Genomic DNA, 115343 nt, shown 5'->3' on the forward strand with positions numbered 1-115343 from the left:
TCGTGAGCTTAACGAAGACCACTTAATGGCTTTGTTCGCTGATGGAACACGACTACCTCCTCAACCTTTTAAATTAAGTTTTAAGGGTAACGAAACGCAGTCGGTAACTGTCTCGTTTGCTGAATATAAATTTCCTATTTTAAGTGTTTACTCAAGTAATGATCAGTAGCTAACTTTAAAATAAGCCTAAATATGCAGTAATTGTTTTAGCTTATCGGCACCGGCTCTGCTGGTGCTAAGCTCCGATTTTACATCGTCGTTTACAATCACCATCAATTTGCCGTTAAACCAGCGCTGTATTTCTTTTATATGGTCAATATTAACCAAATAACTGCGATGAATACGCACAAAATTGTGCATGGCTAGGGCGTGTTCAAGCTGATCGAGCGTGTCGCTCAAGTGATTAAACGTTTCTCCATTCCACGCTAGGCTATTTCCTTGCTCTGATTTAATAAATTTAATATCGCTTGGGGAAAGTAAAAATATGCGCTCGCCACTTTTACTAACCAGTTTGTTTAATGAACTTTCTGTAAGTGTAAAAGCGGGTTCACCTGCGCAGCTAGTTACATGAGTGTGCGCTCGTTGTTGCTCTAATTGCTGCTGCGCTTTGGCTAACGCTTTTTTTAATCGTGCAATTGGAAAAGGTTTGAGTAAATAGTCAGTTGAGGCGTGCTCAAATGCTTCAATCGCAAATTGGTCATACGCGGTTGTGTAAATAATAATGGGTTGGTAGTTAAGTAAATCAATAAGTTCAAGGCCATTAATTTCAGGCATTTGAATATCAAGCAATACCACATCAGGAGTCAGCTCATTAATTAATGCAATGGCCTCTTTGCCATTTGTGGCTATACCTACGACGTCAACATGCTCCATTAAGCTTAATTGATGGTTTAATTTTTCGCGAGCAGGAAGCTCGTCATCGGCAAACAGTATACGCATTTTAGTCGTTTTATTTGGCAGGTTTATATTGTTCATAACGCTAGTTCCAGCGTAACAACAGCACCATTATCATTACTTAGCAATACTTTACTTTGTCCAAGTTGATTAACGCGTAGCATAATGTTTTTCATCCCTATACCTTTTCCGTAGCCACATTTTAATACATCGTCAGTAAAGCCTTTTCCGTTGTCGCTTATCACAATTTTTACCCCGTTAGATATTTCACTCAGGGTAATATTAAGTGTAAGTGAGGTTTGTTTAGCATTGTGCTTAATTGCATTTTCAATAATAGGTTGAATAAGTAGAGGTGGTAGCGTTTTGTTTTTAAGGGTATTAGGAATGTGGTAATTAACCTTAAGCTTATCGCCAAAGCGTGCTTTTTCAATATTTAGGTACTTTTCTATTATGGTAAGCTCTTGCTGTAAAGGTATTTGCTGTTGCTCTGCGGTATCAAGCGAGTATCTTAAAATATCAGCCAGTTCATGCAGTATTTCATCGGCTAAATCGGGTTTTGTGTGTATGTAAGCGGAAATTGTATTTAAGCTATAAAACATAAAATGAGGGTTTAGCTGGTATCGCAATGTAGCAAGTTGGGCTTGTTTAAGCGCATGTTTTTCGGCTGCTACGCGTTTTTTGCTTTCAATAAAAATACTGGTAAGGTAAATACACGAGCCCCAAAGTAAGCCGTTAAATACAACAAATATCCCCATTGATTTATGCCCATCAAAAAGCAGTGTCAGCAATACATCGGTAAGCACATTACCGAGGGCCATAAATACAACGGCAATTAACCATTCAAGTGCTGTTTTATTAATATGCTTATTGCGCAGATAAAAAATAACCGCTGCCGCACTCCATACCGGAACCCAATAAAAAGTAATAAACCACACGGTTGCGGCGAGTGCACTGCCGCCTGTTAAGGGCGCAGAGTTAGCAATTATCAGCCCAAGGGCGTAAGCAATATCAACAATAAGTAGAATAAAAAAGCTGTATTTGTAAAAAGGATGTTTGAGCATAATAGGTGCTTCTTTTTGTAAGTGATTAAACCATAACAAAAAACAGTCAAAACCCAAAGAGTTTGTGTTTTGACTGTTACTTATTTAAAAGTAAGTTAGCTCTTTGATTTGTAGTGTGTTTTTTAACGGCTCGTTGCTTGCGCCTGGCATTTTACGCCACATTAAGTTAACCCCTGTTAATTCTGTTGCCGACCACGTAACGGGGCTACCAAACCCAAACTGTTTAAATGTAGTGAAAGGTATATCAAGCGTGGTCCACTCATCGCGGGGTTTTAAAAGTACACTAAAGTGATCCCAATCTTTTACATCACTATGATAAACAGACATAGCAAAAGGTGTAGTTGAGCCTTTATAGGTTAAGCGAATACCTTTAAATGTTGAGGCATCAGCCGGTGACGAAAACTTAATTTCAGCGCCCGCCCATGCACCAAAGCTGGTAGGCTTTGTAATGGTTGTATCAATAGTTAAGCTATTTTTATGCGTGGTAAGCGTTGAAACAGACTGCCCACCCATTACCGAATCGCTCATAGCTTGCCATGGTGTATCACCGGTAAAATCATCAATACTATGCTGTGCTTGGCTGCTTTTAACTTCTTCATTGCAGGTAGGGCCTTGTGGTGTAATAGCCTTGTTTTGTGCAATAAGCGCTGGGCGGTCTACTTTTAAACCCGTTTTATACACCTGTGAGATAGTGTGAATATGGTTTATATCATTAAGTGGGTTTTGTTTAAGCAGTACAAAACTTGCCTCAAAACCTTTAGTAAGTTTGCCAATGCTCCCGGCTTTATTAATCGCTTTTGCGCCATTAACTGTGGCTGCGTTAATTATTTCACCATTAGTTAGGCCTGCTTTTTTAAGCGCATCTAACTCGTTGTGTAACCCTGTACCGTGCAGCGTGTATGGGTTTCCGGCATCAGAGCCTGTGCCAATAGCAATATTAGCTTTATGTAGCTTTCGAATATTTGCATAAGTGGTTTTACGCTCATCCCACGCGTGCTCTTTCCATTTTGAAGGTGCAGGCACCTTTTCAAACAAACACCCTTGAAGCTTTTCAGGAATGGTTTTTAGTAACTCGGTTTGTGAGCTAATAGTATGGTTATGCTTTTCATCGCTATGATTGTGGTACACCGCGAGGGTAGGAATGTAAGTTACGTTATGATCTTTCATTAGCGTAATAAATTCATCGTCAATCGCTTCGCTATTAATACCGTGCGCTAAAGCCGTTGCACCGGCTTTGATAGCACGTTTACCATCATTTAGTGTAGAAACATGCACAAAATACGGTAAATTAGCGGCTTTAGAGCGCTTACCTAGCTCAGCCAGTTGGCTATCAGTTAACGATTTACCTACACCGCCAAAGGTTTCAATAACCGCTTTAGTTACATGTGGATTAGTGCTTATATGTTTTTGCCACAGCGCTGCTATGTCTTCATCTTTTGCAATTTCGTATGCTTGGCCACCAAACTGCGTGCCATGCCCGCCAGGGTTGGTAAACAAAGTACCCGCATAAAAAAGGTTAGGGGTTAGTTGGGCTGCTTTTAATTGCGCAGCTTCGTTTAGGGTTTGCTCAAACGAAAACAAATCAACAATATTAGTTACGCCTAAATACAAATTAGAATTAAAGTGCGATTTAACCGGCAAATACTGAAACTCAGTAAAGTTACTACCCGATGAACCCAAATGTACATGTAAATCAATTAAACCAGGTATTGCATACTGGTTGTTGGCGTTAATTGTTTTATCTGCGTTTTGTAGTGGGTCAGTCGTTTTAGTAATGCTTACAATTTTACCCTCATCAATATATAGCGAACTTGGTGCAGAAAAGCTTTGCGAACTACTTTGGTATAAACGAATGTTATCGACTCGCAGGTCAATGGCGTGAGCACTAAAGTGGCTTGCTAAACTCAGTGCTATAACTGTTTTTGTAATAATGTTCATGACTGTATTCCTTATCAAAAATTAGGTATTTGGCGTTTTGTTGATAAGAAAGTTAGCGACTTTTATAACCTGCTTCATTAATGTTTATCTGAATCGACATTATTGGCAGTTGAACCGACACAAAAGTAAATAAGCGTTGTGGTAGGGCGGTTCAGGTTCACTAAATTAAGTGCTTTGAATGAGCGATAGGTTACGTGCCTAGTTTAAAGCAAAGCTTTAAACTTTGATCATGTTTGAATGGTTATTAAGGGCAGTGATGAGCGAGAAATAGTTAGTCAAAAATCTTAATGTCTGAAGTCAAGATTTGACCCTCGACTTGCAATATTGTCTGTTGCAATTGGAAATTCAATAATTCCGATTATATTTAATCTAGCATTGTTACTATTTTCATTGCTATTCCTTTCTTTTATATCTATTTTACTGACAGTTGTAATTATAATTGCAATATGTGGATTAGCTTATTTAAATTTCTTACTCGAGAAAAAAATTGAAGTTCTTACAAGAATTGTTCAGGAAAAAACAAATCAGGCTACAGAAAAAACTTTAGAGCTGTTAAATAAAGTTGAATTAATTCAGTCATTTAATGTAATGGGAAGTGAAATTCGCAACATGACTGATTGGCAAAAGGGTGCGCTTGATGCTCTTTACAAGAAAAATCGATTTCAGTCTGTGTTTGGAGGGGCGTTATTAGTAGCCTCTCTGCTCCTATTAGTATTACTTATAAGTTTATCTTCTTATTTAGTCACAATTGGGCATATATCAACAGGATCGCTTGTAGGATTTGTTAGTTATATTTTATTAGCTGGAAGAGCTTTTAACCAAGTGTCGGCTAATTACTCCTCAATTAGGAGAGCAAAATGTTCTTTTGACAAGATTAATCAATTTATTTCTCTAACTTTAAAAGTCACCCCCCCCCGCGAAAATAAGTTAGAACCGAATATAAAACTCAATAATGTAAGCTTTCTATACCCTAACTCTGATTTTCGTATTAAAGGTCTATCAGTTGAGTTTAATAAAGGTAAAATATACTCCATTGTTGGGCAAAGTGGCTCTGGGAAAAGTTCTTTATTGAATCTAATAAGAGGATGGTATACACCAAACGAGGGTAGTATAGATTTTAATGGTTCTTGTTCTGGGTATTTTGAATTATCTTCTTTTATTAATTATTTGGGATCAGAAGCAAATTTATTAAATCGCAGTATAGAGCGCAATATTTCACTTTCAGGTAACAGTGATGAAAGCTCGATTAAGCTTACTTTGAGTAAATTGGGATTGAGTAGCATTGATATCTACGACGAAGAGTTGACTAATACGCTTTCTACGGGGCAGAAACAGAAAGTTGCATTTGTTAGAGCTATTTTGTCAAAGAAGCCAATTTTAATTTTAGATGAAGCTACTGCTGTTTTAGACTCTAAGTCAGAGCATGAGCTATATAAATTAATTAAAGATAATCAGTTTATTAAATTAGTCATTATCGTTTCACATAGGTTATCTTCAGTTAGGCACGCTGACAAAATTATGGTTATGGATGGGGGAGAGGTTATAGAATCTGGCGACCATGAACTGTTGGTAAAAAGGGAGAGAAACTACTATAAAATTTTTGAAGAGCAGATGGATGATGCAATTGAAGCTTAAACGTTGGGTAGAATTTTCGTTAATCGCTATTCTTTTTTTTACTGACTTTATTGGTACGGTATATCTTTCAACTAACAATTACATTCTTCTCTCTGTTATTCTGTTTTCTTCTACGGTATTGACATTTGCTTTGAAGAGCTTTCTAAAAAGTATATCTGTTATATTATTCGTCAAATATATAATGATTATATTTGTACCACACTTTTTTGTGTGGCCAATCCATTTAATTTTTCCACTTATAGCGTTTGTAGCAATATCTTATTTTAGCGATGAAAAAGAGTATTATTTGAATCTCACCGCCCTCAAACTCAACAAAGGGGTGCTAGAAGGAGGAATTGTTTTAATCATATCTGTTTCGGCATTGTTCATATGGGCTAATACCTCATCCTCTGAGCTTGAACCCTTACGGAGGATGATTCCTGACTCATCAGCTATACAGCTAGTATTTGTTGCTTTGGGCTTTGCACTTATAAATGCTTTTCTCGAAGAGTGGCTGTTTAGAGGTGTTTTTCAAGAAACTTTACTGAAGTTAAATTTAAATTTTAGCTTGGCAACTTTCATTCAAGCTACGCTTTTTGCAATTGCCCACTATAAGCTTGGAGTTCCTAGTGGAAGTATTGGTTTTGCCATGACCTTTGTATACGCTTGTGCTTTGACTTTTCTTGTACGAAAAACCGGCTCACTTTTAGTACCTATTTTAGCCCATATATTTACAGATATTGCTGTATTTTATCTTATAGTGAATAGTTAAGATGTTTAAAAAAAAACCCGAAAAAAATAAGGCAATAGCGATGATATCATTAGTGAATAATATATCTGAAAAGGATGTTTTGAATATGCTTTTTAAGATCAGAGCATTGCCTTCAAATAACCACGAAATTAAAGGTATTATTTTACGTATTTCGAGCTCTGGAGGGAGTTTAGGTGCAGCAGAAAGTTTAGTTGAGGGTTTGCGGTTTGTTAAGCAAGAATTGCATATTCCAGTTATTGGACTTGTAACGGATAGTGCATTGTCGTCCGCTTTTTATGTCGCAATGTCATGTGACAAGGTAGTAGCCTCACCTTCATCTCTTATTGGAAATGTTGGTGCTATTTATAGGAAATTTAATATATCTTCTCTCCTAGAGCAACTTGGGGTTGAATATGAAGTAGTAAGTAGCGGAAACGAAAAAGACTCTTTAAATTACTTTTCTATTAATAAAGGTGCAGATAGTTCTATCGCAGATGTTATTAAAAGTAACCATGATAACTTTCTAGATAATATAAAACGGTTTAGGTCTCTTGATGACCACAGGTTAAAATGTTTAGAAAATGGAGAAGTTATAAACGCAAAGCAAGGCTTTGATTTAGGGTACATAGACCATTTAGGGGGCTTGTTTTCTGCAATTGAACTTTTGTGTGAACTAGTAAAAGAAGATTCATTACAAATAATTTCCTTGGATACTTCATTATCTCAAACTAACAGCATAAATATATTTAAAAGACTTTTGAGTGGTGTTATAAGTGACTAAATTTATAATTTTATTTGTTACATTATTTTCTGTATTTTTATTGAGAGCTAGTGAGGGCTATATTGAATATAAAAATATCATCGAAGCAACTTCAATGGATTTATTCTTGGAGCAAGACTTAAGCCAGTTTAATAAGCTTGCTTTCAAAATAAGATTAACCCCAGAAGACACCTCTCTAAAAAAAAATGAATTACAGCTTACTTTAAAAGGAGCTGGCTGGGAACAGACATTTCTAGCTGATCATAACGGCAATATCGGAATGGAAATTTCAAAAAAGCTTTATGTTCAAAACCCGAAAGCATATTTAAATAAAACAGGTAAAGGTAGAGTACATATTGGTTTGGATATATTGATCAAAAATGATAAATCAAGTTTACTGCGTAGCAAGGAAGTTACTGATGCTATTGCTCAGTATAATCAAGCGATATCAGAAGCTGGCTTTATGGTTAAATTGATGGCACCCAAGCTCAACAAGGTAAGGCTCAGATTAGTTGATGAGGGGGTTTGTACAATAAGTTACTCAGAGATACATCCTCAAAGACTTGTTAGTGAAAAAGATCATTACATTGATATCGATAGCTTTGAGATTATAACGGAAGTTGGATGTTCTAAAGGTTTTTATGCGGTATATTTAGAAACCTAATAGCGGGATAATAAAATATAAGGAAGCAAGCGGGGTCAAATTTTGACTTCAGACATTAAAGCCTTCGATGTCTGCTCATGGCACTTTGCAGATTAAACCTAATCTATCGAGTTAAATGAAAATTTAACGAAATATGAGTCAGGTGAGTTAAAGCAAGTACAGGCATAACTATCTGTAGTTTTATTAAATTGATGATTTACGCCAAACATTTTTGTTATTGCTTTCCCGGTGATTACTTAGCGGTTAAGTGTGTAGTGGTACAGTGATGTTTACGGTTACTGCATTTCCTTTTGGTTTTAAGTGTTTATTTCTGTTTTTATTTACCTAAATATTGTCTTACTTAGGTTTTGGCTGAGTTTTAGCACGGTAGTAATAGCAGTAATAAACTGTTAAATAACGGTAGGAAAAATACTTTATTATAGTGAATGTAGGTTCCTACCCTGTTGTGAATTTTATGTATAATGTTACTTAAAATATAAGGATTTAAGCAGTGGGATCAAAATGCTAATACAGCTTATTATTGGAACATTTGTTATTTGTGGCACGGTGCTAATACAAGCAATGTTTATTGGTGTTTTGTCTAAAGTGCTGGCTAATATTAACAATTGGTTACTAAATGGCTCAAAAACTCTAAAGATGATTTTAGTCGTCACGGCAATGGTAATTTGGTTGGTAGGAGGCTTAACGGCGAGTGCGTGGTTATGGGCTGCTATATTTTTAATTTTTGATGTTTTTAGCGAATTAGAGTCCGCACTTTACTTTTCGGTTGTTACCTTTACAACACTTGGTTATGGCGATGTTGTGTTGGGCACTCAATGGCGGCTGCTTGGCAGTTTAACGGCTGTAAATGGGTTAATAATTGTAGGGCTTAATACGGCTTTTTTAATGGAAGCTATTTCTCAAATAAGAAAAGTTCAATCTAAAAAGCCAAGTTAAATGCTCTCTATTGCAATATATAAAAACTCTCTAGTTAAAGCTGGGAAGTTTATTGTGTTATGAATTTATAAACCTAAGCTTTAACTTTGGCTTATAAATTCACTTTTACTAAAGCAATGCATAATTAATGGCTATTGCAACGTAATTCCTTGCTCTAACAGGTAATTTTGAGCCTCGTCAGTATGGGGTTTAAATGCCTTCCAACGCCCAATGGCTTTGTTGTTTAGCGGTTGGCGTACTTGCACTTTACTGGCAGTAGATACCGGTGCGGTGTTTAAGTGAAAGTCTATACACTGTTCTTGCCACTCTAAATCACAAAAGCTGACTAACTCTTTTATTTGCTGCTCGGGCTGTGCGACTAATTCTTCGTATTTCACAATTTTTATATTGCTGTGCAGGGTGCTGAAGTGCTGTATGAGTTTATAAAAACGGCTATAAAATTTAGCAGTGTCGAGTAGGTCTAGCGAATACGCGTAGTAAGGGTTGTTAATAGTAAATAGTTGGCGGTAGTTACCAATACAGGTGTCCATTGGGTCGCGCAGCATGCAAATAATTTTAGCGTTTGGCAGTGCTTTAGTGATTAAGTCGATATAAAAAAAGTTAAACGGGAGTTTATCTATAAAATGTTTATGGCTACCGGTAGTAACGCGGGTGGCGTTTAAATATGTTGAGCCAAGCTGATTAAAATCAAGTTCATACGCTTTAGTGAGTGTTTGCATGTCGAGCACGTTAGGTGTGGGTGTGTTGCTTAATCTTTTTACGCTTAGGCCGAAGTCTTGTAATTCACCGGCTGACTGCACGTCACTGTGGCTCGATAATATTCTCTCAACTAATGTGGTACCAGAGCGGGGCATACCTAATACAAAAATAGGCTCAGCGGTGGGATTGCCGTTTACTTGTTGGTTTTTGTGTTTAGCACTGAGTTGTTTTATATGTTCAAACAACGCATTTGACGATGCGTTATCAAACGGGGTAAGTGCATGCTTTGCTGCTTTACCTTGTTGTAACGCGGTAAAGGCGTCAGAAAATGCGCCAATATCTTGGTATTCTTTTGCCAGTGCATGGCCTATGTGTAATTTAGCATCAGGGTGTGAAACCTGCTCAAACACTTGCTTTAACCGTGTAATATTATTTTTTTGCTTTGTTACTTTAGTTAAATCACTGAGTGCAAAGTGGCTTTGATGATGAAGCGGGTTAAGTGCAATGGCATGTCCAAACGCGGTGTGTGCTTTGTCAAATAGGCCCAAAAACTTGGCGCTTACTGCAAAGTTGTAATAAAACTGGGGTTGAGGTTGTTGTTTGGCATTGGCTAATGTGAGTGCACATTCAAAATAATGTAAAGCGTGTTCGTGTAGGCCTGCTTGCGTAAGTGCAACGCCTAGAGTATCGGCGTCGAGTGCTTTTTTTATTTGTGTAATAGGCACCGACAGCGCTACATTCTTTGCTTTTTTTAAGTCACCGGTAAGCGCATAACATTTTGCCAGTTGAGCAGTATATTCAATGCTAGAGCCAAGTGTTAAGGCTTTTTCGATTAGCTTGATGGCTTTATAAATTTGCCCTACTTGCAAGTTAACCATTGCCAGTAAAAAATAGCCGTCGGCAAAGTCAGGTTTATGCGAAACCAGTTCAACTAAGCTTTTGTGGGCAAGTTGTACTTTGCCTTCGTTTAAATATTTAATAGCGCTTTGATGGAGTTGTTTTAAATTTGGCTGCATTTTTTATTTGTATTGTTTAGTTACGCGTTAATAAAGAAAAAAGGCCCAAATAAATTTGAGCCTTTTGATTGTACTTAAACTTAACGGTTAATTATATTTCAAACTTATAATTAAATTTAATGCCTACCGTTAATGGACGGTTGATAAAGTAACCATAGTTACGTTGTATATCAGTTCTATTTGCTGAGGTAATATCGGCATCTGAACGGCGAACAGACGTAACGGCGTATTTATTAAATACGTTGTCTACGTAAACGGTCGCTGACCACTCATCGGCGGTTAGTTTAGCTGAAATATTGCTTAAGCTATAACCTGGTAATGTTTCACCGTTATCGCGTAAACCAACACGAGAAATTACATCGCTTTGTGCGGTAATACCGTAGTTAATATCAAGCGTTTTGTCGTTAAACACATCGGTCTGATAGTTTACACCCATTGAAAACTGGTGCTCAGACGAGCCTGGTAAACGGTCGCCATCTTCTGCACCATCTGTTCCGTCTGAATTAAATAAGAATGGTGCGTCTGATGTTAACTCTGCTTTTGTGTATGCATATGTAGAATACACAGAGAATGAGTCAGATAAAATTGCACGCGACGATATTTCAATACCTTTCGCATTGGCTGAACCGGCATTAGACAAGTACGGTAGTTGGCCTACCTCAGTTGCACCGGCAACTTGTGCGTCGTCCCAATCTATATTAAATAATGCAGCGTTAAAGTGTAAACGGCTTCTTAACCATGTGCTTTTAAAACCAAGCTCGTAGTTAGTTGTTGTATCTGCATCGTAAAGCATTTCACTTGGGTTACCACAACCCGCTTGGTTAGCTGGTAATGGATCAGGACAAGGTGCTAAACCATTTGAACCACCAATTCTGAAGCCTTCACTTATTGTTGCGTAACCCATTACTGAATTAGTAAATTGATACTTGGCGTTAAATTTAAATAGGCTGCCGTTGTCGCTTGCTTCATTTTGTTCAAAGTTAAGTGTTACTTCGTCTGGGCCTGCGCCGCCGAATAAGGTATTAAATAATGGAAAATCGACCGCTGACTCAGACTCAACATCGTACTTGTAAAAACGAGCGCCTACAGTAATATCGAGTTTGTCGGTAACTTGGTAGCCAATTTCACCAAATAAAGCCGATTCTGTTATTTCAACGCGGTCAATTGAGTAGTACTCAAGTTGATCTGGACGAGATTGATCTGCGCCAAAATTTTCTACTGCAAAGTCGCCAAAGCCTGGCGTGTATTCTTGGCTAGACGCATCGCTTTCAATTTTGTTGTAAAAGCCACCTACAATCCAGTTAATGTCACTGTCGTTTTGTGATACTAAACGAATTTCTTGTGTGAACGTATCTTGCTCTTCAATTTCACGTGTGAACGATGAAAACGCAGGAAATTCTTCGTAGCCGTAATCAAGGCGAATAAGTAAATCGGTTTGGTCACGTTGGCCGTCTGCATCAAAATTCGAAATACCTGTTGCCGATACTAATTCAGCAAAACCTAGGTCTGCTTTTAACTCTAAGCTTAGTAGTTGGTTTTCTTTTTCACGTGGCTCTTCGTAGCGGTAACCTGACTCGTATTCACCAATTAAATCACTAAGACCGTTATCGGCACTTAATGTATTGTAATGAACAATTGAACGACCTTCGCTGTCTTGATTTTGGTAAAAGTAGTTAAGTGTACCTTCAAATGTTTCGCTTGGTTTAAAGCGAACAGAAATACGCCCTGTAGTGGTTGATTCACCGTTGGCGTCTTCTACATTTTTAAGGTTGTTGTTAACTGCTGCGCTGTCGGTCCAATCTGGGTCAGGTAACGATACGCCCGGCTCACGCACTACGTAACCATAGTCAATAAAACCTGGGTCTTCGTAAATGTTTAAGCTAGCACGAACGGCAAGTGTGTCTTCAATTAATGGTAAGTTAAATATGAATCCACCTTCACCGCCAATAGAGTCGCTTTCTTGTGTTTGCGATAAATTGCCGAATACTTCAAGTGATGTGAAATCAAGCTCAGGCTCTTTAAGCATGTAACGAATAGCACCACCTAATGTACCTGCACCGTACAGCGTACCTTGTGGCCCAATAAGAACTTCTACGCGCTCTACGTCGACTAGGCGCATATCAATGGCGACTGGGATCTCGTTAATGTAAGTTGCAACGGTGCCACCGTCTGATGATGGACCTGAAGAGTTTGTGTTTAAACCACGTACAATAATAGGTGAACCAGAACGACCACCTTGATCGGTAATTGTTAAACCAGGTACCCAACGTGCTACATCGGCGAGCTCGCTGATGTTTTGGTCTTTCATTATGTCGGCATCAAGCGCTGTAATGTTAAGCGGTGCGTTTTGCACTGAGCCGCTACGTCGTGTTGCTGTTACTTCAATAACTTCAAGTGATTTGTCTTTTGCGGCTTCTTGCTCTTGGGCAAACGCAGTATTTGGAAGTAAAAAAGCGCTAGATAGGGCGCCCGACATAGCCAAGGTTAACAAGCTTGGTTTAAACATAAAAATGATCCCTAGTTCAAAGATTTAACATAAGTAAAGTACAGTGAATATGATATCAGTCACAATCGAATCAGGGAATGTATAAATTGAATTAAAATTCACTTTTTTAGAATAAAAAAGGGTTGGGTGAGTGTGGTTTGTTGGGTTTGTTAAATTTATCACCCATTTATTATTAGCTTTACCCGTGCAAGGTACAATTAATGTACGGTTTTAATTTTTGTGAATATTTGAATGACTATTCATCCTTTTTTGTATGCTTGGATTTTGGTGGTGTTAATTTTTTGTAAGTTTATTTGGTTGGGCAGGAGCCATTTATTTTTTAGTAAGTTGTAGCGGTTTAAAAAAAGTTTTACCTCCCCATAACCTACTTTTAAATAAAGGTTTTTATATGACTAAATGGGCGAATGTGTTTATTAGTTCGTACACTCAATTTAATTTTTAATTCGTATGCATCAAGGATCTGTTATGAGCCAGCTTTTTTCGCCGTTATCTTTGGGTAAGCTCAGTTTACCTAACCGCATTATTATTGCACCTATGTGCCAATATTCAGCTATTAATGGTGAGGCAACTGATTGGCATACTATTCATTTAGGTCAACTGAGTTTAAGTGGAGCCGGTTTACTTATTATGGAAGCGACGGCTGTAAGCCCTGAGGGGCGAATAAGCTATGGTGATTTAGGTCTGTGGAATAATGAAACCCAACAAGCATTAGGTAAAACTTTAAACACGGTTAGGCAATATAGTGACATGCCTATAGGTATTCAGCTTGCGCATGCAGGGCGTAAAGCGTCAACCGGTAAACCTTGGGACGACGTAGGTGCTATTTCACCTAGCGATAAAAATGGTTGGCAGACTATTGCGCCATCAGCACAGGCTTATGATGAGCATTCGTTTGAACCTGTTGCAATGAGTAAAGCAGATATAGCGCAATTAATTGCGGACTTTGCAAGCGCTGCTAAACGCGCCGACGAGCTAGGCCTTGATCTGATCGAATTACATGGTGCTCATGGGTATTTGTTGCATCAGTTTTTATCACCTTTGAGTAATAAGCGTGACGATGAATATGGAGGCAGTTTACAAAACCGTATGCGCATTGTAATGGAGGTTTTTAAAGCGGTGCGCGCTGAGTTTAATGTTAATAAACCCGTGGGTATTCGAATCTCAGCGACTGACTGGGTTGAGGGTGGTTGGGATTTAGAGCAATCAATAGCGCTTGCTAAAGCGCTTGATGAGCTTGGTTGTGATTTTATTCATGTAAGTACAGCGGGTTTAAGCCCTTTACAGCAAATACCTGTTGAGCCTTGCTTTCAAGTGCCTTTTGCTACTGCAATAAAACAGGCCGTTAATATGCCGGTTATTGCGGTGGGTTTAATTACCGAAGCGCAACAAGCAGAAAATATTTTAAGCGAGCACAAAGCGGATGCAGTGGCTTTAGCTAGAGGTATTTTATATAACCCACATTGGCCATGGCATGCAGCAGCTGAATTGGGTGCAACAGTTAACGCACCTAAGCAATATTTACGTTCAAGCCCCCATGGAAAGCCTTCGCCCATAAAGTGACCTAATAAAAAACCTCAGTCTCTTGAGGTTTTATTTAATTAATTTTGAGAATGCCATGTCTAATTTAAGCGCAGACCCTGTGCAGATCAGCCGTACTCTTGTAAGCGTTATTGCACTATGTTGCGGCTTAATTGTTGCCAACATTTACTATGCGCAACCTATTATAGAATTGTTAGCCCCAGATGTGGGCTTAAGTGCACACAGTGCCAGCTTTATTGTGTCTTTAACTCAAATTGGCTATGCCATTGGTTTATTTTTTTTAGTGCCGTTAGCCGACTTAGTTGAAAATAAACGGTTAATGTTAATTACTCTGTGTATTACATTTTTTAGCTTAATTGGACTGGGGGTTGTTCAAACACCAAATACAATGCTGTTTTTGTGTTTGCTAGTGGGGGCAAGCTCGGTATCGGTGCAGGTACTTATTCCGTTGGCGGCGCATTTATCGTCAGACGAAAAGCGGGGGCAAGTTTTAGGTAATATTATGGCGGGGCTGTTGTTGGGTATTTTGTTAGCAAGACCTGTAGCCAGCATAATTGCTGATCATTTTGGCTGGCGTGCCGTGTTCTTTTTTGCCGCGGGATGCATGGTATTTATTGCTTTAGTTATTCACTTTGCTATACCCACAAGGTTGCCAACGCATAACACACGTTACTTTGCTTTATTACGATCGTTAAAGTCGCTGGTAATAAGTCAACCTGTGCTTCGTCAACGTGCTTTTTATCAAGGGCTAATGTTTGCGTCGTTTAGCTTGTTTTGGACGGCAGTGCCTGTTGTGCTTGCCAGAGAATATGGTTTTTCGCAAACTCAAATAGCATTGTTTGCTTTAGTAGGCGCAGCCGGTGCTGTTGCAGCGCCTATTGTTGGGCGTTTAGCTGACAAAGGCTATACCTACGAAATGTCGTTATTAGCCAAAGTGATTGCATTAGCGTGTTTTTTGCCCAGCTTATTTGATTTACCAAACGGCATTATCATATTGGCGCTAACCGGTGTTTTAATTGATTTTGCAGTGCAAGCCAATATGGTACTTGGCCAACGGGTAATCTATTCGCTAGAGCCACAAAGTCGTGCTCGGCTTAACGCCATTTACATGACCAGTATATTTTTGGGCGGTGCTGTTGGGTCATTAATTGCTAGCTCATTATATGAGTTTGGCGGGTGGGAAAGTATAGCTTTAGTTGCGGCTGCAATGCCGCTTATTGCGTTAATAGGATTTTTTTATTCTTCTAAAAAAGAAAAACAAAAAGCACATACAGCTTAACAAAAAAGCCATCGTGGTTGATGGCTTTTGGTTTAGGCTACTTTTTTGATTCACCAGAAAAAGAGCTTCCTGCCGAGGCTATTATTACTAATAAAATGGCTAACCACTGCCAGAGTGTGAGTAGCTCGCCTAAAATAACAAAGGCAGCAAGTGATGCAATGGCAGGTTCAAGGCTCATCATTATGCTAAAGCCTTGAGAAGGCATATTACGCAGTGCCACCATCTCTAACGTGTAGGGTAACGCACTTGATAAAACTGCAATACCAATCCCCAGAGGAATAACTTCCCATGTGAATGCGCTCGCTTGCATAATGCCTCCGTAGGGCACAAGCACAATGGCCGCAACGGTCATACCTAGGGCAACCGTTGCACCACCTGAGCTTTGCATTCCGGTTTTTTTACCAAACAATATATAGCCAGCCCAACATGCACCTGCTGCTAAAGCTAAAATAACACCAACAGGATCTAAGCTCTCTTCACCGCTCATATCGGGCAATAAAAGTAATATACCGGCAATGGCGCAGGCAACCCAAAATAAATCGCGTTTACGGCGAGAGCTAAATAAAGCAACGGCAAGGGGGCCAGTAAACTCCAGTGCGACACCAATACCCAAGGGTATGCGCTCAATAGCGTAGTAAAACAGAATGTTCATTCCACCTAAGCTTAAACCATAAACCACAATAGCTAAGCGGTTTCCTCTGGCAGGTATATGTTTCCATGGTTTAAATACTAAACATAATATAAGTGCAGAAAAACCAAGCCTAAGCGCGGTCGTCCCTTCGGGGCCAACAATTGGGAATAGTTGCTTTGCAAACGACGCACCCGATTGAATGGTCATCATGGCAATTAATAAGCAAACAGTTGCTAATATGAAGTCTTTGGTACTTGATTGCATTGTTGTCCCTAATTTAAAGCACTGTTAATAGGGGTTAATAAATTTCCACTATTTAAGATGCAATGGCTATATTTTGTGGCGGGATAATATCTGCTTTTAGTGCGATTGGTAAGTGTTTGCGATTAAAAAATAGGTGTGGCTGTTTAGAGTAAGACCTAATGAAGGGCAACATACTAGCAAACAGGTGTTTGCTAGTATGTTTAAACTTAGTGAGCGCTTTTATTAACGAGACCGTCCAAAGAGTAAAGACCGCGTTTTTCGTCATTTTTACGTTTTATTTCTTCTAGAGCACGCGCTTCTACAGCGTCAAACAATGCATTAATTAATCGGTTGAAGTGTTTATGCATGGCCGCACGGGCTGTACTTGCGTCATGTGCTTTAAGTGCCGTGTAAATAGCGGTGTGCTCATCCATCACACATTCGTTGTTATTAGTACAAACACTACTGTAATCAGCGACAATTTGTGGGTTTTTTAATCGTAAATCCCACAAATTAGAAACAGCAAATTCAAGCGCTTTATTGCGTGTTGCTCTGGCAATTATTTCATGGAATTCTCGGTCTGCTTGCTCTACATAAAGCCCTTTTTCCATTACTATTAGCGTTTGATTTAGCTGCTCAAGTTCTTCTTCTGTAATACTTTGAGCGGCAAGTGCTGCAATTTCGCCTTCGATGAGTGCGCGGGCCTGAGTTAATTCAAATGCGCTGATCTCTTTTGATTTTATAGAGGCATTTTTTTGTTCAACAACATAAACACCCGAACCGGTTTTAACTTCAACCCGTCCACGTACTTCTAATGCAATAATTGCTTCTCGAATTGTTGGGCGACTTACGTCAAACATTTCTGCAAGTTCACGCTCAGGAGGTAAACGACTCCCAGCAGTAAACTCACCTTGATTTATTAAAGACTCTATTTTATCAACAATGCGCCAAAATAAGCGACGATTACCCATATTGTACCTTCATACCCTAAGGAATATTGACCATTTAGGTCTAAAAATTTATATCATTTATTAACCGACAAGGTTACCCCAAACCTCACTAATATGTCAAAATTCTAGCGCTATGATTTGGTTATAAAACAATATTGTTTGTTGGTTTAATTCGTGTAATACCAATTTAGTTTAAAATTAAAAAAATTGGCCAGCTTGATTGGTTATGTTTTTGTGTGTTAGTTTTGATTTACGCCGTTAAAATAAGTAATGGCTGTTTTCTGATGAAGATTGATTAATAGCTCTATTGTCAGTCAGTAATTGGTAAATACTTTAGGTCATTATATCAAATTGATTGCCCACGGATGGGGATCGTTGTTGTAATGTGCGTAAGTAAAATTGTGTAGTTAGTATAGTGATTTGCATTTCCCCATGGGCGTTAACTGTCGTTGGTTAACGCCCATATACAACTTACCTCAGTCAAGGGCTAAATTAATGTGTTTTATCGTTTGGATAAATCACACCTAATTGTTTACGAGCTTCGTCAAGTACATTCATAACATCTAATGACAACGCGAAGGTGTTTACATCAGATTCCCACTGTTTTTTTTCTATGAGTTGCATAAAGTGAGCAACTTCAAACTTCATAAAATGCTTATCAAATTGTTCAGATATAATTTCTGATTCGCCATTGTTAGCAATAAACTCTACTTTTTTGAGTTGCGATACGGCTTCAATACGCATTCTGCCAAGTTCACCTTGTATTTCTGTTATGTTGTCACCTTGCGATATTTTTGAGTAGCTAATCACAGCTTGCTTATTTGAATAATTAAGCAGTACATCGCCTGCGCCATCAACACCGGTATCTAGTAATACGCCACTTGCATTTACACTATGCGGCGCGCCCCAAAGTGCAATTAACAAGTAAAGAGGGTATATACCTAAATCGACCAAAGCACCGTTGGCAAATTCAGGTAAAAAGGTGTTAGGGCGCTCCCCATTTTTGTACTTATCGTAACGAGATGAATATTGACTGTATTGACCAATGTACTTTCGAGGAGTGCCTATTCTGCTAAGTGCTTGCTTTAACAATGTGAAGTTAGGTAAATGGGTGGTCATCATTGCTTCCATGTATAAGCACTGGTTTTGCTTGGCGGTGGCTATGATTTCTTCTAGTTCTTGGCTATTGGCTGCGGACGGCTTTTCACCGAGTACATGTTTACCTGCGTTTAAACACCTAACCGCATACTGTTTGTGCAAGCTGTTGGGCGCGGCTATATAAACTGCGTCAACGCATTCGTCTTGGCAAACTTGTTCAATACTGGTAAACGTTTTTGCATGTGTATTTTGCGGGTGCTTTGCTAAAAATGCTTCGCCGCTTGAAAGCGCGCGAGAGCAAACCCCGTATAAATTAAAATCAGCGAGAGTATTAGCAGCGTCAAGTAATGTGTCGCTGATAAAATTAGTACCTACAATTACAAAGTTCATACTCATTCCTTAGAATTATGTTTATTTAAGTTTATCATTTTTTTAGCTCTGTATGCTCGCGGAGAATAACCAAACCAACGTTTTACACTGGCGCTAAGTGTTGCTTGTTCTTGATAACCTAATAGCTCTGAGATGGTTGAAATACTGTAATGGTTTTGCGCCAAATAGTGCGCAGCTAATGAGCGCCGGGTTGAGTCTTTTAGTTTTACAAAGCTTGTGTTGTGTTTATTTAACTCTCTGTGCAATGTTCTTGGGTGCATACCCAGCGCTGCTGCTATGGTTTCGTTTGTGCATTGATATATTGGCAACATGGGCCTAATTAACGCGCTTACTTGAGTTGGCAGGGATTGATTTTGCTGTTCGCTTTGAGCTAAAAACTGCAGCGCGGCAGGTACTTTATCGTACTGGGGTTGTGCAATTGATAATGCTAAATCTGTTTTTAAAATAACAATACCGGCACTATTTCTATTGTGCGTGACTTTGCAGCCAAAGTAAGTGTTGTATGCGCGGGTATTAGTAAGTTGCTTTTGAGGTAAAAATACCGCTTGTGGTTTACAGGTGTTATTACTTATTTTTTTTATTACTCCCATGGCGAGGCCGATAGTTAGTTCTAAAACCTGGGTTGTTTTAGGTAATGGGTTTAAGTTTATTTGAAATGATAAAAAGAGTGTTTTATCAGCCTCTAACGGATGAATAGTTAAACTTAAAGCGGGAGTGTGTAGGTGCAAATATTTAATAACCCAGTTGAGGGCGTCACCTAAATTAGTGCTACTTTTTGCTGCTATAGCAATAGGGCCAAGTATATCAAAGCTCTGCTTATTGGCTAGTTGCAGCCCAAAGCTTGGGCAGTTGAGCGTGTGTGCACAATGCTCAAGGAGTTCGGCGTAAGTACTATAGGGCAAGTATTGTTGCTCTAAGTTATTAAAGCAAATGTTAAGGCCAAGCTGTGTCATTATTTGTGATATGTCAGCGCCTAAGCTCTTAACAAGCGAGTCTATCCCCTGTAGTGATGTGGCCTTAATAAAATTTTTCATGCATTACTCCAGCAACTTGGTGTCTAAAAATATCAAGTTTTGATGTGTTTTTCTATGCAGTATTAATAAGGTATTAATTTTTCATAAGGGCTCACATGCAGAGCACAACATTTGATTACATTGTTATAGGGGCAGGTAGTGCTGGGTGTGTTATTGCTTCGCGTTTATCTGAAGATAAAAATGTGAGTGTATGTTTAATTGAAGCCGGCGGGGGAGATAAAAGCGCTCTTGTTCAAATGCCAGCTGCAGTTGCTGCCAGCGTGCCTTATGGTATTAACAGTTGGCACTATAATACAGTACCCCAAAAAGCACTTAACAATCGGTGCGGTTTTATGCCAAGGGGTAAAGTGCTGGGTGGTTCAAGCTCAATCAATGCAATGGTTTATATTCGAGGTAATAAACACGATTATGATGAGTGGGAAAAGCAGGGGAACATTGGCTGGGATTATAAAAGCATGTTGCCCTATTTTATAAAAGCTGAAAACAACAGTGAATTTATAAATAACCCATTGCATGGAGTTGGTGGACCGCTTTATGTACAAGAGCTAAATACGCCAAGTTCTGTTAATCAGTATTTTTTAAATGCTTGCGCTGAACAAGGGGTACCGCTAAATGATGATATTAACGGTAAAGAACAAAGTGGTGCACGTTTGTCGCAGGTTACACAGCATAAAGGAGAACGTTGTAGTGCAGCGAAAGCGTATTTAACACCTAATTTAAATAGGGATAACCTAACCGTATTCACACATTGCCACGTTAAAAAAATAAATATAAAAAATAAAACTGCGCTAGGAGTGCAAATAACACGTAACAAACAGCAAATAGAGTTAACGGCTAATAAAGAGGTGATTTTGAGTGCGGGGGCTATTAATTCGCCGCAAATTTTAATGTTGTCGGGGATTGGACCAAAAGAGCAATTAAAATTACATAATATTGATGTGAAGGTTGTGTTAGAAGGCGTTGGTGAAAATTTACAAGACCACCTTACAGTGGTTCCACTTTTTAAAGCCAATAATAGTGCCGGTACGTTTGGTATAAGCCCAAAAGGTGCGCTTCAAGTTACCAAAGGGGTTGCAGATTGGTTTAGTAAACGAAACGGATGTTTAACAAGTAACTTTGCGGAGTCTCATGCGTTTATTAAATTATTTAAAGATTCGCCGGCACCTGATGTTCAACTCGAATTTGTAATTGGGCTAGTAGACGATCATAGTCGCAAGTTGCATTATGGGCATGGGTACAGTATTCATAGCAGTATTATGCGACCTAAAAGTAGAGGGACTATCAAGCTTGCAAACAATGACCCCTATGCAGCACCGCTGATTGATCCTAATTATTTAAGCCATCAAGATGACTTAAACATAATGTTGTTGGGTTTGAAAAAAACACTCGCAATAATGAATAGCCCAGCCTTTGATGAAATACGTGCAGATATGGTTTATCCACTCGATATAAATAATGATCAGCAGTTAATAGAGTTTATTCGTGAAACAGCTGACACTGAATATCATCCCGTTGGGACATGTAAAATGGGTAAGGACGAGATGTCGGTTGTTGACAGCAAGTTAAAAGTGCATGGCGTTAATAATTTACGTGTTGTTGACGCGTCGATAATGCCCACAATTGTCACAGGTAACACTAATGCCCCTGTTATAGCGATTGCAGAAAAAGCGGCTGACTTAATTAAGGCAGCCAATAGTTAGCTGTAAAAGGTGTTTAACCAGTGTTGCCAATCAGATTCTAGGCGTAACATTTGCAAGTGCTTTTTAGCTTTAAGATGTTTTGCTTGGTCTTCTTCTGCGATGAACGGTCCAACTCGGCAAAGCGCGCAATGGTTTGATGTTAAGTAGCTGGGTTTAGTTAATTGTTTGGCTAGTTGGGGTTCTAAGGTGCTACTTTTTGGGCTAAATACATACGTGATCCCGCTGGTGTCTTTGACGTGTTTGTCACGGTCAACATTACGAATTTTATATCCCGAAAAACGTGTTATATCAAATGGCATTTGGCCACAATATTTGCTGCTTAAGCGTTCGTTTAAACTGCCTTCTATGTTCCATTCACGATAAGGTTTTACATCTTTAGAGGTTATAAAGCAAAGCATTGGGCCATTTGGGTTTAACGCAAACTCAGTGGCATATTTAATAAATTGATGTAATAGGGCTCTGTTTAAAACGTTCATACTTGATTGACGAGTGCTAGCTTCAAACGCCTCTTTACCTACAAATGCAGGAATAAGTGGGAACTGAAAAATGACTACATCAAAGTATTGGTTGTTACTTTTTAATGTTTGCCAACACGCTTTGCTCGTCACATCAAAATTATTAAGAACGTCAACACTGCATTCACGCAATTTTTCTAAAGCGTTATCAGGGTATTTTTGTTCTATGGTTTGTGCGCTATCGTAAGTTGAGGCGACTAACTTATTTGGTTTTACGTGCTCAAAAATCGCATGAGAAAACGATAGATCGCCATCGCCAACAGTAAGTATTCGCCAATTTGGATTTAAGTACATACTTTGCTATGTGTTTTGCTTATTAACGTTTTGAAGTTGCTTATTCGCCGTATTTAAACGCTCAAAAGCAAGCCTTGTTTTTAGGCCTTCGATGGCTATTTGCTTAATAATTAAGTTAAAAGTGATTACAATTGCAAATGCAAAATGCAGTGGGCCATCTGTAAACCCACCGTCCGCTTTATATAACGTTACGCCAAATAATATGAGCAAAACAACTAAAAATATCTCAATAAGTTGATTTGAATAAAAGTTGAGGCGGTTTTCATTTTTGTGATCTTTTTTAATGCTAATAGCGCAAAAAAATGGAATGACCTTGATTTTGAAAGCGGCGTTTTTTTCTACATAGTTTTCGCCAAGCTCGTCAAGCTGCTGGCGTAATTGGTCAATCATGGTGAGTCCTCAAATAGCTGTGCGCGGATGGTACATTATTACCGCGCAATATTTAAGGTAATAGCTACTATTTTGGGTAAATACTCATACCAATAATAAATATGTGGCATACAAACACGACCGACGTCAGCACAAAGCGCATTTTTTGATAGTCTTTGTCGTAGGTTTGCCACTGTGGTGTTGATTTTTCAAAAAGTAGAACAAGCCAAAAACTCAGCGATAACCACCCTAAAACCCATTCAACAGGTAAAAATGCTAAAAATGGTACCGGAATAACAGGTAGTACCGCTTTTATTGCATCAGCATAGCTTTGCTGGCCGGCATGCCAAAGATTACCTGCCATAAAAGCAAGAATAGCAATGCTATAAAACGCAAAAAACTCTAAGTTAACACTGTTACTACCGAGCATCAGCGGCCACGCTAAACAGGCTAGAAATGGTATTAGGCCAAGATAGCCTAATTGGATGTGATTGATAAACTTGTTCATAACAGTGTGCCCTGAGTATTTTTAATAGTAAGCGAGGCAATTGTATCAGCCTTACGCGTGCAAACCGATATGTTGCAATAAATTAAGTACGAATCTAGTTATTATTTAGTTTCATCCTAAAAATCGATTGTTTTAATCTAAACAATCAATTTTATTTAATTTATCGATGGGCTTATTGTATTAATCAAGCCAGCAAGGTTAGCCAACAAATCTCGCTTTGCTTGGTAACTTAAATTAAAACATTAAATATAAATGAGGAATACTATGAGCACTTCATTAATCAACACAAAAATTCAACCTTTCAACGCAACTGCATACCACAATGGTGATTTTGTAGAAGTATCTGAAAAAGATGTACTTGGTAAGTGGTCAATCTTCTTCTTTTACCCTGCAGATTTCACATTTGTATGTCCTACTGAACTTGGCGATGTTGCTGATTACTACGAGCAACTACAAGAAATGGGCGTAGAAGTTTACTCAGTATCAACTGATACTCATTTTACTCATAAAGCATGGCACGATACGTCAGACACAATCGGTAAAATTAAATTCCCGATGATTGGCGACCCAACAGGCCGTATTACTCGCAGCTTTGGCGTTATGATTGAAGATGATGGCCTAGCACTTCGTGGTACGTTTGTAATGAACCCTGAAGGTGAAATTAAAGTAATTGAAACTCACGATTTAGGTATTGGCCGTAGCGCTAAAGAGCTAGTGCGTAAAGTACAAGCTGCACAATACATTGAAACTCACGACGGTGAAGTTTGTCCAGCATCGTGGCAGCCAGGTGAAGATACACTTGCTCCTTCACTAGACCTAGTTGGTAAAATCTAAGTATAGATTACCTCAACTATAAGGGCAGGTAACTGCCCTTAAACCAATAAATATTCGTTTATTGGTGCCTCCTATCTCAATATGGTAATTAAGCACATGCATTTATTGGCATGGGAGGCTTGCTGTTTAAATTTTCCTAAAAAGGGTTAAGCCATGTTAGATAACAACATTAAAAATCAATTAAAAAGCCATTTCGAATCGCTTACTCAACCTGTTGAGCTGCTTATTGCCTTGGATGACAGCAAAAAATCAACAGAAGTAAAAAGCTTAGCAAATGATTTAGCATCATTAAGCGATAAGTTTACGGTAGTTAACAACCCAGATACCAGCGCACGCCGCCCGTCTATGGTTGTACATTCACCAGTTAAAAATACCCATATTACGTTTGCAGGCGTACCGATGGGACACGAATTTACAAGTTTAGTGTTGGCGCTTTTACATACTGGCGGGCATGCAAGTAAAGCAAAAAGCGAAGACATTGAACAGATACAATCACTTGATCAAGAACTTAATTTTGAAATTTACATTAGCTTGAGCTGCCAAACGTGCCCTCAAGTAGTACAGGCGCTAAATACAATGGCCGCGACTAATAGCAAAATTAAAGCAACAATGATTGATGGCGCACTATTTCAAGAGGAAGTAGAAGAGCGCAACATTTTAGCCGTACCGGCTGTTTATTTAAATGGCGAACCATTTAGCCAAGGTGCATTAAGCCTAACTGACATTTTAAACAAGGTAGATAGTAAAGGTGCAGCACGCCAAGCAGCGGCACTGAGTGAAAAAGATGAATTTGACGTACTAGTAGTTGGTGGTGGGCCTGCGGGTGCCTCAGCTGCTATTTACTCTGCACGTAAAGGCTTAAATACAGGTGTTGTAGCTGAACGTTTTGGTGGGCAAGTTGCTGACACATTAGCTATTGAAAACTTTATATCTGTTAAAGCCACTGAAGGGCCAAAACTTGTTGCACAGCTTGAAGAGCATGTTAAAGAGTACGATGTTGATGTAATGCATAACCAACGTGCTGCAGGACTTGAACGCGTTAATAACAAATACGAAATTACGCTTGAGAACGGGGCTACTTTAAAAGCTAAATCACTTGTTTTAGCAACCGGTGCACGCTGGCGTGAAATGAACGTACCCGGTGAGCAAGAGTACCGCGGACATGGTGTAGCATACTGTCCGCATTGTGATGGCCCTTTGTTTAAAGGTAAGCCTGTAGCAGTAATTGGTGGTGGTAACTCAGGTATTGAAGCGGCAATCGATTTAGCAAACATTGTTGAGCACGTAACAGTGCTTGAATTTGCAGATACACTTCGCGCCGATGAAGTACTTATTCGCAAAGCGAAAAGCTTAAATAATATTACTATTATTAAAAACGCCCAAACTACAGAAGTACTTGGCGATGGTAAAAAGGTAACAGGACTCACGTACACAGACCGAGTATCAGGTGATAGCAAGGCACTTACTCTAGCGGGTATTTTTGTACAAATAGGCTTAATTCCTAACACTGAGTGGTTAAAAATTAGTGACTTAGCGCTAAGTAAATTTGGTGAAATATTAATTGATGCAAAAGGTGCTACGTCATTACCGGGGGTTTATGGCGCAGGTGATGCAACAAATACCCCATTTAAGCAAATTATTATTGCCATGGGCAGCGGTGCAACAGCAAGTTTAGGTGCTTTTGATTACTTAATTCGCAACAGCGAAGAAAGCGAGCAAGACAAAACAGCTGCTTAACGTGCAAAACTTCTCTTGATATAACAGCAAGGTACACCCATCGCTGTTTGTTAACCCAAGCCGCCCTCTCCAAAGGCGGCTTTTTTATGGCGTAATTAATCATATATAAATAGGTTAATCGCCACCGCCACCGCCACCGCCACCACAGGCAGAATCTGAACCGCTGCAATTATTATCAGAGTAACTTGTGCCAGTATTGTATGTGGTTGCACCTTGTTTTGAGTTTGTAGTGGCAAAGGTAAGTAGTAGCAAAAAGCCACTTACAATTAAAATTACCATGATTGACTGCCAATCCTGTGACGAATAACCGACATAAAGTGACAAAGCTAAAATAGTAATCAAAATGGTCCGAGCTATTAATTTCATTGTTATTTCCTTTTACTTACTGTCAGGTACATTTAATGTAATTTTGGCTTAACGGTTTTTATTGCTGATGCGATAGCGAGCTCAAGTGAGTACATTTTAAAAGGTTTTGATATAAACATATCCATGCCAGCTTGTTTACAGGCAAGTTTATCTTGCGACGACGTATTAGCCGTTAACGCAACAATATACGTTTTATCTGCGGGGCAAATTTTTTGCTCTCTTAACTGCTTAGTTGCTTCAAAACCGTCCAAAATAGGCATAATACAGTCCATAAAAATAAGGTCATACGGCTTTTGCTTACATTTTAAAACAGCGTCTTGACCATCAACCGCAAAGTCGGGGTGTATATTAAGCTTATTTAGGGATGCGTTAAGCACTAATCTATTGATGTCGTTGTCATCAACAACAAGCACAGATAACTCGCTTGTGTTTATATCAATGTTAGCGAGCGGTTTATTTTCAAGTGCTTGCTCTTCACCTCGGGTTATAGGGATATAAACTGAAAATGTAGAGCCTTTATTAATTTCGCTACTGACTTCAATTTTACCGCCCATGTACTGAACAAGTTCTTTTACAATTGCTAAGCCTAGACCTGTACCGCCTTTTGTATTTTTAGCATCGACTTCTTGCGTAAATGGAGAAAATAGCGATTTAAGAAATTCAGGAGTCATCCCTCTGCCTGAGTCAGTCACGGTAATAGTGAGTGACAAAGCGTCGTCAATATTGGTTAAAAACGTGTCCAGCTTTACACTACCTTTTTCTGTAAACTTTAATGCATTACTGAGTAAATTGGAGGTAATTTGGCTTAGGCGTGTGTTGTCGAAAAAGGCCCAGCAATCGTCATTAATTTCATTTTTCACTTCAAGTGCGACACGCTTTTCAGTAAATAAAGGGGTATAAAGTGAAACAAGGTCAGTGAAAACAGTTTTTAATAAAACATTGTTTGGTTCAAGCTTAAGCTCGCCATGATTAATTTTTGAGAAATCAAGAACCTCATTAATAATATTCAATAATATGTCTGAGCTGCGTAGCGCAACTTTAATTTTTTCTGTTCTTTTTTGTTCATCATGCTCATCTATCAAGGTGGTGAGCATGCCTGTAATACCATTGAGTGGCGTTCTAAGTTCATGGCTAATTTTTGCAAAAAGCATGCTCCTATCAAAAAGTAAGCGTTCAGCCTCTGCTTTTTTGCTTTTAAGTTCTTCACGAAGTGTCATCGACTCTGTTACATCTTGAAACGTGCCAAATAACCTTACGCAGGTGTCGCCTTCAAATTCAGCTTCTCCAAAGGTCGATACCCAAATGTTGTTATTTTTTGCAGTAACAATTTCAAGGTCTAAATTCCACTTTTCGCCTTTGCTAACGGCTAACTCTACTGCTTTGGTAATATTTTCTCGGCTTGATCCCTCTTTATAGAAGTTAATTGCGGTTTCCATCATAGGTTGATAGTTTTCATCAACTTCGTGAATTAGTTTGGTTTGCTTGCTCCAATAAATTTTATTATGAGCAATATCGACTTCCCAAGTTCCTATATTCGCAACGCTTTCAAGCTTAACAAGGCTATTACTATTTTTTATTAGGCGATCTTTTGTTTGGCTTCTGGCAAATTCCGCACCTAACCATTGTGCAAATAATTCTATATAGTCATAGGCTTGGTCTGTAAAAACAGGCGATGAGTCAGCAGAAGAAAAGTTAACGGTTCCAAACACTTTATTACCTACTTTAATAGGAGCACCAATGTAGGATTCCAGTTGGAAATTAGCAAAGCAAGGGTGGTCTGCAATTTCGCTCTGAGATACATTGTGAAAAGCGAGGGCTGAGCCTGCTTTGAGGGTGTGTGTGCAGTAAGTACCTTGTAGGTCAAATTGTGTACCTATAGCAAGATCATTGTTGGGGGTAACCGCATATAAAACAGTGTAACACTGGTCTTCAACTTTACTGATGATAGCTAAATCAAGATTAAAAACGTTAAGCCCAAACGTTAATAGCTTTTGCGTTTTGTTGTCAAATGATAAACTTTGATCAGAGACTATGTCGTGAAATTGCCTAAGAAAATTCAATAGAAAAACCCTATGGTATTAATTTTTTAAAACTTTATTTAGCAAGCTTAGAATAACGTTAAAAAGTGATAAAAAGCTATTAGTATCTCGGCAACTAAATACAAAAAAAACGATTTGATTAAAATATAGATTTAGCGTATCTGGGTGCACGTTATCTAATTTTTAATTTAGTATGTTGAGTTAGGTGTGTACTCTGGGTTGATATCTCCATCAACTTCTTCTGGATCAACATCGTTTATCAGCAGTGTTTCTCTTACGGCTTCTATATGATTAAGGACCGTTTGATAACGCTCACCATATTCATATTTAGTCACTTCAATAGCTTTTGGCATATATGTAAACGCTATTTTAAGAGCATGAAGTGCATCGTCATTTATTTTTTCACTCATATTTTTCTCCTGACTAAATTAATATCGGCGGTTAAAGTATTTTCTTTAATTGTTTATTTTAGACTGCTTGCAAGTATGCACGTGCCTCAGCTATGCCCATTTGGTATCCGTTATTTAAAATATCAAACGATTTGGTGGTTCTGCCCACTTTAAAGTGCTTTGGTGGTGCAATAATATTAACTATACAATCGTTGGGTGGGTTTTCTATAAAATCGATACTTTTATTATAAACATCAGCTCTATTTAATGCTGCATTTATGAGTGCAGGATAGCCCTTGTAAATTTGTTTAGTGAGCCAAGGAGCTTTTGTCGCTTTTTTTTTGTACCCTCGTGAACGTGACAAGATAACCGTTATTTCGCGCGCCCCCATTTCATAGGCCTTGATGACAGGAATAGAGTCTGCAACTCCACCATCCGTCATAGGTGTGTTATTTATAATCGGGTAATCACGATATGCAATAGGAATTGCGCAGGATGCTTTTAATTGCTCAACCATATTGTCGTTTGTTGCTTCTAAATAATAGGCTTTACCTGAATCTATAGCGGTAGTAACAATATAAAACGGTTGTGGGTTTTGCTCAAATATTTCGGTTTGTAGACGAATTTCACGAATAGTTTCTTCCCATAACCAATCAAGGTCAAATAAGTGACCACCTTTTAAAAACCGAGCCAGATTAATAAACTCCGGCCTACATGAATAATCTGTTATCACTTTGTAGTTTCGCATGGGTTGCTTACATAAGAATGCAGCTACATTTGTTGCTCCTGCAGAAACGCCAAAGTAACAATCAAAGGGCTGATGATTTTGTGATAAAAATTCATCAAGGACGCCTGCAGCAAATATACCGCGCATTGCGCCACCTTCTACTACAAGTGCATGTTTTATATTTTTAGCCATAATTGTAACTCCTTTTAATCTGACTTTATGTTACCAACTATGGCGAGTGAGGGCGACTTATAAAACACATACTATCAATAAGTTGCATTCCTATTAAAAGTTAATTCAATAATAAAAAAGCAATAAATAAGACATTTAATTTAATAAATATGTTGGTAGTTAATATATTAATTAATCGGCATACTATTTTTAGTAATTTTATGGCTGTAATTACATCGCACTGAGTTATATTTTTTGTTAATGTTAGGCTTTAAGCTTATGTTAATAATAAACCTTAAAAGGGTTACTGATACTGCAACATTAAGATGGATAATACGCGTCAATGTTTTTGCATAAATTGACATTGTTATAGTTATTATATCGCGAACGTAAGTCAGTATAATTCAGCCGTTGTTGCTTTCGAGCCCGTTATTTAAGAACCTTGTGCTGCGATTAATTGTACTAAGGTCATAGTTTGCTCCTAAAAGGTAAATAAACTCTATAATGAGCGATTTTAAAATCACCTTATTTAATAATACGCAAAATCAGCTTGGCGAAAGTCCGCTATGGCACCCAATGTTGGAAACACTCTTCTGGGTTGATATCAATAAAAAACTGTTATTTTGTTGCTCACTCGGTAAACCAGCAAATGCTTACTCGGTTGAAATGCCTTTTATAGTGACAGCTATAGCTTGGCAAGATAAAGAGCATTTAATTTTAGGAACTGAATCTGGGATTTATCGTTACAATATAAAGCGTAAAATACCTCAGTTAATTACGGAACTTGAAAGTGGCGACACGAATAGGCGCTCAAACGATGGTCGTGCCGATCCCTGGGGTGGTTTTTGGTTAAGTACAATGGATATGACTGCCGAAAAAGGGCAGGGCAAGATATACCGCTATTACAATAAAAAGCTAGATTGCATTGTGACTGATTTAACCATTCCTAATGGTTTGTGTTTTGATAAAGCTCGCTCTCGTGGTTACTATTGTGACTCTTTTACAAGCTGTATTTACGTTCTTGACCTTGATGTTAATACAGGTGAAGTTGCTGGCACGGCGAAGGTATTCTATCAATTTAATAACACCGATGTAGATCCCGATGGTTGCGTAGTCGACAGTATTGGTAACTTGTGGTTAGCGGTATGGGGAATGGGCTGTATTATGTGTTTATCGCCTGATGCAGAAGTAATTCATACAATAAAAGTAAATAACCTCAATCCTACATGTACAGCATTTGGCGGCAAACAAGGTGAGCTGCTATTTGTGACTTCAGCAGTGTGCGAGTCTAATAAGGACTTACAAAATATACAAGGGACGACAATTCAAATTAGCGGGATAAAAAACGGGCAACTAGAGCCACCCGTTATTTTATAATTTGTTTACAGGTTACTGGGAGACTGGTTTGACCCACATAACGCCAACATCTTTTTTCATAACGTATACGCGAGTGCCTGCAGTAATTGTTTGCTCACTTTTTAATTTCCAGCTAATACCTGAATAATTATACGTAGTTAACCCTTGATCGGTAACGTCGTCATCTAGGGTAAAAGTAAGCTCTGCAAAATCGTTTGTTACGGGCTTTGTATCCACACGGTTTTGCATTTTTTTGAGAGGTTTCCACAGGCCAATGGCTAAAATAGCCGTTACCACTGTGTTACTCCATAGTGCAGTTGTTAATGAGTCAGGCAATATTCCTATGCTCATTGAAAAACCAGTTATCAGTAGTGATAGGCCAAAAAATAATAGAATAATAGTAGAGAGACCCAGCACGGCTACTTCTATTATTAAGGCAATGATACCAAGCACCATAAGTGCTTGTGGTAAATTTTGCATAATAAAATCCATACAAACCTCTTTAGGTGTTAACCTTTATTTTGCTTGTTTAAACTATTAATGATTGCCATGCCTTGCGCAACCATTGAGCTTGCATCTGTTGCGTTGTCAGGGAGTAGAACAACAGATGATTCACGTGCAATGGCTTCTTTAGCCGAAATGGCTTTAGTTGCTAAATCAAGTTGAATCGCTTTTTGCCCTTGCTCTGTATCAGCGGCTTCACCGACTTTTAATAGTGCATTGGCTTGTGCTTCAGCGACGGTTGTAATTGCGGTAGCTTCACCTTCTGCACGTAAAATTTGCTCAGCTTTATCTGCTTCTGCAGCAAGCACTTGTGCTTGCTTTTTACCTTCAGCGACATTTATATTTGCTTGACGGTCACCTTCAGATTCTAAAATTTGAGCACGTTTTACACGCTCAGCCTTCATTTGTGCTTCCATAGCTTCCATAATAGAATTTGGCGGCACAATATCTTTAATTTCGTAACGCAGTACTTGAATACCCCATGGCTCAGATGCCTGGTTTATTGCAGCTACGATATTTGTGTTTAGTAGGTCACGCTCTTCAAAAGTTTTATCTAGCTCCATTTTACCAAGCTCTGAACGCATTGTTGTTTGCGAAAGCTGAACAACCGCAAATGTATAATCGTCAACACCATAGGTAGCTTTGTACGGGTCTAATACTCGAAAGTATAATACGCCATCTACAATTAACGAGATGTTGTCTTTTGTTATAGCTGATTGAGATGGAACATCTTGGGCCTGTTCTTTTAAGCTGCGGTCGGCAGATATTCTATCGATAAACGGAATAATAAAATTAAGGCCGGCTTCTTTGGTTGATTGGTATTTACCAAAACGTTCAATTAGCCAAGCTCTATTTTGAGGGACAAATTTAACACTGCTTTTTAGAAGCACAATAACAAATATGAGTAAAAATGCCTCAACGGTAAATACGACATCGAGGATTTGTGACACTGGATCCATTTAAATATTCCTTATAATAATTAATCATAAAATAGTGTGTTGTTTTAATTTTAAACTAATAAAGACTACCACTTTTCAATGTAATTACCTACAAAAAGTGGGCACTTAAGAAGTACATATTATCGAGGGGGGCTCTCGGAAATTTTATTTCGACCAGTTTCTTTAGCGTTATAAAGAGCAGCGTCTGCTTTTGCAATAATGTCTTCTGCTATTGTTTTTGTGTTAGGAATTAGGCTGTAAAAACCAATGCTTAAAGTAAGCATATCACTTACTTCTGAATATTTATGCTCGATGCCCAACTTGGCTATTTCTTTTTGTATTAGAGTGGAAAAGCAATATGCATTATCAGTATTGGTACAGGGTAAAATAAGTGCAAATTCTTCACCACCATATCGAGCTGCTAGATCGCCGGGGCGCTTACATAAATTTTGCAGTGTTTCAGCAACTTGTTTTAATGCCTCATCCCCTTTTTGATGACCATAACTATCGTTGTATTTTTTAAAAAAGTCGATGTCGCAAATAAGTAAGCTAATGGGTTGTTGGTAACGAACGCATCGTTGTATTTCGTCATCTATAGTTTGATCAAAGCATCGACGATTAGCTATGTTAGTCAAGCCGTCTGTATTTACCAGCTCACTTAATTGTTGATTTGCTGTGATAAGTTGCTGCTGAGTAAGTTCTAATTTTTGTTTATAGTTTATATTTTTGAACGCGTTGGTTAGTATTTCACCCACTAATTTTATTCGGATTAAATCAAGGTTTGTCCATTCACGTTTTACTGCTACACAATCGCAACCAATAAAACCAACAAGCTCTTTTTCGTAGCTTAAGCCAATGCACATTACTGATTTGATTTTTTGTAGTTCAAATTCTTTTTTTTCACCACCTGCAGAGGCTGGTAAATCCGCAACATCATTTACTTTAAAAAGGTAAGTGTCGTTCATTAATTTAAAAAAGTAGGGTAATTCACTTTTAGGTACATTTTGCAACGAATCCTTAAAAGGCATTATGCCTTTATTTACCCATTCATGTGTATTACTCATTTGTGTGTTTTCGTCGTTAAATTTAAATAAATAGCTGCGATCTGCATGGCATACAGTGCCAATTGCTTTTAATGCATAATTAATATGTTTATCTACATCATCGTTTTGAATATCAATGAGATCGGCTGATATATTCGATATAACAACATCAAAATTATATTGTTCATCAATTGTTTGTTTTTCTATTTCAAAGGTGATCATTGAAACGCTCTCGGTAATATTGGCAAATTTAATGTTCAGTAAGAAGGCTGTTTGATCTACTTCAAGCACCACTTTATTTTGAACATTAGGTATAAGATAAACATCAAAAAGGTTCTGTAATAATAAAGTTTTTTTACTTAAAGGGCTTATTAGCTTTATGTGACTAAAGTGATTTTCATTCAAGTCAGAATGCTGCTTTAAATTAAACAGGTTTAACGCGGATTCGTTTGCTTTGTAGTTGCGTGTTTTTGAGTCGTGGACCAAAACAGCAAAAGGGAGACACTTTAATGTACTCCAGATCTCTTTAATCGAGTTCAACGTTTAAGTTACCTCATTTTCTATAAAAGATAGGACATATCCGATTGATTTTTATTCTTATAATATAGTTTTAGTACAGTTTTGTTGATATTACTAACTTTTTTAGTGCGTTTATGTGAGTCACGCATTATAATTGATACTGTATATCATTACTCCTTTCTTCAGTGAGCCTTTAGCGGCTTACTTGCATTTTAAGTATAGGTAACCCAAGTATTTCATGACCGAAATTACAACACACCAAGCTTCTCGTAGGCGCTTACTCATTGCGCTTGCAATAACATGCTCATTTATGATCATACAAGTAATTGGCGCGTATTATGCTAATTCGCTTGCTGTATTAGCTGATGCAGGACATTTGTTTGTGCATAATAGCTCGCTATTTATTGCCTTAATTGCTTCAAGTTTTGCTATTCACTTAGCTAAAACTTTCAATGATGGCTATCAACGGGCTGAGTTAATGGGTGGGCTTATTAATGGCATTTTATATCTCGCAATTAGTTTGGTGATTCTATATGAAGGTGGGGAGCGATTTATTCATCAGCATGAAGGTAACGAACTTGAGATAAATAGTTACTTAATGTCGGTAATTGCGGGGCTGGGCTTTTTGTTCCACGGTGCCGCTGCTTGGGTGTTATACAAGGGACGAAAAGCAAGCATTAATGTTTATGCCGTGTTCTTACATTCGTTTTTTGATTTGATTTCTACTGTGTCCACTTTTGTTGCTGGTGTATTAATATATTTCACAGGCCTTGCGGTCATCGATATTTTATCGAGTATGCTTATAGCGTCGTTTGTATTGTTTACGGGCATTAAAGTAATTATAAGTTGTATTAAAGGTTTGCGTTTAAATAAAGCAAAACTTCCTAAGGTAGCAGATATTGAAAGCGAAATCACAAGCATAGAACACGTACATAACGTACATAATGTAACTGTAACACGTAATTACGATGGCCTAGTGGTGGGGGCTCATGTGGTACTCAAAAAGCACTGTACTATTGAAAAGCATGACGAAGCATGTCGCTTGAAGGTAGAGAATCTGCTTGCTGAAAGGTTTAGAGTAACGAGTAGCGTACTGCAAATTGAAAGCCATGAATGCCATCATATTCACTAGAGTTTATTAACCTTTCAAAGTTAAATTCCAACGGTCTACATGGTGCTTAGGCAAGACAGTGCACATAAGGTGTGTACCTTCACAAATAGTTGATAACGCATAATTAATGCAAGCAGACGCGGCCCCGAAGGGGGCTACCGGGGCAGTTTACTTCTTGTTGCTTGGCTTTGGTTTACTGTTACAGAGTGTAAAGGCCGAAGAGTAGTGCAGGAGTAGTAGCCAACCTGGTGCTGCGATTAAACCGCTGTAAGTTTTAACAAACACTAACCCACAAAGGTCATTAGAACTGTGTGTTAGTGGATGGGGGCTCTAATGCCTTGCTAGTTGCTTCAAATAAGCTCAATAATTTTTCTAAAACAACTATTTTCATTAAGTGCTTCAGCGCTCATTGGTTTTGCAAGGTAGTATCCTTGAAGCACATGGCAACCAGCGTTAACTAAAAACTCCATTTGGTCACGATTTTCAACGCCTTCAGCAATACAATATAAGTTTAAATTTTCAGCTAAAGAAATAATAGTTTTAATAATTGACTCGTCTCCTTTGTCCTCACCAATACTATTTACAAAACTTTGATCTATCTTTATGACGTTAATTGGGAATTGGCTCAAGTAAGTCAGCGATGAATAGCCTGTACCAAAGTCATCAAGCAATAATTTAAATCCTGCTGCTTTTAATTTTTGTAACTGCTTAGCAGCTTTCAGTTTATCTTCAAGCAATATAGTCTCTGTAATTTCGAGCCTCAGTTGCTTTGGCAGAATACCCGCGTCTGCTAGTATGCATTGTAAACGTTCGGTTATGTTCTCCTTTAAAATATGTTTTGGTGATAGGTTTAAGGAAATATAAAATAATGGATTGTCATTCAGTAGTGGCGCTAATTCAATAAGTGCGCGTTTAAGGGCTAACTCAGTTAAGCGCTCGATTAAACCGGTTTCTTCTGAAATTGGAATAAACACTGCGGGTGAAACAAATTGCTCTTTGTTTTTCCAGCGCATTAGTAGCTCTACACCATTTATTGTTCTTGCTTCAATATCAACAATTGGCTGATAATGATTAAAAAATAAGTCGGCTTTTACTGCATCTTTTAAATCATTTTCGAGCATTAGCTTTTGTTTTATTTGTTCGTTCATTTCATCGCTAAAGAAGCTAAAACCATTCCTGCCATTTTGCTTTGCTTGCATCATAGCGACGTCTGCGTTACGAATTAAAATGTCGGTTGTTATTGCATCAAATGGGTACAAAGCAACGCCTATACTGGCAGAAATATTAATCGCAAAGTCTTCAATCATCACTTTATTTGCTAATTCTTTACTAATTAGCATAACTGTTTCTTTTAATGAGTCCTGAGATTCTACATTTTTAATAAGAACTAAAAACTCATCTCCACTTTGGCGGCCAAGCTGTGCATTTTCGTTAAGAATATTACCTACCCGTTCAGTAATATTACAAAGAAGCTTGTCACCTACAGCATGACCAAAAGAGTCATTTACTGGCTTAAACTTATCTAAATCTATAAATAAGAGTGCGCAATGTGTATTTGAACTTTCGGCTTGTTTAATAGCTTCCTCAATTTCTTGATACATTAAACTACGATTTGGTAGTTTTGTTAGTGCGTCGTAATTGGCTAAATAACGCAGCTCATTTTCAGCTCTTTTTTGCTCTGTTAGGTCAGAAATAACAATTACATAGTAGCTTACTTCTGTTGTACTTTTTGCTACAGCAGTCACATTAATATGCACTGGGTGCTTACTGCTTTTAGCTGTTTTTATTAACGTATCAATATGCCAGTTTTCAGTTGGTTGCAATTTTTTAAGTATTTTTGCAAACTTTTTACAGTTTTCTTTACCAATAGACTTTATAAATAGTTTCGGGCTAAGATTTGTAAATTCCTCTGAATCAGAGAACGTTCTTATAAAACTATTATTTGCTGAAAATGGCATTAAATGATCGTCTAAAATCAGTAACCAATCGTTTATTTGGCTAAATGCTTCACCTAGTATTTTGGCTTGTTCTTCATTGGCACGCTGCTCTGTAATATTGGTATAAATACCAGACACATACAAAGGTTTGCCTGTTTGAGTGTCAAAAATTATTTGGCCAGTGTCTTGATACCACAACCACTGCCCATTTTTATGGCGGAGACGATATGTTGATTGCCAATTTTTATTTTTACTTTTTTTGCTTATAAAGCTTTGCCATTTGGTTTCAAATCGACGCTTATCGTCAGGGTGTATAATAGAAAAAAACAGCTCTATCGATACTCGTTCTTCAAGGTTCTCATAACCCAGTTCTATGCCGCGTAAGGTATTTACAGAACCATCTTTAAATCGAAAATCCCATATTCCACTTTTATTATTTTTAAGAGCGAGCTCTGTTTGTTTTTTCGAATTTATAGTGTCTGTATGCGCTTGTTGAATAACATTTTGGCGGTTACGGTATTGCCAGAAAAATAAAGCGAAGAGGCTTAACATAACTATAATATAGGTGAATATCGCAAAGGGTGACTTCCAAGGAGCATAGGCTACATTCATGCTCAGCTTAACTGGTTGGGCTTTAATTACACCATCTTTAAAATGAGCGTTTATGGTGAGAGTGTAGCTTCCTGGTTGAAGTTTAGTAAAAAACACCTGATTTGATTTTAAGTTGTTATAGGTAAGTGATGTTGGGCCATCAAGAACCACATCATATAGCGTTTTATTTGTATCTGGATAAGAGAAGTCGGAAAAGCTTACCGTTAACCCCATATCATCATGACTCAATTTGAGTGGTTGATTACTGTATGCAAGAGGTGAAAAAGGTAATTCTCTTGTCAATAGACTGACATCTGTAATTGCTAATTTATCTTTTTTAGTTGTTGCTTTTGTATTGAAATCAGCAGGATTAAAAAGAAGCGCGCCTGCATTACTACCTAATATTATTTGCCCATTATTCAATTTTCTTTGCGTGTAGTCTGTAAATTTATTGGTGCTTAAACCATCTTTAACAGAAAAACTTGTAACATTAAGTGTGTTGAGGTCTACCTTGTAGAGCCCATTCTCAGAGCTTGCCCAAAGATACTTGTTTTCTTCAGGCACTAAAGACAAAATTGAATTTGAATTTAAAGAACTTTTAAGCCCCAGAGAATGTTTACGTTCATAGCTTTGTGGGTCTATGCCAATTAAGCCTTCATAAGTAGTTGCAAGCCATAAAACATTTCTTTTTAAGTCAAGGTAATAACTATCTACAGTGTAATAGATGTCGTCTCTATTCTTTGATGACTGAAATATTTGGGTTAAGCTTTGTGTTGACTCGTTATACCTATATAGGCTGTTGGTCATACTAATTAAAAGTTCATTTGGGTGTGTTTCCATTGGCGGAAGGAACACATAAGCATATATTGGGTCTAAAAAGTTTTTAAGTCCTTTAACAACCCTTATATCACCCGTTTTTTCGTTAAATAGGTAAAAGTTTTTGTCGTTTGCAAATGCATATTGATGAGTGCCAATTTTGGCAAAACCAAAAACAGTTGGTTGAGTAAGTAAATCGTTATTAGTACTTAAATTTGATACTAATTGCTTACTACTTTTATCAAACAACTCAAACCCATTGTATGTAGACAGCCATAAATATTGGTTGTTTCCAAGGGAGGAAGCAAAAATATCATAAATTGCTGACGAACCAAACACTGCTTTTGCGTCAGTTGAGTTTAAAAAAGTATGCGTAGTTTTTGTTTTAGGGTTGTATTGAGCTAGGCCATCGTTTGTGCCAAACCATATAGTATTATCTTCGTCTTCGTGAATTTTGTTTATTGTATTATTGACGGGCAACTTAATATTTTTAAATCGTCTTGTATTAATGGGCCACGTGAATACCCCTTGGCTTCTTGATGATAACCAAAGTACTCCTGTTTGGCTTATTGTTAAATCGTCAATTGAGTTATCGTTTATATTAAATTTACTTTTTTCATAATTTAATATGAACTCTATTTCGCCGTTTACCCGGCTAAAACTATATAACCCTTTTTCTGTTGCTACAAACTCACCCTGGTCAGAATTAATGTAATCCCAGATATTAAGATCGGGAATAAGCGTCGTTATTTTAGAACTGAGTACAAGGTTATCTTCTGAAAATGCGAATTTATAAAGCCCTTCTACCGTGCCAATTAGAAGGCCAAGCTCTTTATCTACCTGCAAAAACTTTACATTAATGTTGTCTATTGTTGTTTGTTCGGCAGAGTGAAGTGGTATTTCTGTAAGCTGATTACTTACAAGGTTGAGCGTATATAGCCCATTATTGGCACCAATGAAAAGTGTATTATTGTGTAGTGTTAAAGCGCGAATAAACGAAGTTTTTTCAGCTAAAGCGGCTGTTTGTGTAAAAGCTCCAGTAATTTTGTTGTAAGTGACTATTTGGTTATCAATTGCTAAGTAATAAAGTTCGTTTTTTTCAGCCATTGCTTCAACAGGTGAATAAATCTGTTTTTCTTTATCGAGCTGACCAGAGTAAATTTTTTCTGTTTTTAAAGTTTGCGGGTCTATTAGGAATGCCCCAGCTATATCAGTTGAAACCAGTAACTTACCGTCTTGTGTTTTTAACACCGTAGAAATATAATGTTTGTCTAGCTCAAAACCACCGTCGAATGTTTCAACATTATAGCCATCAAACCTATTTAGTCCTTGTTGCGTTGCAATCCAAATGTAGCCAATCTCATCTTCTTGTATTTTTACAACGTAATTTTGTGAAAGACCTTCATCAGTAGAAAGACGTTGTAACTGTTGGGCATAATTTTGCGATGCAAATGCATTGGTCATACACAACATTATAAATAGAACAAAAAGGGATAATTTACTTATTGGCACTGATGACCGATCTCCGAAACAGGTACTGCTCTATACAGCTAAGTGTTAAATATAGCACAATTTTTATTTTTTTTTACAAAAAATAAACTGATTATATCAATGCAAATTTAATGCAATGAACTAATATTTAACACTATTTAAGGGTTTTTGGGAGGTCTTAAAATGGGCTTAACAAACATACAGGCTAAAGATAGTCTTTTACTGATCATAGATATTCAAGAGCGACTTTCCCCCATGATTAGTGATTTTCAAAGTCTTTTAAAAAATACACTAAAATTAGCGCAGGCATCTTGTGTGCACGACATACCAACACTTATCTCAGAGCAGTACGTGCAAGGATTAGGAGAAACCGACGAGAAAATTAAATCTGTTTTACCGCGTGCTACGTATTTTAGTAAGGTGTATTTCAGTGCTTGTGAAGAAGCTGGCTTCTTAGATAAGTTAATTAGTTTTAACAAAAAAACGATTGTTGTAGTGGGCACTGAGGCGCACGTGTGTGTTTTACAAACGTGTATTGATTTATTAAAAAATGGATTTGAAGTGGTTTTAGTAACAGATGCAATAGGCTCTCGTAATGCTGAGCATAAAAGTATCGCAATAGAACAGCTAAAGCATGGCGGAGCGGTAATTTCATGTGCAGAAATTATTATATTTCAATGGACAAAAACTGCAGCTACGCCTACGTTTAAGAAAATATTACCTATAATTAAATAGGTTACTTGTATATAGTGTAAATTAAATGTTTATTATTATTAAATTTTAAATTATTCATTGATAATATTGGTACTATTTGGCTGTATTTGTACTAAGTTAAATGTATTAGCAAAATTAAAAGTTAGGGTCTTTATGTCTAGTGTTAGTCGTTTATTAATAGTTATTTTTGTGATCTTATTCGTCGAATCTATAGGATTAGGCCTTTATTTTGGTACGTTAACTCAAGCATTCATAGTCGGTTTACCGTTGTGTTTATTACCAATATGGCTACTTAAAACTCAAGAAAATAACCCTATTACTCCCCACATAGTTGCTGCTGCAATTATGATGTTTTCTTTTTTGCATATACAGCAAGCATTTGGCTTAATTGAAGTGCATTTTGAAATTTTTATATTAATGCCTATCTTAATTGTTTTTGTTCAGTGGCGCGTTTTTATTACAGCTATATTGTTTGTCGCGGTCCATCACCTTTCTTTCTACTACTTACAAACCCAAAATACGGGCTTTTATGTTTTTGACCCTGATAGGCTTGCTTTTAGCACTGTGATTATTCATGCAGCTTATGCAATAGTTGAAGTGCTTGTTGTAGGTTACATAGCAATTACTTTAGAGAGAGAGCGCCGGGCTGGAACATCACTTAGCTCAGCAACTGAGCAAATCATGGAAAACTCTGAGCACATTAAATTATCTCTTAGAGCCGATTACACGCAAAGTGAAGCCGTTGTTGGTTTTAACACCTTGCTCGATTACTTGTCGGACGTTATTAAACAAGTTAAAACTCAATCGTATTCTCTTAAAACCAATTCGGGTGAATTAATACAAGTTCATGATCAACTAGCGAATGGTGCACAGCAGCGAACTCAGCAAACAGATGATATAGCTAATTCGGGGGCTCAAGTTGCGCATGGTTTCAAATTAGTAGAGCAAGAAAGCGAAGTGTTGAAAACACAAGTAGATAGCATCACACAATCTGCTAAAGGGGCTTTAGACGACGTATTGCAGACCGACAGTAAAAGCAGAGAGCTACTGAATTTGTTAAATCATACAGAAGAGCAAATTAATCAACTCGTTGCTGCCGGCGATGTCATCTCAAGCTTATTAAACGAAATATCTGGGATTGCTGAGCAAACAAATTTACTTGCGCTTAACGCAGCCATTGAAGCCGCCAGAGCTGGCGAGCACGGAAGGGGCTTTGCAGTTGTAGCGGATGAAGTACGATCATTGGCAAACCATAGTAAAGCAACTACTGACAAAATAGGCCTGACTCTTAAAGACTTGGTTACAAATAGTAAAACATCTACTCAATCAATGACTCAGTGCGTAAGCTTTGTTGTTGATTTAACTGAAATAAGCACTGCAATGAAAGAAAACATTTCAGCAATGAGTGAACAGATAAAAGCGGTATCCAGTAGTACTACCTCGGTTGCACAAGTTGTTTCAGAGCAAGCTGGTAATACAGAACAAATTGCTAACAGCACAGACCAAATGCGCCAAAACCAGTACGAAGATTCCAATATCGTTAAGCAGCTCACCGACAAAGTTCAGTTAATCGACGTGAGTATTGACGTACTTGAGCAATCAATTGCTAAATTTAAGTAACGGTCACCTTTTAAAATTTATAATACTAGCCTGGTTAGGATTCGTTATATCAGGCTTAGTTTATTTTCAGGTTGGTCAGCTAAAATCGTTTGATAGTGACAGAGTATTATTACAGGATGGTTGGTTTTTAAGTTTTAAAAAGCAGCTAGGGTTGAATACGCAAATACACGAGGCATCTTTAGTTCTTGTCATAGAGCAAAACTGTGGTTGCGCAAAGCAGGCTAAAGCACACATTACCGCACTTAAACGGTTTGCTGACGAAAAAGGCTTTAATATTATCGAGCATCCTTACTCAGCTGAGTTACATCATGTTATTCCAGCTACGCCAGCCGCTGTAATTATTGATAAGAATGGCGAGTTTGTTTATGCGGGGCCATTATCCGAAGGATTGGCTTGCTCACAGGGCAGTGGTTTTGTAGAAACGGCTATGACTAACTTAGTTGCTGGGTTTAACTCAAAATTACTCGTAGCAGATACTAAAGGCTGTTATTGCAAAAATAGGGTCTAGCTTCAGGGGGTCGCTTCCTTAAAGTAAATTTGTTGAGTGTTAAATCACACTCTATTTTTTCAAAAAGAGCCTAACTGAGTAGTCAGTAGTTTTATGCAAGTGATTTATATTTGTATTAGTGCACACTTTTGAGTGAAAGTTTTATTAGTCACTCTCAAATAAACTAATCTATATTCACTAATTATTAGATTTTAATGAGCAATCTATCAATTTGAATCAATGGCGATACTAAATAAAATTGACAAAAGATTAGGGGAACAATGAGTTACCAATTTTTGTATGAAAGGTTACCCTAAAGTTATAATTGGGTTTAAAAATAAAATTCAAATAACGCTCTAAAAATTATTGATAACTATTACTATTTAGATTAATATAACTATATCGAAAGTAATTAGAGTGGTTTGTAATCATGTATATTTGTCTATGTCACGGTGTCACAGATAAAAAAATTGAACAAACAATTGATGATGGTGCAACAACTATGCGTGAGTTGGCAAAAGAGCTTAACGTCGGCAGCCAATGCGGAAAATGCTGTGGTTGTACTAAGAAGATTTTGAATCGCAAGCTGATTCAAATTGCAGACATAACAGATCAAGTAGCTTAATTATTTTAAAAAACATTGCATAAAAAAAGCAGCCATGTGGCTGCTTTTTTTATGTTTATAACGTGTTGTTAAAGTTGAGATTGAAGATAATTTTCTATACCTACATTCTCAATAAGTTGTTGCTGTGTTTCCAGCCAGTCCATTTGCTCTTCTTGTTCGTTTAAAATATGGTCGAGTGCTTCTCGGCTAATGTAGTCTTTTTTACTTTCAGCTAATTTAACCGCAGCGCGAAGTTCGTCTATAGTATCAAGCTCAAAGCTCATGTTAGCAGCAATCATTTCTTCGCTGTTTTCACCAATACGTAAACGGCCTAAGTCTTGTAGGTTTGGTAAACCCTCTAAAAATAAAATGCGCTCAATTAAACGATCGGCGTTTTTCATTTTTTGAATTGACACTTTGTAGTCTGCTTTATCAAGCTGGCTAAAACCAAAGTCTTTAAACATACGTGCATGTAAAAAGTATTGATTAATTCCGACAAGTTCATTAGCAAGTACGCTATTTAACGCTTTAATTACCTCTAAGTCGCCTTTCATAACTTTAGCTCCTGCTAACCCATTTGAGATTGATGGTAATTTTCTGAGCCAATTTTTTCAATTAGGCCAAGTTGTTGTTCTAACCAGTAAACATGATCTTCTTCTGTATCGAACAATAGTTTTTGGAGTATTGCACGAGATTGGTAGTCTTGCTGTTCTTCACAGATGGCAATTACATCTTTTACGCAGGCAACAACTTCTAATTCGAGTGTTAAATCATTTTGCATCATGCTTTTAACATCGTTTCCAATAAGCAAATCACGACGCTTGGTAAGGTTTGGGACACCTTCTAAAAATAAAATACGTTTGATTAACCAGTCAGCATGGTCTTTTTCTTCTTCCATTTCATGATTAAGGCGCTCATAAAGTTTATTTAAACCCCAATCATCATACATGCGAGAGTGTATAAAATACTGATCGATTGCAGCTAACTCGTTGGCGAGTAGCGCATTAAATGCGTCGATTACTTTTTGATTACCTTTCATGATATGTCACCATAGCTTTGTTAATTATGGCTAGTGTAGTGTAAAACCAAGTAATTGCAAGTTTTCTCTATAAAAATCATTGTGTTACTATTGGTTTTGATTCTTATTTAAGTTTGCATTGTTGCTTGCTTTATAGGCTCTCTGCGTTTTGGGCACACAATCAATTTTTGCTTGAATAAGAGTAGCTTGAATATATTTAAAACAGCTTAGGTAATACGGGTGTCGTAATTAACTTTGTAGCGCTGAACTCAGGTGCAAAAAATAGCAAACCACATTAATAGTTTTTAATTCAATTATATTTTTTGTTTATTAATCAATTAAGCTAATTAATGTATGGCATACTCAAACACACATTAATTTCAAGGTGTGTAATACATTATCAGCACCATAAATACTTACTGAACACATATTTTAATTTAACAATAGTGCAGCACACTTAGGGTCACTACTATGAGCAAGTCAATTATAATTCGCGATGCGAAGCCAAGCGATGCCAAAATTATCTTAAATTTTATTACAGAGCTTGCGATATATGAAAAAGAGCCAGATGCGGTCAAAACAAATGAGCAAGCTATTTTAGATACATTATTTAGCGAAGGCGCCACAGCGCACAGTATTATATGTTTAGATGGCGATGAACCTATAGGCTTTGCAGTTTATTTTTACAATTATTCTACTTGGCTAGGTAAAAACGGTTTGTATCTTGAAGATTTATACGTAAGTCCAGATAGCCGTGGTAAAGGTGCTGGTAAAGCCATAATGAAGCATTTAGCTAATAAGGCGTTGAGCAATAATTGTGGTCGTTTTGAATGGGTTGTTTTGGATTGGAATAAGCCTGCTATAGATTTTTATGACAGTATAGGTGCAAAGCCCCAAACTGAATGGATTATTTATCGATTGACGGGTCAAGAGTTAATAGATTTTGCTAAATAGTTAAGTTCCGATTGTGGCTAGCAATGGTTAAAAATTTATTTAAACTTTGTGCTGGTCACTTATTAAAAGAGCTATTTATGATTTCATCTTACTGGCAAAAAGCACGTCAAAGTCGCGATCACCGATTTGATGGTCTTTTTTATGTTGCGGTTAAAAGCACGGGTATTTACTGCAGGCCTATTTGCCCAGCGCCTACTGCGCTTGAAAAAAATGTTATTTATTATGAGTTTGCTCATAATGCAGCGCAAGACGGTTTTAGGCCTTGCATTCGTTGTAGGCCTGACAGTGCACCGGGAAGTGCGGCTTGGCAAGGGGTCAAAACAACCGCTTTGAGGGCAAAGCAGCTCATTGACCAATACGATGAACATGATTGCGAAAAGTTAGCTGAAAGGTTAGGAGTGAGTAGCCGATATTTAAGACGTTTGTTTAAACAACATTTTGGTTTGTCGCTTACGCAATATCGTTTATTTAAGCAATGTCATTTTGCAAAAAAGCTGATACAAGAAACGCATTTATCGCTAACCGACATTGCATACGCGGCAGGTTTTAAAAGTACAAGGCGATTTAACGATGCTTTTTTCAAACAATTAAATATGACACCATCAGCACTGCGTCAAAATACCAAAATTCAAAGTACGTCACTTACCTTAACCCTTCCTTTTAGGCCTCCTTATAATTGGCTTGCTTTACGCTCGTTTATAGAAAAACGTTTAATTAAACCTGTTGAATGGATTTCGGAAAATAGCTACGGGCGTACGTTTTCAAATACGCTTTATAAAGGATGTTTCACTGCCGAATTTATCGAAAGTAAACATCACTTTAAAGTAAAGGTAGAGATAGACGACACGCAATATTTGCAAACAGTTATAAATAACATACGGCGGGTTCTAGACTTAGATGCTGATATTAATTTAATAGAAACTCATTTAAATAAAAACATAAACAATGCATTCACACTGTGTAACGGACTTAGGTTGCCAGGTATTTGGTCAGAGTTTGAGGCTGGTATTAGGGCTGTGCTAGGACAACAAGTAAGCGTAGCCGCAGCGCATAGCTTAGTCACTAAACTAGTTGATGAGCTCGGAGAAAAAGACGTAAACCATGTGTATTTTCCGAGTGCCGAACAGGTAGCACAAAGCAGCTTTGATTTTTTTAAAATGCCACAAGCGCGCAAAAATGCGCTACATAATTTAGCTTTGTTTTGCACCAATAACCCTGGCAATAGTGACTTAGATTTATGGCTTGACTTAAAAGGAATAGGCCCATGGACTGTGAACTATGCAAAATTAAGAGGGCAAAGCCAACCCGATATATTACTTGATGGTGATTTAGGAATTAAAAAAGCACAAGCTGCGGCAAGTTCGTTTAACAGTGAAAAGTGCACCCCATTTCGTTCCTATTTAACGTTTCAACTTTGGCAGCAACTATCATGATTATTCAAACATACATAACAAGTCCCATAGACAATATAATAATTCAAGCAACTGAAAAAGGGGTGAGTTACGTTGGCTTTTATCCGCTTGAAACCTACCCACATGTGCCTCTTGCTAAAGTAACTAATGAGCCGATATTAAGCTGTGCGCTGCAATTAAAAGAGTATTTTAATAAAAAGCGTAAAACATTTAATGTTCCATTGGATACTAAAGGGACTGAATTTCAAAAAAGTGTATGGAACGCACTTCTGGATGTCCCTTACGGTAAAACCAATACGTATGGTGATATTGCTCACGCATTAAATAACCCAAAAGCGGTAAGAGCGGTGGGGGCAGCTAACGGTAAAAACCCAATTAGCATTATCGTGCCTTGTCATAGAATTATTGGCGCAAATGCAACGCTAACTGGATACGCTGGTGGACTCGAAAGAAAACGCTGGCTCCTAAAACACGAAGGGGTTTTGTGAATTAGTAGCCTTAAGGTTTGTATCATATATTATAAAGGTTACACTATAAAAAATACTCTAATAAAAAATAGCTATGCAATTTAATACATTATTTAATATATATATCTTTTTATGCATCGTACCTATTAATGTTGCAAACGCCGCTGCTAAAAAGTTGCTTTTTTGCTATGAAGACAAGGAAATTGCGCCAATGTTTTTAGGTACAGGGCAAGAGATTCCGATTCAAAGGCCCGGAGCTTCGGCAGACGTACTCCGGCTATTAGATGATGCGGTTGATGGCGTTGATATTGAGTTTGTGAGAAAACCTTGGCGAAGGTGCTTGAAGGATCTTGAATCAAATAAAGTAAATGCAGTTATTGCTAGCTTCAGAGAAGGCAGAGAGCAAATAGCCGTTTACCCAATGGATGAAGATGCAAAACCTAATGCTCAGTTTGCTATTAGCAGGTTTGGCAGCTGCTTGTTAGGTCGTGATAAATTTCGATCGCAATGGCAATCACGTGATAAGTTTAATACCAAAACATTTACAATTGCTGTGCCAAGCGGTTATGGCTTGAGCGCTGTTTTAAAAAAAGAACCTCTTTTTGTTCACGAGACGGTGTCTAAAGAAAATGCATTTGAACTACTTAACAAAGGGGTTGTGGACTCAAGCATAGATATTTGCCAAGTTGATAAAATTAAAGCGTCTAGTTACCCTTATAGTGACACCGATGTAAAAGCACTATTTCCCCCATACGAATTTACGCTTGGTTATTTAGTTTTTTCGCATCAATTTTATGAAAATCATCCGACGCTTAGTCATAAAATGTGGCAGTGGGTTAGTGAATTTGATACGGCTCCTATCTACATTGATTATTTAAATTCTGCCAAACAACCTAAAAACTAATACTTTAAATCATAAGCTTATTTGGCGTTTGAAATTGGTATTCAGTGCATATTAGGGTAGCATAAGCGCACTTTTTGTAACTTGGCACCATCATGGCTCAATTATACTTTTACTATTCTGCAATGAATGCGGGAAAATCTACCACCTTATTACAATCGGCTTTTAATTATAAAGAGCGAGGTATGGAGCCAGTTATCCTCACTGCAGCTATTGACGATAGAGAAGGTGTTGGCAAGGTTTCGTCTCGAATAGGTTTGCAAGCAGATGCACATGTATTTGATGCAAGTAAAGATGTGTATGAGTTGATTCAATTGCTTAACAATGAAAAAAAGCGCCATTGTATATTAGTCGATGAATGTCAGTTTTTATCCAAAGAGCAAGTCATGCAGTTAACTGATGTAGTAGATGAGTTAGGCATTCCTGTGCTTTGCTACGGTTTACGAAACGACTTTAGAGGTGAGTTGTTTGTTGGCTCTCAATACCTACTAGCTTGGGCTGATAAATTAATTGAGCTTAAAACGGTGTGCCATTGTGGGCGCAAAGCCAATCACGTATTACGTACCGATGAAAATGGTGATGCGATTGCCGATGGTAATCAAGTTGAAATTGGCGGCAACGATCGTTATGTATCGGTATGCCGCAAACATTACAAAGCCGCTTTAAATATGGGCCGATAACGCGTTAATAAAGGTGTCTATATCTTTTCGAGTTATCCCTAAATGCGTGACTAGCCTGAGTTGTTTACTTGGGCTTATTAGAACACCTTGCTGTTTTAGCTTCGCAGCTATATCTACAATATTAAAATCTTCATCACAAGATGCATACACCATATTGGTCGTATTACTCATATCTACGTTAAAGCCTTCAAGTGAGCTTAAACATTCAGCTAGGTAGCGCGCATTAGCATGATCGTCTTTTAAGCGACTTATGTTATTTTCAAGCGCATATTGCCCCGCAGCAGCGAGCATTCCGGCTTGTCGCATACCACCACCAAGTACTTTACGCCATCGCCTAGCTTTATTTACCAACGAAGATGACCCCAATAATAAAGATCCAACCGGTGCACCTAACCCTTTAGATAAGCAAATAGACACAGAGTCAAAATGTTTCGTTATTTGTTTAATATCAACTTCTAACTCAACTGATGCATTAAACGCACGTGCGCCATCTAAATGCAGAGCTAAACTATGCTCATTAACAAAGTCCCGTGCTTGGGCGAGGTACTCGAGGCTAAGTACTTTACCGCCAATGGTATTTTCTAGGCTTAGTAATCGCGTTTTTGCAAAGTGGCTATCGTCTGGTTTAATTGCAGCGGCTATTTTATTGAAATTAATGGAACCGTTTTGTTCGTTTTCTATCGGTTGTGGCTGTATAGAGCCTAGAACTGCTGCACCACCACCTTCAAATTTATAATTATGCGCATTTTGGCCACAAATATATTCGTCCCCACGTTCACAATGTGCCATTAAACCAAGTAAATTTGCTTGTGTTCCAGAGCTGCAAAAAAGTGCGGCTTCAAAATTAAAACGAGTAGAAGCGAAGTTTTCTAGGTTATTTACACTTTCATCGTCGCCATAAACATCATCACCGACTGGTGCACTGTACATGATATCGCGCATTTCTTTTGTTGGCTTGGTGACCGTATCTGAACGAAAATCTATCATATTTTTCCTTTTTCTTATTTAATCAAGTTCATTACAAATGTGTTCACGCGTCTCTTTATCAAAGTAACTCCAAGCAAGAAATCGGCTAACTTTTTGCCCTTGAGCCATATCAATAATTTTATATTCCGCAATTGGGTATGTTTTTAGTTTTGCTTCAAGTGCACTAAGTGAGTCTTTTTTTGAGACTAAAGATGTAAACCACAACACTTGTTGTGCAAATTCTTCACTTTCTGCAATCATTGTTGTAATAAATTGTACTTCACCACCTTCGCACCAAAGCTCGTTGTTGTTACCACCAAAGTTAAGCGTTTTACTGGGCGCTTTTCCTAAGTTTTTCCATTTTCGTTCACTTCCTTTTTTTGCCTCTTGTTCGCTTGCATGAAATGGCGGGTTACAAAGCGTTAAGTGATATAAATCTTTTTGGTTTATAACACCTTTAAATATATTAGCCGGTTTTTTTTGCAGCTTAACCGTTATTTTTAAGGCATTAAATTGTGCAATTTGTTTGGCTATTTTAACCGAGACAGGGTCTATATCTGAGCCAGTGAAGTGCCAGTTATATTCACTCGTCCCTGTTAATGGATAAACTAAATTTGCACCAGTACCTATATCAAGTACTTTAACCTGCTTACCTTGAGGGATTGTTTGTTTATTATCTTCGCTTAATAGATCGGCCAAGTGATGGATATAGTCTACTCGCCCTGGTATTGGTGGGCATAAGTTGTGCTCGGGAATATCCCAAAATTCAATATTATAGTGCGCTTTGAGTAGCGCTTGGTTGAGTGTTTTTACTGCTTTATTATTTGCAAAGTCAATACTTTTAGTACCTGCAGGCGTGTTAACTATATAAGGGCTTAAAGCCGGCAGCGCAGCTGTTAGTAAGCTAAAATCGTAACCGTTATTATGCTGATTGCGTGGGTGTAGTTTTGCACGTGGTGTATTTTTAGTCATGAATTTATTTTAGCAATCTATATCAATAGTTAATTGTAACAAATCCTCGTAATTAAAGTGCAGACAATTACTTTGGCATATTTAAAAATACTGGTACGATGAGTTGAGGGTAACAATAAGGATTAAGCGTGGCCATTTCTCAACAATCAATAACTATAAATTTAGCAGATAAACAAACACTGCATTTACGCAAAATATTCGATGAACAACAAAATGGTCCCATCGTATTCTTTATGCATGGTGCAGTCGAAAATGGCAAAATTTTTTATACACATAGTAATAAAGGTCTTGCTCCATTTTTAGCTGAGCACGGATATCGTTGCTATGTCGCTGATCTGCGTGGGCGCGGAGAAAGTAAGCCTGTTATATCTAAATCTGCTGCCTATGGGCAAACCGAAGCTATATTAGAAGATATTCCCGCGTTTATTAATAAAATTGAGCAGCTCGAAGGTTCTAAACCAGATTACTGGGTGGCCCATTCGTGGGGTGGCGTTTTAATGAATAGCGTATTTGCACGCTTTCCACATTATATTGATGATGTAAAAGCATGTGTTTACTTTGGTTCAAAACGCTCACTGTTTAACAATCATCCAAAAAAGTTACTTCAAGCTAATTTTATTTGGTATTTTATGGCGCCATTACTAGCTAAAAAGCACGGGTATTTACCTGCAAAGCGCTTAAAGTGGGGAAGTGACGACGAAACCCAAAAGTCGCATTATCAAAGCATGCAGTGGGCTAAAAAAAAGCCTTGGGTTGATTCCGATGATAATTTTGATTATGCAAAAGCATTGCGTTCACTTCATTTGCCACCTACGCTACATATTGCAGCGGTTAAAGATAAAGCATTGGCGCAGCCAGTTGATATTCAAAGGTTTATTGATGAATCTGGCCCTGGTATCCAACAAATGCGTATTTATGGTCGTCGCCATGGACACCGTATAGATTACGACCACATAAATATGTTAACTCATCCAATAGCCCGTAAAGAGCAATTTAACGATTTACTTCAATGGTTTAAGAGTCACCCTTGTTCATTAGCTTGAGCAAGGGGACTTGGTATCGTTCCCATTTACTAACGGCATTTGTATTTACTGGCTGGCGAACAGCTTGTTTGCTCAGTGTTGTGACGGCTCTTTTTTGATTGTAAAACGATAAGCAGTTTTGCTCATATTTACACCCTAAAAACTCAAAAAGAGTATTTAATTGGTCTTCAGGATTATTTACTAAGTCTTCATAGGCTAAATTAAACACAGGTAATCTTAAAGTATTCCAATGTGTCATTAGTTTTTCATATAAGCCATGGTAGTGCTTAAATTCAGTTAAAGAGCAAAAGTACGGCTCGTTCTCAGCAAAATAATTACTAAATACAGAAAATGCTGTGGCATTAACGTTACGTGATAAATTAATAAACTTAGCGTTTGGAAATAAAATATAAATCAGCCCGAGCGATTGATAATTGCTTGGTAGCTTATTAATAATAATCGGCCTTAACGGTGTCGCTGTTTTTAGTGTATCAATATAAATATTACGAGCTTGATTAATTAGGCTAGGCGTTAAATTGGCTAAGCACTGAGGATACGGAGTTTTGGTTTTTTGCTCTAAAAAGGCAACAACATTATTACTAATACTCGTGTTTTCGCCTAGGCTTGAACATTCGCTATGACTTATAAGCATTTGCTCTAGTAGAGTTGACCCGCTTCTTGGCATGCCAATTATAAATACAGGCGTGATTGTTGCGGAAAAGTCTTCTTCACGTGAAGCTAATAAATCTAGAGTACTGTATTTAATGATCTGATCATAAAAAGGGTCAAGCTCTTTGGTTGTAAACGTACTCAATTTATATTGTAGCGTATTTGCTAGCTCAAAATAGTTAAAAGCTTGATCTGTATCGTTTAGTTTATCGTAACTTTTGCCTAATGCGTAGTAACACACCATTTTAAGACGTAGGTTGTTAGTTTGAGTTACTAAGTGATGCAAATTACTAATGTAATTGTGTTCTTTATTAAAACGGCCAAGTTGTACTAATTCAAACAAAATATAGGCTGTGACAGGGTATAAGCCCATACTCAATGCGTGTGCAAATGTTGTGTGCGCTTTATCCAAATCACCATGTGTTAAATAATGCTGGGCTAAGTAATAATGTGGTTCAGGGTTATGGCTTGCTAGGCTTTTTGCATATTCTAATACGGTAAGTGCGTCCTGTGGTGAATTAACACCATTAAAAGCGTCTGCCAATGCGTGAAGGGGTTCTAACATGTGGGGTAAACGTTCGCAGGCTTTTTGTAGTAAATAAACTGCAGCATCAAACTTTTCTAGTCTCAGTGCTATTTTACCTAAACCAAATAAGGCTTCGCCATTTTCGGGTTCAGTAGCAAGTATCGTTTTGTAATGAAATTCAGCTTCTTTGAGCTTATTTTGTTCGAGTAGTTTGTTGGCTTTATCTAGTAGCATAGTGGGGCATTTTATTTTTTATTTACTATAAAATAAAAAAGGCGAAATGTCTTAACATTTCGCCTTAATGCTTTCATTCTAAAAATTAGAAAGTATACGTGGCCTTAGCGTAGTAGAAACCACCGTTAATACCGTAAGGAGATGTTTCGTAGTATTTACCACCCCAGTTATTATTTGGGATATCCGTTGCATCTTGGAAATCAAGTTTTTCAGCATCTTGGTCAAGTAAGTTTTGTGCACCTACAGAGAAGCTGATTGAATCGTTCACAAAGTACGTAATTTCTGCATCAAGCGTTACAGATGCATCTGCTGTTTTAGCTGTTGCATCGTAATCAACGTGAACACCTTGATATTCGCCATAGTAGTTAAGACGAGTAAACGCAGAGATTGACTCCCACTGTTGTGCCCACGTAAGTGTTGCACGGTGGTTAGGTAAGTCTTCTTCTAGGCGTTTAACTTTAAACTCACCCGTAATATCACTGAACTTAGTTACTTCAGTTTCATTCCAGTTGTAAGCAAGGCTAAATGTAGAGCTGCCACCTAAAATATCTGCTGTGTAATTAGCTACAACATCAACACCTTGAGTTGTTGTATCAAAGTCATTAGTGAAGAAACTAACTTGCGCAAGACCTTCAACATTAGGTACACCCGCAGCTGAAAGTGTATCTTTATCAGCTTGGCTAAGCGTAATTTTTTCAGATTGACTGATACGGTCTTCAACTTGAATGTTGTAGTAATCAACAGTTAGGAACAAATCGCCAATTGTATAAACTGCACCAAATGTATAACTTTGCGATTCTTCAGGTTGTAGCTCCGTACCACCAAGTTGAACAGCAACAGGGTTTGTTGGTGGTAATAATGCAGAATCTCTTAACACACCATCACTTAAGTTTGTTTGAACGTTACTTACGTTTGCTTGACCAACGGTTGGTGCACGGAAACCTGTGCTAATTGAACCACGAATATTTAGATCTTCAGTTACATGATACTGAGCCATTAATTTGTAGTTTGTTGTGCTACCAAACGAGTCGTAGTCTTCAAAGCGAAGCGCTAAGCCCATTAAGAAGTCTTCTGTAAATGGTGCTTCAACGTCGACAAATGCTGCGTAGTTACGGCGTGTAAACTCACCTGCTTGCGACGGCTTGAATCCAGGGAAGCCGTTTGAACCAATGCCAAAACCTTGCGCTGTTAATGGGCCCGCAGTGTATGATGCTTCATCACCTGAGATGATTGTAAATGTTTCTTCATGCCATTCTAAACCACCGGCTACGTTCACATCATATGCTAGGCCAAAGTCGTAGCCTTTAGATAGGTCTAAGTTAAAGTTTTTCTCTAACTGCTCATATTTACCAGGGCTAAAGTCGCGCGGTGTGTCTGGGCCTAAAGATGCATTCACCGTGTTGTAAATAAAGTAACGTGATTCATTTAAACCCACAGTACCACTCAGGTCATACAATACGTCTTTCATAAAGCCGTCTGTAAATTCACCTTTTGTACCAATGGTTAAAGAGGTATCAGTGATGTTGCCACCAAAGTTTGGTGTAAAACCACCCGGGATCATTTCGTTAAATGCAAAACAATCTGGGTTGTTAGCTACGCCGTTTACGTAAGCCGGGTCGTCTAATACATTACCATCTGTAATTGAAATGGTAGGACAGTTACCGCTCATGTCGTCAGTTAAGTCTGCAACAAGGAGTGTTGCGCCATCATCGTTTGAATATACACCTGAACGAGTATGCGGGTTACGGTAGTAAAAGCCACCACGTACATCGCGCTCAGAGTAGTTACCAAACATGTAAAATTGTGAGTTGTTTGTTAAGTCTAGGCCTACATTACCAAAAAGTGAGATATCGTCATCAACTTCTGGTGCACCCCAAACTTGAGCAAGAGACGAAACATCAGGTACGCCTGCTGCTGCAAAACCTGCTGCATCTGGGCGTTGAACTGAACGACTCGTTGCATCTGCTGTTTTGTATTGGAAGCTTAAGTTTGCAAAACCACTGTCTGTAAACGGTAAACCTACGTTACCAGAAATTTGAGTAGTATCGCCGTCGCCTTCAAAATATTGACCTTTACGAACTTCAAACTTACCGCCTTCTGAAGCGTCTTTTAATTGGAAGTTCATTACACCTGCAATAGCATCAGAACCGTACTGAGCGGCTGCACCGTCACGAAGTACTTCTACTTGTTTAATTGCAATGCTAGGAATAACTGAAATATCGGCGCCTTGTGCACCATCGTTAATACCACCGCCTAGAAATGCGATTACAGATGCACGGTGACGACGTTTGCCGTTTAAAAGTACTAACGTGCTGTCTGATGGTAAACCACGAAGGTTAGCAGGGCGGACTAGTGATGCTGCATCACTAATAGGGTTTTGATGAACGTTGAAAGAAGGAACTGAGCCTTTAAGAAGTTCTAGCATGTCAGTGTTACCTGACTTTTCTAGCTCTTCGCCACCTATGATATCAATAGGAACGGGTGAATCACCAATTGAACGTGGAGCTGAACGCGTACCTACTACAGCAATTTTCTCTACATTCTTATTAACTTTAACTTCGCTTTGTTCATCTGCTGCTATTGCAGAGCCCGAGATGAATAATCCGGCGGTGGTTGTGGCTAATGCAAATTTAATCGCTTGGTTTAGCGTATTATTTTTTAATTTCATTCTAAATTTCCCCAGTTAGAATAATTTTGTTTTAGGCGTACTTTAAAGCACGCCTTAATCATAATTGTGGAACGAACAGAGTGGTTTTACGCGATTGAAGTATCGAATCAAAAGAGCGTAAATACTCACCTTCTGTTAACTCCTGAATACAGACTATACATAAAAAACAACAAGAGCAATTATTAATTAACTATTAAATAACAAAACTTTAATTAGGTAAAAAATCCAAAGGTGGTGCATTTTAGTGCTACTTATAACCATTTGTGTGCAGGTTAAGATGTAATTGGGAATATTAATGCAGGTGGGGAAGGGGTTTTCGAGGTTGGCTTTTTAAATGGCATCCTGTTTTTTTGTTTTAGTTTGCAAATTTGTTAATTTCCATGTTGCTAATTTTTCTCTATATTCATCCCACACACATGAATAACAATTGCCACTGCCGCAACATTCATCAGATTTTGGTTTTTCAGGTTTTTGTGGAATTTGAGTTGTTAAATCAGTCATAGTTAATACTTTTTGGCACTAGTTTGGTGCAAAGGATAAAGTATAGTCATAATCAAGTAAATTATTCTTTGTTAACCCAACAGCATGTGTGAAAATATAGAAATGCGATTATATAAAGTTATTCACCGTGCTCCTTGGCGTGTAGTAAAAATTAGTAAAAAGCGTCAGCAGCTTCGTTTTCGTCGCGCTATGGTGGCGCTTAAAATTGCACTTGCACAAGAAAAACAAGAAACCAAAGAAATGTTGGCCATATATAAGCGTTATACACAAGGGCAAACAAATAGTGCAGAGCTTAAACGAGCGAATGAGCAGTTTGTCGATATTTTAAAAGGCCTTGGGTTGGGCGTATTTGCTGTGCTTCCTTTTTCACCCGTTACTATTCCACTTGTTGTTAAGCTAGGGCGGTTAGTGGGGGTGGATGTATTGCCCAGCTCGTTTAGCATTAATAAATCAATAAAAGAACTTGATAACGAAATAGAACAATCGCATCAAGAATCAGTTAAAAAAAATATACACAATAAATAACACTAAAAACCCGACAATTAGCGATACCTTTTAATAGTGCTTATTGATATGCTCGTAAGAACAATTTTTACAAATTATGAGCTATTTAATGAGTGCATTACTTCGCAATACATCTTCTGGTATTCCTTTATCATTTATTCTTAAAAGCGAACTCTCTGATTGGCAAGCAAAGCAGCCTACATTTATTCAAAATTGGCTAAACAATACAGGCTTTGAAAAGCAAGGTTTAGCGTTAATTCCCGATAGCAATTCGGGGGAGTTGTCCCAAGTAATTTGTTTAATGCAAAGCCCAAACGACTTTTGGGCTGCTGGCAATTTGGCCAATACGCTACCAGTGGGTAGTTATCAAATTCAAGGTGACGATACGTTTATAGAGTTTGTGGCATTAGGATTTGTTCTTGGTGGCTACGAATTTAGTGAATACAAAGAAAAACCGACTGTTAAAGCCGAGTTGTGTATTGGCGATGAACAGCTTTACACGCGTATCAAACAGCAAGCGGAAGCTATTTTTTTAGCGCGTGATTTAGTAAACACGCCTGCCGTCGATATGATGCCGCAACATTTATCGCAAGTGATGGAAGATTTGGCTTCAACTCATGGCGGTGATTTTTCACAATGGATAGGCGATGAATTGTTAGAGCAAAACTACCCAACTATTCATATGGTAGGTCGTGCAAGCGAGAATAAACCGCGTTTGCTTGATTTAAAGTGGGGAGCAGATGATGCGCCACTAATAACGCTTGTTGGTAAAGGTGTGTGTTTTGACTCTGGCGGGCTCGACTTAAAGCCAAGCAATGGTATGCGTAATATGAAAAAAGACATGGGCGGTGCTGCGCATGTTATTGCATTAGCTCAGCTGATTATGGCTGCTAAATTGCCTGTCCGTTTGAGAGTATTAGTACCGGCGGTTGAAAATGCGGTGTCGCGAAATGCATTTCGCCCGGGCGATGTTGTAAAAACGCGCAAAGGTATTATGGTTGAAATAGATAACACGGATGCTGAAGGACGTTTAGTTTTGTGTGACGCGTTAAGTGAAGCACAAAACGATAATCCGGAGCTTATTATTGATTTTGCAACATTAACAGGGGCATGTCGTGTAGCGTTAGGTACTGAGTTACCTGGTTTCTTTTCTACAGAGCGTGATGTAGCAAATGGTATAATTGATGCAGGAATCAGTGTGAATGACCCTGTTTGGCAGTTGCCTTTATTTGAGCAGTATCGTGGATTTTTGAAAAGTGATGTCGCAGATATGGCTAATAGTGCAAGTACACCATTTGGTGGCGCAATTACCGCCGCACTTTACTTAAAAGAATTTGTAGAGCCAACCACGCCTTGGGTGCATTTTGATGTGATGGCATGGAATTTACGTGCGCTGCCAGGTCGCCCTGCTGGCGGTGAAGCACTTGGCATTAGAGCCGTGTTTAACTATTTGCAAAACCGCTTTAATCATTAATTACCCGTAAAACATTAGCGCTATATGAAGCTTAAACTTCATATAGCTCTAGCGGTAAATCATCTGGGTCGGCAAAAAAAGTAAATTTTTTACCTGTAATTTCATCAATTCTAATCTCTTCAACTGCCACACTTTTACTTTCTAAATATTCTTTTGCTTTAGTTACATTGTCGACTTTAAACGCTAAATGGCGTAAGCCTTGTGCTTCCGGGTAACTAGGCCTTGAGGGCGCACCCTCAAACGAAAACAACTCAACTTGACTACCATCAGGCATTACTAAGTCTAACTTATACGAATTACGCTTTTTCCTATAATGCTCGTTAATAATGTTGAGTTTTAAAATTTCACTATAAAAATGTTTAGAGCGAGGATAATTACTGCAAATAATTGCAGCATGATGAATACCTAAAAGCTCCATAAATTTATCTTCCTTAAATAAAAAACGCACTAAAAAGTGCGTTTTAATTATACGTTTTTAAAGCAAGCTTATTCAGCGTCTTTACATGCTTTTACAGCTGGCGCCACAAGCTCTAAACCTGTTTGGGTGCAAGGTGCTAATTGTGCGTCGCTAACGCTAATTGGAGTTACACGTTCGCCCCATTTTATGTAGCTTGCAGCCCATGTTAAACCCGCGCCAAAAGCCGCAGACATAATATTTGAATGAGGCTTTATTAACCCTTGTTCAACTGCTTCACATAGAGCAATAGCAATGGTTGCAGCTGATGTGTTGCCATAATCTGCAATGTTAACCATTACTTTTTCATCAGGTACTTTTAAACGGTGCTGGATTGCCTGAATTATGCGTAAATTAGCCTGATGTGGTACTAGTACGTTTATGTCGTCTAGGCTTAAATTAGCTTGCTCGAGAACGTCGTCACAGGCTTCACTCATACCTTTTACGGCACGCTTGAATATCTCTCTGCCTTCAAATAGCAGATCAGACGGGCCAATGGGTTCATATTTGTTCAAATCACTACCAAAGTTAGTAATATGAAGAATGTCGCGGTCTTCACTATCGCACCCTGTTTTAGTGCCAAGTAAACCTGCCGGTGTTTCTGCAGCTTCTAGTACAACAGCACCAGCGCCATCACCAAATAGTACTGCACTGTCGCGGCGCGCCCAGTTTACATACCAAGTCATTCGTTCAGCAGCAATAACGACCGCTTTTTTGATCATGCCTGCTTGAATTTGCGCAGTAGCAGCTTGTAATGCATATAAAAAGCCAGAACACGCAGCATTCGTATCCATGGCGGCTGCGCCTGTTGCGCCAATATTTTTTTGCACTTGGGATGCCGTATTTGCAACAACTGTTGAAGGCGTACAGGTTGCAAGTATGACAAGATCAATGTCTTTTGCGTCAATACCTGCGCAAGCAAGTGCGTGTTTTGCTGCAACAGTTGCCAGCTCTGCCGTGCTTACATGGCTTACACGGCGAGATTTGATGCCAGTACGCGTGGTTATCCACTCGTCGGTGGTATCAACTATTTCGCTAATTTCATCGTTGCTAATACTTGCTGGTGGTATGCATTTGCCCCAACCAGTGATATGTGCGTATGGCATAGTGTGTTCTCTTAAGGTGGTATAACTTCAATTTATTACCGGCAAGTTATACCAAAATTCGACTTATAAGACTAGTTTATAGCATGCTTTGTATCGTAAATATTCGCTATTAAAGGTTTTTTAGAGTAAAGCTAGTATAAAAAAGGAGCATGTATGAAAACAACACTCATAACATTATCGTCAATTGTATTGGCAGTGTTCGTTAATAATGTAAACGCAGCACAATCTAAAATCATTTACGCAGGTAGTTTACTTGTAGCACCTGAGCAGGCATTAAAAAAAGAACAAACCTTAGTTGTTACCAATGACAAAATAACGGCTATTAAAGACGGTTATGTATCAAAGTCAGTACTTAATTTACCCGATGCTGAAATAGTTAATTTAAAAAACCAGTTTGTTATGCCAGGTTTGATTGATATGCATGTGCATGTAACTTTTGAACGTGACGCTAAAGCAAACCCACACCGTTGGGCTACAGAATATGAAGCCGATTATGCGCTTCGTTCTATTAAATATTTACAGCGTACGCTTGCTGCCGGCTTTACGTCGGTGCGTGATTTAGGCAGCGACTATCAAGTTATTTTTCCGTTAAAACGCGCAATTGAACGACAAGACATTGCAGGACCTCGTATTTTTGCAGCGGGTAATACAATATCGCCAAGCGGCGGTCATGCTGATATGCATGGCTACAGAAAAGACATAACCGATGTTTTTAAAACGACATTAGGCATTTGTAATGGCGCTGACGATTGCCGCCGTGCTGTGAGAGAAGTTATTAAAAGTGGTGCTGATGTAATTAAAATTACTGCAACGGGTGGTGTGTTGAGTAATACCGCAGCGGGAGTGAATCAACAACTCACTGATGATGAGCTGTCAGCTATTGTAGATACAGCGCATCATTTAGGGCGAAAGGTAACAGCGCATGCCCACGGAACAGAAGGAATTAAAGCAGCACTTAGAGCTGGGGTTGACTCAATAGAGCACGGGTCTTATTTAGATAAAAAAACAGTCGATTTATTCAACAAAACGCAGGCCTATTTAGTTCCCACACTGCTTGCTGGTGCCACGGTAAGTGAAGAGGTACTTACTAATCCTAATATGCCAGCGGCAATTGCCAATAAAGTGCGAGAAGTAACGCCTAAAATGCAGGCATCGTTTAAGTTAGCGCTTAAAAACAAGGTAAACATTGCCTTTGGTACCGACTCGGGTGTATCGCGTCATGGTCTTAATGCAAACGAGTTTGGTTTAATGGTTGATAATGGAATGAGTGAGGCGCATGCAATAAGGTCAGCCACAGTGTATGCTGCTAAATTGTTAGGGCAAAGCCATCAGTTAGGCGACTTGAGTGTTGGTAAACAAGCAGATATTATCAGCGTAAACGGCTCACCACTTGAAGACATAAACGTACTTAAAAACGTGCAATTTGTTATGAAAGCAGGGCAAATTTACAAGCAATAGGGAAGCACATGAGCAGCAAAATTAAAGCGTCGTTGTTTAATCATTTAATTGAGGCTGAGCGTCAATTACTTGAGCCTGAAGTTCGCCAATCAGAGCGTGCACTCGACGCTTTACTCGATGATGAGTTTATCGAAATTGCTGCTAATGGCACGTCGTTTAATAAATACCAAGTACTCACACGCCTACCTACTGAAGTGGTGCCGCAGTTTTATAATCAGCATTTTAAAGGCCGAATGTTGAGTATAGATGTGGCGCAAATAAGTTATCAAGCAGCGTATAGGCGCTCAGCCCGTGCCGAATTTAATTATTCACTTCGCATGTCGTTATGGCGTAAAAATAGCGCACAGCAATGGCAAATGGTGTTTCATCAAGGCACACCGTGCGCTGCTTTTACAATTTCAATGGACGACGAGTAACGTTTTACCTCAACTCATTTTTATATATTAAATTGGAAAATCATTGTTTTGTTAATGCAAACTGATCCCACTATCAGCCGTTTACTTATGCTACGAAGCGGCGCCATTGCAGTACAATTAATTGCAGTATTAAGTGTTTATTTTTTACTTGATTACCAATTGGCATTACTGCCCTTACTTGGTGTTATTGCTTTAGAAGCTGCGTTTCAATTAGTCAGTCTATTTGCTTACCGACACGTTAGCCACGCTAAACCCTCGGTTATGCTGATGCAACTCACTGCTGACGTTTTGTTTTTAACTGTTTTGCTTTCTTTAAGTGGCGGCGCAACTAATGCATTTGTGTCGTTATTATTACTGCCCATTATGATAGCAGCGGTAACGCTACGTGAAAAAGGCTTAGCGTATATTGCTTTGCTTGCCATTGCTGCATACAGCTTTTTGTTAATAAACATGCCCGATCACAGTATGCATCAAATGAACATGAGCGGTCACTTTGTTGGCATGTGGGTTAACTTTGTTTTAAGTACCAGTGTAATAGCGCTTGTGATAGGGGCTATGAGCCGTGCACTAAAAGAACGCGAACGCGTCATTGCTAAAGCACGAGAAAAACAACTACGAAATGAGCAACTAGTAACGCTTGATGGAGCTGCAGCACAAATAACTCATCAGTTAGCAACACCGATAGCTAACTTACAACTGTTGTTTGAAGAATTATTAGAGGAGCAACCAAACAATACTATAGTTAAACAGATGCAAACCCCACTTGAACAATGTCGCGATCAGCTCAATATTTTTAGAGCGCTATCGGAGCAAATACGGGTTAAAAATGCTAAAGATCAAATAACCATAGCTCAATTACAAACAGCCATTAACGATACCTTTTTATTACAATACCCCGGTCAACATATAAAATGGTTTTCACCTTCCATTAATGCGATTCTTTTAAGTGATGCGATGTTATTGCCTGCTATATTAAATTTATTGCAAAATGCAGCTACGGCTAATCAAAAACAAGGTAAAACAGAGCTTGAGTTAAGCTGGGAGCTTAACCAGCAAGATCAATGTATAGACTTATTAATCCGTGATTTTGGCGATGGTTTTACGCCCTCACAACTAGCTGAACTAGGGGGGCAGGTAATGCCTAGCGAACAAGGCATGGGTTTGGCCGTGTTGTTATCTAACGTCACGTTTGAGCGACTAAATGGCTCGCTAACCTTATTTAACCATAAAGAAGGCGGTGCCGTAGCAAAGGTTAAGTTAGCCATTATTAATAACGAGCAAACAGCATAATGAAGTTACTAATAATTGAAGATGATATAAATTTAGCCAGTACGCTTGCTAGGCGTTTAACTAAGCAAGGCTTCACCTGTGATGTTGCGCATAACCAAAGTGATGCGCTACTTCGTGCGCGCCAAATAGTACCCGACTCTATTTTATTAGACATGAAACTTGGGGACGACAATGGCTTAATGCTTATAAAGCCACTGCGCAACTTATTAGAAAATACACATATAGTCTTATTAACTGGGTTTGCTAGCATTGCCACTGCGGTTGAAGCAATGCGCTTAGGGGCAAACGATTATTTAACTAAACCTATTGATATGGCAACATTATTAAAAGCACTTAATAACGAAACAAGTGAGCTTCAAACGAGTATTGATGATGCTGTTATGTCGCCTGAACGCTTAGAATGGGAGCATATTCAGCAAGTGCTACACAGTAATAATGGCAATATATCGGTCACAGCTAGGCAATTAAATATGCATAGACGCACATTGCAACGTAAGTTACAAAAAAAGCCGGTCCAGCACTAATCGCTTAAGGAAAATAAATGAGTGAAAATGCAGTCACACTAATGCGTAATCGAAAAATTATATTATTCGATGCGCAGTGTAAATTATGTAGTGCGTGGTGTAATTTTATAATTAGTAACGATACCAATGCCATTTTTAAACTATGCAGCGTGCAATCCCCAAAAGGTGAACTGCTATTAACTCACTTTGGTTTTTCAACTACCCAATACGCTTCAATGGTGTACTTACAAAACGGCAAAGTGTTCACACAAAGTCACGCTTTTTTTGAAGTAGTGAAGCAGCTTGGTTACCCTTACAAACTAGCCACTATTTTTAGTGTTTTCCCAAACAGCTTTAATAATTGGCTGTACGATAAAATTGCTCTAAACCGTTATACCTTATTTGGAAAATATCAGTATTGCCGTATCCCTTCTAAAAGTGACGAACTTCACTATTTATAGAATCAATTAGATGCCCTCAAACAGTAGCTGTGCTAAAATCGCCGCGTTTTAAATTATCAGGGCTTTGAAATGGCAAGTACAGCGCACGCACTCCACATATTGGTTAAGCACAAAGAAATAGCAGAAGACATTATTAAGCAATTAGGTAAAGGTGCAAAATTTCAAACCTTAGCTAAAAAATATTCGTCGTGCCCATCGGGTAAAAAAGGCGGTGACTTAGGTGAATTTAGACGCGGGCAAATGGTTCCACAGTTTGACAAAATAGCCTTTAATGGCGCTATTTTAGAGCCACACCTAGTTAAAACTAAATTTGGCTGGCATGTTATTAAAGTGCTTTATCGTACTTAGTTCACTTTAATTAAAGATGTATCTTTGGGTATATAAATAAGGCTGCAATGTGCAGCCTTTTTTTGTTTTATTTATCTGATCTTTTGAACTCTATAGTCACATCTAAACCTGTATCTACCTGCGCAATGCCATCAACAACTTTTGGATGGTACTCCCATCTAGATAACGCACTTTTTGCTTGCTCATCAAAAACATTTGAAGGTTCTGATTTAATTACTTCAATGTTTACCGGTTTCCCAGATTCGTTAACATCAAAAGACATGGTAACAAAGCCTTCTGTTTTATTATTAACTGCCGCCATAGGATATTTTGGTGCGCTTCGCGTTTCTACTTCAGCAGAAGGACGATCTTGTAACGGTGTCGTTGAACAACCAAATAGAAAAAGAGATGTAATTATTGTTAGTGAATACTTCATTTTAAATTTCCTTTTAATTATATTTATATTAAACAAGTACCTGTAATAGGTTTACTTTAACCCATGTACCCACTCTGAACAAATTTATTTTCTCAAGCTTTGGTACTTTACTAATTAGGTTGTCAATAAAAACACTTATTATAAACAGGTGTTTAAAGTCGTCATAAACGTTTAAGTTTTAATTTTGCATCAAGCATCTTGCTTGGCTTCTTCTTCGCTAATTTGTTTTAGTGCTTGAATAAATGAGTCGCTTGGTTGTCCGCCAGTGAGTGCGTATTTATCGTTTATGATAAACGTAGGGACTGAGGTAATACCCATTTGTTTAAAGTTATTTTGCTCTTGGCGTACAGCTTGAACGTATTTGTCTGAGTGCAAAATATTTCGGGCTTCTTCTTTATCAAGGCCAACACTTTCGACAACATCAAGCAGAGCGTCTTCTTGGTTTAAGTATTTTAAATCGGTGAAGTGCGCTTCAAAAAATGCGAGTTTTAACTCGGTTTGCTTACCTTCTTCACGTGCCCACATTAATAAACGATGCAAATCAAAGCTGTTGATCATGATACGTTTGCCATCAAAGTTAAACGTAAATCCAGCACGCTTTCCTGCTTCGAAGATGTTTTTACGATTTTCATCGCCTTGTTCTTCAGTTAGGTTGTACTTTTGCATTAAATGCTCGTTTAAGTCTTGACCTTCAACTGGCATATCTGGATTTAGCTCAAAAGGATGCCATGTAATATCTGCACTCATTTCGTCTTTAAGTTGGCCAAGTGCTGTCTCAAGATTTTTATAGCCTACTACACACCATGGGCACATTACGTCTGACACGATATCAATTTTAAAATTTTTCATATTCATCCTTTTGCGGATTGCTTTGGTATAACAAACGATATTGGGATGAACTGGACTTTATCAACGAATAAAATAAAAAGAGCAGCTAAACAGCTGCTCTTGAAGGAATTAAGCGTTAAGCCCAAATGGGTCGTCGATACTGTGGCTAGGCTCTGTAAACCAATGCGGACCGTTGTCGGTCATATAAAAATGATCCTCTAAACGCACCCCAAATTCATCGGGTATCACTAGCATTGGCTCGTTACTAAAGCACATGCCTGGGGCAAGTGGGGTTTTATCACCGCCAACTAAGTATGGCCATTCGTGAATATCTAAACCAATACCATGGCCAGTTCGATGCGGGCAACCCGGTGTTTGGTACTGCGGGCCCAGCCCTTGAGCCGCTAAATAGTTACGAGCACCTGCGTCAACATCTTCGCATGTAGTACCAATGTTTGCGGTGTTAAATGCGGCCAGTTGCGCTGCTTTTTCGTGATCCCAAAACATGCGCTGGCGCGGTGTTGGTTCACCAAATACATAGGTGCGGGTTATATCTGAAAGGTAATCGTGTACTTTACAACCGGTATCTATTAATACCATATCGCCTTTTTTAAGCACTTGCGCATCTTTAACACCATGTGGAAACGACGTTGCTACGCCAAACAGTACAATACAAAAATAGTTGCCCGGAGCACCTACTTTTTGATGCGCTTTTTTTATAAAGGCTTCTACTTCTGTGGTGGTAATACCTTCGTAAAGCATACTCGCAGTGGCTTGGTGAACGGCTAAGGTCATGTCCATTGCGCACTGCATAAGTGCTAATTCGTTAACCGATTTGTGCATACGGCAATGTGCAGTAACACTTTGTGCATTGATAATATTCAAGCCTTTTTGCGCTTTGTTAATACCATCGAATATAAAGAACTGTGCGCTTTCATCGATGCCGATGGTGGCGTCGTCACTAATGTTTAGTTGCTTTAATACTCTAACAAATAGCGCATAAGGGTTTTCGTGCTCTTGCCAGCCGTGTATGGGCCCTTCAACCACTTTAAAGCCATCTAGAGTACCAATTTCAAAATAAGGTGCTATGTACTGTACTTCACCAATCGCAGGTAAAATTGCGCCAACCATACGCTCACTCGCATACCACTTCATACCCGTAAAGTAGGTTAGGTTGGTCCCTGCATTTAGGTAAATTGCATCAATGTTATTAGCTGTCATATAAGCTTGTGCTTTTGCTATACGTTCAATGTGTTCGTCAGTCTGAATAGGTGTTAACGATTGGGTCATATTACTTAAGCTGGCCAATGCTTGCTCTGGAGTTTGCGTGCCAATACCGATTGTGCTCATGGGATTCTCCTTGGAATTTTCGCTATTGTGCGCAATGCATTTTTAAAATTCAATGTTCTGCGATCAGCAACATCGATTGAGGTTTTTAGTGCGTTGGGGTTAAGTTGGGTTGTGCGTTTGTCATGACAAAGGGGTGACATGCACCCCTAAAAGTTATTTTTTTGCGTAGGGAAGGCGCGTTAATTTATTTGCTGTGTGGTAGCTGTCAAGGCCTGTAACCGCAACAGTATCAATGGCTTGTAAATCTAGAAATCCATCGCTTTGCAGAGCGGTTTCGTCTAAATACACATCGACAATTTCACCAATCACTAGTTCAGTTCCGTTAATTTCAAGATGTTTACTTTCAACAAATTTTACTGAGTATTTTAAGCGACTCTCTTTGACAAAAGGGGCCGAAAACTCATTTAAGTACTCAGGTGTTAACCCTGTTTCCTCAAATTCGGATTCGTCTTTGTCGTAGCGTGCTGAGGTTTGATGCGCTTGTTTATAAATAGACTTATTTACCTGATTGATAGTGTAAACACCTGTTTGTAATATATTTTCAAACGTATGGCGCGGTACACTGTGTGGGCGCATTATCATACCTACGAGGGGAGGGTGAGCACCCAAATGAATAACCGAACTAACAATCGATAAATTAGTGTTGCCTAGTAGGTCTTGTGTGCCTATTAGGTTTGCACTTTTAAACCCAGATAACGAGTTTATTAAATGTGTACGAGTACGTTTTTCAAGTGCGTCGATACGCGCTTTAGTAAAATGCATTTTAAATCCTTACCACGGTATAGTTGAGCCTTGCCAATCTAAATAAGCTGGCTCGCCATTTAGTTCTAAATCAGGGTTGTTATTTGTTAAGTCAAAAAGTTGGTGTGCTACAAATTCAGGTGTAAACAATTTGCCTTCGGGTACATTTTTTTGAAAAGGCTTAGACAGGTCAGTGTCAGTTGTACCAGGATGAAATAGCACAAGCTTGGTGTTCTTTGCACGACGAGCAAGCTCTACTGCAGCAGTTTTAAATAACATGTTAAGGGCTGATTTAGATGCCCGATAACTGTACCAGCCTCCCATTTTGTTGTCGTTAATACTACCTACTCGTGCACTTAAGGCAGTTATAGTGCAGTGCGTTTTATGATTGATTAAAGGCAAAACGCTTTGTAAGCAGAGCAATGGGGTGAGCGTATTTGCGTTTAGTAACAAATTAAAATAATCAGCGTTGATGTCTTCAAGCTTTTTTTCTGGCATGTGCTCGGAGTTATGTAACTTACCGTTAAACATTATTACTTGGTGTATGTCGGCTTGCTCATCTTTTAAATGTTGAGTAAGGCCAAATAAGCTGTCAGTAGAGTAATCAGTATTGTAAAAAGTAATGTTGTTACTGTGTTGTGGAACATGGTTACTTGAACTGACACATACAATGTTAAATTCAATTGTTTGGTTTTGAAGGTGCTTCACGTAGGCTTTAGCAATCGCGCTACTAGCGCCAAAAAGAATAATTGTCTTCATTTTTTTCCTTTTGATTTTATGGCGCACTGGCCGTTGTTACACTGGGTATTTGGCATTAAAAACCTGCTTATAGAGTGCCTATGTTTTGCAAAAAAAATATAGCCCCAATCTGCAAAAATACGAATAACAGGCAAGCGAAAAATTTTCAACCAGCGGTGTTTTCCAACTGTTTTCCACGCTTGATACGTTACGTCTAGCCCATAAATTAACTCGCCATTTTTTAGTTGCGCTTGTAGGTATGTAAGTGCTTGGTTTTTGTTTATATGCCTGTAGCGCTCGCTAAAATCAGCAGCATTTAAATCCTCAAGGGTAATTAAGCTATGTTTATCTGCTTGTTTTAACTGTTGCATTTCAGTGCTGCAAAGTGGGCAGTTACCGTCGTAAAAAATGATCATACCAGTGCTTTGTGATTATTTTATCTATACTTTTTTACGACATGACATTGCAAATGGATCTATTAAATATGCGCTCTTAATGATATTAATAGTCCTCCATGAAACAAAGGAGACTGAGAAATGAGTGAACAATATGCCGCCCTGCGAGGTAATGTAGGTCTACTTGGACAATTATTAGGTCAAACTATAAAAGATGCCCAAGGCCAAGCAATTTTAGATAAAGTAGAAGAAATTCGCGCTTTATCAAAATCCTCTCGTAGTGGTAATGAAGACGATCGCAAGGCGTTAATTGAAGTATTACATGCCCTTAGTGATGAAGAGCTTTTACCGGTTGCCCGTTCATTTAATCATTTTTTAAATTTAGCCAATGTGGCAGAGCAGTTTCATACTGTATCGCGTTTTAATGACGCTGGTCTTGGCCAGCAAAACCCTCTCACTCAAACATTAAAAACGTTAGCCGCTAAAGCACAAGAAGGTCAGTTAGACTCTAACCACCTTGCTGACACACTCTCAAAACTCCACATTAATTTAGTACTAACGGCCCACCCCACAGAGGTTACACGCCGTACAATTATTAACAAGCACGTTGAGTTGAGCGATTGTTTAGCATCGCTTGAACGAAAAGATAACTTGGAGCATGAGCGCGAAGCTATTTTAAATAGAATTGCTCAGTTAATAAGCCAAGCGTGGCATACAGACGACATTCGTCGTTCGCGCCCAACGCCTGTTGATGAGGCTAAATGGGGGTATGCAGTTATTGAAAATAGCCTTTGGCATGCTGTACCGCGTTTTTTACGTGAGTTTTCGGAGCATGCTAAAGAGCAGTTAAGTCTAGAGCTACCCATTGACTTCAGTCCAATTGAATTCACTTCTTGGATGGGTGGAGACCGAGACGGTAACCCATTCGTTACTGCACAGGTTACTTCGCAAGTTCTTGACCATGGTCGCTGGATGGCACTTGATTTATATAGCCGAGATATTGATACGTTATGCGCTGAGCTATCTATGTCTGACGCCAGCGACGAACTCATTGAGTTGGCAGGCCAAGACTTTGAACCCTACCGCACTGTGCTTAAAAAGCTTAAAGGCGAAGTGTCTGAAACAGTGGCGCATCTAGGTGCAAAAATTAAGCACAAACGCACTGACGCACAAGATCTTGTTACTGATATTAACCAGCTTAAGCACCCAATTGAGGTGTGCTATCGTTCTCTATTAAAATGTAACATGAAAGTCGTTGCCGATGGCTTACTACTTGATTTAATGCATCGTTTAAACAGTTTTGGCCTACGTTTGGCAAAACTGGATGTACGTCAAGATTCATCACGCCACAGCGATGTTTTTTCTGAACTTACGCGTTATTTAGGGTTAGGGGACTACAACCAGTGGCAAGAGCAAGACAAGCAAGCATTTTTACTAGCGGAGCTTAATTCGCGTCGTCCGCTTATTCCTAAGCATTGGCAACCAAGCCCTGATGTACAAGAAGTGCTCGACACCTTCGATGTAATTGCAAAGCAAGATGAAAAAACATTTGGTTTGTATATTATTTCAATGGCACGCACTGCATCCGATATTTTAGCTGTACAGTTACTTCTTAAAGAAAGCGGCTGTAGTTTTGAATTGCCAGTTGCCCCATTATTTGAAACATTAGACGATTTGAATAATGGTAGCGACGTGATCACGACGCTACTCGATAATGTGTGGTACCGCGGCCATATTCAAAATACGCAAAATGTAATGATTGGTTATTCAGACTCGGCTAAAGATGCCGGTATGATGGCAGCAGGTTGGGCCCAATATGAAGCAATGGATAAACTCGTGCAGCTTGCAGACGAGCGCGGCATTGAACTTGTGTTATTTCACGGCAGAGGAGGGACTGTTGGCCGAGGTGGTGCACCGGCTGCACAAGCACTCCATTCGCAACCGCCAGGCTCACTTAAAGGTGGTTTACGGGTAACAGAGCAAGGCGAAATGATACGCTTTAAATTTGGTTTGCCAGATGTAGCACTACAAAGCTTAAATATATATGCAGGGGCAGTACTGCAGAGTAACTTATTACCACCGCCAGAGCCTAAACCACAATGGCGCGAAGTTATGAAGCTTATTAGTGAGCAGTCGTGTGAGCATTACCGCAATGTTGTTCGCCACGACGAAAACTTTGTTCCTTACTTTAGAATGGCAACGCCAGAATTAGAGCTCTCTAAACTTCCGCTTGGCTCTCGCCCTGCAAAACGCAACCCTAATGGGGGCGTTGAAAGTTTACGTGCCATTCCATGGATTTTTGCATGGAGTCAAAACCGGTTAATGTTGCCCGCTTGGTTAGGTGCGTTAACAGGCTTAAAAAAGGCGCTAGATCAATATGGCTTAGAAACACTAAACGAAATGAGCCTCAATTGGCCATTTTTTAGAGCTCGTTTAGAAATGCTTGAAATGGTATTTAGTAAAGCCGATAGCTGGTTAAGTGAGCACTATGATAATGCGCTGGTGGAAGATATGTACAAGCCGTTAGGTGTAACGTTGCGAAAAGAGCTTGAGGAAGCCATTGAGCTTGTGCAGTCGCTAAGTCCGCAAAAAAGCTTACTTGCAGCTCAGCCTTGGATAAAAGAGTCGATTAGTTTACGAAACCCGTACACCGATCCGCTCAATGTCTTGCAGGTTGAATTGCTTCGCCGTGCCCGCTCTAACGAGGAGCATAACGAAGGTGACATCGATAATGCATTAATGATCACTATGACAGGTATTGCTGCAGGTATGCGTAATACCGGTTAATCGTTAACGTTTGTTATTTAGCAAGGGAACACGCCGTGTTCCCTTTTTTTGTGTTTAATAACCTAAGGTCTATTTACCTTTCGCGGTTAAATTTTCAGCAGTGTATTTGGTGCTTAGGCAAGGCAGCGCCTATGTAGTGTGTTTATTCCCGATAAATAGGCGATAACGCAGCATGAATACCAAACACGCGCTGCCCGAAGGTTCGTTCTAGGTGCGATTAACTCTTTGTTGCCTACATGAATGTAGGTAAGGAGCATGAGCAGGGCGAGGAAGCTTTGCTCGGTTTACTTAGCCCACATGGTTACAAACCTCGCGCCACGATTAAATCGTCTCTAGTTTGAAGAAGTTTTAAGCCTGAAAGGTCAACAGGCCCTAGCAATTTGGGTCTTAAACTTTTAAACTACTTAGCCATTGAATAATTAAAATACATTATGGCTTCAGCAACTTTTACTGTACAAGAAGATACAGCCCTTACAAATTCTCATATCACGTTAAACGTAGCGCAAACAGCGTCCTTACGTAGCCAATTAAAGTCGCAGCGCGGCATATTAAACACAAACAACATTGAACAGCTTTGCAAAGAGTTTAATGTTTCTGTCGATTCACTGTTACAAGGTTTAGTGCCCTTAGCGTCTGAGTTTTCAGTGGCTCCAGTATCACATTTTCATGTGGGTGCTATTGTCAAAGCTCTAGATGATCAGCAACAAGTTAATTTTTATTTTGGCGCTAATGTAGAGTTTGATCACCAAGCATTGAGTTTAGTTGTTCATGCAGAACAGTCTGCCATTAATAACGCTTGGTTAAATGGTGCTAAAAAAATTCTTAAAATTGCTATAAGCGACGCTCCGTGTGGCTACTGTCGCCAATTTATGAATGAATTAGCCGATGCGAAAGAGTTTGATATTTTACTTCCAAGTCAACATTTTAAATTGGCAGAGCTATTACCTCACTCGTTTGGACCAACCGATTTGGGTAACGAATTTAGCTTGTTTAACCCAAAGCCTCAGCTTGCGGTTTTTGATGACGAACAGATCGAAGAGGCTTTTGCTGGCTTTGCGTTAAATGCGTATGTACCGTACAGCCAAAATTTTAGTGCGGTCAAGGTAAGTACATTTAATAATGGGGATTTTTACGGCAGTTATGCAGAAAACGCAGCCTATAGCCCAAGTTTATCGCCTCTGCAAAGCGCGTTGAGTCAGTTCTTTTTAGCTGGCCTTAGTTTTGATAAAAAGACGGTGAAAGGCATCACACTTTTAGAAACTAAAGGGCACGAAAATCAAGCGGGTGTTTCGAAGGCGGTACTATCGGGATTTACTGATTTGCCAGAGCTAAAAGTAATTAGTGCAGCGCTTAAGTAGAGTCAAAAAAGCACAGCTAATAAGCTGTGCTTTCTCATATTAATTTTACTTATAAAGTAAAATTAACCTAGTAGCACCTTGGCGGCTTCTAATACAACTGCCACTGATTTTCTTTCTATTTCACCGTGGTCAACGTTAGGAATTTCTTGACGAGTACGGTTAACTAATACACCGGCAACACAGGCTGCTTGTAAGCCAAGGGCTGCACACATAGTGAATAATGTGGCCGACTCCATTTCGTAGTTCATTACGCCCAGCTTTTGCCATTCTTCACAACTACCTTGAAATGCTTTTGGCACATAACCAGAATGAGTATCGTAGCGCTCTTGGCCCGGGTAAAATGTATCGCTAGATGCAGTAATACCAATATGAAAGTCAATGTTTAAATTTTTACAAGCTTCAACCATGGCTTGTGTTGCATAAAAATCAGACACAGCAGGGTAGCTTAGTGGTGCAAAGTGTTGGCTTGCACCGTCTAAACGTACCGACGCTTGGCTAATTAAAATTTCACCTTCATTAATGTGCGGCTGAATAGCACCCGTAGTACCAATACGTAAAAATTGACGCACGCCCAATTGAGCAAGTTCCTCTACTGCAATAGATGTAGATGGACCGCCAATACCGGTTGAGCATATAACAACAGAGTGGCCATTAAGTTGACCTAGATAAACATGAAACTCACGTGTTTGAGCAAGGCAGGTTGGGTTGTCTAGGAATTGAGAAATACGTGCAGCGCGATCTGGGTCACCGGGCACAATCGCAAGTTTTGCACCTTGTAGATCGTCAATACATAGTCCTAAGTGAAATACCTTTTCCATATCTAAGCCTTTTTAAAATAATTTTTATCAATCTAGCATAATTGCTAGAAACCTTTCTTAAGTACAGGACGTATGTCCGTATTAATATAATTGAATGCTTGTTTAAGCCAGTAAAATAGGGCTTTAGCGTATTTTATTCATCAACTATGAATATTCAAGCACACTCATGGATTGCTGGTTTACTTGTGCGGTTGACTTGTGTGCGCAAGCATTATAAGTATCACTCAACTAAGTGGTTAGTCATAAATGATAATTGCCTGCATTAATTAAAAGTTTTTAAATATCAGTTGCTTATATTTTTATTTTAAGTTGGTTTTGAAAGGGTTTTTAATGATACAGACATAGAAAATTTTTAATTTTTTAATTATTTAAAGTTTAGGCCTGTTTAATCGTTTTGCATAAATAATCACTAAAATACGCACTGAACAATTCATAAGGATTTATTATGAGTCAAGAAATTCAAGCATTTAATAGTAAAGTAGAGCACTGCTTATGTGCTCCTGGCGATGGTGTTTTTACCGTTAATACTGCAAAAGAGCGAAAAGCGGCACTTCGAAATAAACTGTATGGTCAAACCGAAAATGTAGATACGCTCTGGCGCGAATCGTTAAATGAGTTGCCTCACTCTCCCCATAAAGCGGTAATGCTTGGAATTAGTTCTGATTGTGGTGGCGGTATTTTACGTGGTGCCAATTGGGGGCCTTTGTTTGTTCGCTCAGCATTAATTGATCAGCACCCTGAATGTCATTCGTTCGACTTAGGCGATGTGCGTGTTATTCCACATTTGTTACATGACAAGTACCTAAACGACACAACCATCTCTAATTGCCAAAAAGCGCTATACGGAAATGAAAATAACGACTACTACGTAAGTCCGTTATCAATTACTGAAGATGTGTGCGACAGCTTTTATGCCACGTTTAAAGATAAAGGTATTTTTGGTATTGGTGGCGACCACTCTATTAGTTATCCATTAACCAAAGCGTATTTAAAAGCAAAACGCGAGCAAGGGAAGCGTACGGCTATTATTCACTTTGATGCGCACACCGATTTGCTTGTGGAGCGCTTGGGTATAGATTTATGTTTTGGCTCTTGGTGTACACATATTTTAGAGTTTTTACCTGCACCCCATCACTTAATACAATTTGGTATACGTTCAAGTGGAAAACCAAAATCACACTGGGAAAACACATTTGGGGTTAAACAACATTGGGCGCATGAAATTATTGAACGCGGTGCAGCCGCTGTTGCTGCAGAGACTATCGCGCAACTAAAAGCGGATAATGTTGATGAAGTGTATGTAAGTTTTGATATTGACGCACTCGATGCCGAGTTTGCTTCTGCAACCGGTACACCGGAAGATAACGGTTTAACACCAAAGCACGCGCTAGACATTTTATCAGCCATTGGCGATGAATTTCCAATTACGGGCGCTGATATGATGGAAATAGCACCATTTACCGACAGTTCACTTGTGGGCCAAGCAAGTTCTGAGACAACATTAAAAGAAGGCGCAAAAATTTCAGCGTTTTTAATTAATGCGATGAATAAATAAGTGCTTCAAAACTAATACTATTGACTTAATCTTATTTTATTAAATACTCAAAACTAGCAGTCTACAAAGCCTCAACTATATTTATTGAATAATTGCACTAATTTAGTTGAGGTTTATACCCAATGAAGGGATTCGTTTTTTTACTTTGTTTTTTATACCCTATTGCGCATGCTAACGAAATTAATATAGTTACGGAAGTTTTCCCTGACTTTCAATATCTCGATGCAAACAACCAATTGGCAGGTCGCTCTGTAGAAAAGGTAAAAAACGCCCTTGATGCTGCTGGTATTAGTTACACTATGTCGGCTAACAATTGGAGTGTGTCTTATAACGCAGCCCTTCGAGATAAAAACACATGTATTTTCTCAATTGTTCGTTTGCCACCAAGAGAAAATAACTTTGTGTGGATAGCTGAACTTGAAGAGTTTGAGTCAGCGATTTATGGGCTGAAATCTCGAGGCATAAAGTTAAAGACTTTACATGATGCCAAACGCTATAAAATAGCAGTATTAAGAGATAACTTTAGCCATCATTATTTACTTGAACGCGGTTTTAACGAAAGCCGGCATCTGTTGCTGATTGATAACTTAGATAAAATAGATAAGTTAATTAGTGCACGCCGTGACATTCTTGATTTTGTCATTCTGAGTAAAAAACAATTTAATTACCGTCTCAAAACATCACCAAAGTTAAATTTACTCGAGCCAGTGCTAGATTTAAATACGGCTCAATCTCCATTATACTTTGCATGTAACATAAATATGGATGAGTCGTTAATTACACAGTTACAGCTTGCATTTAGACAAACCTCCTCTCTTAATTAGTGGCTAAAAATCATTTAACTAACTGAATAATAAAAACTTAAACATAAAGTAAAAATATCAATTGCTGCGCTTAAAAAAGCGACTATAATCAGCTGCTTTTTATATAAAAAGCGCTAACTTTTTGGAGCGTTAAATGGGTGATTTAATCGGGATTAGTCTTTTGATCTTGATCAGTGCGTTGTTTGCTATGTCGGAAATAGCAATTGCAGCGTCACGAAAAATAAAACTTCGCGTAATGGCAGACGAAGGCAGTTTAAATGCAGCTGCGGTATTAAAACTGCAAGAAAATCCGGGCGCGTTCTTCGCCATGATACAAATAGCACTTAATGCTATCGCTATATTAGGTGGCATTGTAGGTGAACAAGCATTATCGCCATACGTTGAAAAAGTATTGGTTTTATTTTATCAGGGTGCATATGTAGAGAAAATTAGCTTTTTATTCTCATTTTTTACTATTACCTCGTTATTTATTTTATTCGCCGATTTAATGCCAAAGCGATTAGCGATGATCATGCCAGAAGCTGTCGCCGTTAAGGTCGTTAACATAATGCGTTGGGTTACATTTGCATTAACGCCTTTAGTGATGTTTTTTAATGGCGTAACTAACTTTGTACTGCGACTGTTTAAAGTCCCCGCAGAGCGTGAAGATAATGTAACCACAGAAGACATTGTTGCTATGATGGAAGCTGGCGCTGAGTATGGTAGTTTGCAAAAACAAGAGTATGATTTAATAGGTAATGTTTTTGATTTAGAAGCACGCTTTTTATCAAGCGTAATGACGCCGCGGGATCAAATTGTGTACTTTGATTTAAACGAAAGTAGCCATGACATTGCGACCAAAATTATTGATCACCCGCATAATCATTTTTTAGTTGTGACGGGTAACTTAGACAAATTACATGGCTCTGTTGAATCAAAAGATATTTTACGCCAAGTGCTCAAAGGTGAAGCTGCTAACATCAATGACGAATTAGTTGATACCGATGTATTTTACTTACCAGAAACCTTAAGTTTATCAGAGGCGTTAAATGCATTTAAAAGCGCCGCTAAACCATTTGCTATTGTAGTAAACGAATACGCGCTGCTTGTTGGTATTGTTACTGTAAAAGATTTAATGAAAGGCTTTATGGGAGATTTAATAACTCACCAAGGGGATGAACTAATAATCGAGCGAGATAAAAGCTCGTGGTTAGTTGACGGACTGACGCCAATTACCGATTTAGCTAAAGTGCTTGATATAGAGGAGTTCCCAGAGCAAATACATTTTGAGACGGTGGCAGGCTTTTTAATTTACACCATGAAACGTATACCTAAACGTGCTGAGCATATAAGTTATGCGGGCTTTAAATTTGAAGTGGTTGATGTTGAAGGTATTCGTGTAGAGCAATTGCTTGTGTCTAGATTAGTTTAAAGCTTGCCATCCTAATCACTTTATAAACGCTTAACCACGTCATGAATAAAAAAGCCAAGTTCGCCTTGGCTTTTTTGTTAATAAAAGTTTATCAAATTGTTTGTTACAACAATTGTATTTGGCTATAGCCTAATGGGTATCTGGCTATATGACTCATACCTCTAATTAACTGAAATATAATATTTAAATCTTTTCACTATCTACTTTTAGGCTTTAATTTAAACAAAGAAGGTTTTTGCGTAAGTACTTTTCTATTTTTAAAAAATACAGTGCGCTGAGCACTATAGTTAGCTTGTAGGTGCAAATATTTATTATAAAAGCCTTATTAACATTACTTCGTGATTAAGTATGAGGTCGCATAGTTGAGTGTAATTTTGTGTAAAGATCAGCTTATTAAGATGTATTCTCACTAACATTTAATTTAGAATGATCGTTCACTCTAAATTAAAGGTATTTAACATGCAGCGTTCTAGCACCGCTTTATTTGTATTTTCAATTCTCATAGGTTCAGTTGCCTTAACTGGTTGTGACCAAGTGACAGAGCAGTCGCAGGCAGCTGCTCCTAAAGCTGTGCCGGTAGGGGTTATTACGCTTAAAAAACAATCGCTAACTTTAAGGCAAGAGTTGCCTGGACGTATTAGTGCATTTCAAATTGCAGAAATACGCCCGCAAGTAAGCGGTATTGTGCAATCACGTTTATTTACCGAAGGGTCTCAAGTAGAAAAAGGCCAAGCGCTTTATCAAATTAACCCTGCTACATTTGAGGCTAACTTAGCGGCAAGTGAAGCTGCTGTTGCCCGCGCTGAAGCAAGCATTGCAAGCAGTAAAGCTAAAGCGTCTCGTTATAGTGAATTATTAAAAATTAAAGCGGTTAGCCAGCAAGATTACGATGAGGCTGATGCAGCCTACAAGCAAGCAAAAGCAGAACTCCTTACTGCTCAAGCGCAGCTGCAAACCTCAAAAATTAATTTAGAATACAGTCATGTCTCTTCGCCTATTAGTGGGCAAATTAGTAAATCGAATGTCACCGTAGGTGCGTTAGTAAGTGCCAACCAAGCCACTTCTTTGGCAACAGTTACACAACTTGATCCTATCTATATTGATTTAACGCAGTCGAGTAGCGAATTAACTAAGCTTAAAAAAGCGATTGTTTCGGGCGACCTAAGTGTGGATTCAACTAGTCAAACCGATGTTGAACTTACTATGGAAGATGGCTCTTTATACTCTCATAAAGGCACTTTACAGTTTTCTGAGGTGACAGTTGACCCAAGTACAGGCTCGGTTACATTACGCGCTAAATTTCCTAACCCTGAAAAGTTACTACTTCCAGGGATGTATGCTCGTGCCTCAATTGTTGAAGGTGTTAAAAACGATGCTATTTTGGTTCCACAGCGCGGTGTTAGTCGAAACTCGAAAGGTGAAGCTACCGCAATGGTTGTTAGCAAAAACAATACTGTAGAGAGCCGCGTTTTGAAAACAGACCGCACCATTGGATCTAATTGGCTTGTAACCGATGGCGTAATGGAAGGCGATAAACTGATTGTAGAAGGGCTACAAAAAATTCGCCCAGGCGCACCAGTTAGCCCATCTGAAGTTCAAACTGCTAAAGCGCAATAACGGAGAATTTACATGTCACGATTTTTTATCGATAGACCTATATTTGCTTGGGTACTTGCCATAGTAGTGATGCTAGCAGGTATATTAGCAATTAAAAGTTTACCCATTGCGCAGTATCCGTCTATCGCGCCGCCAGCAATAAGTATTACGGCTACCTACCCAGGTGCATCGGCGCGTACGCTCGAAGATACTGTTACACAAGTGATAGAGCAAAAAATGAAAGGCTTAGATGGCTTGTTATACATGTCGTCAACGTCAGAGTCTAGCGGTTCAGCAACGCTCACACTGTCGTTTAGCGCTGAAACCGACCCTGATATTGCTCAGGTTCAAGTACAAAACAAGTTAGCTACTGCAACGCCACTATTACCTGAAGCCGTGCAAAGGCAAGGTGTTGTGGTTGCAAAGTCAGCCCGTAACTTTTTGATGGTTTATGCGTTTATGTCTAAAGATGGCAGCATGACCAACATTGATATTGGCGACTATGTGTCATCAAACGTGCAAGATATTGTTTCGCGTGTTGAAGGTGTGGGTGAAGTACAGTTATTTGGCTCGCAGTATGCAATGCGTATTTGGTTAGATCCGGCTAAGCTTCAAAACTATAAATTAACGCCTGCAGATATAAGTGCATCTATCAGTGCTCAAAATGCACAAGTGTCGGCTGGGCAATTAGGTGCTATGCCTGCGGTGGCGGGACAGCAACTCAACGCGACTGTGACCGCGCAAAGCCGCTTACAAACTCCTGAGCAATTTAGAGATATTTTAGTTAAAACCAATGCAGATGGCTCTTTTGTAAAGTTGAGTGATGTTGCCCGTGTTGAGCTAGGTGGTGAAAGCTACCGGGTTGTCGCGCGTTATGACGGAAAACCAGCTTCTGGCTTAGGGATTAAATTGGCCAGTGGCGCCAACGCGCTTGATACTGCGCAGGGTGTAAAAGATGCCATTGCTGAATTAGAGCCATTTTTTCCTGAGGGACTTGAAGCGGTTGTGCCTTACGACACTACACCATTTGTGGCGCTTTCAATTGAAAAAGTAATTCATACGCTTATAGAAGCGGTTGTGTTGGTGTTTGTTGTTATGTACTTGTTTTTACAAAACTTTAGAGCAACGCTTATTCCAACAATTGCAGTGCCAGTGGTATTGCTGGGTACGTTTGGTATTTTATACACTTTTGGTTACTCAATTAATACATTGACCATGTTTGCCATGGTGCTTGCCATCGGTTTACTAGTTGATGATGCCATTGTTGTTGTAGAAAACGTAGAGCGATTGATGAGCGAAGAAAAACTCTCAGCGCTTGATGCAACCCGCAAATCAATGGACGAAATTAAAGGCGCGCTTGTTGGTATTGCAATGGTGCTTTCTGCTGTATTTATTCCGATGGCCTTTTTTAGCGGCTCGACGGGCATAATCTATCGTCAGTTCTCAATTACCCTTGTTTCTGCTATGGGTTTATCGGTACTCGTGGCGCTTATACTTACGCCGGCACTGTGTGCAACGCTTTTGAAGCCTAGCCATGTTCATAATGATAAGTCGTTATTTGGTAAATTTTTTACAGGGTTTAACCGCGGGTTCGACAAAACAAATTCGGGTGCGCAAAGCTTTGTGAGCCTTATGATCAAACATGCTAAACGCTACCTTGTTATATACTTTTTAATTGTAGGTGGAATGGCTTATGTGTTTTCAAATTTACCCACAGCATTCTTACCAGATGAAGACCAAGGCATATTATTTAACCAAGTTTCGTTACCTGCGGGTTCTACAACCGAGCAAACACTTGAAGTGGTTAAAAAAGTAGAAAACCACTACTTGAACGAACAATCTGAAGCAGTAAACGGTATTTTTACTGTTACCGGGTTTAGCTTTGCAGGTTCTGGCCAAAACTCAGCAATAGGGTTTGTTAATCTTAAGCATTGGGATGAACGCCAACGTGATGATTTATCTGTGCAAGGTGTAGCAGGTAAAGCTATGGGGTACTTTTCCAGTATTAAAGAAGCGTTTGTGTTTGCTTTTCCACCACCAGCAATTGTAGAACTGGGAACAGCAAATGGTTTTAATATATTTTTACAAGACCGTGTAGGTCTGGGCCACGATGCGCTTTTAGCAGCACGTAATCAACTATTAGGTTTAGCAAGCCAAAGCCCGATATTGGCTGGTGTACGCCCTAATGGTCAAGAAGATATGCCAGAAATACAACTCGATACCGATTTAGCTAAAGCACAAGCATTGGGTGTGTCGCAAACCGATATTAATAACACCCTTGCTACGGCTTGGGGTAGTAGTTATGTAAATGACTTCATTGACCGTGGGCGTGTTAAAAAAGTATATATGCAAGGCGATGCTGAATCTCGAATGGTGCCTGAAGATTTAAATAAGTGGTATGTACGTAATAATGAGGGTGATATGGTTCCGTTTTCTGCCTTTGCAACGGCCTATTGGACTTATGGTTCGCCGCGTTTAGAGCGTTACAATGGCTTTTCAGCAATGGAAATACAAGGAACCGCTGCACCTGGTTACAGCACAGGACAAGCAATGGATGAAATGGAGCGCTTGGTAAAACAGCTGCCAAATGGTATTTCGTCTGAATGGACCGGTATTTCATTTCAAGAACGCTCTAGCAGCGGGCAAGCACCTTTATTGTATGGTTTGTCGTTGTTATTTGTATTTTTATGTTTAGCGGCTCTTTATGAAAGTTGGTCGGTACCGTTTGCGGTTATGATGATTGTTCCGTTAGGTATATTTGGTGCTGCTATGGCTGCATTGGGTAGCGGATTATCAAACGATATTTACTTGCAAGTGGGCTTATTAACTACGATAGGGTTAGCGTCTAAAAATGCCATATTAATTGTGGAATTTGCTATCCATAAAATGGACGAAGGGCTTGATTTAGTTGAAGCGGCTGTGGCTGCAGTAAGACTGCGTTTACGCCCAATTTTAATGACTTCAATGGCCTTTATTTGTGGTGTTATTCCACTCGCCATTGCATCAAGTGCAGGCTCTGGTGCGCAAAACGCATTAGGCATTTCAATTATTGGTGGAACACTCGCATCTTCTATTTTGGTTGTTGTTTTTGTGCCGCTGTTTTTTGTATTAGTACGCCGTGTATTCCCTGCAAAAGAAAAAAACACTAACGAGGAGACAGCATAATGCATATAAAAACTTTTTCGTTGAGTGTGCTTACGTTGGCTGCTTTAAGTGGATGCCAGTTGGCACCTGAACAGCAAGATTTGGCGCTGCCAGTACCCGAAACGTATTCAGTTCAAACAGAGCAAGCCACAGTTAACACATTAAAGTGGCAGCAGTTTTTTAGCGATAAAAAATTACAGGTGCTTATAGGTCAAAGCCTTGAGTATAACAAAGATCTGCAAATTGCGATGCTCAATGTGCAGCGGGTACGTGGGTTGTATCAAATAGAAAACTCAGTATTGTATCCGTCCTTAAATGTTAATGGTTCGGGCACTCGCCAGCGTCTGCCTGCAAGTTTAACAAGTACTGATGAGGCGAGTATAAGCTCGCAATACAGTGCTACTGTAGGTATTACCTCTTACGAATTAGATATATGGGGTAAGGTTCGTAACCAAACTCAACAAGCACTGCAAAATTTATACTCTACTGAGCTTACTCAATACAGTACGCAAGTGTCGCTGGTAGCAGAGCTGGCTAATGCGTGGCTTAATTATGCAACCGATCAACAGTTACTTGGGCTTGCTGAGGAAACATTAAAATCGCAACAAGCGTCGCTTGGGCTTACTCAAAAAAGTTTTGATTTAGGCGCAGCATCTAAAATTACGTTAGAGCAATTGAAAAGTACCGTTGCCAGCGCAAAGGTTGATATTGCAACGTATAAACGTTTATTAAAGCGCGATAAAAACGCACTTGATTTATTAGTAGGAAAACCAGTAAGTCCTGAGCTTCTGCCAAATAAGGTGCTGGACTCGTTATTGGCGTTGCCTAAAATACCGGTTGGTTTACCTTCTGATTTATTAACTCAACGCCCAGATATTAAAGCAGCAGAACATCAGTTATTGGCCGCTAATGCCAACATTGGTGTAGCGCGTGCTGCTTTTTACCCCAGTATTAGCTTAACGGCTAATGCGGGTACTGCCTCTAACGATTTAAGTGATTTATTTGATGTAGCTTCGGGTACGTGGAGTTTTATTCCATCAGTTACTTTACCTATTTTTAATATGGGCAGAAACCAAGCTCAGCTAGATGTTGCTAAGGCCGACCAACAAATTGCTGTAGTTACTTATCAGCAAAAAATTCAGCAAGCATTTCGCGAAGTCGCCGATGCGTTAGCAGACAACGAAGGCTATCAAGCGCAATTAAGTGCACTTGATATGTTACTACAAAGTCGAGAGTCTACTTTTTCGCTATCAAAGGCGCGTTACGATAAAGGTGTTGATAGCTATTTACAAGTCCTTGATGCACAACGTAGCTGGTACAGTGCACAGCAACAGCAAATTTTGGGTCAACAGGCTTTGTTAGCTAGCCAAATTAGCCTGTATAAAGTAGTGGGCGGTGGCTGGGAGAAAAGCGATCTAACCAACTAAGTAAGGGTTTTAGCTGTAAACACCTTTTTGCAGCTAATTAACTAGATTTATATAGGGCTAAATACTTATTTATGAGTGAAAGGCGTATTTCAAAATGATTAAGTATTTGCCTTATTGTCGAGTCTAATCACTTGGCAGTGGAGCTTTGTATGAAAACTAAAAGACAGACAGATCCAGCGATAGCCAAAGCGCGTCGTGATCAGGTTTTAACTGCGGCGGCTGAATGCTTTCGTCGTAAAGGCTTTCATGCTGCAGGTATGGCTGAAATATCCAGAACAGCAGGAATGAGTGCCGGGCATATTTATAACTACTTTGAAAGTAAAGAAGCCATTATAGAAAGTATTATTGAAAAAGATATGGAAGAAATGTTTTCTATATTTGAGCATTTTGAAGGGCAACCAGAAGATACGCTCACAGTATTATTGAACGGTTTAAATATCGGCGTTCAAAGGCATATGGATACCGGTGAATGTGCGGTTGATTTAGAAATGCTCGCTGAAGCTGGTAGAAACGTAAAGGTAGCTAAACTATTACGTGATGCCGACACGCAAGCGCGAAATAGAATGCGCCAATTGCTAATAAGTGAACGCAGTGTGATAAAAGGCATAGATGAGGTAGAGCTAGAAAGCCGTATTAATGTTATTTTTTCAGTAATGGCAGGCTTACTTTTGCGAAAAGTGCTTTACCCCGAACTTACCGAAGAGACTGTTTTAATTGCGCTTCGCCCGGCAATGAAAACGTTGTTAATGCCGTTTGAAGATTAAAATAGTGCTATTAAAATGCATAAATTATATGCCCGCTATATTAGCGGGTTTATAGTATTAACAACCGTTTAAAGTAATACCAAGCCGCAATAATACTTAATCATTTTGTGGGGCTAAACGCCTCGCTATTTACGTTAAAAAACTCTCATTTACGACTGCATGAATGCAGAGCAATGCAGTAGAAATTGCCGATAACAACTAAATAGCGAACTCTTTTCCTAGCTATCAAGACGTTTTTCCATCTTCAAAATAGATCACTTAATTAGGCGAATGGGTATAGATATGTTCAAAAGCGTTCAATAGACCAGTTTAGAGCCACAACGGCAATACCTATAGACCCTGCAGGCATTAACCATTTTACATACCAAGCGGTTTTTCTAAATGCAATTAATAAAGGCAACGCTACTAATAAAATACTTAGTTGGCCAATCTCTACCCCTAAATTAAATGCCAATATGCTCATTAATTGATAGTTACTCGACAAACCTAATTCACCAAGTACACTCGCAAATCCCATTCCGTGAAGTAACCCAAAAGCAAATGTCAGCCAGCCTAAACGCAAAACAACGGGCCAAACATTATTAAGGGCTGCAAACAATACAGAAATTGCAATAATTAGTTCAACCCAGCGAGTATTGAGAGATATTAAATCAAGCGCTGTTGCTGTAAGCGTTATAGAATGAGCAAGCGTAAATGCTGTAACAATCCATGCAGTGTGTTTGATAATGTGTTTTTTAGAGCTAATGGGCTGCCAGGTGTTTTTATCACGGGTTAAAACACAAGTTAGTAATAGCGCAATTAAAAATAAAATATGATCGATGCCTATCCAAATGTGTAATACGCCCTGATACACATATTCTGTAAAGGTATCTAAATAGCTCGACTGCTTAGTATTAAAGGTTTGGCTAGGCTCATTTATACTAAACACACGTGCTATGTTATTCACATTAACAATGACTTTATGATTTGCGTCATCTTGAAAAAAGGCTGAATACTTAAGCGTAATCTCCTTATTTGTTAAACACGAAAATGACACAGGTAATACCAAGTAAGGCTGATTAAAGTGCTCACTTAGCTGGTAATTGTTATTTACAGTGAGTGCGCAAGTTTGTTCGTTTTGTTCTGCGATAAGATTGTTTTTTATAAATGCGTTAATTGAGTCCCGTTTTGCTTTTATTTCAGACCAGGTAATGTTGGCGTTTTGGTCTAGGTCGAGTGCTATAACGTGCTCTAAATCTGCAACATTGATTTCCCAATTGCCGCTGTATTGAGCTGTATTGTTGCTATTAAGCGTAATGTAGCCGGTGCTTAACTGGTGCGCAAAAGCAGCTGTTGAAAATAATAAGCTTAACAACATAATAGAAAATACGCGTATTAATTTTCTCATAACATTTACATCCTTTTTGCTTGAACAATCAGCGCTTGGTCGATATTCATTTTAGCTTGTTGCCAGTTAATATTGGCCCAATACAAGGCTTTAGATTTGTTTGGCTGCACGTGAATATAATAGTTGGCGAGGTCACTTGCGTGAAAGCTGTCGTGGCGAATTTCTCTGAGCTCTACTCGTTGCTTCATGGCGTTTTGCCATTTGTATTGTGTTGTGTTTAGTTTTTTTTCTGCGATGGCTAAGCGCAGCAAAAGCGCGTCTTCTAGATCGTGCGATTCTTTTAATAAATTACTTAATTTGGTTATCACTTGCTGTGGTTTGTTTAAGCCCAGTTGTATGTCTGCCCATAAAGCAATTAGGCTTACTGGAGAGTTTACTAAATTTATATTTTCAAGGTGCTTTAATGCGTTTGTGTAGTTTTGTAATCTAAAGCTCATTTCAGCTAGGACATGTTTTGTATTGAGTCCAATAGGCTTATTGTTCGTTAGCTTTACTAAAGATTGATAACTTCTTAATAAATTACCGTGCTGACTTTGCACGTCTAGTACACAAGTACTGGCCGTTAATGTGCTTACCCTTGTTATTAGTGCTAAGCAATGCTGTTTAGCAAGTTCAAACTGGCCTTGTGTCATGTACAAATTAGCCAGCAATAGGTGAGTGTTGCTGTGATCAGGCGTTATTTTTAAAACACTATTAGCAATGTTTATCGCATCATTAAACAAATGCTCTTTTTGTAAAACGCGTGCATATAAATAGCCTACCTGTGGCGTTGGCTCATTTAAGTATATTTCTGCGAGCCTGTTTTTGAGTATCCCTTGCATATGCTCCGTTTGTCCAACGAATTGACTTTTATTGACAAGATTTTCTATTTCATTTATCGATAGTGAGGCAGTTAAATCCGATTTAGTGACTGCTATTACGTCGTTGTCATTAGGTGTATAAGCTGCTGCAAAAAGCTCAAATGAGCACACTAAGCTTAATGTAATCATCAGGTTTACTAGAGGTGATTTCATATTTGTATCCTTAAAATAGCCATCCATGGCCAGTCAGCTTATTTACTGATTACTAATTAAATTATTAATATCTGTGTCTTTATTTGTAAACTCTCTTCCATTTACAGAGAGTGGCTCTGCATTCGGTGCTTGGTTAAATGCATCGCTAGTAAACTGAGCAAAGTCGATTTGCAAAGCTTCAATAGTGATATTAACCATTGCACTTACTTGGCTGTTAACGCCATCAGATACGCCAAAAGTAAAGCTATCTGTGCCCGTAACCTCTTTATTTGGTGTGTAAGTAAAGTTGCCATCAGCGTCAATATTTACCATGCCTAATGAAGGCTCACTGACCAATGAGTAAGTAAGTGAATCACCTTCTTTATCTATGGCTGTAAGTGAGTCGGTAATATTCACCTCCGTTTGCGTTGTTAACATGATGTCGCTAACTGAAGGCGCTGTATTAACCACAGGCAACGGCTTTTTATTGTCGTCATCATTGCTACACGCTCCTAGCGTTAATGCGCTAAGCAGAATACCTATATGCGTAATTTTTAAGTGTTGCATTAGTTTACTCCTTATTTAGAGCCCGCAAGTGGGGTAGCTAAGTACGGAAAGGTTGAGTCCATCATTGTTGCATCAACAGGTGCGCCATCGGTAAATGGTACTGTACCAACGCTTGCATCTTCGGGAGTACATAAGCCTAGGTCAGTATCTTCGCCTGCAACAGGAATAGGATGACATAAACGACCCATTACTACGCGCAGAGCAATATCAACAACATCATCGCCAGGGCGTCGGCCGTTTGGAAAGCCAGCTAAATCGTTTCCTGCAACACCAAATGCAGACTGCTCACTTTGCGCTGTTGCCGCGATGTTTGTGTTTAAACGAAGCATTTCAGAGGGAGTGACGGTTGCTTGTTGGTTAACACCAGCAAAACCAGTTAAAAATGCAGTAATTAAATCGGTACGAGGAAAGTTTGTTGGGGCTAATGTTTCGAGGTTAGCGCCAAGTGTCGTATTAACTGCATCCTTGAATAAAATATTTAAAAGTTCAGGAAGGGCTGGATGAGATACATAATCTAAAAACTGTCCATCGTCTTTAGGGTGTGCTGTCGAGAAAGTATCCTTATCCTTTATGCCAATAACAAGCTCATTAACAAGTGGATTTCCTAAACGCGATACTTGAGTAAGAGCACCACCATTAACTGCATTATTAGCAAATTTAGCATTCGGGTTTAGTATGCGAGCTTGAGGTAAACTTGCAGTGGTCCACGAACCAATAACGCCATTACCTTCGCCTACAATACAGCTTTTTGGTACTTCAATAGCAATTGATGTCACGTTTTTATCTGCAAGGTCGTCATTGTCAGCCGATTGGGTAATGCCTCCAGGGAAGCCACCTGCATCACCAGCACCCGGAGCGCTGTCGCCCTCTACCGGTACGTAGTTTACTAAATCGAACGTTTTACCAAGGTTAACAACAAACGAATCTTTTCTTTGGCCAACAAATACTTGTGCCATGCTTTCACAACCTGGGATTGACACATTATATACAAATTGATCTGCGTAAGTTTGATAGTCAGCTTTAGAGGTAAATGTTTTATTACCAATATAATCAAGTGGCTTACTGAATGTAGATGTGCCCGTAGTGGTATTATTTAATGAGGTTGCAACACCTGTGCGCTGCGGCCCATTAATCATACTCAGAGTATATGATTCACTGAAGTTAGTTGCGCTATTATCACCGGCTGATACACCACCCACATTTTTGAGTGGTACAGAAACAGTACGCTGGTTGCCTTCTGGGCCTACAGCTAATTGCACACCTTGATTATCGTTTGGTAGCATGCTTTGGAAATCAAATGCAAAAGTAATGTCTTCAACGGCATCGCCATCGTTATCTATGTGTATGCTGTAAGTTGCATCTGGGTCCATTGCAAAATAATTAGGGCCGCCGTAGGCATCCTGTAATGGAATATAGTTTGCAATTAGTGTGACGTACTCTTCTTTTCCTTGTTCATAGCTATTAAATACATAAAAGTCGGTAGAATCTAAGGTCGGAAAGCGACTAATATTTGGCGCTTCTCGGTGACTTGATGCGTTACTTGGTGCGCTAATAAAAGTGCTACATATTACTACTGCGAGTATTGATGGTGTTAAAGCTTTCATGACTTTTTCCTTTAGTTTTAAATAGAAGTCATAGCTAATAACGGGGGGGAATTTAGATTGGATGCAAAAAAGTTACATTTTATTTAAATAAAAAATGGCTGCTTATATAAGCAGCCATACAAGGGATTAAAGTAACACGAGTTCGGTTGTATAAAGTACCTCGGTAGGTAAGCCGTTTGGCGAACCACCTAAAGGCTCTAAACTGACTGCTAGTAGTGAGATATCGTCAGCGTTAAAGCGTTTATCTTTTAGCAAAAATTTACCGCCTTGTTTAGGTAATATACCTAACGAAACAGGTAAATCTTGCCCTTTTAAGATCATCCATAGTTGATAATCTTTATCTCTTTGGGCAACTAATTGACTACTGGCTTTAATAGTTAATGCATCTTCGTTTACTTCAATAAACCATAAAGACTGTTTATCTTGGTTTTGCACGAGTGCAATTTGCTGATATTGCGACACTTCTTTGGCCGGTTGAATGACTAAAAATGCCAACACAATACACGCGGCGGTGGCTATAAACGACCATGTCTGCCAAATCGACGGCTTAGTTTGCACCACTGTTTGACTAGGCACTGTTTTTGACTCAATACCTTGCAAAATGTTTTCCCAAACAGAATCGCTAGGTGCTTGTGGTGTAATTGCACTTGCTAGATTATTAAGGTTTTGCTCCCACATAAAAATTGCCTCACGTGCTTTGCTTGAGCTAAGTAACAAGCGCTGAAAACGTTTTCGTGCCAGCCCCTTGAGTGTGCCAAGTACATATTGTCCTGCTAGCGCGTCTAACAGCTCGGGTTTTGTATAATTCATAATGTTAAACACCTCTGAAGTTGTGTAAGCCCGCGTCTGATCCAGCTTTTAACAGTGCCTAATGGCGACTCTATATGGTCTACTAGCTCGCTGTGACTAAGCCCCTTATAGTAAGCTAAATGAATGGCCTGCTTTTGCTGGGGTTCAAGCTGCTCTATACAGTTTACTAATTTAGTATTTTCGTCATAGTTGACATCGACGCTCTGAATATCAAAGTCATCATCTCCCATTGTTTGCTCTTTTCTTACTTTGTTGTAACGCAACGCATCCAGACTTCTATACCTTACTATACTTATCATCCAGCTTATGACAGTGCCTTTAGAAGCATTGTATTCTGAGGCGTTATGCCATATTTTAATGAATGCGTCTTGCAACACTTCTTCGGCGTGTGCTCTGTTAGAAAGCATATTTAAGCTAATGGCAAAAAGCTTTCCGCTTGTTTGTTGATACAAGGTTGAAAATGCATGCTTATCACCCTGTGATGTATCGTATAACAGAGACAGTAAATTATCGTTTTCCATAAATATCCTATTTATTTTTATTCTCTTTTTAAAAACGGTTGAGGCTAGAACTTGGATGCAAAAAAGTTAAGTAGCTTGCAACAGTATACTTTTCGCTCTTTTTTGCAATGACTATCTGTGTTTATTATTAGGTATAATTCTGTGAGTTCAAAAACTATATTAGAGAAAAGCATCTGTAATGGTTGAGCCGATTTTTGTTTATAGCAGAGTCGCCACGCTAAGTTACACTTAAAATAAATTAGCTTGGTGAGTCAGATTTACTAATATGGAGCTAAGACTTAGTGAGTTTCTACTGTGATACGTGTGAAAAATTAACACACTCATTGTGTAAAAAGAGCAAAGTCCATACAAACCAATAAAAACGGTATTTAAATAGCTATTAAATATCAATAATATAAGTAAAAAAGTGGTGCCGTACGTTTTACTGTTTTGTGGCTTGTAAATTGCAAACACAATTATAAAAGCTGTTTGTTAATTAATGAATAGCAATAAATATAAATGGAGATTTTATGTGGGCTGCAATTAGTTATTTGATATTAGCGTGTGTACTTATTTTTATAGGGTGGGAAATAAATTCAATTTACTTTTCGTTATTTTTTTACTGGACCGCGCTATCACTGTCATTGGTCAGTGGGGCATACATTTTTAATATAGGTAAAATTTTCAGAAAGCGAGAAAACGGCGTTATTCCATTTTACATACGCTGGGCGTTTATTCCTTTTTTATTGGGGGCGCAAGTGTACAACGCATGGTCGCGTAAGCATGATAAAGTGCCACCAATTCAGCAAATTAACGATAACCTTTTTTTAGCATGCCGCTTATTTCCCTCGGATATAGACACGTTAAAAAGCAATAATATTACCGCTATATTAGATGTTACTTGTGAGTTTGACGGTTTAGAGTGGAGCTCGACACAAGAGCGTATTAACTATTTAAATATTCCAGTACTTGACCATAGCGTGCCAACACGCTCTCAGCTTAACCAGGCAATAAATTGGATTCATCATCAAATCCAAAAAAACAATAAAGTGGTTGTGCATTGTGCGTTGGGCCGCGGACGTTCAGTGTTTGTAATGGCTGCTTACTTACTTAGTCAAAATAAACACGCCGACGTGCATGATGTGCTTGCCCAAATCAAAGAAACACGTGAAACCGCTAATCTAAATAAACGCCAACTGCGCCACCTAGCAAAGCGACATAAAAGTGGCGAACTAGTAATTAAAAATCGTGCATTTTTAATTGCAAATCCCGTATCGGGTACAAAAATATGGCAAGAAAAAGAGCAATTTATCATTGCACGCTTGTCAACTTATTACGATTTAACCGTAAGGACCACAAGCCCAGACATTAATGGTATAGAGCTTGCCAAACAAACGCTTGGTGAAAATCCTGATATTGTTATTGCTTGCGGTGGCGATGGAACAGTAGCGGAAGTTGCGAGCGTATTAGTTAATACACCCTGTAAGTTAGGTATTATTCCGCTCGGGACTGCTAATGCGCTTGCTCACGTTTTAATGGGAATAAGTTCAAAATTTATACCTGTAGAGCAAGCGTGTGATTTAATTATTGATGGTCAATCTACGTTAATAGATACAGCATATTGTAATGACGATTTAATGCTACTTTTAGCCGGTATAGGTTTTGAACATGCAATGATTGAAAAAGCTGACCGCGAATTTAAAAATAAATTTGGGCAACTCGCTTATTTAACAGGATTTCTTCAGGCGTTTTCGGAACAAAAATCGCAACAGCTCAACGTAAAATTGGACGATAACGACCCAATGATGATCACAACAAGCAGTTTTGTTGTTGCTAATGCAGCACCGTTTACAACGCTACTTGCTCAAGGGGGAGGGCAGCCTAATCACAGTGATGGGCTACTTGATATAAATTGGCTTATACCCAATAAAGAAAATTCCACTACGGTACTGAGTATTGCCGAGCTTATGTTTAGCAGCATAACGCAAAGCCATTTAGCCATTAATTCTCAACACACAAATGCTAAAAAAGTCGAAATATCTTCAGAGAATGGAATTAAATATGTCATTGATGGCGAAGTGAAAACGGCTGATAGGCTTGTGGTTGAAATACAGCCAGCATCGCTTAATGTGATCAGTAAGGAAATTTAGTAAAACTAAAATATAAAGGCGCATTAAAGTGCGCCTTTATTTATATTTTTACTTTTTTATTGATGGCCAAACAAAGTCAGTTGTATCTGGAGCCTTGTTTGTTGTTTTACGAGGTGCGCTTTTTGGTTTGCGAAGTGGTTTGTTATTTATTGTATGAATATATAACGCTTCAACTTTGTCTCTGGCCCAAGGGGTTTTGCGTAAAAATTTTAAGCTAGATTTTATGCTTGGTGCATCCGTAAAACATTTAATTTTTACTTGTTCGCCCAGCGTTTTCCAGCCAAGTCTCTGCTCTAACTCGACCAATATTTGTTCTAGTGTGATCCCATGTAGTGGGTTTTTAGGTTGATTATCCATAGCCATACTGCTTATTTAAACTATGCATATTGTAGCTTAAATACAATAAGCAGGCTATTTCACTGTAATCTTTTTAGGTCGATTTGGGTAAATAACTTTCCCTTGCTCATTGAGCTTAAGCCACATTAATGCGCTATTGGTTTGGTTGGGGTTTTTGGCACCGCACAGTAAATTGAACGTATCAACGCTAATTAATGCGCCTTCACTATAGCGTTTGTCGTCGTACCAACACATTGTTTGGTGCTGATTTAACTGACTTGCGTTCACAAAAGTGCGGCTGTTATGCGGCTCGGCATTACAAAATAACGAGAGTGATAAGCTTAAAAAACAGGCGGATAGAATTATTAATGGGCGCATAATATTCTCCTACAATTGACTTTAAAAATAGTACGTAATACTAAAAAACATGCTAGTGTAATATTACACACTAAAAAATAAACAGAACAATAAAAGGTACACACACATGAAATTTAATCAGCTGATGATAGATGAATTCACATTACTTGCAAAGTTTCCGCTTGATAGCAAAATGCAGGGTATCAAATTACATTCTGACGCAGAAGCAAGCTTGATAGAAGCAGCACAACGATTATTCGATAAAGGCGTTATAGATAGCCCAGATGGCGGTTACTTAACGGATTTGGGTTTAGATTTAATTGAGCACGTTACGATTATTCATAGCGCGCTCAAAAGTTAAGCTCAACAGTATTTAGGTCGCATCGGGTTGATTTTGCGGTGCGGCATCATTAAACGCAGCTAATTTATTACATCGTTCATAAATAGCTGCAATTTTTGGATATCGACTCATATCCACGTTAAAACGAATAGCATTAAATACCTGAGGTACTAAGCAAACATCAGCAAGGCTTGGCTTGTTCCCAATACAGTAATCGTCGTCTCCAAGTAGTATTTCTATTTTATCAAAGCCTACTTCAACCCAATGTTTGTACCAGGTGTTTTTAGCATCATCGTCTACTTTTAATTCATTCGATAAATACTTAAGTACTCGCAAATTATTCACTGGGTGAATATCACACGCTATTGCAAAACTTAAATTTCTTATTTGGGCTTTTTGCCAAGCAGAGCCGCTAATTAATGGTGACTGTGGGTATGTTTCATCAAGCCATTCTAAAATAGCTAATGATTGACCAAGTACACCTTCATCTGTTTCAAGGGCTGGTAAAAGCCCTTGTGGGTTTAGTGTTAGGTAACCTTCCTCAAGCTGCTCTGATTTTAAAAGATTTACAATTGCCAACTCATGGTCAATTTTTTTTAGGTTTAACGCAATACGCACTCGGTATGCAGCTGATGATCGAAAATAACTGTAAAGCTTCATAATTAATCCTTGTTGGCTGAATAGTGTTTTTTAATTGTTCGCCAACAATCTGTGTAATTTGGTTGACGTTCTTTACCTTCTAATGCGTATTTAGTCGGTGAAATGACATAACGGGATTCAAACATAAACGCTAAGGTATTTTCGTATTTTTGTGGAACCAGTTCCGCATTAGATGCTTTTTCAAATACATCCGCTTCAGGTCCATGCGGAGACATACAATTATGTAAACTTGCCCCACCTGGCACAAAGCCATGCTCTTTTGCATCATATACACCTTCAATTAACCCCATAAATTCACTCATGATATTACGATGATAGTAGGGCGGACGAAAAGTGTTTTCAGCAACCATCCAACGCGGTGGAAAAATAACAAAATCAACATTAGCCATTCCTTCAGTAGCTGATGGCGAGGTTAAAACGGTAAATATAGAAGGATCAGGATGGTCAAAGCTTACTGTGTTCATTACATTAAATCGCGATAAATCGTATTTATAAGGCGCGCTATTACCTGTCCATGCAACAACATCGAAAGGGGAATGCTTAATCTCACAGCTGAATAAGTTGCCATTAAATTTTGACACCAGTTCAAAATCACCTTCTTTATCTTCAAAAGCTGCAACTGGGTATTGAAAGTCACGGTCGTTGGCATAGCCGTTTGCACCAACAGGGCCTCGCTCTGCAAGCTCCAAAGCATGACCATAGTTTTCGCAGATATAACCACGGGCCGTTGATTGTATTAAATCAACAGAAAACTTCATCCCTCGGGGTATGACTGCAACTTCACCTGGTTTTACACAGAGCTTACCGCATTCTGTATGCAGGAGTAGCTCGCCTTGTTGGGGTACAAATAGCATTTCACCGTCAGCGTTGTAAAAGTAGCGATCGACCATAGACTTGTTAGCAACATAAACATGAATACCGATGCCAGATTGCCCATTAGCACTGCCGTTAGCAGCCATTGTTACGAGTCCATCTAGAAAATCAGTTGGCTTTGTAGGAATTTCAACGGGGTTCCAGCGAAGCATAGTCGGAGGTGTTACGGCTTCAGTTATAGGCGCAGTTCGAATCAAGCCGTTATCAACAGCGGTGTAATCACCTTGCACTACCGAAGGGCGTAACCGATACAGCCATGTTCTGCGGTTAGCTGCTCTAGGCGCGGTAAATGCTGTAGAGCTAAATTGTTCAGTGTAAAGATCGTACTTAACTTTTTGAGGAGTAAATTGCCCTATAGGCAAGGCACCGGGTAGCGCTTCGGTTTCAAATTCATTACCAAAACCGGTCATGTACTTTAACTGTTCTGCCATTACTGACTCCTGTGAGAGAAGGCTAGTTTTATGTTTTATTTATTTAAGTTAAGATACTCTCAAGCGAGAGTAATTTCAAATTGCTCAATGAATGTGTATGTAAATATAAATGAACAGCTAGTAAACCTATTTAACGGGATAACAATGAAACTGGATTTAGACACTTTTTTAGCATATCAACTAATTAATGTAGCAAGTTTGGTAAGTAATGACCTTGCTAAGGTATACCAGAGCAAATTTGACTTAACGATACCTCAATGGCGAATTTTGGCGAATTTAGCGCAATTTGGTCAAAGTAATGCCAAAAATTTATGTACGCAGGCAAATATGGATAAATCGACCGTGTCGCGTGCAATAAAAATATTAGTAGAAAAAAAGTTGCTAATGACTCAAATTAATTCAGAGGATAAGCGCGCAGCCATACTTTCATTAAGTGAAGCTGGAAAAGATATGTATAAAAAAATAGTACCCGAGGCGTTAAAGTGGGAAAAAGAACTATTGGCTTCGTTAAACACACATGAACAAGGTTTATTAATAAGTGTACTTAATAAGCTAAAAAATAAATTACAGGCATAAAAAAGCCCATCAAATGATGGGCTTTTATAATTTTAACTAATCTGACAATTTAGATTAGAAAGTGTAACGTACACCTACACGCATTTCCCATACTGAAGCACCAGTTTGTACTGAAGTATTAGCGTTATTACCGTTAAAGCCTGAATAAACGTAACGACCTTGGTCATCTAAAGATGTTGAGATCATGCTTGCACCTACGAAAGGACCTTTCTTAAGAACGCCCCAGTCATCATTTAGCATGTTTGTAAGGTTGTCGATTACAAAGAATGCTTCACCTTTATGACCTTCCATAAAGCCTGGTAATTCTTGTGTAACTTTAAAGTTAAACTTAACAAACCAGTCAGCATTTTGTTGGTTACGACCTGCGATTTCACCACGTTTAAGCCCTTCAGATGCAATGAAGTCGTTGAACTCATTGATTTCAGCTGCAGACATGTCGTATACAACGTTAGGATCGTTTTCAAGTGGAACGTATAATAACTGACGGTTACCATTCCAGTTGTTATCGCCCCATACATTACGGTCACTTCCGTCAAACGTGAAGCTGTAAGGTAGGCCTTTGTATGCTTCACCGTAAAGGTTAAAGCGTGTTTCAAAGCCATCTACAAACTCATATTTGTAACCAAGCGTCATAGTAAAACGATGCGGAATTTCATAATCTGAAGACGCAACACCTGGGTTACCTGGGTTAGTAAGTGCGATGTTACCATAGTTAGAACCAGCTACAGAGCTAGTCATTGGGTTTACATCGTCTGCATCTGTGTATGCATAACCAAAGCTAAAGTTGATGCCGTTATCGAACATTTTGCTAACTGCTGCAGAGATAACTGAAGAATCACCGCTATCGCCACTAACATTTGTTAATAAATACTCATTACTACGACCTTCGATTGACTCGTAAATAGGACGACCATCAAACGTAGTTTCGCCGCTATCTTGAAGTGCAATATCACGCATCAATGCAGCATCTTTCTTCTTCGAGTATAGGTAGTCTACAGAGATTACGTATTCGTCTTCAGTTGTGTATGTAGCACCAAGAGAGTATTTCCACTCTGAAGGGATTTCAAAATCTGGGTCTACAGCATTAACTGTTGCATCGCCTACACCAATTTCTGTATTTGCAACAATGTCAAACATACCTTGTGGTACGTCAAAACCAGGTGTACCGCCGTTTACGTTAGCTGTATTGAATAAATCTACACCACGGAACTGCGTACTAATGTTTGTAATACCATCGTTAGAGTAAGAGTTAGACAGCCATACGTTCGGGTTACCACCAGAGAACAAGCCTAAGCCAGCGCGCACTTCAAGTTCGTCAGTTGCATACCATTGGAATCCAACACGTGGCTGCAGTAAGTCAATACCGTCGAATGTAGACTGGTTGCTGAAACCGTAACGGTTAGTGAAGTTTTGGTTAAAGTTAGGAACGTCATCACTTGTGTACTTGTCGTAACGTAAACCAAACTGAATGGTTGCATCTAAGTCAGTGAATGCGTATTCATCTTGGACATAGAATGTATGCTGCGCATATTTAAAGCTTGCAGCCGCATCATTCGGGTTATTAGTACCTGCAGCATTGTTGTAGTAGATACGCGCTGCTTGACCTGCTTCAAAGTCGTCAATTGAGTCAAAGCGCCACTCACCTTCTGTTTGCTGTACGAACAAGTTAAAAACAGATAGCTCTTCAAACTCGTAACCAGCAGTAATTGTGTGTTGATCTAGGTAATAAGTACCAGCAACTTTAAATGTAGTTGTGTCGTAATCTAGATCGTTTGATTGACGAGAATCATCTGGACCAATGAATACAGTACCGCCATTATCAGTGCGGATTTGCATTTCACCAAAGCTGCTTGCAGCATCTAATGACTGAACCGTTGCATCTAGCTCTGATTTACCTAAACGAATTTCAGTAGAAAAATCGTCTGACCAATCAGAATATACAGAACCAATGATTGATGTAAACTCAGCACTTTGATTGTAGAAGTGGTTTGATAAAGAAACGCGGCTAGAACCAGTATCAGACTGAGAAATTGTGTTACCGTCGTTGTAGTTATAAATTAAGTTTGCACGGTGATCTTCGTTGATGTTCCAATCTAGTTTTACTAAGATTTTTTCATCTTCAACAGGCATGCTTGATGGCATACCGCCTGCATCGTAGCCGTAAACTGATTGAGAAATACTCTGAATGCGAGATACGTCATCAGCTGTAACACTACCACTGCTAAGGCCGTCGTAATTAAACTGGCGAACACCTTCAAGTTTTTCGTATGAAGTGAACAAGAATAATGTATCTTCAACAAGCGGAAGGCCTACGTTGAAACCGTAACGTTTTTCAGTGTAGTTACCGTTATCAACTTCATTACCTTCAATTTCGTCGCCTTTCATTGAATCGTTTGTGTAATCGAAGAAAACACCACCGTGAACGTCGTTGCCACCAGATTTAGTTACAGCGTTAATATTACACGATGTAAAGCCACCGTATTGAACGTCAAAAGGTGCTAGTTCAGCTGAAACTTGTTCAATAGAGTCGAAAGAGAAAGGGGCACGGATAGTAGGGTAACCGTTTGAGCTTAAGCCGAAGTTATCGTTCATGCGAACGCCGTCAAGCGTTAAGCTGTTGTAACGTGGGTTACCACCACCACAGTTGATTGAACCACGGCTATCATCAATTGTGATACGTGGGTCAATACGGATGATATCTTTTAAATCACGGTTGATGGCTGGTTGGTTTTCAAGATCTGTTAGCGTAAAAGTAGACGCAGGACCTGTACCACCAGACATAGCACTGATAGGAGCACCCGTAACTACAATTTGCTCGATGTTAGAGATATTCTCTAAAGAAGCATTTACCGGGTAATCGTTACCAATGTTAAGAATAATGTTATTGAACTCTTGGTCTGCATAAGTGTCAGAATCTACAACTACTCTGTATGGACCACCAACACGCAGGCCTTTAGCTGTAAAGTAACCAGCATCATTAGTTTCAGTTGTTTTAACTGAGCCTGAAGGAACGTGTAAAATTGTAATTTTAGTGCCAGCAGCAGGGTTGCCGTTAGGACCAGTGATTTGACCTTTAATTGCAGATGTTGTTTCATTTGCAATTGCAGCGCCACTAACACCAACACATGCTGCGATAGCAAGTGATAGGGCCGTTTTGCGTATTTGAGTTTTCATTTAATTTTCCCGTGTAGTTAATAATTAAATTTTTATATTTTTATTTTTTGGTTTTCAAAAAATAAACTAAATGCAGGTTTATATTTTAAAAACCATCGCTATTGTACCCCAATTGTTTGTTACAAATAAAATACAACTGCAATGTTTTTTTAATAAATAGTACAAATTTTGACTATTTTTTACCTTTTTTTGAGTAATCACTCTATTAGCGAGCTCATACTACCGATGTTTTATGACAAACTTGTGAAATGTAAAACAAGCTTTTACAAAAAATCCCCGTGTGTAGGTTTTATGTGTCACAAATTACATAGATACTTTTTTTAACGCTGTTTCTAGCTCTTTAGCTGAAGGGTCAAACATAGCGTTTAACAAACCAGCCAATCGAACACCTGCTTGTAGCAGACGTGTTTTTACGATAGGTGTATTTTTATAAACATAGCTGTAGCCAACTTCTTCATTTGTAGATTTATAAAGTGCATTTGCTAAATTATGAGATTCTTCAATCCAAGTAGTTGGTGTACTTTCTAAATATTCTGCAATTAGTTCACTGTTATTAGTATTTATAAACTGCGCGTACTCAGTAAATGATAAGTTTTCGTTTTCAACTAATTTAGTATCCCACAAGCTGTGTAAGTTTGTATCTTGACCAAAAAACGACACTTTAATACGGTTTCCGCCTCTATCTTCGCTTCTTCCTGCATGGAAGGGTTGATGGCTATCACCAACCAAATGAACTAAAAAACGTAAACTAAATTGCTTTGCATCTAGGCTGCTGTTTTTATCTTTGAGTGTTTTTATAGAATAGTGGATGCCTTCTAGAATGTTGCTAACCGACTCTTTGTTGTTTGTATGGTCGTGATTGATTGTGAAGGACTTGTTAGGTGAGGCGTTAATGTAGTGCCAGCGAGAAGATTGCTTTTGCCAAAATTTCCCCGGGTTTGAGCGCATCTCGTCAGGCCAAGTTGAAACCTGTGCAAGTGATTCACCCGCTAAGAATGGTTTAATAGCTGACTTTGTGGTGTCTGTTATATGAGATTCAGCAATTTTACCTACAACCCGGTGACCGTTTTGGCCCCAAGCAAGTGAATCGCTACTTGTAAAAATGGCACCTATTAAAAGCGCTGACGTTATCGAATATTTTACATTGATACGCATTAAGGTTCCCTAATTAATTTGGAGTGGTGTTGCTGCGTTGTAATAAGGTCAATTGTCCTTACTTTTGTTGAAATTAGGAAGGACTCAATAAAATTCATAATTTCTTATTCATATTTGTTATAAATCAGTGCTTTAGCATCTATAGGTAAAATTACTTGTTGTAATAAGTAATTAAAATTGTTCAAATGGATAAGTAATGTATTTTAGGATGTCTTTAGCTTGAATATTAAAAATACGGTATTGGAAAAAACTTCAATTGTTACATTTTTGTTTATAGTAATAGTTTTTGCTTGGGTGTGTGGTCAATTAATTGTAAATGACGATGAACTCGCTTTTCCTGTACTTATTGAAACATCAACAACATGTCGTACAACAGCGACCGCAAACGACAGTGAGCTTATTGTATTTACACCCTCTAAAAATATTGCAGTGCAACTTACAGAGAAGTTGTGTGGTGATAATGTCGTTGCTAAACAGTACGGGGTGGTTGTAGGGTATTGGGGGTATAAAACATCAGACAGTTTAGAGTTTGTAGGTAAAGGAATTGCAGACCTTATACTCGCAAAAAACAACATTATGGCGGCTTTTAAAGCTGAATCTACCTATGATTATATGCCCGTTGTTGGTTTTTCTGATTACACTGCATTTTTTATATCTTCAAAAGAAAAGCCAATTATTTCAAAGTCTTATTTTTTAGACAAAAAAATAGGACTGCTTGATTACCCAACAAGTCGCTCTGGGCATATTCTTCCAAAACAGGTCTTTAAAGATCTCGATATAAATATTGCAAATTTAAATATTTTGTACGCAAGTTCTCATAATGAACTACGAGATTTATTAGCCAACGGTAAAGTAGATATTATTGCGTCGTTTTGGAAAGAAAACGATAAAGACCGTTTCTCGAAAAACTATATCACCCCATTAAGCAATAACATAACAGGCACACGTTGGTACTTGAAAATGCAACAAAACAACACAGATTTGTTATGTGCTGTACAAGAACACCTAATGGCTATGTCTAAAGACCAAGAACTTCATTATTATCAAAATGTTTCGCCCTTTTGGCAATGTGAGAATAATACAGCTGTTTTTAAGATAGGTGAAGATAATGAGTAGACTTAAATTTTCTGCAGTGTCCTCATGTATTTTTTTAATGCTTTCTTTAGTGTTTTATATATCTATGATTAATAAAACAGAGCGTGTTAGCGAGCAGCAAAAGTTTCAAATTGAAAAACAAATTGCACTAGATTTACCATTACTCGATTTGCCAAATGAACTGTATAAGCATGCAGGTAATAAAGATGCTTTAGTTGGCTATATTGACTCACTAAATAGTTATCTAAGAATGAGTAACTTGCGTGTCATCGATATCAGTACAGGCGAGATTGCTCACAGCGATTTAAAGGAAAAGCAATTTATCAGTAGCTTAGCGACGAGTGAAGGCCCTGTGAATATTATTTTTAGTGTAGATGAGCATTACTTGACACCTAGTAATAAAATCTTTTTTTTGTTTTTTTTACTTATCAGTCTCTTTGTTGCTGTGTGGTTAAAAGTGGTAGACAGTAAGAAAAACAATGTAAGCTTAAATAAGAGTATTAACTCTGCTGCATCAATGCCAATGCCTTTGGCGGTCATAATTGATTTACGCAATAAAACACTTTCACATAGTTATAATAAAGAGCACAGCGTTCAATTAGCTAATAAACCATTGTGTTTTTACCTAGCCCTTGTTGAATATTGTTCAGCTAATAATGATGTCATTTTAAATCATAATAAAAATGTACCCGATGAGCTTATTGAACTTGCCAACAAGTATTTTTACCGTTTAACAGAACTAGGGCACACGATAAGGAAACGGCCGAACTTTAATAACAGCCTTGAAAAAACGTTGAGTGAAATAAGGGCTTCGCTTGACGACGTTTTGAATGAATATCCTGAGGAAAAAGAAATTTATTACCCTCCAAAAGCACATGGAGAAGGCTCTCGCTCTCGCCTGCACAGCTACGGGCTCATAAATATTGCAAAGGGAAATATTGAAATAATAGGGAAGTAATATCACCTCCCTATTATTAACCGTGTTTATTTAGGAGCAAACTCAGCCGCTTTTATTGGACCATGTTGCGATATAAATGTTTTAAGTGCTTGGGCGTCAGTTTCGTCAGTGCTAACAAAACCTTTTAGCGTATTTATAGTTGGGTAACCATCACCGCCCGATGCGTTATAGCTATTTAAACTCATGCGGTATGTTTTACTTTTATCGAACGGTTTACCGTCAATAAATACGTTTATAAGCTTACCATTTTTGCGTTCAAACGAAAGCTTGTGATATTGCAAGTAAGCACCAGCGTCTGCCGGGAAGCTTGTTACTGTATTTAAGTAGTCCCATAGTTCAGCACCTTGCCAATCCATATACGTTATACGGTTTTTAAAAGGGTGAACTTTTAATATGTCTTTATAGCTTATTTCACCAGCATCAATTGAGCTGCGAATACCACCGCCACTGATCAACCCAAAATCTGCACCTACTACATTCATTTGTGCTTGGATGATAACGCGAGCAAGGTTTGTTTGTTGATAGCGTACTTTGTTTCTATCACCTTCTAATCTTGCATCAACAGAGCCAATAGTCCCCTCAATTTGTTTAGCACCAATCGCTTGGTATTTAGCTAAAAACGCTTTTAATGACGGGTCTGGCTTAATATATTCGTTCGCAAGTACCTCTTTTAATGTGCCGTCAGCTTGTGTTTTTTCTACATATAAATTAACTGGCATTAATTTATAATCAAGTAGGCTCAATTCACCATTTTCTAATTTGAACTCAGCCTTACCAACGTACTTTCCCCACTCGTGGGCTTGCATTATCCACGTGCCATTTTGCTGATCAGGATTACAAGCTAAGCCAGGTTTAAAACTATCATCGTTTACATTTTCAGATGCCATACACACAGGCTCTTGTGAGTGGCCACCTATGATCATATCAAGCGTATTAGCAGGCAATGAGCGAGCAAGTGTTACATCGCCCGGTGCGTTTATGCCATGTTTAGCATCAATAAAATGGCCCATGTGAGTAACAGCAATAGTAATGTCTGGGTTGTATTTTGCTTTTATCTCTTTAGCTAGGTTGGCTGTTACTGGAACAGGGTCTTTAAATTCTAAGTGACCAATGTACTGAGGGTTTCCTATTTTTGCTGTATCGGTTGTAGTCAAACCTATCACGGCAATAGTTAAGCCATTTTTTTCAAATATTTTATAGGCGTCAAAAGCGTTCTTACCTGACGACTTTTCCACTATATTAGCCGATAAGAGAGGGAAGTTAGCCCAGTTTTGTTGCTTGGCTAAAACACTAAGTGGGTTATCAAATTCATGATTACCTAATGCCATTGCATCGTAGCCGAGTAAAGACATCCCTTTAAAGTCAGGCTCTGCATGCTGTAAATCAGATTCTGGTATACCTGTATTTATGTCGCCACCTGATAGCAGTAAAACTGCATGACCTTTTATTTTCGCTTCACTACGTAATTGATCCAGTAGTGTTTTGCGAGCAGCCATACCGTATTCGCCTTTTTCGTTATGCCAAAAGCGACCATGATTATCGTTAGTATGAAGAACGGTTAAGTATTGTGTAGAAGATGTTTTTTCATTAGTTGTGGCAGATGTGCATCCCAGTACACCCAAAATGATCGAAAAAATAAAAATTATGCGCATAAAATACCTGTGTATTAAGTTGTACTTAATGTTGTAGGTGGCTAGTTTAAACTAGTTTGAAATATAAAAAAGGCAGATATTTATATTTTTGGCTAATTACGACTCGTAGCCGCATTTTCCCTGCGTTTGAGTTCTTGGCTAGCGTAATGTGACTTTTCGTGTTTTGTAGCAACCATCCAATTTAAAAAGCTTGCTGGGAGTTTGGTGTATGCTTCGCCTTTGTGTAGGCCAAAGTCGCAAATTGTGTGTGGTGTGTGTGTCATGTGTATCCGTTATCTCTGTTATTTAATAATTAACAATGAGCAAAGTTAAACATTTACTCGGTTTACATATTCATAGAAAATATAAATCAATATTGTGTAATTGAAATGTTACCAGAACGGTCTAATTTGTATCAACTATCTTAATGCTATCGATTTTCTTAATGTGTAGCATTAACCTAAACAAAACTTATTTTTAAATAAATATAATAATAGGATCTAACATGAAAAAACGTTTACTGTGTTCATTGCTCGCTTCATTAAGCTTTGCTAGCCATGCAACCATAGTCGAAATGCAAACTAGCCAAGGCACAATTGAGATTAATTTATTTGACCAGCAAACACCAAAAACCGTAGAAAACTTTTTAAGTTATGTGCAAGATGACTCATACAATGAAACAGTTATTCATCGTTCAATAGACAATTTTGTAATTCAAGGCGGTGGTTTTACATTTTCAGACACACTTGACCCAATAACAACTAAACCTGCTGTTATCAATGAACCTGTATTTTCTAATGTTAAAGGTACTATTGCCATGGCTAAGTTAGGGGGCAACCCTAATAGTGCTACTAGCCAGTGGTTTTTTAATATGGCTAATAATAGTGGGGGAAGTGCGGCACTTGATACGCAAAATGGTGGGTTTACAGTGTTTGGACAAATCACAGCAGAAAGTCAGGAAACGCTTGATAAAATTGCGGCCCTTGTTCATTGCGGTGAAACACCAGTAGTCGATATAACAACAGAGCAATGTGCGAGCAGTGATGTGTCTATTAGTAGTGCTAATTTAGTGACAATCCAGAGCGTTACTGTATTAGATGACGATCCTAATTCGGCAGCCGGATTGGCCGTTGTTGAAAATACACTGATTGACGCGGATAACTCTGGTAGCTCAGATGGTAGCTCGGGTGGAGCGCTAATATGGTTACTGGGTGCTTTTTTACTAGCTGTTCCACGCCTTAAAAAGAAGAAGTAACCTCATTCAGAGCAATATAAACTGCGTAGCTAGTATATAGCTGCGCCCTATATTAAATAAATAGCCGCCAAATCATCGCAAGCCACATCGCAAATACAGACACGCAGCCAATTAAAAACACGTTAAATCGAGCTCTTACGTTATTTGATCCTAAATGAATAATGCTATGTAATATGCGTGTTATTACAAATACGCAGGCCAAAATTGCAACCACAACGCTTGCACTGTTTAATTGCAAAGCTAACAAGCAACCGGCGTAAAATAAAACGGGTATTTCAAACTGGTTAGTAAAGTTTCTATCCGCAACCCTTACATGGTCACCTGCGTTATCTAATCGCATCGTTGCAAAGTCGTTTAAGTTTAACTGTTTATTTTTAGCTGCTGCAAAGCGTCTTCTCCCCATTAAAATCATTACGGCCAAAGACAGGGTGACTTGCACAAACATGGCAAGTATTATTATTTTTTCCATTGTAGTTCCTTGTTATTGTTTTAGTCAGTATGCAGACATTTTTCACAATGTGTTACACAAAAAAGCGTTAACTGCTAGAAAGTATTCAGTACAAAGTGTTAGTTTATATTATCAAACCTGCTTTTGAATTAGCATAACCTTTTTTGCATCATGCTTTTAATGGAAATAAAATGAAAAAAATTATTTGTCTCAGTGCCATCGCACTCGCTGTTCTCAGCGGTTGCTCTAATACATCTTCATCAGTAGCAACCTCGCCACAAGCCTCGTTACTATCAGACACTTTAGTGGTTAGCCCAAATGATAATAGAGAATATAAAACACTAAAGCTTGCTAACGAAATTGAGGTTATTTTAGTGTCTGATCCAAGCGCAGAAAAATCTGCTGCTTCACTAAGTGTAGGTGTGGGTTTACTGCATGATCCTATGTCTCAGCAGGGTATGGCGCATTACTTAGAGCATATGCTGTTTTTAGGCACAGAACGTTACCCTGATACAAAAGGGTATTCAGATTTCATGACCAAAAATGGCGGAGCACACAACGCCTATACGTGGCTCGAAATTACAAACTACATGTTCAAAATAAACAACAGTGCGTTTGACGAAGGACTCGACCGTTTTTCTGACTTTTTTAAAGCCCCTAAGTTATACCCAGAATACACAGAAAAAGAAAAAAACGCAGTGAATGCTGAGTGGTCTATGCGCCGCGAACTGGACTTCTTTGGCCAATTTAAATTAGCGCGTAAAATGATGGGCGAGCATCCGGCAAATCGCTTTTTAATTGGTAACCTAGAAACACTAGGCGATAAAGAAGGTAGTTCGCTTCATCAAGAAACCGTTGATTTTTACAATAAATATTATTCGTCAAATATTATGAAAGTCGCACTTATTTCTAATTTGCCAATCGCCGATATGGAACAAAAAGCGCAAAAATACTTCGCTGACATTAAAAATAAAAACATCGAAAAGCCAAGTGTTACTGCTAATTTAGATTTTGATAAAGCGGGCGGTAAACGCGTATTTTACTCGCCAAATGAAGATGTAAAACAGTTAAAACTTGATTTTACAATTACCAACAACAGTGATGAGTTTGCTGTTAAACCTAACCGTTTTGTTTCATATTTACTAAGCAATGAAATGCCGGGTAGCCCAGCACAATTACTAAGAGATAAGGGCTGGGTTTCACAGCTAGGGGCATCAGCCTCTCCAACACAATATGCAAACTATGGTGCCTTAACGGTCGATATTGAGCTTACTGATTTAGGTATGCAAAACCGCGAAGCAATTGTTGCAGTGGTTATGCAATACATTGATTTAATAAAAAAAGAAGGGGTTAATAGCAAGTACTTTAACGAAATACGTACCTCGCTTAATAACCAATTTAAATTTTTAGAAAAGGGCGACGAGTTTAACTATGTAAGTGCTCTAACAGGCAGCATGCAAGTTTACCCGCTTAATCACACGATTAACGCGCCTTACCACTATGCAAAGTTTGATGCTGACGCCGTTAATGATGTGCTAAACCAGCTCAACGCAGATTCACTGCGTATTTGGTACATTTCACAACAAGAAGAAACAGACTCTCAATTATACTTTTACGACGGCAAATACCGCATAAATGACATTAGTGATGATGAAATAGCAAGCTGGAATAAGCCAAGTGAGTTTAAATTAGCGCTTCCTAGTGTGAACAACTTATTACCTGAAAGTTTTGCAATTAAAACGGCTGAATTTAAAGAGCAAAAACACCCAGAGCTTGTTTTCGATAAGCAGGGCGTAAAAGTATGGCGTCAAGCAAGTCAAAAATTTGCTGAGCAACCTAAAGGGCTCGTTGAGGTTTATATAAATACACAACCGGGTCTGAACGACATAAGTGCTGAAGTGCTTTACTCTGTTTGGGCAGATTTATACAACATTAAGCAAAGCCAATTAAGCACTGAAGCTGCTGTAGCGGGTATGGGCGTTAGACTAGCACCAAGCAATGGGCTTGTATTATCACTTAATGGGTTCACTGATAAGCAAGATGTATTGCTTAAACAGGCTTTGAGTGGATTAAACGTTAAGGCTACTTCGCAAGCGTTCGAGCAAGCTATTGACCGTTACACGCGTGACTTATTGAATCAACAAAAGCAATTTCCTTATGCTCAAGCCTTTGGTGCTTACTCTAAGCTAACTCGTACGGGTAGCTTTGATACCGATGAATTAATCAAAACTGCAAAATCATTACGTGTTGCTGACTTAACAAAGTTACAACAAGCTACATTTTCTAATAATGATTTGCGTGTATTTAGCTACGGTAATTATAACCAGCAAGATATAGAATCAATAGCAGGCGAGCTCATAGCTGTTTTACCTAAAAATCATACGGTGAGCGAGTTTGCACGTAGTAAAGCGTGGTTGCCACAACCCGGTGAAACGTTAGTATTACAAAAAGATATAGATGTAGCCGATGTTGCTGTGGTTGATATGACCGTTCACCCAATACCGGGTTACAAACAAAAGGCTCAGGCTGCTGTATTACGCGATCATTTTAGGACGATCGCATTTGACAAAATGCGAACAGAAGAACAACTCGCTTATGCAGTAGGTGCTATTGCAAGCTCAATCGAAGATTATTCTGCTGTTGGTTTGTTCATACAAACCCCTGTAAAAGGGCCTAAAGAAGTACAAGCTCGCTTCGACCAGTTCAAAAAAGAGTACGCGGTAGAGCTTGATAACATGACAGAAGACACATTTTTACAGCTTAAAAATGCGACTTTGGTGTCACTTAAAGAGCAACCTAAAAACTTAAATGATGAAATGGGTCCTTTAATTAACGATTGGTACCGAGAAAACTTTAGTTTTGACTCAAAACAAAAGTTAATTAATGAAGTAGAAAAAGTAACGCTTGCAGATATAAAACAGTACTACAAGCAAACTATGCTAAACCCACAAGCAGCGCGTTTAAATGTCCAGCTGCGTGGTACTAAGTTTATTGAAAGTGACTTTGCTGATTTACCTAATCAAACCAAAATCACTACGCTTGATGCTTATTACAATGGCATTAAGTTACAAAAATAAGATTGATAAATAAGTCAAAAAATAAACCCCAATGTACTGATGCATTGGGGTTTTTTATTTATTTCAATATCTATAAAGTACTTATCTCATGCTTTAAAACTCATAACAGCCAGCGATGCTGCTATTAATGTGTAAGGTAATTGCATAACTCCAAAGTTCATTAAGTTACAACGAGAACGTAGTGCTGTAAGCATGGTGAAGTCTGAATAAAAAACGCGTTGCTGCAAATGGTGATACAGATAATAACAATGTTTATTAGTGTCTATTATTAAAGTTAGATTTTAACAGGGTAGGCAAGGCGGTTATTAGTGATGATAAAACCGCCATTGATATATATGGTTATTAAAGTCGTGCTTGTTCTATTGCTTTGGCTACATCTAAGTTTATGTTTAGCCACGTTTGCTCAAGCGTGGCTACTAAACCGTCGTAGCCGTCTTCTTTTATGGGCACTAGGCGTGAGAAGTTATGCACACTAATCAAGCGGCGGCCGGTTTCTGGGTGAGTATAATATAAGTGCCATAGTCCAGAGATATTAGCATTGCCTTGCATATCACCATTAAAATGGTGAATTTCGTACTCAAGCTCATAAAATGTTTGCTGATCAAGCTCGGTTATTACAGGTAGCCCTTTGATAACCATCCAAGTGGGCATATTTTTAAATAAAGTTTGTTGGGCAGTGGCAGTAAGCATAACGTCAGGAGACTCGCCCCATAAATGATAATTTGCAGCATGAATTTGATTATTATCAATTTTCATCGCTATGCCTAAATTGTTTAATGCGCCTCTTAAAATAACTGTTTGCACTCTCAACTGTGCGTTGGTTTCACTAATATTTCGTGATGATGAATCAATAGGCTGTTCAAATTGGTAATACTGAGTCGCATTTTGTATTGCTGAGCTACAGCCCGACAATACTAAAAGCAAACTTGTTATGAGTAATAGCGTTTTCATTATTGCTTCCTTGGTATTGGATCTGCGGGCAGTGATTTGTCAAAAATTAGCATGTTTGGTTGCTCATTTAAGCCGCGTGTCAAAGGTTGTATTTCTTCACTTAAGCGCTTAAATTCACGTAGTGTTTGTTGTAATTGATGATGAAATTCAGACCCAGCCTGATAACTGGCCATTGTTTTATCAAATTGTCGCATGGTCACTTCAAATTGCTCCATGCTTTTGGTCATTTTTGCAAAGTTACGATTTATATCACCGGGTAAATTTTGAGTATCTTTTTCATTTAATAGTGTGCGCATTTCATTTGCAAGAGACTGGTAGTCGGCAAAGGCAACTTGTATTTGGGCTAAGCTTTCTTCAACTTTTAAATTATTAACTTTGTTTAATACATCAGAAACCTGGTCGGCAAGTACGGTAATTCCGCTCGATATACTAGGAAAAACGGTATACTGTCCCAGTTTTTCAAACTCCGCTTCTGGCGCATCGGGGTACATATCAAAATCAACATAAACTGCACCAGTTAAAAGATTTCCGGGCTTTAAAGAGGCGCGCATGCCAATTTCTATCCAGCCTTTTAAGCTTTCTTTCCAAAAGTCTTTAGCTGTTGCGCTGTGGTGATAAATACGCCCGTACTCTATTTTTATAAGAACAGGTACTGACGTGTTTGCACTTTTAAAGTGAGCAGGTTTACCATTAACAATTATGTTTGCAGGCGCTTCAACTACTGTACCAATGCGAATACCACGATATTCAACAGGGGCACCGGGTCTGAGCCCTCGAATTGATTGTTCAAAATCTATTATGTAATAGTCAAAGTCGTAAAAGCGTTCTTCTAGTGCTTCTTTATAGCTTTGGCTAAGTGAGAAATTGTGACCATCGTTAGCTATTTCCCCTGGTGTTTGGTTATCGGGTAAGCCAACTGAAATTCCGCCTTTTAAAAGCTTACTCAAAGAGCCTGTATTAATATTTATGCCATCAGCAGATAAATCAATTTCTATACCAGCGTTGACCCAATAAATTGAGTTGTTGGTAATTAAGTTTTGGTACGGCGCTTTTATAAATATACCGTACTTCATTGCTTGGTTTTCCCAATCAAATGTGGCGGTTTCTATTTGGCCAATTTTATAATTCTTAAAAAATATTCCGGTACTAACATCAAGTACTTCTGCGTTATAACTAAGTAGTTTAAAGCGACCACCTTGCACGTCTTTGCCTATTAATGCAGGTTCTTCTTGCAGGGTGAAATTTTCTTTAAGTGTATTACTTTCGCCCGGTGCAAATTCTAAATATACCCCAGAGAGTAAAGTACTCATTCCACTTATGCCGGTTTCATCTATACGTGGTTTTACCACCCATATTTTTGCGTCGTCGGTAAGTAAGTCTTCATAGCTTTTATCTATTTGAGCCCGTGCAATCACACTGTCTTGGGAGTCGGATAAACGAACGCTGTCTATTTGCCCTATTTTTACACTGCGCACTTTTATTTCTGTTTTACCTGCAATAATGCCCTCGGCTTGCGGCATCTCAATATATATAGTGGGGCCTTTATTTGCTTGATATTGATAAAGCATCCACACGCCGACAAAAAGCGCTATGGCTGGAATAATCCAGATAGCAGAGATTCTTGGTTCATCTGTTACTTGGGCAGTTTCGGTCATGTTTTAGTCTCTGATGATTTATTTTTAGGTGAATCCCATAAAAGGCGTGGATCAAATGAATGAGCAGCCATCATTTGGCATATTACCATAACGGTAAAAAATGCAATGCCTAAGCCTGGTGTAACTGACATTAAATTACCTAGCTGTACTAAAGCCACTAAAATGGCGACAACAAAAACGTCAATCATTGACCATTTACCAATAAACTCAGTGAGTTGGTAAATTCTAGTGTAACTTTTTGTATGCCTGTTTGCAGGTTTTGTTACCATAATACACAAAAAGCTTAGTACAAATGCTTTGGCTAAAGGAACAACAACACTCGCAAAAAAAATGATACCTGCAATGGGATAAGAACCACTTTTCCAAAGTAAAATGACCCCACCAATAAGTGTGGACGGGGTTTCATCACCCAAGCTTGTTGTATTCATGATAGGCAATACGTTGGCTGGTATATAGCAAACAATAGATGTGATGAGCCAAGCAGTTGCTTTTTGAACGCTATGAGGATTACGTACATGTGTTTTGGTGTGGCATCGCTGGCAGACCTTACCTGTACAAAGCTGATGACACACATGACAGGCTTTAATATTTTCATCAATAGCACGTTTAGCGTGCTCGGCACCTTCTAACACTTTTACTGGTTTTATTTGAGCCCATAACCTTGGACGATTTAAGTGTACTAAAGCGGCAATGTATAAAATAACAAAGCCAGCATAAGCCCAAAAACTTGCCCCAAAGCTTATATCAGCCAAAGACATAATTTTAACCATGCTGACTAAAACACCAATTAAAAATATCTCAGACATAATCCATGGCTCAAGTGCCAAAGTAAACTTAAGCAACCTACGCGCAATGCCTTGTGGCAATGTTTTTAAAACACCTAAATGAAGGGGTATTAAAATAATTAATAAACTCATTGGTAAGGCAATAATGCTTAAATCAATAAAAAGGCCTAACAATTCACTATCGTAATTGAATAATATTCGGGCTGCGTCGGGGAGGGTGATAGTTTGGGTTATACCATTACTACTAAATGATAAAAAAGGATAAAACATACTGCTTAGTAGCATTAGCAAAGCACTAAAGCTTAACGCCACTATGCGATTATCGTGGTTTACGTTGGCTTCGCATAATTTATGATGGCAATGCGGGCAAATCGCCATTTGCTTAGCGATAATTCTTGGTATATCTATGATCAGGTCACAGCAGGGGCAAACAGTTTGCAATTTAGTACCAAACAATAATGCATTTATTTGATTTTGCAATATTTGAAGCTGTAATACAACGCGAACTGTTAATTTTGAATACAGGCCAAGCCAGAAACTATCTGATTGGCCAGCATTTTATATATTAAGGTCTGTTGACCTTTCAAGGTTAAATTTGCAGAGTCTGTATTAGTATTAAGGAAGAGCTTATTTAGTATGGTTATTCCTCATAAATTGTCGAGAACGTAGCATTAATGCCAAACAGGCGCTTCCCAAGGGGGGGGGCTTCCTAGGGGCTATTTACTCTTTGTTACTCAGTTTTTACTTATTCTTACATGGATGTAAGTCAGTAGAGTAATGCAGGAGCAGTTATCGAGCCCACTAGGTTAAAAATCTCGCGCCGCTATTATATAGCCCTTAGTTTGAACGAATTTTAATCCGCAAAGTTCAACCGACCCTAATCAAACACGGCAACAGTTTGGCGGGTAAGAGCAATGAGCTCACCTGACTGTGACCAAATGCACCCGTCCTCTAAACCATATCCATCTTTAGAGTGATGCGTAATTGCTTCAAAGCCAAGCCACTCGCCAGGCGTTAAATTGGGAGACTGAACAAACTCTAAATACCACGACATACTACTTGCAGGTCCGGGTTGTTTAAACATTTGTAATAATGTTGGCGGCCATGCATCGGTTAGTGCAATTACATGCGCTTCTGTAATGGTTTCAGGTGTATGTTTAAGTCGCATCCACCCACCTAAATGAGATGTGTCTGCCCCTGTAAAGGGCATTGCGCCTTGCTGTGGGCATAAATCCACATGCTGAAAAAATTCAGGCATTTGGCCTTTTATAAAGGGTAACGTATAACGCTCGTTAACAGGGCTTAAACCTAACGACTTTGAAACAGGAACATTAATAGCTGACTCTCTATTTTTAGCAAAGCAAGCCTGCACGATTACGGCTACTTGCTCATTTTGAATTGCTTTAGCGAGTACTTGTGTACTGTTTTTACCCTCACGTAATACTTCAACATAAAGTGAAAAAGGGGTGTCGGCGAGTAAAGGCCCAACAAAATTAGTACTTAATGAAAGAAGTCGGCGGTCATTATTCACTTTGCCTCTAATAGCCTGATATAACAATGCAGCTGATAAACCACCAAAAGCGGTTCTTCCTTGGCACCAATTTTCAGGAAATTGCATGGTAAGTGCGGATTGTTCGATTTTATCTGATTGACCTATTTTAGCGGCTTGCTCAAGTAGTTGGTCAAAATGCATGGGAAATATCCTTTAAAAGTGCAATTTAATAAATTTATAACACAACCAAACTGGTCAGGCCAGCATTTAAAGGTGTGTCAAACGCTCTAAAAATCATCATTCCTTACAATTATTGGGGTTATTTTGTAAATAAATCATAAAAAATGAATTTTTTTTCATTTTTACAGTTGAATTAGTTTTAGGGCATCCCTATTTACTAGTCATCGAACGAATTAACGTATAACGAATTTTGAAGTTGGAGAAGTTTCATGGGTAAAATTATCGGAATCGATTTAGGTACTACAAACTCTTGTGTTGCAGTACTTGATGGTGACAAAGCACGTGTTATAGAAAACGCGGAAGGCGATCGCACAACCCCGTCTATCATTGCTTACACGCAAGACGGTGAAACATTAGTAGGTCAATCTGCTAAGCGTCAAGCGGTTACTAACCCTACTAACACATTATTTGCAATTAAGCGTTTAATTGGTCGTCGTTTTGAAGACGAAGAAGTACAACGCGATATCGGCATTATGCCATTTAAAATCATTAAAGCTGATAACGGCGATGCATGGGTAGAAGCGGGCGGCGAAAAACGCGCTGCACCACAAATTTCTGCTGAAGTACTGAAAAAAATGAAAAAAACTGCAGAAGACTTCTTAGGTGAAGAAGTAACTGAAGCGGTAATTACAGTACCTGCATACTTTAACGATTCACAACGTCAAGCAACTAAAGATGCCGGTCGTATTGCTGGTCTTGAAGTTAAGCGTATCATCAATGAGCCAACTGCTGCTGCCCTAGCTTACGGCATGGACAAAAACAAAGGCGAAAACATTGTTGCTGTATACGACTTAGGTGGCGGTACTTTCGATTTATCAATTATTGAAATTGATGAAGTTGAAGGCGAGCACACATTTGAAGTACTAGCTACCAATGGTGACACTCACTTAGGTGGTGAAGATTTCGATAACCGTGTTATCAACTACCTAGTAGCTGAATTTAAGAAAGACCAAGGCTTAGATCTAAAAACAGATCCACTTGCAATGCAACGTGTTAAAGAAGCTGCAGAAAAAGCAAAAATTGAGCTTTCTTCAGCACAATCTACAGAAGTTAACCTTCCGTACGTAACTGCTGATGCAACTGGTCCTAAGCACATGAACGTGAAACTAACACGCGCTAAGCTTGAGTCACTTGTTGAAGATTTAGTAACTAAATCTCTAGAGCCGCTTAAACGTGCACTTGCTGATTCTGATTTATCAGTAGGCGACATCAACGACATTATTCTTGTTGGTGGTCAAACACGTATGCCTTTAGTACAAAAAACAGTTGCTGATTTCTTCGGTAAAGAGCCACGTAAAGACGTTAA

The 115343-nt window shown here is 38.6% G+C and carries 103 protein-coding genes (2 of these 103 running past the window's edge); 48 read left to right on the forward strand and 55 right to left on the reverse strand.

The window, feature by feature from the left end; all coding sequences use genetic code 11:
- Window positions 1-169, forward strand: partial view of a hypothetical protein gene (locus CWB65_RS00500; protein ID WP_138739733.1) — the final stretch only. 236 nt of this gene lie to the left of the window's left edge; 169 of the gene's 405 nt are visible here — the last part of the coding sequence; its start codon lies beyond the left edge, outside the window; it ends in the stop codon at window positions 167-169.
- 17 nt (window positions 170-186) lie between these two features.
- On the opposite strand, the gene CWB65_RS00505 is transcribed toward CWB65_RS00500, so the two are convergent.
- The 3 genes from CWB65_RS00505 to CWB65_RS00515 are packed head-to-tail and all read right to left on the reverse strand — an operon-like array spanning window position 187 to window position 3893.
- Entirely contained in the window at window positions 187-975 is a 789-nt protein-coding gene (locus tag CWB65_RS00505) for a LytR/AlgR family response regulator transcription factor (protein ID WP_138739577.1), read from the reverse strand.
- Complete coding sequence (locus tag CWB65_RS00510; RefSeq protein ID WP_138739578.1) at window positions 972-2012, reverse strand: sensor histidine kinase; 1041 nt, start codon at window positions 2010-2012, stop codon at window positions 972-974. The genes CWB65_RS00505 and CWB65_RS00510 overlap by 4 nt, the downstream gene beginning before the upstream one ends.
- Window positions 2013-2039: 27 nt before the next feature.
- On the reverse strand, window positions 2040-3893 hold the full coding sequence (locus tag CWB65_RS00515) for a CIA30 family protein (RefSeq protein WP_138739579.1): 1854 nt from the start codon (window positions 3891-3893) through the stop codon (window positions 2040-2042).
- Between the two features lie 291 nt (window positions 3894-4184).
- On the opposite strand from CWB65_RS00515, the gene CWB65_RS00520 reads away from it, so the two are divergent.
- The 5 genes from CWB65_RS00520 to CWB65_RS00540 all read left to right on the forward strand — a co-directional run bounded on the left by CWB65_RS00520 (window position 4185) and on the right by CWB65_RS00540 (window position 8618).
- Entirely contained in the window at window positions 4185-5528 is a 1344-nt protein-coding gene (locus CWB65_RS00520) for an ATP-binding cassette domain-containing protein (protein WP_283240426.1), read from the forward strand.
- Window positions 5509-6279 (forward strand): CPBP family intramembrane glutamic endopeptidase, encoded by a 771-nt coding sequence (locus CWB65_RS00525; RefSeq protein ID WP_138739581.1) that lies wholly within the window; start codon window positions 5509-5511, stop codon window positions 6277-6279. The genes CWB65_RS00520 and CWB65_RS00525 overlap by 20 nt, the downstream gene beginning before the upstream one ends.
- Before the next feature lies 1 nt (window position 6280).
- Window positions 6281-7039, forward strand: coding sequence for a S49 family peptidase (locus CWB65_RS00530; RefSeq protein WP_138739582.1), 759 nt, complete (start codon window positions 6281-6283; stop codon window positions 7037-7039).
- Window positions 7032-7682, forward strand: a complete 651-nt coding sequence (locus CWB65_RS00535) for a hypothetical protein (RefSeq protein WP_138739583.1) — start codon at window positions 7032-7034, stop codon at window positions 7680-7682. Before CWB65_RS00530 ends, CWB65_RS00535 begins: the two co-directional genes overlap by 8 nt.
- A 501-nt stretch (window positions 7683-8183) precedes the next feature.
- Window positions 8184-8618: a potassium channel family protein gene (locus CWB65_RS00540; RefSeq protein WP_138739584.1), complete on the forward strand. Its 435-nt coding sequence runs from the start codon at window positions 8184-8186 to the stop codon at window positions 8616-8618.
- A 131-nt stretch (window positions 8619-8749) separates the two neighbouring features.
- Here CWB65_RS00540 and CWB65_RS00545 read toward each other — a convergent pair whose 3' ends face one another.
- Together CWB65_RS00545 and CWB65_RS00550 are read right to left on the reverse strand one after the other, a co-directional pair.
- A complete protein-coding gene (locus CWB65_RS00545) occupies window positions 8750-10333 on the reverse strand; it encodes a tetratricopeptide repeat-containing sulfotransferase family protein (RefSeq protein WP_138739585.1) in 1584 nt (527 codons plus the stop codon).
- Window positions 10334-10424: 91 nt separating this feature from the next.
- On the reverse strand, window positions 10425-12839 hold the full coding sequence (locus CWB65_RS00550; protein WP_138739586.1) for a TonB-dependent receptor: 2415 nt from the start codon (window positions 12837-12839) through the stop codon (window positions 10425-10427).
- A gap of 465 nt (window positions 12840-13304) precedes the next feature.
- Here CWB65_RS00550 and CWB65_RS00555 point away from each other — a divergent pair, with 465 nt between their 5' ends.
- Complete coding sequence (locus CWB65_RS00555) at window positions 13305-14399, forward strand: NADH:flavin oxidoreductase/NADH oxidase (RefSeq protein WP_138739587.1); 1095 nt, start codon at window positions 13305-13307, stop codon at window positions 14397-14399.
- Window positions 14400-14454: 55 nt separating this feature from the next.
- Window positions 14455-15657 carry an MFS transporter gene (locus tag CWB65_RS00560; protein ID WP_138739588.1) on the forward strand — a complete coding sequence of 401 codons (1203 nt, stop codon included), beginning with the start codon at window positions 14455-14457 and terminating at the stop codon, window positions 15655-15657.
- A 37-nt stretch (window positions 15658-15694) separates the two neighbouring features.
- Here the strand turns inward: CWB65_RS00560 and CWB65_RS00565 are convergent, their stop codons facing one another.
- The 4 genes from CWB65_RS00565 to CWB65_RS00580 all read right to left on the reverse strand — a co-directional run bounded on the left by CWB65_RS00565 (window position 15695) and on the right by CWB65_RS00580 (window position 20003).
- Window positions 15695-16552 carry an EamA family transporter gene (locus CWB65_RS00565; RefSeq protein ID WP_138739589.1) on the reverse strand — a complete coding sequence of 286 codons (858 nt, stop codon included), beginning with the start codon at window positions 16550-16552 and terminating at the stop codon, window positions 15695-15697.
- Between the two features lie 206 nt (window positions 16553-16758).
- Entirely contained in the window at window positions 16759-17502 is a 744-nt protein-coding gene (locus tag CWB65_RS00570) for a FadR/GntR family transcriptional regulator (RefSeq protein WP_138739590.1), read from the reverse strand.
- A gap of 471 nt (window positions 17503-17973) precedes the next feature.
- On the reverse strand, window positions 17974-18969 hold the full coding sequence (locus CWB65_RS00575; protein ID WP_138739591.1) for a Gfo/Idh/MocA family protein: 996 nt from the start codon (window positions 18967-18969) through the stop codon (window positions 17974-17976).
- A 2-nt stretch (window positions 18970-18971) separates the two neighbouring features.
- The gene (locus CWB65_RS00580; protein ID WP_008129710.1) at window positions 18972-20003 is read right to left on the reverse strand and encodes an AraC family transcriptional regulator; all 1032 of its coding nucleotides are present in this window, start codon (window positions 20001-20003) and stop codon (window positions 18972-18974) included.
- 95 nt (window positions 20004-20098) lie between these two features.
- On the opposite strand from CWB65_RS00580, the gene CWB65_RS00585 reads away from it, so the two are divergent.
- The gene (locus CWB65_RS00585; protein ID WP_138739592.1) at window positions 20099-21703 is read left to right on the forward strand and encodes a GMC family oxidoreductase; all 1605 of its coding nucleotides are present in this window, start codon (window positions 20099-20101) and stop codon (window positions 21701-21703) included.
- On the opposite strand, the gene CWB65_RS00590 is transcribed toward CWB65_RS00585, so the two are convergent.
- From CWB65_RS00590 to CWB65_RS00600, 3 genes are all read right to left on the reverse strand, one after another.
- Window positions 21700-22512, reverse strand: coding sequence for a class I SAM-dependent methyltransferase (locus CWB65_RS00590; RefSeq protein ID WP_138739593.1), 813 nt, complete (start codon window positions 22510-22512; stop codon window positions 21700-21702). The two genes, CWB65_RS00585 and CWB65_RS00590, sit on opposite strands and share 4 nt — an antisense overlap.
- Before the next feature lie 6 nt (window positions 22513-22518).
- The gene (locus tag CWB65_RS00595; RefSeq protein ID WP_006791613.1) at window positions 22519-22902 is read right to left on the reverse strand and encodes a hypothetical protein; all 384 of its coding nucleotides are present in this window, start codon (window positions 22900-22902) and stop codon (window positions 22519-22521) included.
- Window positions 22903-22969: 67 nt separating this feature from the next.
- On the reverse strand, window positions 22970-23389 hold the full coding sequence (locus tag CWB65_RS00600) for a DUF3429 domain-containing protein (protein WP_138739594.1): 420 nt from the start codon (window positions 23387-23389) through the stop codon (window positions 22970-22972).
- Between the two features lie 264 nt (window positions 23390-23653).
- Here CWB65_RS00600 and ahpC point away from each other — a divergent pair, with 264 nt between their 5' ends.
- Together ahpC and ahpF are read left to right on the forward strand one after the other, a co-directional pair.
- Window positions 23654-24223: an alkyl hydroperoxide reductase subunit C gene (ahpC, locus tag CWB65_RS00605; protein WP_138739595.1), complete on the forward strand. Its 570-nt coding sequence runs from the start codon at window positions 23654-23656 to the stop codon at window positions 24221-24223.
- 153 nt (window positions 24224-24376) lie between these two features.
- Window positions 24377-25960 carry an alkyl hydroperoxide reductase subunit F gene (ahpF, locus tag CWB65_RS00610; RefSeq protein WP_138739596.1) on the forward strand — a complete coding sequence of 528 codons (1584 nt, stop codon included), beginning with the start codon at window positions 24377-24379 and terminating at the stop codon, window positions 25958-25960.
- A gap of 114 nt (window positions 25961-26074) precedes the next feature.
- Here the strand turns inward: ahpF and CWB65_RS00615 are convergent, their stop codons facing one another.
- The 4 genes from CWB65_RS00615 to CWB65_RS00630 form a co-directional block, all read right to left on the reverse strand.
- Entirely contained in the window at window positions 26075-26326 is a 252-nt protein-coding gene (locus tag CWB65_RS00615) for a hypothetical protein (protein WP_138739597.1), read from the reverse strand.
- A gap of 32 nt (window positions 26327-26358) precedes the next feature.
- Window positions 26359-28386 carry a hybrid sensor histidine kinase/response regulator gene (locus CWB65_RS00620; RefSeq protein ID WP_138739598.1) on the reverse strand — a complete coding sequence of 676 codons (2028 nt, stop codon included), beginning with the start codon at window positions 28384-28386 and terminating at the stop codon, window positions 26359-26361.
- Between the two features lie 167 nt (window positions 28387-28553).
- Window positions 28554-28775, reverse strand: a complete 222-nt coding sequence (locus CWB65_RS00625) for a penicillin-binding protein (RefSeq protein ID WP_138739599.1) — start codon at window positions 28773-28775, stop codon at window positions 28554-28556.
- Window positions 28776-28833: 58 nt separating this feature from the next.
- Complete coding sequence (locus CWB65_RS00630; protein ID WP_138739600.1) at window positions 28834-29673, reverse strand: patatin-like phospholipase family protein; 840 nt, start codon at window positions 29671-29673, stop codon at window positions 28834-28836.
- 483 nt (window positions 29674-30156) lie between these two features.
- Here CWB65_RS00630 and CWB65_RS00635 point away from each other — a divergent pair, with 483 nt between their 5' ends.
- Entirely contained in the window at window positions 30157-31029 is an 873-nt protein-coding gene (locus CWB65_RS00635; protein ID WP_138739601.1) for an SMP-30/gluconolactonase/LRE family protein, read from the forward strand.
- A gap of 12 nt (window positions 31030-31041) precedes the next feature.
- Here CWB65_RS00635 and CWB65_RS00640 read toward each other — a convergent pair whose 3' ends face one another.
- The 3 genes from CWB65_RS00640 to CWB65_RS00650 form a co-directional block, all read right to left on the reverse strand.
- Entirely contained in the window at window positions 31042-31500 is a 459-nt protein-coding gene (locus CWB65_RS00640; RefSeq protein ID WP_006791621.1) for an NfeD family protein, read from the reverse strand.
- Between the two features lie 17 nt (window positions 31501-31517).
- The gene (locus tag CWB65_RS00645) at window positions 31518-32471 is read right to left on the reverse strand and encodes an SPFH domain-containing protein (protein ID WP_006791622.1); all 954 of its coding nucleotides are present in this window, start codon (window positions 32469-32471) and stop codon (window positions 31518-31520) included.
- A gap of 119 nt (window positions 32472-32590) precedes the next feature.
- Window positions 32591-34033 carry a sensor domain-containing diguanylate cyclase gene (locus tag CWB65_RS00650; RefSeq protein ID WP_138739602.1) on the reverse strand — a complete coding sequence of 481 codons (1443 nt, stop codon included), beginning with the start codon at window positions 34031-34033 and terminating at the stop codon, window positions 32591-32593.
- 217 nt (window positions 34034-34250) lie between these two features.
- On the opposite strand from CWB65_RS00650, the gene CWB65_RS00655 reads away from it, so the two are divergent.
- Window positions 34251-35144 carry a cation diffusion facilitator family transporter gene (locus tag CWB65_RS00655; protein ID WP_006791624.1) on the forward strand — a complete coding sequence of 298 codons (894 nt, stop codon included), beginning with the start codon at window positions 34251-34253 and terminating at the stop codon, window positions 35142-35144.
- Window positions 35145-35473: 329 nt separating this feature from the next.
- Here the strand turns inward: CWB65_RS00655 and CWB65_RS00660 are convergent, their stop codons facing one another.
- Window positions 35474-39931: an EAL domain-containing protein gene (locus tag CWB65_RS00660; RefSeq protein WP_138739603.1), complete on the reverse strand. Its 4458-nt coding sequence runs from the start codon at window positions 39929-39931 to the stop codon at window positions 35474-35476.
- A 210-nt stretch (window positions 39932-40141) separates the two neighbouring features.
- On the opposite strand from CWB65_RS00660, the gene CWB65_RS00665 reads away from it, so the two are divergent.
- From CWB65_RS00665 to CWB65_RS00680, 4 genes are all read left to right on the forward strand, one after another.
- Entirely contained in the window at window positions 40142-40693 is a 552-nt protein-coding gene (locus CWB65_RS00665; RefSeq protein WP_138739604.1) for an isochorismatase family protein, read from the forward strand.
- A gap of 132 nt (window positions 40694-40825) precedes the next feature.
- On the forward strand, window positions 40826-42292 hold the full coding sequence (locus CWB65_RS00670) for a methyl-accepting chemotaxis protein (RefSeq protein WP_138739605.1): 1467 nt from the start codon (window positions 40826-40828) through the stop codon (window positions 42290-42292).
- Entirely contained in the window at window positions 42276-42800 is a 525-nt protein-coding gene (locus CWB65_RS00675) for a DUF6436 domain-containing protein (RefSeq protein WP_138739734.1), read from the forward strand. Before CWB65_RS00670 ends, CWB65_RS00675 begins: the two co-directional genes overlap by 17 nt.
- A gap of 409 nt (window positions 42801-43209) precedes the next feature.
- Window positions 43210-43404, forward strand: a complete 195-nt coding sequence (locus CWB65_RS00680; protein ID WP_006791629.1) for a (2Fe-2S)-binding protein — start codon at window positions 43210-43212, stop codon at window positions 43402-43404.
- 68 nt (window positions 43405-43472) lie between these two features.
- Here CWB65_RS00680 and bfr (CWB65_RS00685) read toward each other — a convergent pair whose 3' ends face one another.
- Both bfr (CWB65_RS00685) and bfr (CWB65_RS00690) read right to left on the reverse strand, forming a co-directional pair.
- Window positions 43473-43937: a bacterioferritin gene (gene bfr, locus CWB65_RS00685; protein WP_006791630.1), complete on the reverse strand. Its 465-nt coding sequence runs from the start codon at window positions 43935-43937 to the stop codon at window positions 43473-43475.
- 14 nt (window positions 43938-43951) lie between these two features.
- Complete coding sequence (bfr, locus tag CWB65_RS00690) at window positions 43952-44422, reverse strand: bacterioferritin (protein ID WP_006791631.1); 471 nt, start codon at window positions 44420-44422, stop codon at window positions 43952-43954.
- Between the two features lie 450 nt (window positions 44423-44872).
- On the opposite strand from bfr (CWB65_RS00690), the gene CWB65_RS00695 reads away from it, so the two are divergent.
- From CWB65_RS00695 to CWB65_RS00715, 5 genes are all read left to right on the forward strand, one after another.
- Window positions 44873-45355 (forward strand): GNAT family N-acetyltransferase, encoded by a 483-nt coding sequence (locus tag CWB65_RS00695; RefSeq protein ID WP_008126160.1) that lies wholly within the window; start codon window positions 44873-44875, stop codon window positions 45353-45355.
- 77 nt (window positions 45356-45432) lie between these two features.
- A complete protein-coding gene (locus CWB65_RS00700) occupies window positions 45433-46788 on the forward strand; it encodes a DNA-3-methyladenine glycosylase 2 family protein (protein WP_138739606.1) in 1356 nt (451 codons plus the stop codon).
- On the forward strand, window positions 46785-47255 hold the full coding sequence (locus CWB65_RS00705) for a methylated-DNA--[protein]-cysteine S-methyltransferase (RefSeq protein WP_039037591.1): 471 nt from the start codon (window positions 46785-46787) through the stop codon (window positions 47253-47255). Before CWB65_RS00700 ends, CWB65_RS00705 begins: the two co-directional genes overlap by 4 nt.
- Window positions 47256-47445: 190 nt before the next feature.
- Entirely contained in the window at window positions 47446-48138 is a 693-nt protein-coding gene (locus CWB65_RS00710; RefSeq protein ID WP_249365004.1) for a transporter substrate-binding domain-containing protein, read from the forward strand.
- 92 nt (window positions 48139-48230) lie between these two features.
- Window positions 48231-48815 (forward strand): thymidine kinase, encoded by a 585-nt coding sequence (locus CWB65_RS00715; protein WP_006791636.1) that lies wholly within the window; start codon window positions 48231-48233, stop codon window positions 48813-48815.
- Here the strand turns inward: CWB65_RS00715 and ltaE are convergent.
- Window positions 48798-49802 carry a low-specificity L-threonine aldolase gene (gene ltaE, locus CWB65_RS00720; protein WP_138739608.1) on the reverse strand — a complete coding sequence of 335 codons (1005 nt, stop codon included), beginning with the start codon at window positions 49800-49802 and terminating at the stop codon, window positions 48798-48800. The two genes, CWB65_RS00715 and ltaE, sit on opposite strands and share 18 nt — an antisense overlap.
- 18 nt (window positions 49803-49820) lie before the next feature.
- Window positions 49821-50753 carry a 23S rRNA (adenine(1618)-N(6))-methyltransferase RlmF gene (gene rlmF / locus CWB65_RS00725; protein ID WP_138739609.1) on the reverse strand — a complete coding sequence of 311 codons (933 nt, stop codon included), beginning with the start codon at window positions 50751-50753 and terminating at the stop codon, window positions 49821-49823.
- Window positions 50754-50881: 128 nt separating this feature from the next.
- Here rlmF and CWB65_RS00730 point away from each other — a divergent pair, with 128 nt between their 5' ends.
- Window positions 50882-51796 (forward strand): alpha/beta fold hydrolase, encoded by a 915-nt coding sequence (locus tag CWB65_RS00730; RefSeq protein ID WP_010556770.1) that lies wholly within the window; start codon window positions 50882-50884, stop codon window positions 51794-51796.
- Here CWB65_RS00730 and CWB65_RS00735 read toward each other — a convergent pair.
- From CWB65_RS00735 to CWB65_RS00745, 3 genes are all read right to left on the reverse strand, one after another.
- Window positions 51768-53204, reverse strand: a complete 1437-nt coding sequence (locus CWB65_RS00735; RefSeq protein WP_138739610.1) for a tetratricopeptide repeat-containing sulfotransferase family protein — start codon at window positions 53202-53204, stop codon at window positions 51768-51770. The genes CWB65_RS00730 and CWB65_RS00735 overlap by 29 nt on opposite strands.
- An 85-nt stretch (window positions 53205-53289) precedes the next feature.
- Complete coding sequence (locus tag CWB65_RS00740) at window positions 53290-55872, reverse strand: TonB-dependent receptor plug domain-containing protein (RefSeq protein ID WP_138739611.1); 2583 nt, start codon at window positions 55870-55872, stop codon at window positions 53290-53292.
- 330 nt (window positions 55873-56202) lie between these two features.
- On the reverse strand, window positions 56203-56373 hold the full coding sequence (locus tag CWB65_RS00745) for an oxidoreductase-like domain-containing protein (protein WP_138739612.1): 171 nt from the start codon (window positions 56371-56373) through the stop codon (window positions 56203-56205).
- Between the two features lie 102 nt (window positions 56374-56475).
- Here CWB65_RS00745 and CWB65_RS00750 point away from each other — a divergent pair, with 102 nt between their 5' ends.
- A complete protein-coding gene (locus tag CWB65_RS00750; RefSeq protein WP_033018928.1) occupies window positions 56476-56898 on the forward strand; it encodes a hypothetical protein in 423 nt (140 codons plus the stop codon).
- Between the two features lie 88 nt (window positions 56899-56986).
- The gene (locus CWB65_RS00755; RefSeq protein WP_138739613.1) at window positions 56987-58351 is read left to right on the forward strand and encodes a leucyl aminopeptidase family protein; all 1365 of its coding nucleotides are present in this window, start codon (window positions 56987-56989) and stop codon (window positions 58349-58351) included.
- 31 nt (window positions 58352-58382) lie between these two features.
- On the opposite strand, the gene gloA2 is transcribed toward CWB65_RS00755, so the two are convergent.
- On the reverse strand, window positions 58383-58769 hold the full coding sequence (gloA2, locus tag CWB65_RS00760; protein WP_138739614.1) for an SMU1112c/YaeR family gloxylase I-like metalloprotein: 387 nt from the start codon (window positions 58767-58769) through the stop codon (window positions 58383-58385).
- Window positions 58770-58837: 68 nt separating this feature from the next.
- The gene (locus CWB65_RS00765; RefSeq protein ID WP_006791646.1) at window positions 58838-59911 is read right to left on the reverse strand and encodes a ketoacyl-ACP synthase III; all 1074 of its coding nucleotides are present in this window, start codon (window positions 59909-59911) and stop codon (window positions 58838-58840) included.
- A 153-nt stretch (window positions 59912-60064) separates the two neighbouring features.
- Here CWB65_RS00765 and CWB65_RS00770 point away from each other — a divergent pair, with 153 nt between their 5' ends.
- From CWB65_RS00770 to CWB65_RS00795, 6 genes are all read left to right on the forward strand, one after another.
- Window positions 60065-61369, forward strand: a complete 1305-nt coding sequence (locus CWB65_RS00770; protein ID WP_138739615.1) for a metal-dependent hydrolase family protein — start codon at window positions 60065-60067, stop codon at window positions 61367-61369.
- 8 nt (window positions 61370-61377) lie between these two features.
- The gene (locus CWB65_RS00775) at window positions 61378-61785 is read left to right on the forward strand and encodes a nuclear transport factor 2 family protein (protein WP_008126189.1); all 408 of its coding nucleotides are present in this window, start codon (window positions 61378-61380) and stop codon (window positions 61783-61785) included.
- Window positions 61786-61839: 54 nt separating this feature from the next.
- A complete protein-coding gene (locus tag CWB65_RS00780) occupies window positions 61840-63075 on the forward strand; it encodes an ATP-binding protein (protein ID WP_171047552.1) in 1236 nt (411 codons plus the stop codon).
- Complete coding sequence (locus tag CWB65_RS00785; protein ID WP_138739617.1) at window positions 63075-63599, forward strand: response regulator transcription factor; 525 nt, start codon at window positions 63075-63077, stop codon at window positions 63597-63599. Before CWB65_RS00780 ends, CWB65_RS00785 begins: the two co-directional genes overlap by 1 nt.
- 17 nt (window positions 63600-63616) lie before the next feature.
- Window positions 63617-64039 (forward strand): thiol-disulfide oxidoreductase DCC family protein, encoded by a 423-nt coding sequence (locus CWB65_RS00790; RefSeq protein ID WP_138739618.1) that lies wholly within the window; start codon window positions 63617-63619, stop codon window positions 64037-64039.
- 69 nt (window positions 64040-64108) lie between these two features.
- Window positions 64109-64387 carry a peptidylprolyl isomerase gene (locus CWB65_RS00795; protein WP_004588770.1) on the forward strand — a complete coding sequence of 93 codons (279 nt, stop codon included), beginning with the start codon at window positions 64109-64111 and terminating at the stop codon, window positions 64385-64387.
- A gap of 67 nt (window positions 64388-64454) precedes the next feature.
- On the opposite strand, the gene CWB65_RS00800 is transcribed toward CWB65_RS00795, so the two are convergent.
- The 6 genes from CWB65_RS00800 to CWB65_RS00825 all read right to left on the reverse strand — a co-directional run bounded on the left by CWB65_RS00800 (window position 64455) and on the right by CWB65_RS00825 (window position 68875).
- Complete coding sequence (locus CWB65_RS00800) at window positions 64455-64802, reverse strand: energy transducer TonB (protein ID WP_138739619.1); 348 nt, start codon at window positions 64800-64802, stop codon at window positions 64455-64457.
- Between the two features lie 189 nt (window positions 64803-64991).
- The gene (locus CWB65_RS00805; protein WP_138739620.1) at window positions 64992-65651 is read right to left on the reverse strand and encodes a DsbA family oxidoreductase; all 660 of its coding nucleotides are present in this window, start codon (window positions 65649-65651) and stop codon (window positions 64992-64994) included.
- Between the two features lie 108 nt (window positions 65652-65759).
- Entirely contained in the window at window positions 65760-66980 is a 1221-nt protein-coding gene (locus CWB65_RS00810; RefSeq protein WP_138739621.1) for a M24 family metallopeptidase, read from the reverse strand.
- 153 nt (window positions 66981-67133) lie between these two features.
- Entirely contained in the window at window positions 67134-67742 is a 609-nt protein-coding gene (locus tag CWB65_RS00815) for a flavin reductase family protein (RefSeq protein WP_006791655.1), read from the reverse strand.
- 9 nt (window positions 67743-67751) lie between these two features.
- Window positions 67752-68480 (reverse strand): SDR family NAD(P)-dependent oxidoreductase, encoded by a 729-nt coding sequence (locus CWB65_RS00820; protein ID WP_008126211.1) that lies wholly within the window; start codon window positions 68478-68480, stop codon window positions 67752-67754.
- Window positions 68477-68875, reverse strand: coding sequence for a thiol-disulfide oxidoreductase DCC family protein (locus CWB65_RS00825; RefSeq protein WP_138739622.1), 399 nt, complete (start codon window positions 68873-68875; stop codon window positions 68477-68479). The genes CWB65_RS00820 and CWB65_RS00825 overlap by 4 nt, the downstream gene beginning before the upstream one ends.
- Window positions 68876-68995: 120 nt before the next feature.
- Here CWB65_RS00825 and ppc point away from each other — a divergent pair, with 120 nt between their 5' ends.
- Together ppc and cdd are read left to right on the forward strand one after the other, a co-directional pair.
- Window positions 68996-71641 (forward strand): phosphoenolpyruvate carboxylase, encoded by a 2646-nt coding sequence (gene ppc / locus CWB65_RS00830; RefSeq protein ID WP_138739623.1) that lies wholly within the window; start codon window positions 68996-68998, stop codon window positions 71639-71641.
- Window positions 71642-72072: 431 nt separating this feature from the next.
- Complete coding sequence (gene cdd / locus CWB65_RS00835) at window positions 72073-72999, forward strand: cytidine deaminase (protein ID WP_138739624.1); 927 nt, start codon at window positions 72073-72075, stop codon at window positions 72997-72999.
- A 62-nt stretch (window positions 73000-73061) separates the two neighbouring features.
- Here the strand turns inward: cdd and udp are convergent, their stop codons facing one another.
- Window positions 73062-73817: a uridine phosphorylase gene (gene udp / locus CWB65_RS00840; protein ID WP_138739625.1), complete on the reverse strand. Its 756-nt coding sequence runs from the start codon at window positions 73815-73817 to the stop codon at window positions 73062-73064.
- A 445-nt stretch (window positions 73818-74262) separates the two neighbouring features.
- Between udp and CWB65_RS00845 the strand changes: the two genes are divergently transcribed.
- The 7 genes from CWB65_RS00845 (at window position 74263) to CWB65_RS00875 (ending at window position 84538) form a co-directional block, all read left to right on the forward strand.
- A complete protein-coding gene (locus tag CWB65_RS00845; RefSeq protein ID WP_138739626.1) occupies window positions 74263-75372 on the forward strand; it encodes an arginase family protein in 1110 nt (369 codons plus the stop codon).
- 122 nt (window positions 75373-75494) lie between these two features.
- Complete coding sequence (locus CWB65_RS00850; RefSeq protein ID WP_039037609.1) at window positions 75495-76196, forward strand: transporter substrate-binding domain-containing protein; 702 nt, start codon at window positions 75495-75497, stop codon at window positions 76194-76196.
- Between the two features lie 133 nt (window positions 76197-76329).
- Window positions 76330-77607, forward strand: a complete 1278-nt coding sequence (gene paeA / locus CWB65_RS00855) for a polyamine export protein PaeA (RefSeq protein ID WP_008126225.1) — start codon at window positions 76330-76332, stop codon at window positions 77605-77607.
- A 459-nt stretch (window positions 77608-78066) separates the two neighbouring features.
- Window positions 78067-79224 (forward strand): efflux RND transporter periplasmic adaptor subunit, encoded by a 1158-nt coding sequence (locus CWB65_RS00860; protein ID WP_138739627.1) that lies wholly within the window; start codon window positions 78067-78069, stop codon window positions 79222-79224.
- A gap of 12 nt (window positions 79225-79236) precedes the next feature.
- Window positions 79237-82368, forward strand: coding sequence for an efflux RND transporter permease subunit (locus CWB65_RS00865; RefSeq protein WP_138739628.1), 3132 nt, complete (start codon window positions 79237-79239; stop codon window positions 82366-82368).
- A complete protein-coding gene (locus CWB65_RS00870) occupies window positions 82368-83774 on the forward strand; it encodes an efflux transporter outer membrane subunit (protein ID WP_138739629.1) in 1407 nt (468 codons plus the stop codon). The genes CWB65_RS00865 and CWB65_RS00870 overlap by 1 nt, the downstream gene beginning before the upstream one ends.
- Before the next feature lie 149 nt (window positions 83775-83923).
- Entirely contained in the window at window positions 83924-84538 is a 615-nt protein-coding gene (locus tag CWB65_RS00875; protein WP_010556746.1) for a TetR/AcrR family transcriptional regulator, read from the forward strand.
- Between the two features lie 286 nt (window positions 84539-84824).
- On the opposite strand, the gene CWB65_RS00880 is transcribed toward CWB65_RS00875, so the two are convergent.
- The 6 genes from CWB65_RS00880 to CWB65_RS00905 form a co-directional block, all read right to left on the reverse strand.
- A complete protein-coding gene (locus tag CWB65_RS00880; RefSeq protein WP_138739630.1) occupies window positions 84825-85925 on the reverse strand; it encodes a HupE/UreJ family protein in 1101 nt (366 codons plus the stop codon).
- Between the two features lie 5 nt (window positions 85926-85930).
- Window positions 85931-86938, reverse strand: a complete 1008-nt coding sequence (locus tag CWB65_RS00885) for a tetratricopeptide repeat protein (protein ID WP_138739631.1) — start codon at window positions 86936-86938, stop codon at window positions 85931-85933.
- A 42-nt stretch (window positions 86939-86980) separates the two neighbouring features.
- Complete coding sequence (locus CWB65_RS00890) at window positions 86981-87484, reverse strand: Ig-like domain-containing protein (protein ID WP_138739632.1); 504 nt, start codon at window positions 87482-87484, stop codon at window positions 86981-86983.
- Between the two features lie 11 nt (window positions 87485-87495).
- Window positions 87496-89088 (reverse strand): DUF4331 domain-containing protein, encoded by a 1593-nt coding sequence (locus CWB65_RS00895; protein WP_138739633.1) that lies wholly within the window; start codon window positions 89086-89088, stop codon window positions 87496-87498.
- A 126-nt stretch (window positions 89089-89214) separates the two neighbouring features.
- On the reverse strand, window positions 89215-89898 hold the full coding sequence (locus CWB65_RS00900; protein ID WP_010556741.1) for an anti-sigma factor: 684 nt from the start codon (window positions 89896-89898) through the stop codon (window positions 89215-89217).
- Window positions 89895-90419, reverse strand: a complete 525-nt coding sequence (locus CWB65_RS00905) for a sigma-70 family RNA polymerase sigma factor (RefSeq protein ID WP_006791673.1) — start codon at window positions 90417-90419, stop codon at window positions 89895-89897. The genes CWB65_RS00900 and CWB65_RS00905 overlap by 4 nt, the downstream gene beginning before the upstream one ends.
- Before the next feature lie 509 nt (window positions 90420-90928).
- Here CWB65_RS00905 and CWB65_RS00910 point away from each other — a divergent pair.
- Window positions 90929-92548 carry a diacylglycerol kinase family protein gene (locus CWB65_RS00910; RefSeq protein WP_138739634.1) on the forward strand — a complete coding sequence of 540 codons (1620 nt, stop codon included), beginning with the start codon at window positions 90929-90931 and terminating at the stop codon, window positions 92546-92548.
- Between the two features lie 48 nt (window positions 92549-92596).
- Here CWB65_RS00910 and CWB65_RS00915 read toward each other — a convergent pair whose 3' ends face one another.
- Together CWB65_RS00915 and CWB65_RS00920 are read right to left on the reverse strand one after the other, a co-directional pair.
- Window positions 92597-92905: a VF530 family protein gene (locus CWB65_RS00915; protein ID WP_008126252.1), complete on the reverse strand. Its 309-nt coding sequence runs from the start codon at window positions 92903-92905 to the stop codon at window positions 92597-92599.
- A 54-nt stretch (window positions 92906-92959) separates the two neighbouring features.
- Window positions 92960-93262: a DUF1496 domain-containing protein gene (locus CWB65_RS00920; RefSeq protein WP_138739635.1), complete on the reverse strand. Its 303-nt coding sequence runs from the start codon at window positions 93260-93262 to the stop codon at window positions 92960-92962.
- A gap of 106 nt (window positions 93263-93368) precedes the next feature.
- On the opposite strand from CWB65_RS00920, the gene CWB65_RS00925 reads away from it, so the two are divergent.
- Complete coding sequence (locus tag CWB65_RS00925; protein WP_006791677.1) at window positions 93369-93602, forward strand: TIGR02647 family protein; 234 nt, start codon at window positions 93369-93371, stop codon at window positions 93600-93602.
- 12 nt (window positions 93603-93614) lie between these two features.
- Here the strand turns inward: CWB65_RS00925 and maiA are convergent, their stop codons facing one another.
- Window positions 93615-94241: a maleylacetoacetate isomerase gene (gene maiA, locus CWB65_RS00930; RefSeq protein ID WP_006791678.1), complete on the reverse strand. Its 627-nt coding sequence runs from the start codon at window positions 94239-94241 to the stop codon at window positions 93615-93617.
- Window positions 94242-94243: 2 nt separating this feature from the next.
- On the reverse strand, window positions 94244-95545 hold the full coding sequence (gene hmgA / locus CWB65_RS00935; RefSeq protein ID WP_138739636.1) for a homogentisate 1,2-dioxygenase: 1302 nt from the start codon (window positions 95543-95545) through the stop codon (window positions 94244-94246).
- 144 nt (window positions 95546-95689) lie between these two features.
- On the opposite strand from hmgA, the gene CWB65_RS00940 reads away from it, so the two are divergent.
- Window positions 95690-96121 (forward strand): MarR family winged helix-turn-helix transcriptional regulator, encoded by a 432-nt coding sequence (locus CWB65_RS00940; protein WP_033024862.1) that lies wholly within the window; start codon window positions 95690-95692, stop codon window positions 96119-96121.
- 54 nt (window positions 96122-96175) lie between these two features.
- Here the strand turns inward: CWB65_RS00940 and CWB65_RS00945 are convergent, their stop codons facing one another.
- Together CWB65_RS00945 and CWB65_RS00950 are read right to left on the reverse strand one after the other, a co-directional pair.
- A complete protein-coding gene (locus CWB65_RS00945; protein ID WP_008126261.1) occupies window positions 96176-99295 on the reverse strand; it encodes a TonB-dependent receptor in 3120 nt (1039 codons plus the stop codon).
- 303 nt (window positions 99296-99598) lie between these two features.
- Window positions 99599-100450 carry a S1/P1 nuclease gene (locus CWB65_RS00950; RefSeq protein ID WP_008126264.1) on the reverse strand — a complete coding sequence of 284 codons (852 nt, stop codon included), beginning with the start codon at window positions 100448-100450 and terminating at the stop codon, window positions 99599-99601.
- 219 nt (window positions 100451-100669) lie between these two features.
- Here CWB65_RS00950 and CWB65_RS00955 point away from each other — a divergent pair, with 219 nt between their 5' ends.
- Both CWB65_RS00955 and CWB65_RS00960 read left to right on the forward strand, forming a co-directional pair.
- Complete coding sequence (locus CWB65_RS00955; RefSeq protein ID WP_138739637.1) at window positions 100670-101566, forward strand: type 2 periplasmic-binding domain-containing protein; 897 nt, start codon at window positions 100670-100672, stop codon at window positions 101564-101566.
- A complete protein-coding gene (locus CWB65_RS00960; protein ID WP_138739638.1) occupies window positions 101559-102503 on the forward strand; it encodes a hypothetical protein in 945 nt (314 codons plus the stop codon). Before CWB65_RS00955 ends, CWB65_RS00960 begins: the two co-directional genes overlap by 8 nt.
- 26 nt (window positions 102504-102529) lie before the next feature.
- Here the strand turns inward: CWB65_RS00960 and ushA are convergent, their stop codons facing one another.
- Window positions 102530-104155 (reverse strand): bifunctional UDP-sugar hydrolase/5'-nucleotidase UshA, encoded by a 1626-nt coding sequence (ushA, locus tag CWB65_RS00965; RefSeq protein ID WP_138739639.1) that lies wholly within the window; start codon window positions 104153-104155, stop codon window positions 102530-102532.
- Window positions 104156-104247: 92 nt separating this feature from the next.
- Window positions 104248-104418, reverse strand: coding sequence for a hypothetical protein (locus CWB65_RS19825; protein ID WP_006791686.1), 171 nt, complete (start codon window positions 104416-104418; stop codon window positions 104248-104250).
- 221 nt (window positions 104419-104639) lie between these two features.
- Between CWB65_RS19825 and CWB65_RS00970 the strand changes: the two genes are divergently transcribed.
- On the forward strand, window positions 104640-105389 hold the full coding sequence (locus CWB65_RS00970) for a peptidylprolyl isomerase (RefSeq protein ID WP_138739640.1): 750 nt from the start codon (window positions 104640-104642) through the stop codon (window positions 105387-105389).
- Between the two features lie 52 nt (window positions 105390-105441).
- Here the strand turns inward: CWB65_RS00970 and CWB65_RS00975 are convergent, their stop codons facing one another.
- A complete protein-coding gene (locus CWB65_RS00975) occupies window positions 105442-105858 on the reverse strand; it encodes an MAPEG family protein (protein ID WP_138739641.1) in 417 nt (138 codons plus the stop codon).
- Window positions 105859-106028: 170 nt separating this feature from the next.
- Between CWB65_RS00975 and CWB65_RS00980 the strand changes: the two genes are divergently transcribed.
- The gene (locus tag CWB65_RS00980; RefSeq protein WP_138739642.1) at window positions 106029-108914 is read left to right on the forward strand and encodes an insulinase family protein; all 2886 of its coding nucleotides are present in this window, start codon (window positions 106029-106031) and stop codon (window positions 108912-108914) included.
- A 342-nt stretch (window positions 108915-109256) separates the two neighbouring features.
- Here the strand turns inward: CWB65_RS00980 and CWB65_RS00990 are convergent, their stop codons facing one another.
- The 4 genes from CWB65_RS00990 to CWB65_RS01005 form a co-directional block, all read right to left on the reverse strand.
- Window positions 109257-109865: a PqiC family protein gene (locus CWB65_RS00990; RefSeq protein WP_138739643.1), complete on the reverse strand. Its 609-nt coding sequence runs from the start codon at window positions 109863-109865 to the stop codon at window positions 109257-109259.
- Entirely contained in the window at window positions 109865-111520 is a 1656-nt protein-coding gene (gene pqiB, locus CWB65_RS00995; RefSeq protein WP_138739644.1) for an intermembrane transport protein PqiB, read from the reverse strand. Before pqiB ends, CWB65_RS00990 begins: the two co-directional genes overlap by 1 nt.
- Entirely contained in the window at window positions 111517-112683 is a 1167-nt protein-coding gene (locus CWB65_RS01000) for a paraquat-inducible protein A (RefSeq protein ID WP_006791694.1), read from the reverse strand. Before CWB65_RS01000 ends, pqiB begins: the two co-directional genes overlap by 4 nt.
- A gap of 499 nt (window positions 112684-113182) precedes the next feature.
- The gene (locus CWB65_RS01005) at window positions 113183-113998 is read right to left on the reverse strand and encodes a thioesterase family protein (protein WP_006791695.1); all 816 of its coding nucleotides are present in this window, start codon (window positions 113996-113998) and stop codon (window positions 113183-113185) included.
- 248 nt (window positions 113999-114246) lie between these two features.
- On the opposite strand from CWB65_RS01005, the gene dnaK reads away from it, so the two are divergent.
- Window positions 114247-115343, forward strand: the 5' portion of a protein-coding gene (gene dnaK, locus CWB65_RS01010; protein WP_138739645.1) for a molecular chaperone DnaK. The gene runs 820 nt beyond the window's last position; the window shows 1097 of its 1917 coding nt (coding positions 1-1097); it begins with the start codon at window positions 114247-114249; its stop codon lies off the right edge, out of view.

The organism is Pseudoalteromonas sp. S554, from assembly GCF_005930865.1.
GTDB lineage: Bacteria > Pseudomonadota > Gammaproteobacteria > Enterobacterales > Alteromonadaceae > Pseudoalteromonas > Pseudoalteromonas marina.

Bases quoted from the DNA above. Each gene is read 5' to 3' on its own strand.
- CWB65_RS00505 (WP_138739577.1), bottom strand. From the start codon at position 975: ATGAACAATATAAACCTGCCAAATAAAACGACTAAAATGCGTATACTG.
- CWB65_RS00515 (WP_138739579.1), bottom strand. From the start codon at position 3,893: ATGAACATTATTACAAAAACAGTTATAGCACTGAGTTTAGCAAGCCAC.
- CWB65_RS00525 (WP_138739581.1), top strand. From the start codon at position 5,509: ATGATGCAATTGAAGCTTAAACGTTGGGTAGAATTTTCGTTAATCGCT.
- CWB65_RS00530 (WP_138739582.1), top strand. From the start codon at position 6,281: ATGTTTAAAAAAAAACCCGAAAAAAATAAGGCAATAGCGATGATATCA.
- CWB65_RS00540 (WP_138739584.1), top strand. From the start codon at position 8,184: ATGCTAATACAGCTTATTATTGGAACATTTGTTATTTGTGGCACGGTG.
- CWB65_RS00545 (WP_138739585.1), bottom strand. From the start codon at position 10,333: ATGCAGCCAAATTTAAAACAACTCCATCAAAGCGCTATTAAATATTTA.
- CWB65_RS00550 (WP_138739586.1), bottom strand. From the start codon at position 12,839: ATGTTTAAACCAAGCTTGTTAACCTTGGCTATGTCGGGCGCCCTATCT.
- CWB65_RS00555 (WP_138739587.1), top strand. From the start codon at position 13,305: ATGAGCCAGCTTTTTTCGCCGTTATCTTTGGGTAAGCTCAGTTTACCT.
- CWB65_RS00560 (WP_138739588.1), top strand. From the start codon at position 14,455: ATGTCTAATTTAAGCGCAGACCCTGTGCAGATCAGCCGTACTCTTGTA.
- CWB65_RS00565 (WP_138739589.1), bottom strand. From the start codon at position 16,552: ATGCAATCAAGTACCAAAGACTTCATATTAGCAACTGTTTGCTTATTA.
- CWB65_RS00570 (WP_138739590.1), bottom strand. From the start codon at position 17,502: ATGGGTAATCGTCGCTTATTTTGGCGCATTGTTGATAAAATAGAGTCT.
- CWB65_RS00575 (WP_138739591.1), bottom strand. From the start codon at position 18,969: ATGAACTTTGTAATTGTAGGTACTAATTTTATCAGCGACACATTACTT.
- CWB65_RS00580 (WP_008129710.1), bottom strand. From the start codon at position 20,003: ATGAAAAATTTTATTAAGGCCACATCACTACAGGGGATAGACTCGCTT.
- CWB65_RS00585 (WP_138739592.1), top strand. From the start codon at position 20,099: ATGCAGAGCACAACATTTGATTACATTGTTATAGGGGCAGGTAGTGCT.
- CWB65_RS00590 (WP_138739593.1), bottom strand. From the start codon at position 22,512: ATGTACTTAAATCCAAATTGGCGAATACTTACTGTTGGCGATGGCGAT.
- CWB65_RS00595 (WP_006791613.1), bottom strand. From the start codon at position 22,902: ATGATTGACCAATTACGCCAGCAGCTTGACGAGCTTGGCGAAAACTAT.
- CWB65_RS00600 (WP_138739594.1), bottom strand. From the start codon at position 23,389: ATGAACAAGTTTATCAATCACATCCAATTAGGCTATCTTGGCCTAATA.
- ahpC (WP_138739595.1), top strand. From the start codon at position 23,654: ATGAGCACTTCATTAATCAACACAAAAATTCAACCTTTCAACGCAACT.
- ahpF (WP_138739596.1), top strand. From the start codon at position 24,377: ATGTTAGATAACAACATTAAAAATCAATTAAAAAGCCATTTCGAATCG.
- CWB65_RS00615 (WP_138739597.1), bottom strand. From the start codon at position 26,326: ATGAAATTAATAGCTCGGACCATTTTGATTACTATTTTAGCTTTGTCA.
- CWB65_RS00625 (WP_138739599.1), bottom strand. From the start codon at position 28,775: ATGAGTGAAAAAATAAATGACGATGCACTTCATGCTCTTAAAATAGCG.
- CWB65_RS00630 (WP_138739600.1), bottom strand. From the start codon at position 29,673: ATGGCTAAAAATATAAAACATGCACTTGTAGTAGAAGGTGGCGCAATG.
- CWB65_RS00635 (WP_138739601.1), top strand. From the start codon at position 30,157: ATGAGCGATTTTAAAATCACCTTATTTAATAATACGCAAAATCAGCTT.
- CWB65_RS00640 (WP_006791621.1), bottom strand. From the start codon at position 31,500: ATGGATTTTATTATGCAAAATTTACCACAAGCACTTATGGTGCTTGGT.
- CWB65_RS00645 (WP_006791622.1), bottom strand. From the start codon at position 32,471: ATGGATCCAGTGTCACAAATCCTCGATGTCGTATTTACCGTTGAGGCA.
- CWB65_RS00655 (WP_006791624.1), top strand. From the start codon at position 34,251: ATGACCGAAATTACAACACACCAAGCTTCTCGTAGGCGCTTACTCATT.
- CWB65_RS00660 (WP_138739603.1), bottom strand. From the start codon at position 39,931: ATGACCAATGCATTTGCATCGCAAAATTATGCCCAACAGTTACAACGT.
- CWB65_RS00665 (WP_138739604.1), top strand. From the start codon at position 40,142: ATGGGCTTAACAAACATACAGGCTAAAGATAGTCTTTTACTGATCATA.
- CWB65_RS00670 (WP_138739605.1), top strand. From the start codon at position 40,826: ATGTCTAGTGTTAGTCGTTTATTAATAGTTATTTTTGTGATCTTATTC.
- CWB65_RS00680 (WP_006791629.1), top strand. From the start codon at position 43,210: ATGTATATTTGTCTATGTCACGGTGTCACAGATAAAAAAATTGAACAA.
- bfr (WP_006791630.1), bottom strand. From the start codon at position 43,937: ATGAAAGGCGACTTAGAGGTAATTAAAGCGTTAAATAGCGTACTTGCT.
- bfr (WP_006791631.1), bottom strand. From the start codon at position 44,422: ATGAAAGGTAATCAAAAAGTAATCGACGCATTTAATGCGCTACTCGCC.
- CWB65_RS00695 (WP_008126160.1), top strand. From the start codon at position 44,873: ATGAGCAAGTCAATTATAATTCGCGATGCGAAGCCAAGCGATGCCAAA.
- CWB65_RS00700 (WP_138739606.1), top strand. From the start codon at position 45,433: ATGATTTCATCTTACTGGCAAAAAGCACGTCAAAGTCGCGATCACCGA.
- CWB65_RS00705 (WP_039037591.1), top strand. From the start codon at position 46,785: ATGATTATTCAAACATACATAACAAGTCCCATAGACAATATAATAATT.
- CWB65_RS00710 (WP_249365004.1), top strand. From the start codon at position 47,446: ATGTTTTTAGGTACAGGGCAAGAGATTCCGATTCAAAGGCCCGGAGCT.
- CWB65_RS00715 (WP_006791636.1), top strand. From the start codon at position 48,231: ATGGCTCAATTATACTTTTACTATTCTGCAATGAATGCGGGAAAATCT.
- ltaE (WP_138739608.1), bottom strand. From the start codon at position 49,802: ATGATAGATTTTCGTTCAGATACGGTCACCAAGCCAACAAAAGAAATG.
- rlmF (WP_138739609.1), bottom strand. From the start codon at position 50,753: ATGACTAAAAATACACCACGTGCAAAACTACACCCACGCAATCAGCAT.
- CWB65_RS00735 (WP_138739610.1), bottom strand. From the start codon at position 53,204: ATGCTACTAGATAAAGCCAACAAACTACTCGAACAAAATAAGCTCAAA.
- CWB65_RS00740 (WP_138739611.1), bottom strand. From the start codon at position 55,872: ATGAAATTAAAAAATAATACGCTAAACCAAGCGATTAAATTTGCATTA.
- CWB65_RS00745 (WP_138739612.1), bottom strand. From the start codon at position 56,373: ATGACTGATTTAACAACTCAAATTCCACAAAAACCTGAAAAACCAAAA.
- CWB65_RS00750 (WP_033018928.1), top strand. From the start codon at position 56,476: ATGCGATTATATAAAGTTATTCACCGTGCTCCTTGGCGTGTAGTAAAA.
- CWB65_RS00755 (WP_138739613.1), top strand. From the start codon at position 56,987: ATGAGTGCATTACTTCGCAATACATCTTCTGGTATTCCTTTATCATTT.
- gloA2 (WP_138739614.1), bottom strand. From the start codon at position 58,769: ATGGAGCTTTTAGGTATTCATCATGCTGCAATTATTTGCAGTAATTAT.
- CWB65_RS00765 (WP_006791646.1), bottom strand. From the start codon at position 59,911: ATGCCATACGCACATATCACTGGTTGGGGCAAATGCATACCACCAGCA.
- CWB65_RS00770 (WP_138739615.1), top strand. From the start codon at position 60,065: ATGAAAACAACACTCATAACATTATCGTCAATTGTATTGGCAGTGTTC.
- CWB65_RS00775 (WP_008126189.1), top strand. From the start codon at position 61,378: ATGAGCAGCAAAATTAAAGCGTCGTTGTTTAATCATTTAATTGAGGCT.
- CWB65_RS00780 (WP_171047552.1), top strand. From the start codon at position 61,840: ATGCAAACTGATCCCACTATCAGCCGTTTACTTATGCTACGAAGCGGC.
- CWB65_RS00785 (WP_138739617.1), top strand. From the start codon at position 63,075: ATGAAGTTACTAATAATTGAAGATGATATAAATTTAGCCAGTACGCTT.
- CWB65_RS00790 (WP_138739618.1), top strand. From the start codon at position 63,617: ATGAGTGAAAATGCAGTCACACTAATGCGTAATCGAAAAATTATATTA.
- CWB65_RS00795 (WP_004588770.1), top strand. From the start codon at position 64,109: ATGGCAAGTACAGCGCACGCACTCCACATATTGGTTAAGCACAAAGAA.
- CWB65_RS00800 (WP_138739619.1), bottom strand. From the start codon at position 64,802: ATGAAGTATTCACTAACAATAATTACATCTCTTTTTCTATTTGGTTGT.
- CWB65_RS00805 (WP_138739620.1), bottom strand. From the start codon at position 65,651: ATGAAAAATTTTAAAATTGATATCGTGTCAGACGTAATGTGCCCATGG.
- CWB65_RS00810 (WP_138739621.1), bottom strand. From the start codon at position 66,980: ATGAGCACAATCGGTATTGGCACGCAAACTCCAGAGCAAGCATTGGCC.
- CWB65_RS00815 (WP_006791655.1), bottom strand. From the start codon at position 67,742: ATGCATTTTACTAAAGCGCGTATCGACGCACTTGAAAAACGTACTCGT.
- CWB65_RS00820 (WP_008126211.1), bottom strand. From the start codon at position 68,480: ATGAAGACAATTATTCTTTTTGGCGCTAGTAGCGCGATTGCTAAAGCC.
- CWB65_RS00825 (WP_138739622.1), bottom strand. From the start codon at position 68,875: ATGATCATTTTTTACGACGGTAACTGCCCACTTTGCAGCACTGAAATG.
- ppc (WP_138739623.1), top strand. From the start codon at position 68,996: ATGAGTGAACAATATGCCGCCCTGCGAGGTAATGTAGGTCTACTTGGA.
- cdd (WP_138739624.1), top strand. From the start codon at position 72,073: ATGGCTTCAGCAACTTTTACTGTACAAGAAGATACAGCCCTTACAAAT.
- udp (WP_138739625.1), bottom strand. From the start codon at position 73,817: ATGGAAAAGGTATTTCACTTAGGACTATGTATTGACGATCTACAAGGT.
- CWB65_RS00845 (WP_138739626.1), top strand. From the start codon at position 74,263: ATGAGTCAAGAAATTCAAGCATTTAATAGTAAAGTAGAGCACTGCTTA.
- CWB65_RS00850 (WP_039037609.1), top strand. From the start codon at position 75,495: ATGAAGGGATTCGTTTTTTTACTTTGTTTTTTATACCCTATTGCGCAT.
- paeA (WP_008126225.1), top strand. From the start codon at position 76,330: ATGGGTGATTTAATCGGGATTAGTCTTTTGATCTTGATCAGTGCGTTG.
- CWB65_RS00860 (WP_138739627.1), top strand. From the start codon at position 78,067: ATGCAGCGTTCTAGCACCGCTTTATTTGTATTTTCAATTCTCATAGGT.
- CWB65_RS00865 (WP_138739628.1), top strand. From the start codon at position 79,237: ATGTCACGATTTTTTATCGATAGACCTATATTTGCTTGGGTACTTGCC.
- CWB65_RS00870 (WP_138739629.1), top strand. From the start codon at position 82,368: ATGCATATAAAAACTTTTTCGTTGAGTGTGCTTACGTTGGCTGCTTTA.
- CWB65_RS00875 (WP_010556746.1), top strand. From the start codon at position 83,924: ATGAAAACTAAAAGACAGACAGATCCAGCGATAGCCAAAGCGCGTCGT.
- CWB65_RS00880 (WP_138739630.1), bottom strand. From the start codon at position 85,925: ATGAGAAAATTAATACGCGTATTTTCTATTATGTTGTTAAGCTTATTA.
- CWB65_RS00885 (WP_138739631.1), bottom strand. From the start codon at position 86,938: ATGAAATCACCTCTAGTAAACCTGATGATTACATTAAGCTTAGTGTGC.
- CWB65_RS00890 (WP_138739632.1), bottom strand. From the start codon at position 87,484: ATGCAACACTTAAAAATTACGCATATAGGTATTCTGCTTAGCGCATTA.
- CWB65_RS00895 (WP_138739633.1), bottom strand. From the start codon at position 89,088: ATGAAAGCTTTAACACCATCAATACTCGCAGTAGTAATATGTAGCACT.
- CWB65_RS00900 (WP_010556741.1), bottom strand. From the start codon at position 89,898: ATGAATTATACAAAACCCGAGCTGTTAGACGCGCTAGCAGGACAATAT.
- CWB65_RS00905 (WP_006791673.1), bottom strand. From the start codon at position 90,419: ATGGAAAACGATAATTTACTGTCTCTGTTATACGATACATCACAGGGT.
- CWB65_RS00910 (WP_138739634.1), top strand. From the start codon at position 90,929: ATGTGGGCTGCAATTAGTTATTTGATATTAGCGTGTGTACTTATTTTT.
- CWB65_RS00915 (WP_008126252.1), bottom strand. From the start codon at position 92,905: ATGGATAATCAACCTAAAAACCCACTACATGGGATCACACTAGAACAA.
- CWB65_RS00920 (WP_138739635.1), bottom strand. From the start codon at position 93,262: ATGCGCCCATTAATAATTCTATCCGCCTGTTTTTTAAGCTTATCACTC.
- CWB65_RS00925 (WP_006791677.1), top strand. From the start codon at position 93,369: ATGAAATTTAATCAGCTGATGATAGATGAATTCACATTACTTGCAAAG.
- maiA (WP_006791678.1), bottom strand. From the start codon at position 94,241: ATGAAGCTTTACAGTTATTTTCGATCATCAGCTGCATACCGAGTGCGT.
- hmgA (WP_138739636.1), bottom strand. From the start codon at position 95,545: ATGGCAGAACAGTTAAAGTACATGACCGGTTTTGGTAATGAATTTGAA.
- CWB65_RS00940 (WP_033024862.1), top strand. From the start codon at position 95,690: ATGAAACTGGATTTAGACACTTTTTTAGCATATCAACTAATTAATGTA.
- CWB65_RS00945 (WP_008126261.1), bottom strand. From the start codon at position 99,295: ATGAAAACTCAAATACGCAAAACGGCCCTATCACTTGCTATCGCAGCA.
- CWB65_RS00950 (WP_008126264.1), bottom strand. From the start codon at position 100,450: ATGCGTATCAATGTAAAATATTCGATAACGTCAGCGCTTTTAATAGGT.
- CWB65_RS00960 (WP_138739638.1), top strand. From the start codon at position 101,559: ATGAGTAGACTTAAATTTTCTGCAGTGTCCTCATGTATTTTTTTAATG.
- ushA (WP_138739639.1), bottom strand. From the start codon at position 104,155: ATGCGCATAATTTTTATTTTTTCGATCATTTTGGGTGTACTGGGATGC.
- CWB65_RS19825 (WP_006791686.1), bottom strand. From the start codon at position 104,418: ATGACACACACACCACACACAATTTGCGACTTTGGCCTACACAAAGGC.
- CWB65_RS00970 (WP_138739640.1), top strand. From the start codon at position 104,640: ATGAAAAAACGTTTACTGTGTTCATTGCTCGCTTCATTAAGCTTTGCT.
- CWB65_RS00975 (WP_138739641.1), bottom strand. From the start codon at position 105,858: ATGGAAAAAATAATAATACTTGCCATGTTTGTGCAAGTCACCCTGTCT.
- CWB65_RS00980 (WP_138739642.1), top strand. From the start codon at position 106,029: ATGAAAAAAATTATTTGTCTCAGTGCCATCGCACTCGCTGTTCTCAGC.
- CWB65_RS00990 (WP_138739643.1), bottom strand. From the start codon at position 109,865: ATGAAAACGCTATTACTCATAACAAGTTTGCTTTTAGTATTGTCGGGC.
- pqiB (WP_138739644.1), bottom strand. From the start codon at position 111,520: ATGACCGAAACTGCCCAAGTAACAGATGAACCAAGAATCTCTGCTATC.
- CWB65_RS01000 (WP_006791694.1), bottom strand. From the start codon at position 112,683: ATGGCGATTTGCCCGCATTGCCATCATAAATTATGCGAAGCCAACGTA.
- CWB65_RS01005 (WP_006791695.1), bottom strand. From the start codon at position 113,998: ATGCATTTTGACCAACTACTTGAGCAAGCCGCTAAAATAGGTCAATCA.